This window comes from Bacillus rhizoplanae (assembly GCF_917563915.1).
Classification (GTDB): Bacteria; Bacillota; Bacilli; order Bacillales; family Bacillaceae_G; genus Bacillus_A; species Bacillus_A rhizoplanae.
This window is the reverse complement of sequence record NZ_CAKJTI010000012.1, coordinates 1-92,015: the sequence shown is the minus strand read 5'-3', so window position 1 is coordinate 92,015 and position 92,015 is coordinate 1. Positions and strand designations below refer to the sequence as shown.

Sequence of the window (92,015 nt, the reverse complement as noted above, 5' to 3'; positions counted from 1 at the left end):
CAGCAATATTATTATGCCAAATTATAGCGTGGTGTTTTATATATATAAAGAAATGCAATTGAAGTAGAAAAGTAGTGTGAGAGGAGGAAGATATTGAATGGAACAGCTTACAAAGTATGATGTGTCCTGATGAAAAAAGAAGAACAAAATGAAGCAGGATATACTGAGATAGTGACAAAACGAGAAGGATTTGGTTTTGTTTTAAGCGTTTATACAGGATTATGAGACAAGCTATCAAATACAATAATCCAAAAGGAGAAAATAAATTATGGGATATATCATAGATATTTCAAAATGGAATGAAAATATAAATTGGGATATAGCTGCCCAGCACATTGATTTAGCAATCTGCCGTGTGCAGTATGGTTCCCGAAAAATAGATGAGAGATATACAGACCATGTGGAACATTTAGAAGCACGAGGTATTCCCCATGCAGCTTATGCTTACGGTTGCTATGTATCTGTGGCAGATGCTATTGTAGAAGCGAAAGATTTTATGAACCGAGTAAGCTCTAATGCTAAATTCCTAGTTCTAGATGTTGAGAATGATACTTTAACAAGCTGCGGAGCTGTTAATCTAGCAGAAGCGTCGCAGACCTTTATTGATACATGTAAGGAGGCTGGATGGAAAGTAGGGTTATATGTATCGCACTATATGTACGGATCTTACGGATTGCAAAATGTGAATGCAGATTTCATATGGTTACCTCGTTATGGAACAAATGACGGAACACCACAGGTAAAACCTGATTATGCGTGTGACTTGTGGCAATACAGTGATAATGGTTATGTTGAAGGGATTGGGAAAGTTGATGTGAACCTATTAACAGGGGACAAGCCGTTAGAATGGTTTAAAGGCACAGAGTCCTATCGTATTTATGTAGGGGATTTCAATTCTGTTGAGTGGATTGCAGATGTATTGAAAAAAATTAAAGAAATATTACCTGGTTATGGTGTTTGGGTACAGTGTCTAGATGATGGAAATCACCGCATTGCAGTTGGTGATTTTAATTCAAAAACATGGTGCGATGAGACTTATGCGAAATTGAAAGCAGTGTATCCGGGGTATGGAATGTGGGTTTCACAAATGTAAGAAAAAAAGCTGGCTCATAAGAGTCAGCTTTTTTTCTTACATTATTATTGTTCTTATAAAAGGTATAAAGAAATTGGACAACTAACAGTTAAGTATGGTGTTTTTGCAAAAGTATACATCGAAAATGGAATTTAAAGGTAGTTTGTCATATCAATATCCCTAATATTGATATGGAACTTGGGGTTGGTAATAATAAGATGGATGTTGGCGTGTGTTTGATTTTGGTTGGGTATATGATGTATTGTATTTCGATGTTGACTTTGATTACAGTCTTTTGGAGGGCCAATTACAGTAGTAGATTGAATAGGAGATACCGCTTGTTTCCATTGTTGTTCATCGAGACAATAAGTATGGGCCATTACGTTGGATGGAGTTAATCTTAAAATATCTGATCCAAAAATAACTTCTGGCGTAGGAGCATTAAAAATGGCTAATAAATGTGTATTGTCTACAGTGGCAATTTCATAATGCCACCAACCTTGCGGTACATTAGTAACCTGACCTGTTTTTATGGGGAAATTAAGTATTTGATTCGTAAATGGATTAAGTAAGGAAACAACAGCTGCACCAAAAATACAATAAACGAGTTCAGCGGCATTTTGGTGTACATGCGGCTCTACAATATTATCCGCACTTAAAAAAATGTCTAGTCAAGATGTATTATCTAATGTATTTAATTGTTTAATACCTAACACGTTTATATAATTCTGCGCATCCTTTGTGAAAAAATTACTTTTACTTACGTCTTGAGCGAATTGGATAGAAGGAGAGGTGTAATCTATATAAGAAGTAATTTTTTTCCTGCCTTTCTGTTTCGAAAATATGGAATAGGATATGAGTCTATTTGTTTTATTGTGCAGTAGGGAGTGTAAATTTAAAATAAGGAACAAAATTGGAGTGTTTTTTAGAATGGTAAATGTAAAGGGAAAACAAAATAGCATAAAAATTGATTAAAGTGAAATGAATATTAATGGGTATTGAAGGAGTAAATATGGTAAATTATTATTGTCAGAACTTTCCGTTTAAAGGGTAAGTGTAAATAATATGAGGTTAGGAGAGTTAATTTGAGAGAATTTAGCTTGTGTTCTGAAATTGAGAGATTAGTATTGAGATCTAATCGGAAAGAAGGCTTTAACAATTGGCTTATACAATTTGCAAAGTCAGTTCCTAGGAAAGGTGGACTGAGTGATGCTGCATAAAGTTGATGACGAAAAAGCTTTAGAAAATCAACCGGCTTGGTTACAAAGTTACATTGATTCTCCAGAAAAACAACGACAGTTATATCGACGGACATTGATCATCGTTGTTATTTCACAAATTTTCGGTGGTGCAGGACTTGCAGCGGGCGTAACCGTCGGAGCACTTCTTGCACAAGACATGCTAGGTACAGATAGTTTTGCAGGGGTTCCGGCTGCGTTGTTCACTTTGGGTTCTGCTGGGGCAGCGCTACTTGTAGGGCGACTCTCTCAGCGTTTTGGACGACGTTTCGGACTCGCGACAGGATTTTTGACTGGCGGTATCGGCGCAATCGGAGTAGTGATTTCAGCATTAACTAATAATCTTGTACTTCTTTTTTCTTCACTACTAATCTATGGTGCTGGAACTGCTACAAATTTGCAAGCACGCTATGCAGGTACAGACCTAGCAAATTCTACACAGCGAGCAACAGCAATCAGTATTGCAATGGTATCAACCACCTTAGGTGCTGTCGCAGGGCCAAATTTGGTTGATACAATGGGTCGATTCGCAATAACAATTAAAGTTCCTGCTCTAGCCGGTCCGTTCATTCTAGCAGCTGCAGCCTATATCCTTGCCGGTTTGGTACTTCTAGCTCTACTTCGCCCAGACCCTCTCGTTGTTGCGAAAGCAATTGCAGATGTGCAGAGAACGGACGGGAGTAATCTTTCAGATGAGAGATCTAGTAAATTAGCAATAAAAAAACGAGGAATCGTTGTTGGTGCCGCAATCATGGTCTTAACTCAGATTGTCATGGTTTCAATTATGACAATGACACCTGTGCATATGGGACATCATGGACATGATTTGAAAGAGGTAGGACTGGTAATTGGTTTTCATATAGGCGCAATGTACCTACCATCTCTTATGACTGGTATCCTCGTGGATAAGATTGGACGTACTGCAATGGCAATCGCTTCTGGTACTACTCTACTTGCTGCTGGTGTTCTGGCTGCTGTTGCACCTGCTGACTCCATGCTAGTACTCATCATCGCTCTCATTTTACTTGGGCTTGGTTGGAATTTTGGCTTGATTAGCGGCACTGCGCTCATCGTGGATGCAACTACTCCGTCCAATCGCGCAAAGACGCAAGGATCGGTTGATGTTTTGATCGCTTTGGCGGGGGCATCAGGAGGAGCACTATCTGGGATGGTCGTAGCTCATTCCAGTTACGCAACACTTTCATTTGCAGGAGGTATCCTTTCATTACTGCTTATCCCAGTCATTGTCTGGTCTCGTGGTAATCAAAAGAGTGCTAATAGAAGCTAATATTGGTTTAAAGTCAGAGTAAATTATCCAACTTTTGAATGAATATAAATCAGTCTCAAGATTCATTCACATATTATAGAATAAAATGTAAAATATTACATAATAAAGAAAATGCGAATGAAAAGGAGTAATTTTTAAATGGAGAATAAAGGACTGAAAATATTCATTCATGCTAGTACTTGGTTTGCACCTGTATTAGTTCCGTTTATTATATTTCTTGTTAGTTCTGATCAAGCAATTAAAAGTTTATCATTACAAGCAGTTATATTTCATTTTGTAATAGGTGTATTAATTGCTATTTCAGTATTTTTTTCTTGGGTATTAATTGGAATTCCGTTCTTAATTATTTTCGGGTTAATTGCTTTAATTACTCCAATCGTCGGTATCGTTCGTGCGATAAAAGATCGACCTTTTCAATATCCGATTGTTGGGTCATGGTTGAAATAGAATTAATAAGTATAAATGTGTGAAAAGGATAGCTTGTTGCTATCTTTTTTTATTGAAAATCATCTTGTGGGAGGTGAGTGACGCCGCTACTGAAAATTTAAATTCATTATCATAAAAAACAGAATAAAAATGATAATAAGTATATTAATAAAATTAATAGTTAGAATATTTAAAAATACCGAAAGTAAAATAAATTGTAATTATTAGAAGAGTCTGATATATTTAAGTAGAAAAAGTAATAGATGTAAAACTGGTGAGGATATAGTGTTCGTTCTAGCTTCTTAAAAGGGAAGTTGCGCTATTTGGATGCTATGAGGCCCTTGCCTGGTTTAGTACACATCAAAGTCTATGTGAATAGGAGGTGTTAAGTGCGAAGGTAGAAAATATGTTTTATAGTATCTCTTCGTATAGTAACAGCTTCTTGAAAAGTTATTTGTTATTGTCGAAGTTCATTAATAAGTATGAAGCTATGAGAAATTCTCTGTTTGGAATGGCCACTTAAATTCTTAATTCTTTCAAGACTACTATTATGAACAATCTAAACATAGAAAAATCTTATATGCTGCTTACCACGTATTCTTTATTAGTGGATGAAGTAACTAGAAGAGAATACTAAGGAAAATATATTTGTGCAATCTTGGAAAGGCTTACAGAATTGTAAACGAAGATCTATTTGGATAGGAGGAAGACAAAATGGAAGCTGAAAAAAATTATTTTCCAGGACTTGATGGGGTAGTTGCAACAGAGACGAAGATTTCTTTTCTTGATACAAAAAAAGGAGAAATCGTTATTCAAGGGTATGACCTGATTGAGTTATCTAAAGCGAAAAGTTATTTAGATATTGTTCATCTTTTATTAGAGGAGAAACTTCCTAATTCAGATGAAAAGGCGGCATTAGAAGAAACGCTAAAGCATGAATATGAAGTTCCTACTGGTGTTTTTGATGTTTTAAAAGCATTGCCAAAACAAACGCATCCGATGGACGGGTTACGCACGGGAATTTCAGCACTCTCTGGTTATGACAATGAAATTGATGATCGATCATTGGATGTGAATAAAAAACGTGCTTATAAATTGTTAAGTAAAGTGCCGAATATAGTAGCTAACAGTTATCGGATTTTGAATAATGAAGAACCAATTGAACCAATTCAAGAGTTATCTTATAGTGCGAACTTCTTCCATATGCTTACGGGTAAGAAGCCTTCTGAATTAGAAGAAAAAATATTTGATAAATCACTTGTTCTGTATAGTGAACACGAGATGCCTAATTCTACTTTTACGGCTAGAGTAATTGCGTCGACACAATCAGATTTATACGGTGCTTTAACCGGAGCAGTTGCTTCTTTAAAAGGTAATTTACATGGGGGGGCAAATGAGGCAGTAATGTACATGCTGCTTGAAGCGGGTACTGTTGAGAAATTTGAAGAATTACTGCAAAAGAAACTGTATAACAAAGAAAAAATTATGGGATTTGGACATCGCGTCTACATGAAGAAGATAGATCCAAGAGCACTCATGATGAAGGAAGCATTAAAACAGTTATGTGATGTGAAAGGCGATTATACATTATATGAAATGTGTGAAGCTGGAGAAAAGATTATGGAGAAGGAAAAAGGAATCTATCCAAACTTAGATTATTATGCTGCTCCAGTCTATTGGATGTTAGGTATTCCAATTCAACTGTACACACCAATCTTTTTCAGTTCAAGAACGGTAGGCTTATGTGCGCATGTGATTGAGCAACATACAAATAATCGATTGTTCCGCCCACGTGTAAATTATATCGGCGGGCGACATGTGCTTAGCAAATAAAAACAACTGGGGAGTTGTTAAGGCCGCCCGCCATGTGGGTGTTTGACCGACACCCATTCTTAATAATAGCGAATTTTTGACAGAAAGGGAAGGATAGCGTGATTAAAACAAACGAAATTAAACAAAAAGATGCAATTTTAGAAGAAATTACGGATTATGTATTAAATAAAGAGGTGACAAGCTCAGAAGCATTCAGTACAGCACGCTATGTGTTACTTGATACGCTTGGATGTGGAATTCTAGCACTGCAATATCCTGAGTGTACGAAATTACTAGGACCAGTTGTACCAGGAACAATTGTGCCAAATGGTACACGTGTACCGGGAACATCATTTGTACTTGATCCAGTACGTGGTGCGTTTAATATTGGATGTATGATTCGTTGGTTAGATTATAACGATACGTGGCTTGCGGCAGAATGGGGACATCCGTCTGATAATTTAGGTGGCATTTTAGCTGTTGCAGATTATGTGAGCCGCGTTCGTATTTCAGAAGGAAAAGAACCATTAAAAGTACGAGATGTACTTGAAATGATGATTAAAGCGCATGAAATCCAAGGTGTACTTGCATTAGAAAATAGTTTAAACCGCGTTGGTCTTGACCATGTGTTATACGTAAAAGTAGCGACAACAGCAGTTGTTACTAAAATGCTTGGTGGCACACGTGAAGAAATCTTTAATGCATTGTCTCACGCATGGATTGATAACTCTAGTCTTCGTACATATCGTCATGCTCCAAATACAGGCTCACGTAAGTCATGGGCAGCTGGGGATGCAACAAGCCGTGGTGTTCATCTTGCACTTACTGCATTAAAAGGTGAAATGGGTTACCCAACAGCATTATCTGCACCAGGATGGGGATTCCAAGATGTATTGTTTAACAAGCAAGAACTAAAATTAGCAAGACCTTTAGATTCTTATGTAATGGAAAATGTATTGTTTAAAGTATCATATCCAGCAGAATTCCATGCTCAAACAGCTGCAGAATGCGCAGTGAAATTACATCCAGAAGTGAAAGAACGATTAGATGAAATTGACCGTATTACAATTACGACACATGAATCAGCAGTTCGTATTATTGATAAAGAGGGTCCATTAAATAACCCAGCTGACCGCGATCATTGCTTGCAATACATTACTGCAATCGGTTTATTAAAAGGTGACATTGTTGCAGATGATTATGAGGATGAAGTAGCTTCTGACCCTCGCGTAGATGAATTACGAAATAAGATGGTTGTTGTTGAAAATAAACAATACAGTTTAGATTACCTTGATCCGAACAAGCGCTCAATCGCCAACGCTGTTCAAATTCATTTTAAAGATGGTACAGTAACAGAAAACGTAGAATGTGAATATCCATTAGGTCACCGTTTCCGTAGAGACGAAGCGATTCCAAAGGTTGTTCAAAAGTTCTCTGCAAATATGGCTGTTCATTATTCTAATAAACAACAAGAAGAAATTCATGAAGCTTGTTTGAATGAAGAAAAATTAGAAAATATGAATGTAAATGAATTTGTAGATCTTTTCTTAATCTAAGTATAGGGGGAATAAGAATGGCTTGGGTTGTAAATAAACAGTCAACACAAGAAGAACTTGCCAATCGATTCCGAGCTTTAGTAGAATCACCTGAAATCTTGCAAATTCCTGGTGCACATGATGCGATGGCTGCTCTTGTTGCAAAAAATACTGGATTTTCAGCTCTTTATTTATCAGGAGCTGCTTATACAGCGAGTAAGGGTTTACCAGATTTAGGTATTATAACATCTACTGAAGTGGCTGAAAGAGCAAGAGATCTTGTGAGAGCAACGGATTTACCTCTTCTTGTCGATATTGATACAGGATTTGGTGGAGTGTTAAATGTAGCGAGAACTGCTGTAGAAATGGTGGAAGCAAATGTAGCCGCTGTCCAAATTGAAGATCAGCAACTCCCTAAAAAGTGTGGACATCTCAATGGGAAAAAACTTGTTTCCATTGAAGAAATGCAACAAAAAATTAAAGTTATAAAAGAAGTAGCACCATCGATGGTTGTTGTAGCTCGTACGGATGCTCGTGCAGTTGAAGGATTAGATGCATCGATTGAGAGAGCAATTGCTTACATTGAAGCAGGTGCAGATGCTATTTTCCCAGAAGCTTTGCAGTCAGAAGAAGAGTTTCGTTTATTTACAAAGAAAGTAACAGTACCTTTACTTGCTAATATGACTGAATTTGGAAAAACACCGTATTATACTGCTGAAGAGTTTGCTAATATCGGTTATCAAATGGTCATATATCCAGTGACGTCTCTTCGCGTAGCAGCAAAAGCTTATGAGCGTATTTTTCAGCTCATAAAAGAGGAAGGATCGCAAAAAGAAGGGCTTTCTGATATGCAAACAAGAAGTGAATTATATGAAACGATTTCGTATCATGATTTTGAAGAGTTAGATAAGGGAATTGCTAAAACAGTCTTATCTGATGGGCAATAGATAAAATAAGAAAGCGATGATACACATCTTTAGCAAAAACACCTGCTTGATGTGAAATAAATCATCGCTTTTTTGTTATATTAACGAATGGTAAGAATTTGATTGATAAAAGCCATTGAGTGAAGAATGAAGAAAATTCCCATCAGTGTAGTTACTATAATATTTTTTCTCTCTAGAAAGGAACTAGCGTGTTTACAGATAGTAAAAGAGAGGAATAGACATTCTAAAGGAGGGAAAATCCAGTTATGATGGCCGCAAAATATGACCCTGTTCGAAAATGGATGAAGCAGGACCCATACATTTTGAGGAAAGATGATACGATTCGAGAAGCATTACGACTACTAGCTGAATCAGAGAGTACAGAACTCCCTGTTTTAGAAAATAATGATGTGATTGGGGTTGTGAAACTAATTGATTGTGTAAAGTGGTTAGAGGATCATTCAGAGTGGGATGAACCGATTGTCACTATACTGAGACATTCTTTCTATAAGGTGAGGGAAGACTTTTCATTAAGCGAATTAGAGAATATTCCACTTTACGTGACTTGTGAGGAGAATGGGGAGCTTAAAGGAGTAGTTAGTAACAAGGAATTATTAGCGTTTCATAAAGATTTGGTTCAAGAAATCGAAAATGCACATCAAACGATAGAGTGGTTTAAACTTTGTTTTGATACTGCATATGAAGGTATTGCAATTGTGGATGAAAATGGAGTTATCCAAATGTTTAATGACACGTATAGTCGCTTTGTTGGTGTAACGAAAGAAGAAGCAATTGGGCAGCGCGCTGAAAATGTAATTGAGAATACGCGGCTTCCAGTTGTATTAAAAACAGGAGTACCAGAAAGAAATCAAGTGCACCGTCTGCAAGGACAGAATCTAGTTGTGCACCGGATGCCAATTTGGAAGCAGGGAAGAGTGATAGGTGCTGTAGGGATGCTTATTCATGAAGGGATTTCAGATATTTATAAAATACTAGAACGATTTGATCAAAAGGATAGGACAATCAAACCAACGTTTTCCAAACCGAAAAAGAAGCAGATTCGATTTGAAGATATTCTTGGAGAAAGCCAAACAATTTCTGAAACGAAAAGAATGGCTCGAAAAGCAGCTGGATCAAAAGCATCCGTATTAATTACTGGGGAAAGCGGTGTTGGTAAAGAGCAATTTGCACGTGCTATACATGATACCGGTATAACAAAAAACGGTCCATTTATTAGTGTGAACTGTGCTGCTATTCCTGATAATTTACTAGAATCTGAATTGTTTGGTTATGCAGAAGGTGCTTTTACAGGTGCGAAAAAGAATGGGAAGGCAGGGAAGTTTGAACTTGCAAATCATGGAACATTATTTTTAGACGAGATTGGCGATATGTCTCTATTAACGCAAGTGAAAATTTTACGTGTTTTACAAGAAAGGGAAATAGAAAGAATAGGTGGTACACATCCAATTTCTGTTGATTTCAGGCTAATCGCAGCGACAAATAAAGATTTAAAACAAATGGTTAGAGAAGGAACCTTTAGGGAGGATTTATATCATCGTCTTCATGTTATTCCGATTCATATTCCACCGCTTCGCTTTCGAAAACAAGATATACCACTCATTGTCGAAGAACATTTACAAAAGTTATGTCAAATGTATGGTGCCGAAGAAAAGACACTTGATAAAGAGGTATTACGCCTTATGTTCCATTATAATTGGCCGGGTAATGTCAGGGAATTAATCAATGTGTTAGAAAGGCTATTTGCACTATCAGATGATGCACATATACGGGCTAAGGATTTACCAGAAGAATTTTATTATCGGGATATGGAGCAAAAGAAATTAGTACCTATGATTCAGTCTTTACCTGCAAAACAAGAAGCGATGAAAGTGGTGCGTGAAGAGGAAGAAAGAGGATTAATTGAACGCGTTTTAAAAGAAGCAAAAGGAAATAAGTCAAAAGCAGCGGCATTGTTAGGGATTTCTAGGGCGACCCTTTATAATAAATTGTCAAGATTCAAAATCTAAACAATTGTTATATCAAGTGTAAAACTGTCTAAACAATTTTACGTTTTCTTTTCATTTTGCCCTTGTTCTATCAAGTTTTTAGATTGGCATAGATTTTGCATATAAATAAAATGAAGACCGAAATGATAGGGGGATACAGATGGAGAAAACAAAGTTGCAATGGGACGAATTTTTTTCGCTGAATCAGGAGCTTAATACAACCTTTTTTACACCTGAGGATTTTTCAGGTGATGAAGATTTAATCGCAAAAACAACAGAACAATTTGTGAAACAGGAAATTGTTCCTCAAATTGAAAATATTGAGCAGCACAATTATCAAGTTTCCCGCAGGTTGTTTGAAAAGGCTGGAGAACTTGGATTGTTGAGTATAGAGGTTCCAGAAGAGTATGGTGGATTTGAATTAGGGAAAGCAGTTTCTGGACTTGTGGCGGAAAAGATGGGATATGCAGGAGCCTTTAGTGTTTCCTTTAATATTCATGCTGGAGTAGGAACGCTGCCATATATATATTACGGAACAAAAGAGCAGAAGGAAAAATACTTACCTAAAATTGCATCAGGCGAATGGATTGGAGCTTATGCTTTAACAGAACCTAATGCTGGATCTGATGCATTAAGTGCAAAAACAAGTGCTGTCTTAAATGAAGAAGGAACAGCTTGGACATTAAATGGTGAAAAACAGTGGATTACAAATGCTCATATGGCTGACGTATATGTTGTTTTTGCAAAGACAAATAAAGGAATGACAGCATTTATTGTCGAAAGAACATGTGAAGGCGTTTCGATTGGCCTAGAAGAAAAGAAAATGGGTATTAAAGGTTCTTCAACTGCGACACTGATTTTAGAGGATGTCGTCATTCCTGCTGAAAATGTACTAGGGGAAGTAGGAAAGGGACATCATGTAGCTCTTAATATTCTCAATTTTGCTAGATTGAAACTTGCTTTCGGAAATATTGGAACAGCAAAGCAAGCAATTGGCCTATCTGTTCAATACGGAAAAGAACGAAAACAGTTTCAAACAGAATTAGTTGATTTCACGATGATTCAAGAGAAAATTGCAAATATGATTATCGCTACATACGGTGCAGAGAGCGCAGCTTATCGAACAGCAGGCGTAATTGATGAAGCAATTCATGAGAGTGATGAAGGTATTATGCAGAAAATGTCTCAATTTGCAATGGAGTGTGCGATCAACAAAGTGAATGCCTCAGAAACACTTGGAAATATTGTGGATGAAGCGGTACAAATTCATGGTGGTTATGGTTATATGCAAGAATATGAAGTAGAACGATTATATCGTGATGCTAGAATTAGCCGTATATTTGAAGGAACGAATGAAATTAACCGCTTAACAGTTGCGAAAATGTTAATGAAACAAACGAAACAACTAGGAGACCAAGTAGATGAAGACACATTTGAAAATGTAGAACGAAATCATCGTTATATTTTATTATCGAAACAATTATTGAAGCAATCTTTGAAAACGCTATCTCGAACTCCTGAATTAAAAATCGAACAAGAACAAGAATATTCACGCGTGTTAGCAGACATGTTGAAAGATGTATATGTAATGGAATCGGCATTTTTACGTACAAAGAAAGCGATAAGTAAAAATGGTGAAGAAAAAGAACGTACAAAACAGTTTATAACGGATGTGCTTTGTGAAGAAGGATATCGAAAAGTAGAATCAGCAGCAATTGTTCTTCTTTCTGCAGCGGTGCAAGAAGAGCAAACTAGAAACACCATTCTAGATGAAATTCGTCAACTGTCAGTACCTCTATACACGAACTTGTTTACGAAAAAGAGAGAAATCGCAAAAACGATTATAAATCGCGGGAAATATATTGTTTAAATAGGAGGAGAGCAGTATGAAAAAGATTGGTTTTATCGGTTTAGGTAATATGGGTCTTCCAATGTCTAAAAATTTAGTTAAATCAAATTATACGGTATATGGAGTCGATTTAAATAAAGATGCTGAAGCTTCCTTCGAGAAAGAAGGGGGAATCATCGGTTTATCAATTGGAAAATTAGCAGAAACATGTGATTTGATTTTTACAAGTTTACCGTCACCGCGAGCTGTTGAAGCTGTTTATTTTGGAGAAGAGGGTTTAATTGAGAATAGTCATTCGAATGTTGTTTTAATTGATACAAGCACAGTAGCTCCGCAGCTAAATAAAAAGCTTGCAGATGCTGCGAAGGATAAAAAAGTCGAATTCTTGGCTGCACCGGTTAGCGGTGGAGTGATTGGAGCGGAAAACCGCACATTAACTTTTATGGTTGGTGGACCAAAAGAAGTATATGAAAAAGGTTTACCAGTGATGGAAGTATTGGGAGCAAATATATTTCATGTGAGTGAGCGAATTGATAGTGGTACGACTGTAAAATTGATTAATAACTTATTAATTGGTTTTTATACAGCGGGTGTTAGTGAAGCTCTGACATTAGCAAAGAAAAACAATATGGATTTAGATAAAATGTTTGATATTTTAAATGTGAGTTATGGACAAAGTAGAATTTATGAGCGCAATTATAAAAGCTTTATTGCGCCAGAAAACTATGAACCAGGATTTACTGTAAATCTACTAAAGAAAGACTTAGGATTTGCAGTTGATTTAGCAAAAGACAGTGAGCTTCACTTACCAGTGAGTGAAATGCTTTTGAATTTGTATGATGAAGCTGGTAAAGCGGGATATGGTGAAAAAGACATGGCTGCTTTATATCAAAAGGTAAGTGAACAATTAATCTCTAGTCATAAATAACAATGAATACTAGCAAATATAAAAAATAAAAAGGAGCGAATACAATGATTACAACAGAAATTAAACGCGTGAAAAATCATATTAATGGTGAATGGGTAGAATCTACTGGCAGAGAAGTGGAAGCTGTTCCGAATCCTGCGACTGGGAAAATAATTGCTTATGTTCCACTTTCTCCAAAAGAAGATGTGGATCGTGCTGTTGAAGCTGCAAAAGCAGCATATGAAACATGGTCTAAAGTACCAGTTCCAAATCGCTCAAGACAGCTATATAAATATTTACAACTTTTACAAGAAAACAAAGATGAGCTTGCAAAAATCATTACATTAGAAAATGGTAAAACATTAAAAGATGCAACTGGCGAAGTGCAGCGAGGGATTGAAGCTGTAGAACTGGCAACATCAACACCAAATTTAATGATGGGGCAAGCACTTCCAAATATTGCAGGTGGAATTGATGGTTCAATTTGGAGATACCCAATTGGAGTTGTTGCTGGTATTACACCGTTCAACTTCCCAATGATGATTCCACTATGGATGTTCCCGTTAGCAATCGCTTGCGGTAATACATTTGTATTAAAAACATCTGAAAGAACGCCGCTTTTAGCAGAAAGACTAGTAGAATTATTCTATGAAGCGGGCTTCCCGAAAGGGGTTTTAAACTTAGTACAAGGTGGAAAAGATGTTGTAAATAGCATTTTAGAAAATAAAGATATTCAAGCTGTTTCATTTGTTGGATCTGAGCCAGTTGCACGCTATGTATACGAAACAGGAACAAAATATGGAAAACGAGTACAAGCACTTGCAGGAGCGAAAAACCATGCAATTGTTATGCCGGACTGCAATATTGAAAAGACAGTACAAGGTGTCATTGGTTCTGCATTTGCAAGCAGTGGAGAGCGCTGCATGGCATGCTCTGTTGTAGCGGTAGTCGATGAAATTGCTGATGAATTCATTGATGTTCTTATATCAGAAACGCGTAAATTAAAAGTCGGTGATGGTTTCCATGAAGAGAATTATGTAGGTCCATTAATTCGTGAATCTCATAAAGAGCGTGTACTAGGCTATATTAATAGCGGTGTAGCAGATGGAGCTACTTTATTAGTAGATGGCCGTAAAATTAATGAAGAAGTTGGGGAAGGGTATTTCGTTGGAGCAACAATCTTTGATGGTGTGAATCAAGATATGAAAATTTGGCAAGATGAAATTTTTGCTCCAGTATTAAGCATTGTGAGAGTAAAGGATTTAGAAGAAGGAATTAAGCTTACAAACCAATCAAAATTTGCAAATGGTGCAGTCATTTATACGTCAAGTGGTAAACACGCACAAACATTCCGTGATAATATCGATGCAGGGATGATTGGCGTAAACGTAAACGTTCCAGCACCAATGGCATTTTTCGCATTTGCAGGAAATAAAGCTTCTTTCTACGGTGACTTAGGTACAAATGGAAAAGATGGTGTACAATTTTATACACGTAAAAAAGTAGTGACAGAACGCTGGTTTTAAGAAGAATATAAAAAAGTGTCCATGGTATTGGACACTTTTTTTATTTCAAATAAAATGTATAAGTTTCACTTGATATAATTAGCTTCTTAAAAGGTTGAAAAAGCTGTTCACAACCTCGTCTGAAACATCTTCTAATTGCTTATATTTATATTGCGGATTTTGGTCCTTGTCAATGACAACTGAACGTACTCCTTCGAAAAAATCTTCATGTTTCATAAAATTTTTAGCAAGTACAAGATCAGTATTAAAGCAATCCTCTAACGTTTTTTCTTCTCCATCAATTAGTTGTTTTAAAGTGATCTTTAAGGAGAATGGGGATTTTGATAAAATTGTTTCTTTTGTTTTAGCTGCAAAATGGCTAGCATCTTTTTCTAAAGAATGTACAATCTCTTCAACTGTGTGAAAAGAAAAGTGATTGTTAATGTCTGTTTGGAATGATGATAGCTCACTTTCGTTAACAGGAAGCTCAGAATAGTCATTTACCAGTTGTGTCAATGTTGTATGTATGTCTTTTACAGGCCAATCTATATGTTCGACACGGTTAAGAAAAGCATTTAAGTTTTCGTTTGTCATGTAAAAATCTGCACCGTTTATATATAGTACATCAGGAGCTTTAATAACAGAAGCTGTTAATGCTAAGTAACGTCCTATATACCCTGGAGATTTATTTAAGAAATAGGCAGCCCCGACATCTGGGAAAAAGCCAATATTCATTTCTGGCATGGCCCACTTCGTCTTCTCAGTTACAATTCTATGGCTCGCTCCGTAAGTTAGTCCGACGCCTCCGCCCATAACAAAACCATCTAAACATGCGATAATCGGTTTAGAAAACTTATAAACGAGCATATCTAATTTATATTCATCTTCAAAAAATTGCTCTGCTTTTTGCATGGCAGATTCATGTAAACGAGCCTCGTAAAGTGTCTTGATGTCACCACCAGCACAAAGTCCCTTCGTACCTGCGCCTTTTATAAGGACAAGATGAATTTGATCATCAACTTCCCAATCTTTTAACTTTTGTGTAATCGGTCCTATCATTTCATAAGAAAGTGAGTTTAATGCTTTCGGACGATTTAACGTAATAGTGGCTACACCATTTTCGTTAGTTGAAAATAGAACTTGATCAGTCATAACATATCCTCCTTTTATGAATGTATAAAGTTAGGTTTCCGCTTCTCGATGAAAGCTTGAATGCCCTCTTTAGCGTCATCAGTTAAAAATAATTCAGAGAATTTCTCGCGCTCTCTTTTCAAGCCTTCAGACATATTTTCGTTATATCCTTGTGTAATACATTCTACGGCACGTGTGACACTAGTCATGCTTTTTCCTTCGAGAAAGGATTGAGCAATTAAGAGAGCAGTTGGTAATAATTCTTCTTGGGAAACAACCAATTGAACAAGACCGAGATTGGCTGCTTCTTTTCCGCTTATTTGTTTACTAGTTAAAATTAAGTCTAAAGCCGTTGCCATATTTGTTATTCTGCTAAGGCGTTGTGTACCGCCGAATGTTGGGAGTAATCCAAGTTTTAATTCCGGTAAACCGAGAATAGCAGTATCTGATGTAATTCTAAAATGACATCCCATGGCTAACTCTAATCCGCCGCCAAGAGCAGGACCGTTTATGGCAGCAATGACTGGCTTCTTCATGGCTTCTATTTCGTCACAAAGTGCTTGTCCTGCTTTTGCCATTGCTAATCCTTTCTCTTGATCTCCTAGTGCAGAAACAAACTCTTTAATATCGGCACCAGCTACAAAAAAACGTCCAGCACCTGTTAGAATAATAGCCCTTGTTTCGTCATCCTCAGTAAGCATTGAAAAGATTGAGCGTAATTCAGCTATACATGCAGATGATAAAGCATTTGCTGGGGCATTGTTCACCTCTACTATTGTAATAAAGTTTTGTTTTCTTATATTTGCAAATTTGGTTTCCATTATCTATATCCTCCTTTATGATCATATATTTATTTTTGCAAGAAGTGTGCCAATTCAAATGCTGTATGTTAGCGGGGATGGATTGGACACAAAATGTTTAAGTGTCTAAACAAATAGACATTTTATAAGAAGACAGAGCGGGAGCATCTATGGTGATAATTGTAGCAACGAATTAAAATATGTAGCGATCTCCTGAATCGTTATGAAAGATGAACTCTTGTGTATATCTTTCTTGTTTCATTTCTTGAATCCTGCCATATTGCATGTCTTTTTTTGTTTTAAAATGAAGAGCCAATGAGTATACTGTAGAAAATAGAAGAGAAGTAGTAAGTTGCTTCGTGTTTTTTGTATCATCATGCTAAAGTTTTTAGACTGAAAGAATATGTCTTTTAAAATAAAAAAGTGACAAACAATTAAAAATATATATAGAAGGAAAACATGAGAATTTATCCCGCTATTCGTGGACAGTAAGCCCCCACCTCAAGATTGAGAGAGAAGCGAAGAAGATAGGTGGGGACTTACTGCCCGTAAAAGCCCGATTGGTTCAACTAACCATCAGTGGGGATAAAGCCCCCCACTGATGGAAGTTTCGCTTAATGAAACGAAAACCTGGCATATTTTGACGAGTTATTTTTGAAGGATTTTCATTAAAGAAAAAGGAATATACAACTTCTAACGGGTATTGTTTTGAACAGATTTTTACTAAATATATAATTTGTAATTTTTTAGAATAAAGGTTTTAATAAATATGGATAATACATTTTCTATATTTAAATTTTTTGTTTTGTTGCTATTATGTCATATGTAGTAAGTTCGCTTATAAGTTTTATTTATTACAAGTATAGAATGTCTAATGTGCCATAAGAAAGGAAAGAAAAGAAAGGGGAGATCGGAATGTCAGGGCCTTTGTTATTATCGGTCATTATTTTATCTTCTCTTATGATTGGTTTAACTTTCTATTTTCATCAAGAAGATGCACAGCATGATACTATACAAGATAAAGTACGATTTGTATTCCCGGTCCTTATCTTAACAATTGCGATTAGTTTTGCATTAAATCAAAATGATTACGTTGCGATTCTTTCGTGGCTTTTGACAACAGTATTATTATTTGTTGTTTTGTACGTTGTAATGAAGGATTATTTACAAAAATAAAAGTGCCATGAACGGCATTTTTATTTTAAATAAATATTTAATTTCACATACCGTATTGAAAATTAAAATGTTAACAAAAGTATCAGCAACATTTTTTGCGTCTATCTCGCTATTCGCAGATGTGGATGGGTTCTTATAACATACTGAAAAAAAGTAGTACCAATGGTGTTTGTTGAAGATGGTGCATGGAAAAATCTTACTTCAAGGTCTAAAGGAGATAAGTGGCGGGAGTTTTCATATTCTTTTAATACTTTTCTCATACTACAAATGAAAAGTTGAAGATATATTGCAGTTATAATGTTGTAAGTAGAGGGAATGTTCATTAGGGAAGTCATACCTTTCTTACTGATTCTCTTGTCAATCAGTAATGCCCGCTATACTATTAAAATAGAGACATAAAAAAAGGGGTGTTTTTGCATGAAATTTGAAATGCATACAAAGATTATTGTAAACGAAACAGAGAAACGATTACATATAGAAGATAATATATTTCAGTTAATTTTAGAAGGATATCATTTATTTGTAGTTGATGAAATATTGCCAGTGTATAAAACAAATCAAGAACTTGTTGGAAGTGCAGTTGTAAAAAAAGTGGAATGGACAGAAGAGAAGACGACGCTTTTATATCAGCTTATTTCACTTCAATCTGTGAATTAATAAAGTGAAACTTCCATCAGTGGGGGGGCTTCATCCCCCACTGATGGTTAGTTGAACTAATCGGGCTCTTACGGACAGTTATCCTCCACCTAACTTCTTCGCTTTCTCTGAATCTTGAGGTGGAGGTCTTACTGCCCGTTAGTGCGGGATAAAAAGAAAGGAAGGGAAAGATGAAATTTTTTCATACAGCCGATTGGCATTTAGGAAAGCTTGTTCACGGTGTTTATATGACAGAAGATCAGCGTTATGTCTTAGAGCAATTCGTACAAGCTGTTGAAGAGGAAAAACCAGATGCCGTGATTATTGCAGGAGATTTATACGACCGCGCAATTCCGCCAACAGAAGCGGTAGATTTATTAAATGAAGTATTACAAAAAATTGTGATTGAATTACAAACGCCAGTACTTGCGATAGCTGGGAATCATGATAGTCCTGACCGTATTCATTTTGGGAGCGGCTTAATGAAGAAGCAAGGGCTGCATATTATTGGACAATTTCAATATCCATATGAGCCCGTTGTAATGAATGATGAATACGGAAAAGTACACTTTCATTTAGTTCCGTATGTTGATCCGAGCATTGTTCGTCATGTGATGAAAAATGATGATATTCGTAGCCATGATGATGCGATGCGTATTTTTATGAATGAGTTATCGGAAAGTATGGATAAAGAGGCGCGTCATGTTTTTATCGGACATGCTTTCGTAACAGCGTCTGGGGAAGCGGAAGAAAATACAAGTGATGCTGAGAGGCCATTATCAATTGGCGGAGCAGAATATGTAAACAGTCATTATTTTGATGCCTTCCATTATACAGCGCTTGGTCATTTACACCAAGCGCATTACGTACGTAATGAAACAATTCGTTATGCGGGTTCGCCGCTCGCGTATTCGATTTCGGAAGAGCATCACAAAAAAGGATATTACATTGTTGAATTAAATGAAACAGGAGAAATAACAATTGAGAAACGGTTATTAACACCGCAACGTAAAATGAGAACGGTTGAAGCAAAAATTGATGAATTGTTGCAACATCCTGTTTGTGAAGACTACGTATTTGTGAAATTATTAGATGAAAATCCTGTATTGCAGCCAATGGAAAAGATTCGTTCTGTTTATCCAAATGCGATGCATGTAGAGCGTGTTATGCAAAGAAAAGAGTTGGTGAATGAAAATACTACAGTCACTTCACGTCATAAAATGGATGATCTTTCCCTTGTGAAAGCTTTTTATAAAGAAATGAAAGGGACTGAGCTATCGGAAGAAAAAGAGCGTCTCTTCTTAGAAGTATTAAAGACAGTTCATGAGCGAGAGGGGGAGAGAGCATGAGACCTATCAAACTTATTATGACAGCGTTTGGTCCATATAAGCAGCAGGAAACAATTGATTTTGAAGAATTAGGTGAACATCGAATCTTTGCGATTTCTGGAAATACAGGTGCAGGAAAAACAACGATTTTTGATGCGATTTGTTATGCGCTGTATGGAGAAGCGAGTGGAGAAGAACGCAATGATACGAGTATGCTTCGTAGTCAATTTGCTGATGATAACGTGTATACAAGCGTTGAATTATTATTTCAATTAAAAGCAAAAACCTATTGTATAAAGCGGCAACTTGGTCATAAAAAACAAGGCAACAAAACGATTACAGGTCATGCGATTGAATTTTATGAAGTCGTTAATGACGAACAAATTCCTTGTGTAGATCGCTTCCACGTGACGGATGTAAACAAAAAAGTGGAAGATTTAATTGGTCTTAGTAAGCATCAATTTAGTCAAATTGTAATGCTTCCACAAGGTGAATTCCGTAAACTATTAACATCTGAAACAGAAAATAAAGAAGAAATTTTACGCCGCATTTTTAAAACGGATCGATATAAATTAATGCGAGAGTTATTAGATCAAAAGCGTAAAGAATGGAAAGATGTTCTGCAAGAAAAGCAAAAAGAACGAGAATTGTACTTTCGTAACGTTTTCAAGCTTCCGGTGCGGGACGGTGCACTGCTTGAAATATTAGCAAATCAAGAACATGTAAATACACATCAAGTAGTAGAAGCGCTTCAACAAGAAATCGCTTTTTATGAAAAACAAGAAAAGCAATTAGAAAAACAAGAATCAATACAGCTAAAGCAATTAAAAGAAGCGGAAACAGGGTATCATGAAGCGAAAGCTTTAAATGATAGATTGCAAGATTTGCAAACAAAACAAAATCGTTATGACTCATTGCAACAGGAACGTTCTTCTATTGAAGTGAAAGAACAACAATTTAAACGAGCAGAGCAAGCAAGCCGGTTATTACCTTTTGAACAGTGGTATGATGAAGCGGTTCAAAGTGCTCAGCAAGCCGAGAAGTATATGAAACAAATCGCTGTCAAACAAGAACAATTTGTATTAGCTTATGAGCGTGCGGAGCAGCAGTACGAACAAGAAAAAAACAATGAAACAGTTCGTGAAGAAACGAAGCGAAACGTACAAATGTTAGAAGAGTTAAAAGAGGTTATCGCCACATTTGCTGATAAAAAAATAATATTAGCGGCATCAGAAAAACAAATGGAGCAGTTTAAGCTTGAGGTAAGTAAATTAGAGAAACAGCAAGAATTCAGCAGTACACAAAAGCAACAGCTTTCCGCTAAGCTAAAACAGATTGAACAAGCACTTGAGCAATACCGAGCAAAAGTAGAACAGTTAAGTCGTATGCGTGAAGATGCAAAAGTATTAAAAGATGCATATCAAGTGTGGCAAGAAGTGCAAAAGTATGAGAGGGAAAGAAAAGGTGCGTTAGAACGTATGAGTGCGGCTCAACAAGCGTATGAAACGTTAGAGAAATCATGGTTAAGCGAACAAGCTGGTCAGTTAGCGATGCATTTACATGATGGTAACCCTTGCCCGGTTTGTGGTAGTACCTCTCACCCAAACAAAGCAACTGAACAAGAAGTGTCTATTAATGAAGAACAGTTAAATATTCTTCGTGAACAAAAAGTACAAGCTGAAAAGCAACACGTTCAAATAGAAGAAAAATGTAATTTTTATAAAGGTCAATATGAAGAATTATGTAAAGAAGTACAGGCTCGTGGGTACGCTGTATCAGAGTTAGCAGATGCATATCAAACGTTAATCCAACAAGGAAAACAGCTAGCTGCAGAAGTAAATGAATTAAAAGAAAGTGAAGAAAAACGTAAACAATTATCATCGCAGCTTCAAAAGCTAGAAGAAGAATTAGATATGTTGCAAGCAACTAAACGTGATATAGAAGAAAAATTGCATCGCTCTGAAATGGAATCGATCCAACTGCGAACATCGTATGAAAATGACAAAGAAAAAATACCAGCAGAGATGCAAACATTAGAAGCGTGGCAACAAGCGTATGAAGCAAAAGCTTCTTTACTTCGTCGTCTGCAAGAATCATGGCAAAGAGCACAAGAGGAATTTCAGCGTTGCACCAGTGAAAAAATTCGTGTTGAAGAAGCATATAAAGCAGCGCAGCAACAATATACACAAGGAAATGAGAACAAAGAAGAAAAGTATGCACGTTTTATGGCAGAACTTGAAGCAAGTGGTTTTGCGAGTCAACAAGCATACACAGAGGCTAAATTATCAGACGCAGAGCGAAAAGACTTACAACAACACATTCAAGCGTATTATTCTATGCTTGAAGTATTAACAAAACAAATTGAAGAATTAACAGAGCAGCTACAAGGAAAAGAATGGACAGAGTTAACGCAACTAGAAGAACAGTTGAAAGAACTAGAAATTCAACTTGATATCATAAAAGAACAGCGTCAGCGTACAAAAAGTGCCAATGAATATATTTCCGATTTGCATGAAAATATTCGCCGCATTGATGAACAAATTCATGAAGAAGAAGCGGCATTCCAAGAACTTGTTGATTTATATGAAGTTATGAAAGGTGATAATGAAAGTCGCATTTCGTTTGAGCGTTACATTTTAATAGAATATTTGGAGCAAATTGTTCAAGTAGCCAATGAACGACTTCGTAAACTATCAAACGGACAGTTTTATTTAAAACGAAGTGAACGCGTGGAAAAACGAAATCGTCAAAGTGGTTTAGGATTAGATGTGTATGATGCCTATACGGGGCAAACACGTGATGTGAAAACATTGTCCGGCGGTGAAAAATTTAACGCATCTCTATGCTTAGCGCTTGGTATGGCTGATATCATTCAATCATATGAAGGCGGTATTTCGATTGAAACGATGTTCATTGACGAAGGCTTCGGTTCATTAGACGAAGAATCGTTAACAAAAGCAGTAGATGCTTTAATTGATCTCCAAAAATCAGGTCGCTTTATTGGTGTAATCTCACACGTACAAGAATTGAAAAACGCTATGCCAGCAGTGCTTGAAGTAATGAAGCAGAAAGATGGATGTAGTAAGACTCGATTTGTTGTGAAATAGATAAATATGGTTCGATTGGAGTTAATCTGTAACAATTATATAATAAAACCTCTGTTTTTAATTTGACAGAGGTTTTATGTTTATTTACATTTCTAACAATGTTTCAAATAGCACTAATTTACTTTCAGTCGTATTACCTTTATGCAATTCTTCTACAATCTAGTTATCTCTATTCTTTTTAAATTTATTAGTTATACATTCTAGTAAGTTTGTAGTACCAAAAGATAAGGAGGCTAGTATAAGTACAAAAGCAATAAGAGTAAACTTTTTCCAAAATCCAAAAGGAGCAAAAAGGCTAAAGATAAGTAAAGCTGAAAACCCAAAAATTTTAATAAATCTTGCTTGTTTAAACATGTTTATTATTCCCCCTGGTTTAGTAAATTTAGTAAATATTCCACCATCAACTTTTCCAGCGCCAACATACGCACCAGTTTCTTGACCTGCACGTAATTTGTAACCGAATGTCCCCAATCCAAATTCGCCTCGTATTTCAATGTCATATTCACCAATAAAAGGAATAAAATCAGGAATGTCAATCTTCTTTAAAGCCAGTTCTTATTTATGTAGTGTTAACTCTGACTCAGCTTTAAATGAAAATTATACCATTTTATATTTTATTAGAGATGAAAATCATGGCAGAATCTACTAAAATAGTAAAGGGGATAGAATATTGTGTGAATTTATAATGGCTGTAAATGATGAGGGGAAGGGAATTACAATTATAAGGAGATAATAATAAATTTTTCTAACTTGTTTCATTAAGGAAAGTTCCACTTTATTTTCTAAAAATAATAAAAAGGATGATCAAGATGCAAAAGAGACCGGAAGCAACTGAATATAATCCGTATTATTCAACATACATAAACTTATTGCCAGAGGGAGATATCATACATATTTTAAAAGAGCAAATGAAGGAAACGAACCTTTTATTGAAGGATATTTCTGATAGTGAAGGACATTTTCGATACGCTCCTAATAAATGGAGTATAAAAGAAGTAATCGGTCATATTGCGGATACTGAACGTATTATGGGATATCGATTGCTTTCTATAGCGAGAGGCGAGACAGCGGAACTTCCTGGATATAACGATGATATGTATGTTCTTAGAGCTGCATTTGATAAGCAATCCATGCAAGATCTTCTCGAGAATTTAACAGTTGTTCGTCAATCTACTGTGCATTTGCTTAAAAGTTTAGATGAAGAAGCTTGGTTACAAAGAGGAGTGGCAAATAATTCTGAAGTAACGGTTCGTGCATTGGCAAGTATTATTGCTGGTCATGAGCTTCATCATCGCCAAATTATAAAAGAACGTTATTTGAGTTCGGATGCTTATCCATCCAGCTGAAATATGAAATTGTAAATGAAAATAAAAAAAGAGATTGATTCGTAAAAAATTATGAATCAGTCTCTTTTTTATTTTGCTGCGTATTAGTGGAATTATAAAAGTTTTTATGTCAAAATAAAATTCTTATTAGATATAACTGTTAATTCATTAATGTATAGTACGTAAATATTCGTAAATGGATGGTTATAATGAAACATATAGAAGAGGGGGATACTTTGAAAACGAGAAATGTATTTAATATTTTTATTTTATTTATGCTATATACGCTGTTAATGATTTATATTGGATGGAATGGCTGGGTTTGGATTCGTACGACTTTTGGCGTTCAATCTTGGGGATATTATGCGATTGTAGTTGGATTATTTTCATACGCGTATATTCTAGATCGATTGATTAAATTTGATTCACCTCTTAGAACAATTGGTTCTTATTGGTTTGCGGTCATACAATATGCAGTCATTCTATTACCAATAGCGGATGTAACAGTATTCATTTTAAATTTGTTATCGTTTCCGAAAGAACAATCTATTTTTTGGACTGGAATAACCGTTCTTATTATTTTTGTTCTTATTTTTGTCTATGGAACATTTAATGCGTATAGTCCAGTCGTTCGAAAATACGAGATTGACGTACCTAAAAAAGTGAGTAATCGTAAGACACTTCGAATTGCGATGGCTTCTGATATGCATTTTGGTAAACTGTCTGGCTTGTCGCACCTTCAAAGATTGGTTGATCATGTAAATGATATGAAACCGGATATCATACTTTTGCCAGGAGATATTATTGACGATCATCCAGAATATTTTATAAAAAAGAATATGGGACAAGTGATGAAACAAATGCATGCTCCGCTTGGCATCTATGGGGTGCTAGGAAATCATGAATATTACGGGGGGGCTATTCCGGAATTTCTGCAAGAAATGAATAAAATTGATGTAAATATATTATTAGATGAAGTTGTAAAAATTGAAGATTGTTTTTATATTGTAGGAAGAAGAGATAAGACGGACCGAAATCGTAAAAGTTTCGAGGAGTTAATGAGTACTGTAGATAAGAGTTTTCCTATCATTGCAATGGATCATCAGCCATTTGAATTAAAGCAAGCTGAAGAATCAGGTGTTGATTTATTATTGTCTGGACATACGCATAGAGGACAAATGGCACCGAATCATATCATTACAAGAAGAATGTATGAATTAGATTGGGGATATGTACAGAAAGATTTATTTCATGCGATTGTTTCCTCAGGATTTGGATTTTGGGGACCAGCTTTAAGACTTGGGAGTCGATCAGAGATTATTCAAATAGAACTTACATTTGATTAAGTAGAAAAAACAAGGGAATTTTGACCCTTGTTTTTTCTATTAGGAAGTATTTGTTGCTTTAGAATAAAGTTTGTTCAAATTGATACTAATTGCCTTGATAAACGAACAAAAAGAAAAAGCATGTTTTGAAAAAAGATTAATCAAAACACATTTTTAATATATTCAATTGAATAATTATTTTATAAAAAAATTTAATTATATCTCAAAAATTTCTTCAATCCTCTTCATTATTTCAAAGGATCCTGAACTTTTATTTGAAAGTATTGCTATCTTGATTCCTGACTTAGGATAAAAAGCAGAATGGAAGCTTACACCAGGGTCATATCCCATTACATGATACTTAATTATAGATTCTTCACTTTTAGTGATCCAAAGTCCATATCCATAATCTACCCCATCTTTAACATGGATTTGTGAATTCAAAAGTATTTCTGTACATTCTTTACTCAAAAGCTGATGATTAAACAATGCTTCCCAAAATTTGATCATATCTGATGGTGTGATAAAAGCACCCCCATCAGCGCCACCTTTTATCGGAATAGAGTAGATATTCGTTCTCCATGTTCCATCTTTATTATCTATGTACCCATAGGCAGTGTTTTTAGGGAGTTGATCTAAAGGAAAATATCCTGAATCATTCATTCCACATTGTTGGAAGAGATTTGATTCAATATAGTTGGTAAAAGAAAGTCCTGATTGTTGTTCTACGATTAAACCTAAAACAATGAAACCGGCATTATTGTAGTGGAATTTATCTCCAGGTTGGAACATCATATTCTCCTTTTGAAATAAAGGAAGAAAATCTTTTACGTCACTCAAAAGATACATAGGTGTTTGTTTCCAAAGGTCTTCAAAGTTATCCATTACTTGTTCATCAAAATAGTCCGGTATTCCAGAAGTGTGAGTCAAAAGGTGATGAATTGTTATGTCTTTGTTAAAATGCGGAAATTTTATATTCAAACAATCTTCAAGACGAGTGTCAAATGATAGTAAACCTTTTTTAATGAGTTGGCAAATAGCAACAGCTGTAAACAACTTACAGCCAGATGCAATTCCAAAACGTGTATCAACAGTATTCAATTTTTTATCAGCCCTGTTCGCATAACCAAATGCTGATTCAAATAAGATTTCATCGTTATCCTTGATGTAAATAGCTCCAGAAAATTGTTCATCTATTATGTTATGAATTGCTTTAGTAAGGTCCAAAACTCGATTGCTCAAAATAATCCCCCTTCATTCTATTAAATTAATGTTATTCGTTTTGTCTTTTCTCCCTCATTAATAGATAGTAATGTATTATTCCCCATTTCAATACGAATTTCCTTTTACTCATTAATACGAGGAGAGAATAAAGTCCAGCTTTTCAGGACAGGATTTTGATTAAACTTTTTTACAAACGGTTTAACTTCATTCAAAACATCGCAACTTTTTTATAAATGTCGCGACTTTATTTCAAATCAATAGTAATTACTTTTTGTAATGTTATTTTTCTTATAATTTTGATATTTCTATTTAATTTCTTTAAAATAAAATTATAAGATTTTAGTGATGTGGTTAGAAAAAGCTAAACCACATTAAGGTTTTTATAGAAAATAAGGGGGATACATGTATGCTCATTAAGTCGATTATTTGTCAAATTGATGAAGAGAGAAAGGAAGCATTTTCAGCTGCTCAAGAACAATGGGGCGAGTTGAAGGAATTAGAAGGGTTTCACGGACAAATCGGGGGATGGAATGAATCAGAAGCTTATATAGTTGGTTGCTGGGAAAATATGAAAATGTATCAAAGTTTTATGAATGAAACACATGATACGATTTTTCATAGCAGCAATCAAAAAAGCACGTATACATCATGTGAAACAGAGCTATATCAATCTTTATTTGACATAACGGATACTTCATTTGTAGAAGCACTGGAGCATAGTTCCTTCTTACGAGTAGCAATATGTGATGTGGAGCAAGGTAACGAAAAACAATTTTTACATATGCAAGAAACCGTTTGGAATCCAGGTATGGCAAGAACAGAAGGAATGATGGGAGGAGTTGTTGGAAGATCTCTTTCTTCGAATCGGTATATTGTTTTGTCTTTATGGAAAGATTCAGCAGCCCACCAACAGTATGTGAAAGAAGTATTCCCTCAATTACACCATATAGCAAACCCATCTGAACAAGTGTTACGTATAGAGGGGGAACAAATTACACTTGTCAGTTCTTGGTCTGTCTTACCTATTCATTGTGTATAGAAATCCATTACTTTATCCCGCATTAACGGGCAGTAAGCTCCCCACCTCAAGCTTCAGAAAGAAGCGAGGAAGATAGGTGGGGGATAACTGCCCGTAAAAGCCCGATTGGTTCAACTAACCATCAGTGGGGGATGAAAAAAACCCCCACTGATGGAAGTCTCACTTTATACAAAGGAGGGGTATGTGTGCCTTATCCAAAGCATATTGTAACGGCTGCAACGGTCGTATTAAATGATCAAAATGAAATTTTACTTTTAAAAAGTCCAATGCGAGGCTGGGAGATCCCTGGTGGTCAAGTAGAAGAAGGAGAAGCAATTCCAGTAGGTGCTATTAGAGAAGCGAAAGAATAGACTGGAATCGATATTGAGATTATAAAATATTGCGGAGTGTATCAAAATGTTTCACAATGTATCTGTAACCATTTGTTCTTAGGAAAGCCAGTCGGTGGACAATTTGCAACAAGTAGTGAAAGCTTAGATGTAGGGTATTTTCCTATTGAAGAAGTATTACAAATGGTAACATGGACAAATTTCAAAGAGCGTATTTTATATTGTTTAGATGAAAAGAAACAACCATTTTTGGTGGCTTTTTAATGAAATAACAGGATAGATACCGATAAAACAGCGGTTATTGAAAAAAAACCGCTGTTTTATATTTGTATTTTTATAAAGGAGGTAAATCAATTTTTCCTTCTTCAAATAACTCTTTCAGCATGTGCTTTGTATAGCCAGCTGCCTGTGCGAATGTAATTTTTGCCGGCATAGGGGCTTCATTGACATCAACGATAACATCAATAATACATGGTTTATTTTGCTTTACAGCTTTTTCAAAAGCAGGCATTAATTCCTCAAGTTTTTCCACGCGGTAACCGATTCCACCGCATGCTTCAGCATATTTTGCGAAGTTTGGATTTGTAAGTTCTGTACCAAACTCAATATTTCCCATTACTTCTTGTTCAAATTTAATCATAGCGATTTTATGGTTGTTTAATACAACTACAATGATTGGGAGGTTATATTTCACAGCTGTTACAAAATCGTTCATCGTCATACCAAATCCACCATCTCCGCAAATTGCGAAAACTTGTTTATTTGGATATGCAATCTGCCCAGCGATTGCGCCGGGAAGACCACAGCCAAGTGTTGCTAACCAGCTTGATAAAATAAAGCGCTGATTTGTCATACGGAAATGGCGCGCTGTCCAAACTGTTACATTGCCTACATCTACTGATAAAATAGCATCATCGTGTGCAACTTGCTGTACAGCATGCATTACTCTTTGTGGTTTAATTGGAATAGAAGTGTCGTTTTCTTGATTGTGCAGTCTTTCTTCCCATTTCTTCATCAGTTCTTGATGATGTTCTAAGAAAGAGTGATCAGTATGCTTTTCAATATTTTGTGTGAGCCATTTTAAGGTTTTATCAGCATTACCAGCAAGACCAATATCGGTTGGATAACGCTTTCCGATTTGTGCTGGATCTGTGTCGATATGAATTGTTTTTGCTTTGTCTGGTAAAAATCCTGTGAATGGGTAAGAAGTACCGACCATAATGAGTGTATCGGCATTCTTCATCGCTTCATATGAAGGTTTTGTTCCGATTAAACCTAAACCACCAATACAAAGTGGATGCTCATCTGGAATAATCCCCTTAGCTGGAAGTGTTAACACAATAGGAGCTCCAATATGTTCTGCAAAAGCAAGCAAAGATTCCCTTGCATCTTTTGCCCCTTTTCCTGCTAGAATAACAGGCTTTTCTGCTTCATTTAATGCAGCCGTTGCTTTTTCTAAATCATGTTTTTGCGGAAATAACTCCGGCATCGTAAAAGAAGAGGTTGTAATCCGTGCTTTTGCATCTACCTCAAATTTTTGAATGTCATCTGGAATTGTAAGAACTGACACCCCTTTTTTTGTATAAGCCATGCGAATTGCTTGATTTACAACAGCTGGCAGCTGCTCAGCTGACATGATTCGCTGGTTATAAACTGCGACATCATCAAACATTCTTTCTAAATTTACTTCTTGGAAAAAACCAGTTCCAATTAAATCAGACTCAATCTGACCGGTAATAGCGAGGACGGGTGCTTGATCTAATTTGGCATCATACAATCCATTTAGTAAATGAATTGCACCTGGCCCTGCGATTGCCATACATACGCCGAGTTTTCCAGTTAATTTTGCATAAGAAGCAGCAGCTAAAGCACCTGCTTCTTCGTGACGAACTTGAATGAATTTAATTTTATCTTGTGCTTTACGAAGAGGTTCGATAATAGAATTAATGGAATCACCAGGCATGCCATATACGTGATCAACGCCCCATTCGATTAGTAAATCGACTAGTACTTCACCGGCTGTTTTTCGAAACAACGTACTCACTCCTTTATTATTAAGCTAAACTTATTTTTTGATAAAATAGGTAAAATATACAAATAAATAAAAGCTATGGAAAAGGGAGCTTTTTCAAGTACGATAATCCACAATGATACGATATAGAAGGGGAATGGAAGTACTGTGTAGGAAAAGAGTTACATAAAGGAGTAAGCATAACAAAAAAGCAAAGTAGTTTATTTACTACTTTACTTTTTGTTGTAATGAAGTATAAGGGAAAATAGAAAATACTTAATGATTCATATAGTTAGTAATATGATGTATTTTATGCTGGTGATAATAAGGGAGGAAGAGAGTTCAATAGCTGTTGGCAATTATGTATCGCTTGGAAATCATTTGAATTATCATTTAGGAGAGATGAAAGAAAAAGCCTTGCAGAGAACATCTTGCAAGGGGCAACCTATGGTTTATCCTAATCGAGGCAATAAACGTTCTCCGCTTTTCATTTCACTTCCACATAAAGGACATTTCGGATGTTCTTCAAATGCGAAGTTCTTTCGCATCCATCCTAAGCACTCTTCTGACTCACATTCCCAAACTGGGATTTCTTCTGGTGGTACTTCTGCAACGTCATTCTTTTTGTTACGATACATGAGATCACTCCTTTTATGTGAAATATTTGTTTGTATAAGTAAAAAGGTTGTTAACCGTTCGTGTTAACAACCTTTTTATTGTCTAAATTATAGCTTTACAACGTTTTTAGCTTGAGGTCCGCGGTTACCTTCTTCAACTTCGAAGCTAACTTCTTGACCTTCGTCAAGAGTTTTGAAGCCGTCGCCAGTGATAGCTGAGAAGTGAACGAATACGTCGTTTCCGTCTGCAACTTCGATGAATCCGAAACCTTTTTCGCTGTTAAACCATTTTACTTTACCTGTTAATGTCATGGTAAATGCCTCCTAAAAATAAAAAAATAAATATAATATGATCCGTCTTATTTCTAAGAAAATAAAAATTCACATATTATCAAAAACCCATAAGGAACGCATATCATCCCTATTGATGCTTGATAATATGTGAAGTGGATTTGTCTGCATATTGTACTCTACGGTTTCATTTTACAACGAAATGAGAAATATTGCAAGTGATGGTAACATTTTTGGCTATTTTAACAAATGGCCTCTCCATGCAGGATTAACTTGCTTGGAGAGGTGAGGCATTATAAGGAAGCTACGATATAGAATCGATGTGCTTTTACTTCAATATACCCATTTTGTTGAATGGAGTTATAAGTGCAAAGTAAGCGATCTTCATATTTGGATACTGAAAAATCAGGGATTTGCCATGGAACTGCTTTTAAATAATACACAATGCTTCCGATGTCGTAAAAGCGTTGATACGGGAATGCTTCTTGTTGCTTAAGAATTTGAAAGCCAGCTTGTTTTAGTTGTGAAGAGGCGTACTGCATGTTCCAATAACTATATTCATTTTCATTATATGCATGAAGCAGGTGATTTAATTCTAAATTATCTAATCCGCCAACTTGCTGTGTAATAAAAATTCCGTTTGGTTTTAAAATTCGTTTTATTTCTAATTCGCAATATGATTCATGTTTATTAATAATTAAATCAAATTGATTGTTTGCGAAAGGCAAACATGTATCATCCTCGACGGGATAAACAGAGACACCTAAAGGTTCTAATTTTGCTTTTGCTAAAGCTACATTTGGCGGATAGCCTTCTGTTGCTGCAGTTCTATCAGGAAGCGGGGTTAACAAAGATAAAAACTCACCGCCACCAGTCCCCATATCTAGCATGCTATCTACTTTTTGTATATAGTGTAATACATTTGCTGCATAACTCCATGGTAGAGGTTCTGTGCTTAGCCTTCCGGTATCTGCTAAAAACGAGAAGTTCCACCCATGAAAAGGCTTATCCGCCTGTTTAATGAAATGGTAAAAAGTGTCCTTCATAGTAATTCCTCCTGAGTTATATATTTATAGCTGTAATATATAAGAGGAGGTCCACGACATGAAATGAAGTTACTATATGTCTATTACATAGTGATACATATATGTACATTTCCTTTCTAAATGGAATATCTTAAGGGTTATTGTAAGATTTTAACGTCAATTAGTAAATGAAAAAATCAGAAAAATGAAATTGTTTCAAGTGTTTTTCCTTCATTGATCATATGTAGAGGTACGTCAATATGTGTACCGCTATGAACATCTAACTCTATACGGAGCGTTTGTTACTTTCGAAAATTTTGGTTGTTTTTCAAGCTTATTTTTGTAAACAGTTATTCCTTCAAAAACAGGTGCTGTTATATCATATATTTTCATTGTCGTTCTCTTCTTTAAAACGAGTTGTTATAGTTGGCCACCAATGAAAATCATCTTTTTCTAATAAAGCATCAGATTCTTTAGGACCCATTGATCCAGACTCATAGTTAGGGAAGTTTTCAGCTTTTTTGTTTGTCCAAACATTTGAGATAACATCAACAAATTTCCAGGAAAGGGCCACTTCCTCCCAATGCGCAAAATTGGTTGAGTCACCACGCATGCAATCATATAGGAGAACCTCATATGCCTCGGGTGTGTTCATTTTATCTGCACAGTTATTACAATAACTTAATCTAATTGGTGTTGATGTAACACTGCTATTTGTTTTTTGGGCATTTAAATGCAGTGTAATTCCTTCATCGGGTTGAATATGAATAATTAGTAAGTTAGGATGAGTCTTTTTTTCTTTATTAAAATACAAGTTCATTGGCAAGTCTTTAAATTGTATGACAATTTCAGTCGATTTCTCTTGCATACGTTTACCTGTTCGAATATAAAAAGGAATCCCTGCCCATCTAAAGTTGTCAATCATAAGCTTACCAGAGACAAATGTCTCTGTATTCGATGTGGGATCTACCGCGTTTTCTTCTTTGTAGCTAATCACCTTTTCTTCGTTTACGATGCCGGACCCGTACTGTCCACGAACAAAATATTGTTCGACTTGTTCTTCAGTAAGTGATCTTAAAGCACGAAAAATTTTTATTTTCTCGCTTCGAATCTCATCTGCTGTTAATTTAATGGGCGGTTCCATTGCAAGGAGAGCAACCATTTGTAACATATGATTTTGAACCATATCACGGAGAGCACCTGAGGACTCGTAATAACGTCCGCGATCCTCAACTCCTAATGTTTCACTTGAAGTAATTTGAACGTTAGCAATATATTGATTGTTCCAAAGTGGTTCGAAAATAGCGTTAGCAAAACGAATTACTTTAATATTTTGAACCATTTCTTTTCCTAAGTAATGGTCAATTCGATAAATTTGTTCTTCTGTAAACGCTTGGCGAAGCTGGTTGTTTAGCTCTTCGGCTGATTCGTAGTCATGGCCAAACGGCTTTTCAATAACTAAACGAATCCATCCTTCCGTAGAAGTTAATCCTTCTGACTTTAAATTTGTGGCAATTGTACCAAAAAAATCAGGTGCCATCGCTAAATAAAAAATGCGGTTTCCATTCGTATTATAATTGTTATCAAGAGTGCTTAATAAACTTTTAAGCTCTTGATAAGAAGATACGTTTGTTACATCAAAAGGATGGTAATAGAAATGGGAAGCAAATGTCTCCTGATTTCCATCATCATCTGGAAAGTGGTTAACAGATTGTTTGACATTTTCACGAAATGTTTCATTAGACCAAGGTCTTCTTGCAACACCAACAACGGCGAAATCTTCAGAAATTTTTCCGTTACGATACAATCTATAAATAGAAGGAAACAATTTACGCTTGGCTAAATCACCTGTTGCGCCAAAAATAACAATAATAGCTTTAGGAGTTTTCATCATGTAATGGGCCTCACTTTATTCTAAATAAATTTACACTTAGTATGTGGTTTATTTGGTAATACATGTAAAGATAATGTTGAATAATTTGCTTACTGAGTGATGAAATAGAGTATACATAGCACATTTTTAAAAAAAAGAAGGAGAACTTTAAGAAGTAGAGAAATGTAGAACTAAATTAAAGATGGAGGAATAAGATGAAAGTGCAATTGGAAGCAGTGACAAGAGAGAATTGGCAAGAGGCCCTAAGATTAAAAGTTAAAGATGTTCAAAATCAGTTCGTTCCCACTGTAGCGGTATCACTTGCTAAAGTATATATTAAACCAGATGGTGATAATGTGAATTATCTTCCCTTTGCAATTTATGAAGAAGCGCATGGTATGATTGGTTTTGTGATGCATGCTTATGTAGAAAATACTGATGATATGTATTGGATTAACGGATTCATCATTGATGAAAAGCATCAAGGTAAAGGGTACGGTAGAGCGGCTCTATATAAAATGGTGAATTGGATTATAAATCAATATCCGCAGTGCAAAGAAATTCGCTTAACAGCTCATAAAGAAAACCATGCTGCTCGTCAATTATATAAAAGTTTTGGTTTTGTTGAAGCAGGGAAATTTGATCAAGAAGAAGATGTATTCCGCCTCATAATTAGCAGGGAAGAATAGATGATATATGGATTTAGTATAAAAGGTATATTAGTTGGAGCTAATATACCTTTTATATTTTTACATTTGGTTGTTATCTAATTTTTTTTACGAATCTATCGTATTGTAAACGAAAAAGATGAATGAGCAAAGGAAGGTCATCTTCACTTTTTATGTGATAACTAATCCAACCAGAATTAGGTAAAATATGATGTGGTTGAGCTAATTCTTGTTTTAATATCTCATCTCTTATTGATTTTGGAAATGGCAAATCAGCTAATGTGTCTCCGTGAACATGACCTAATTCTTTATTTTTATAATTAAATTCAACCCCACCGTATCGATGCGCCTTTTCAGTCACACCTTCCCAGCTAAGAATCTCTTTTTTTAACATATTGCTAAGTGACATAATGGATCACTCCTTATAAATCATAGATTTTAATAGTATAATATGTTTTTTCTTTGCTGTTTATATCGTTCAAAAGTACGAATGTATATACGAAAATGGTTTATAGGTATATGGATTCTGACAGTATCTTTGAACAATCTTGAAATAGACATGGTATAATTTAGGTGGTAAATACGGTATAAAAAATTAGGAGGGAGAACATGGGGAGAGAAGTGCTCTTTGATGACGAAGGTGTAGTTTTGAAGTTGAATGGAGTAACTGGTTTTTTTGCATTGAAACTAAAATTAAAAATTCCATTTCACACGATTAAAAGTGTATATGTTGATTATTTTGATGCCCCGCAATGGATGCTTCGGATGCCTGGAACATCTATTTCTGCCCTTAATATCTTTGAAGGAAGCTTTAAATACGCCGATGAGTGGTACTTTCTTTCTTATGAAAACAGAGTTTCTCTCGTAATGATTGAATTAGAAGGGCACGAAAAATACAAGTATGTTATGTTTGAGATTGATAATCCGACTAAGGTGGCAGCAGATATTAGGAAACGTATGAGAGATTGATGTCGGATACTTGTTTCTAATGGGTGGTACAACGTTGGAGGCGATCAATGGGTATCAGGTGAATATGTGAGATTTGAGAAGTAATAATAGGAGCCGGCTCTTGCGAGTCGGCTCTACAATTAATTATTTATCACAAGCTAATCCATCGCCATCACGATCCAGTTTAGATGAGTACGCCGGTTCCCCTTTTTTAATGTTAGAGAAGCCAGCCGCTTTTGCTTCTTTACAACTTTTAAAATTATACTTCTCTTGAGGTAAATCGTTGTTTGATTGTTGCTGTGCAGTTTGTTGCTGCTCAGATTGAGTTTGTTGTTCTTGTTGTTTTTTCAATTCCTCTTGTTTTCTCGCTTCTTCTTGCTTGTGTTGTTCTTCCTCTTGTTTACGTTTCTCTTCTTCTAGTTTCTTTTGCTCTTCTAGTTTTTTCTTTTCTTCATCAACCTTTTGGCATTCTTTAGATTTTTCATCTAGTTCCATTTCTTTTTCTTTCAATTTTTTCTCAAGTTTGTCTAAGTCTTTCTCTTTCTTATTTAATTGTTGTTCTTTCTTTTCTAATTTAGCTTTCTGGGCACTACTTGTGTTATTACTACACGATGTGAATAGAATAAAAATTAGGAAAAATAATGTAATGATAACACGTACTGTTTTTGTGAAATGTTTATGCTTCCACATTAAAAATAAACCAATTGGAAAGAAGATGATTAAAAAGAAAATAGTCCAAAACTTACTCTGCATTACTTGTTTCCCCCTCGGAAAATATGTATATATTACAATGTTAAGTATATCAGAAGGGGGAGGGTAATTTTACATGATTTTTGATTTTTATGGTTATAAAGTAAAATATTTCATATAAATATTACCTTGAAATGCTAGAAACCCAGCTCTTTTGTGAGCTGGGTTATTTTTTTGATAATACATATTTCGAATTTTTCTCCATCATTTCTAAAAGTTTTATTCCATCGATTAGTTGTATCCCTTTACCTTTTGCATATTCCTGTGCAGTGCTTGCAAATTCATTAGACGTGACGAAATAACCTTTATTGGCATTTGCGTCTACTAGAGCGCTATGAAATTTTTGCATGTCTGGTCTACCAACTTTTTTCTTCGCATTATATCTCTTGCATTCAACGAAAGCCACCTGGCCATTTCTACGTAAAATAATGTCCTTACCACCATCATTACTTCGACTTGTAACTTGAGCTTTATATCCACGTTTTCGGAAAATGTCTGCCACAAGTTCCTCAAAATCAAATGGATCCATGTCACGAAGACCTTCCAACGTACGTAATTTACGTTCTCTTTCTATTCTTCGTATTTCTTCTAGTTTCAATCTCTCTTCAGCTTCTTCAATCAATGCAGATTGCCGTTCGAAATACTGTATTACAGATCTGAAAAAGAGCCATAAACCTATAATCGAACTTGTCATCAGTGAAGAGATAATAAAGATGTTTTTATTTCGTATTTCATCGATTAAATAATCGAGAAAGCCCGCAAATAAATACAGTCCATATAAAAAGATTCCAGCGATGATGAACCAAAATACTGCTATAACATTTGCTGCAGCTTTATTTTTATAGGTTTTCCGTCTAGCCACGTACACTTCACCTCATTATGAAGTGTAACCAAGAGTGTAATTAGTAATTCTTCCAATAGATGTTTTTGTTATCAAGGACATACATATATTTTGTTGAATATTTCATTGTTATAAATTATAGAAATGAGGGGGATAGTTTGCTAAAAAACATTGTATACATATTTTTCTTTTATTTTTTCTTGATTCCGCAAATTACATTAGCGCACCTAGGACGAACTGATAGTAGTCGTGGCCACTATTGTTGGACAAATTGTGAGAATTGGGATTTAAAAAACGGACAGTACCATATCCACAACGGAGGAAATGACAATGCAAGTGATAATAATGAGCCAGAATATGATCCGCAAGCTGAATATGATAGTGGTTATCAAAAAGGGTATGAAACGGCATATAAATATGCTTCTAATTGCCAGGAATATGAATGGGAATGGAATGGTACGCAAGATTACGGTAATGGTTTTGAAGATGGTATTGACCAAGGTCATTCGGGTGGTTCAAAATAAGTATGATGTATTTGCGAAGATCTATTTAATTCAAGAAATATAAAAAAGTGCTAACAAGTTTACAAACGAACTTGCTAACACCTATACAAAAAGTTATAAAATGTCGCTGATATGTCATTTGTAAAAAGATGAAATCCTTTAATACTTACAACAAGCACAATAATATACTGAAATTGGATCACCCTTTGTCTATTTTGTATTTAATAAAATAATAGTTCGCCTCCATACAGGAAAAAGCCTTTCTAATGGCATATAATTGTAAGTAGACCTACATATCATTTTCAGTATCATCCATATGCAGCGTAAATAAGGGGGATTATGCATGAGAATAGAAGTAGAAAAGTTACTGCAAAACCTTGAAACATTCGGATTAGAACATGACCACACAAAAGAAACGAGGGAAGAAAAGCTGCGTAACGTTTCTAAAGAAATGGGGCAGTTTTTATCTATTTTGGTGAAAATGTGTGAAGCAAAACATATTCTAGAAATTGGAACTTCGAATGGATTTTCTACGTTATGGCTTGCCAATTCTGCAGAGGAAACAAGAGGAACTGTTACAACAGTTGAACTCTCATCGAAACGAGTTGCACAAGCAATTGAAAACTTCCAAAAAGCAAACCTCACAAACTATATTCATACCCATAATCAAGAAGCTGGTGCATTTTTATCAGAACAGCTAGACAAGTCATACGATTTTATTTTTTTAGATGCAGAACGAACGCAGTATATGTGGTGGTGGGAAGATTTAAAACGTATTTTAACACCTAAAGGAGTTATCGTCATTGACAATGCGACTTCGCATGTGGAAGAATTACAGAAGTTTTTTGAGTTAGTCGAAGAAGAGGAAAGCTTTGAAACAGTGTTATTGCCTTTTAAGATGGGTGCCTATGTAATGCGGAAAAATAGCTGAATAGAACATTTAAGAGGAAGTGTTAGCCCCTAAACTAAAGAATCCGACTAAAGAATGGATGTTTCTCAGCCTTAAGTCTGAGGACAATCAAAAATACAATAGGTATACTTATAATATAAAACAGGGAATGAATGCAATATAAACTGTTTAGAGATATGGTAACCTAACCATAATTATAAGTGTATGCATATAAAGGAGCGATTTTGTTGACGGAATTGCAAAAGAAGGAAACTTTATCAGTAGAGGACAATATGGAAGTAGTTGTGGATACAGTAATTAAAGAGGATGAATTAGTTGAACTAAATAAAGAGGCAGATTTGTATGTACAAAAGTTAAATAGTGAGCATAATGCAGATCTTTCAAAAGTATTGTCACAACTGGCTGATTTAGGAGATAAAGAACAACGCGATGCAGGACAAACATTAACGGCATTAAAACGTCCAGTAACGGCAATGATGAATGGAAAAAATGAGGATATTCCTAAAACATTGCTTGATTTACGTAAAGTTGTTTCAGAATTAGATCCGAACTCATTACAAGCAACTGGTATGAAACGAATTATGTTTAAAGTATTTAAGAAAAATCCGATGGAAACGTATGTTCATAAATACCAATCCATTGATAAGCAAATCGAAGAGATTATTAAGTCATTATTAGTTGGTCGTGATAATTTACAAGAAGACAGCGTTGGTTTAGAAATGTTAAAAGAACAGTCTCAGCAAAAGATTCATGCGCTTGATAAACAAGTATATTTAGGTAAGAAACTTGCGGATATGTTGGAAGTAGAGAAACAAAATCCAGAGCGGCAAAAAGATATTCCATTAATTAATGATGCGCTAGAAAAAATTCTTGTACGTACGCGTAACATGCAGCAAGCGAAGAGTGTCTTACTGCAATCCATTGCCTCTGTTGATATTATTAAGAAAAACAATGAAAAATTAACAGAAGCGATTCGAAATGCAATTACAATGACACAAAACGTTGTAACTGTATCTGCAGCTATTCAATTGGCATTAACGAATCAAAGGAAAACAATTGACGCAGTGAATGCAACAAACGAAGCAATTGAATCTATGATATTAAGTAACTCACAAGCGTTGAAACAAAATACAGAAGAAACGACAAAATTATTAGAAAATCCAGCAATCGGCATGGAGAAACTTCGTGAATCGTTCCAAAACGTCTTTGCAGCGATTGAAGCGTCTGAAAAATCAACAGAGCGAATTATCGAATCAAGTAAAATGTTTGTAAAAGAACTAGATTCGTTCAACGATGAAATGAAAAAGAAGCTCATTCAGCGTCCAACTAAATAAGCTGCAATAGAGGAGGTGAAAACATGAATTTCTTTCAATTTATCTTGATGCTGATAGGTATTGTTCTTTTGTTAGGACTTACTGCAGTAATTTTACTTGCTTATTTTGGACGAAAGTTTTATATATCATGGACAAAACCGTATAAACGAGCGGCAGATTCAATGGAGCGCTTATCACACAGCACAATACCATTCTTACAAGAATTTACACAACATCCATTGTTTTACCGCTGGATTCGCACAGAAGGAAGCAGTAGTCAAAAAGCATTTACAGTTCTTTTTTGCACAGCTAATCAGCGCACAAAGGAACAGGTTTTTTCAATGTTGCCGAGGGAAAAACAGAAAAAACTACATTATGTTGTAAAAACAACAAAGCAAATTACAAGTGAAGATATGGAAATGGCAACGATGAAAGTAAAAGAATTCTTGAAACAAGAATCACAGCAATCATCGAAGCCGAAAGATTTCTCATTTTACAAGCTATACTTCTATGATCGTTATCCGGACGCATTAAAAGACATTGAAATGTATAAACGTTCAGTGAATCCATCATTGCAAAGAAGCATTGATGATGTGACAATCTCCGTTTTACATGCCATTCCGTATTATCAAGAAAATCGTATGTTTGAACAGCAGCATAAACTTGAGACTTTCTTAATGAAAGACTTAGTAGATATGTTGTCACTCATTGCACAAATTCCACCAGCACAGCGTTCGGAGAAAGAAGAAGAGCTTACTGTTTATCTAAAAGGATTCCAAAAAGAAATGGAAGCAGTAGAACGTAATATTCGTAACGCTGTTGATTATGATTTACAAGTGAAGATGCGTGCAGCGAAAGAGAAATTTAAGAATTAAACAAGCGAGCATTGATATATCAATGCTCGCTTGTTTAATTTTGGATGGAGATAATAGTTGGTAATTTCACGTATCGTAATAATAATTACAATTTAAAAAAAAGAAAGTAAACAAACCAAAATACGGGAAGAGGGTTTACAGTTTGCTTGCTACCGATAATGGTATGTTAACTTCATATGAATAAAGTATACAAAGATGAGAAAACAAGATTAAGGAAAAACATAGAAAGGATATTTTGTTACTACAAACGAATTATTTATACACATGCTACACAATAAAGGAAATGTAGGGAGTGTCTTTATGCCATTAGTAAAAATTTATTTAAAAAAAAGAAATGGAATAGATAAAAAATTGATTGCTTTTACTGTAAGAGAGATACTTAAGGATGTTTTTAAAGTGCCTGCTAATGATGGACCTGTAAAGTTTTTTGAAATAGATGAAAGTGACTGGTTTATGCCCGATGGATGGGAAGAAGAAAAGGTCTTTATTGAGCTTCTAATCTTGCCTGGACGCAAGAAAGAAACAAAAGCTAAATTGCTAAAAGAAATAACAGAACAAGTATCAAATATATTGAAAATCAACAAGAATGCCATAATTATAACGCTACACGAACCATCTCTTGATAATTGGGGATTTAAAGGAGGGCAGCAAGCTTCTCAAATAGGTGTTACCTTTAAGCTGGATGTTTAATTTCGATACTAAGGCAACTTATTTATTAATCAAGCAGTGATAACTTAAAGAAATCTTGATTTGATGTAGATTTAAAACAGAGTTAAGCTGTTTAGAAATAAAGTGAAACTTTCATCAGTAGGATTTTTTTTATAATCTTGAGGTGGGAGTTTTACTGCCCACGAATAGTGAGACAAATTTGCAATGCTTTACCCCTTTAGATTTGATTTTCTAAAGGGGTGTTTTTATGCCCCAAAATCTCGACTATTAAAAGTTAATAAAATATAAATTTGTTTAATTAATAGTAGTTCCAAATTACTCAGGATAATTCTGAATAGACGTTAAATTTGAATGGGATTTGGTATAATTATCTTATAAGCATAATTTATAAGAGGTGAAATTCGATTATGAGAAATGAAACTTTACATACTATGGATGATATTATTACTATGTTAGACTCTCTATTAAGATCACCTGAGTCGTTTTGGAATCATTTTTATTCTGATCGTGGTAAAGAAGTACCTTTCTTTGCTAATGTACCGGATGAAAATTTAGTTTCTTATTTTGATAGAAACGTGATTCAGAAAGGAAAAGTGCTAGAATTAGGCTGCGGTCCTGGTCGAAATGCTTTGTATTTAGCAAAAACGGGCTGTGAAGTAGATGCAGTTGATTTATCAGAAGAAGGGATTAAATGGGGAGAAGAAAGAGCGGCTGAGCAAAACGTATCAGTGCGTTTTATCTGTAAGTCTATCTTTGATTTACAAGTCGAGAACCAATATGACTTTGTATATGATTCTGGCTGTTTACATCATATCCCACCTCACCGAAGAATACATTATGTGGAGTTAGTCAAGCAAGCATTAAAGCCAAACGGGTATTTCGGTTTAACATGCTTTGCTGCAGGAGAATCAGACGAAAAAAATGGTTCGGAAATATCAGATTGGGATGTATATCGAGGGTGGAGCTTACAGGGAGGAATTGCGTATTCAGAAGAAAAACTGCGTGATGTTTTTCAAGATTTTGAGGTTATTGAACTGCGTAAAATGAATGAAATTAAGCAACCAAATGAGGTGTTTGGTGAAGCATTTCTTTGGACGGCTCTTTTTAGAAAGAAAGGGTAATTTCGATGGAGAGAACAATTTTACTTTTCTTAGGTAATAATGATTTAGAAGAAATTGAAGCGATAAGAAGAAAACATGATCCTTTATTTGGTTTGATTTCACCTCATATTACGCTAGTATTTCCTTTTGTGAGTGAAGTGCCAAATGAGTGTTTAAAAAAACATATAGAAACAATTATAGGCAGCATGAATTCTTTTTATATTACGTTAAATCCAGTTGTAACCAATGAGGATGAGTACTTATTTTTACTCATAGAAGAAGGAAAAGAAAATATAATTGAGTTACATCATAAGTTGTATACAGATTTTCTTCAACCGTTTCTTCGCAAAGAAATTCCTTATATTCCTCATGTTACATTAGGAAGGAAAGGTGATAAAGAACAGGCTTTCCGTATTATAAAAAATCTTCATCCACTTCGAGAGACTATGCGATTCACTATTGATAAAATTACAGTGGAAAGAATAGGTGAAAACGAGGAATCTATTATAGAGTTTGAAGTACAACTTACAGCAAAATAAGAAAATTGTTTTTCGAAATGAGAATCTTCATCGAAGTAAATTTGCTTTATAGGTAATTTAACGTACCTTTACTTGATTTTGTACATATAGTATAATAATTCCATAATTTAGATTTCAATGAGAATAAAAAAATAAATTAGACGAGGTGCTTTTTGTGAGTGGAGTAGTATCTAAATAGGCAAAAATTTAATTAAATAAATCTGATGATGAAGGGTATTTTTTATATCAATATATACCCTGTATTCGGTCATGGATTTATTTAAGTTACCTATGAAGATACCTACAACACTTTATAAAGCATGTAGCGGTATTTATTATTAAAGACCTAGACCTTTATTTGAAAAAGGTTTGTTTAATGATAGATACTTGTTTTTACACTTGTCTTGTAAATGTATGTAAAGCTACGGTATCCCCGTAGCTTTTTTTATTTTCACTTTATAGAAACTCATTGAAATCTTATTATTAGGTATCTTCATACATGATTCAATTATTAAATCACAGTGAGGAGAACAGAAATGAATATCATGACATTTGAAAAATTGCAGTATAACGAATTAAAGGAAATTGTAAAGTCATATTGTGTAAGTGGATTAGGAAAACAATTATTAGATAAATTGCAGCCAAGCTCAAATATGAAAGTAGTGAAGAATCGATTAAATGAAACGACTGAAGCAAAATCAATTTTAAATACAGAGAGTCACGTTCCATTGATAGGAATTTCTAATATAGAAGGTATCATTGGAAAGCTTGAAAAAGGAATAATTTTGGAACCAACAGAATTAGTTAGCATATCAGATTTTTTAAGAGGATGTAGAAAAATTAAGGGATTCATGTTAAGTAAAGCATTTTTTGCGCCTGTTTTAAGTTCTTACGCATACTCTATGTCAGAGTTCAAAAATATTGAGGAAGAGATTCATTTTTCTATTAAAGGGAATCGAGTTGATTCTGCTGCAAGTAAAGAATTAAAGCGAATTCGAAATCATATTGAAACAACAGAAGAAAAGATTGGAGATCGCTTAAATAAATTTTTAAAAAGTAGTGCAAATAAGGAGTATATTCAAGAATTCTTTATTAGTAAAAAAGATGATCGATATACTGTTCCTATTAAGGCTTCTTATAAAAATCAAGTTGCAGGAACAATTGTAGAGATTTCTTCTAAAGGTTCAACAGTATTTATGGAACCTGCTGTTATTTCCAAATTAAGCGGGGAGTTGGCGAGTTTAAAAGCGGAAGAGGTGATAGAGGAGTATCAAATATTAGCGACTTTATCAGGAATGATTCGTGAGAATGTTAGTGATATAAAAATCAATATTGAGCTTATAAGTCAATATGATATGATTTTCGCGAAAGCTAAATTTAGTAAGAGTATTGATGGTATAGCACCGAAATTAAATAGTCATGGATATATAAAACTAGTTGAATGTAAACATCCTCTTTTACAAGGTGAGATTGTTCCATTAAATTTTGAGATTGGAAAAGAATATCGCAGTTTAGTCATTACGGGACCGAATGCTGGAGGAAAAACAATTGTCTTGAAAACAATTGGATTATTAACTTTAGCAGCAATGTCAGGGTTTCATATTCATGGTGATGAAGAGACGGAAATTGCACTTTTTGATCACATTTTTGTAGATATAGGTGATAATCAAAGTATTGAAAATGCTTTAAGTACATTTTCATCACATATGAAAAATATTTCAGAAATTATGAGGATATCTAACAATAATACGTTGTTGTTATTTGATGAAATTGGTAGTGGTACAGAACCGAATGAAGGTGCTGCACTTGCGATTGCCATTTTAGAAGAGTTTTATCATATGGGGTGTATAACAGTTGCTACGACTCATTATGGTGAAATTAAACGATTCTCAGAAATTCACAGTGACTTCATGAATGCGGCTATGCAATTCAATAATGAAACATTAGAGCCTATGTATAAGTTAATTATTGGAGAGTCCGGAGATAGCAACGCACTTTGGATTTCGAGGAAGATGAATTTACGAGAAAATGTTTTGCAACGGGCACAGTGTTACATGGAAAATAAAGATTATAGCTTAGAGCTAGTAAGAGAAAATAAATTAAAGAAGCCTGAAGTGAATGCGGTGAAAACGAAAGAAATTTATGAGTATGAGATTGGAGACAAAGTAAAATTATTAGATCACAATGATTACGGCATTGTATACAAGAAAAAAGATAGTTTCAATAATATTGTAGGACTATACAAAGAAGAGTTTATTGAAGTGAATTGTAAGCGCGTTATTCTGGAATTGAAAGCAGCAGAGTTGTATCCAGAAGGCTATGATTTAAATACGTTATTTGTAAGTTATAAAGAGAGAAAGTTACAACATGATATAGAACGAGGTTCTAAAAAAGCATTAAGAAAAATACAACAAGAAATTAGAAAAAAGTAAACTAAGAATTTCTGTACGAGTATTCAAGATATAATTCGATTGTCAACAAGCCCCCACTTAAACGTTAAAAATAGAATAAATGTGTAAAAACGCGCTCTTATTTTGAATAAATACAATAATAGCGCGTTTTTGTTTTTCATATTTAGCTAAATAAATGGTACAATCAATATTTGATATGAAAAATAGTGAAAAGAAGTGATGGATTTGAAAGGTTTTTTAGAATTAGGAATTAGCACAACGTTAAATGATACATTAAGAGAAAACGGAATCGCGGAATCGACTCCAATTCAAGAAAAAGCAATCCCAGTAGTTCTAGCAGGAAAAGATATTATTGGACAAGCAAAAACAGGAACGGGAAAAACATTAGCATTTATTTTGCCGATAATAGAAAAAATAAATCCACAGTCCAGTCATGTTCAGGCGTTAATTGTAGCACCAACACGAGAATTAGCATTGCAAATCACAAATGAAATTCAAAAAATGATTGTGCATGTAAAGGATATTCATGTGCTTGCTGTTTATGGTGGACAAGATGTTTCACAGCAAATGAAGAAATTGCAAGGAAATACACATATTGTTGTGGCGACACCTGGACGATTATTAGACCATTTACGCCGCGGAACAATTGAATTATCACATGTATCTATGCTTGTTTTAGATGAAGCGGACCAAATGCTGCATTTTGGTTTTTTACCAGAGGTAGAAGAAATTATTGAACAAACACCTGTAGAGAGACAAACAATGTTGTTTTCTGCAACGATGGCTAAGCAAATTCAATCTCTTGCAAAGCGTTATATGAGAAAACCTGAAATTATAAAAATTCAAAGTGCAGAGGTAACAGTAAATAATATTCAACAACGCGTTGTTGAAACGACAGACCGAGCAAAGCAGGATACGCTGCGTCAATTAATGGAACGAGATCAACCGTTTTTAGCAGTTATTTTCTGCCGTACGAAACGCAGAGTTACAAACTTGTATGAAGCGCTAAAGGGATACGGTTACAACTGTGATGAACTTCATGGCGATTTATCACAAGCAAAACGTGAACGTGTCATGAAACGTTTTCGAGATGCCGAAAGTCAATATTTAATCGCAACGGACGTAGCGGCAAGAGGTCTTGATGTAGAAGGGGTTACACATGTGTTTAACTATGACATTCCAGAAGATGTTGAGAGTTACATTCACCGCATCGGTCGAACAGGTCGTGCTGGCGGAAGTGGACTTGCCATTACATTAGTTGCGCCAAAAGATAAAATGTATCTACAACAAATTGAAAAAGGAATTAACGCATCATTACAACGACAAGTATTAGAGCAGCCTAACAAGCAAGAATCTGTGAAAAAGGAAACAAAATCGCAAAAGCCAAAAGAAAAGAAACAATTTAAAGAGAAGAAGCAATCTGATCAATCTAGAAGTCGTGATAGAAAAGAAGGAACGAAAACAGAAAAATCACGTTACGGTCAACCAAGCAAGAAGAAACGCAGTGCAAAGCCGGGACAGAAAAATCGCGGAAGATAAGTTGAAGCTATATAAATCATGAAACATGAGTATCCTTTGAATAGGGGACTCATGTTTTTTTTGTATGTAAAAAATGACGGATATACTAACAAGTGTGAGGATTGGATGAAGAATCATCTAAATTGAAACTACGATAACATTTACATGATTTATATAGCATAAATAGAACAAATCGTGTAATAGCACATCATAGGAGTAAAGAAAAGAAACAGCATAATTGTAAGGTTAAAAATTTTTATTGTTAGGAGGAAACGTCGTCATGATTAAACTTGTACTTCTTCGTCACGGTCAAAGTGTATGGAATTTGGAAAATAGGTTTACTGGATGGACGGATGTTGATATGTCTGAAAAAGGATTACAGGAAGCAAGAGAAGCAGGACAAATTTTAAAGGCGAATGGTTATACGTTTGATGTGGCACACACTTCCGTGTTAAAACGAGCAATTCGAACGTTATGGATTATTCTTCATGAGATGGATCTCGCTTGGGTACCTGTTTATAAAACATGGCATTTAAATGAAAGGCATTACGGTGCACTGCAAGGTTTAAATAAGGATGAAACGATTAAAAAATATGGGGAAGAACAAGTAAATATATGGCGCAGAAGTACAAATGTAAGACCGCCAGCACTTACGGAAAATGATCCGCGTTATGAAGTTTCAGATCCCAGATATAAATATCTCGAAGAAGGCGAATTTCCTCTTACAGAGTGTCTAGAAGATACAGAAAAACGAGTTCTTAAGTATTGGTATGAAGAAATTGCGCCAGTATTAAAAAGTGGTGAGAAAGTAATTATTTCCTCGCACGGTAATACAATTCGCTCACTTGTAAAATATTTAGATCACTTATCTGATGATGGAGTTGTAACGTTAAATATCCCTACAAGCATTCCGCTTGTGTATGAATTAGATGATAATTTACAACCGATTCGACATTATTATTTGAGCATGGATGGAGAAGTGCCAGAAGGAGAAATTCCGAAGCATATATCACTCTAATATAGACAGGGTATAGAAGTTGGTAATCTATATATACGTAAGGGAAAAATGAAAGAGGGTGTGTAGACACATCCTCTTTCATTATGGGCGAAATCGTGAAATATGCTGAAACGCTTCTTTATAATTGGTTACTTCTATGAGCGCTTTCTCTTCTTCACGAATTCGGATTGATAGAACAGCTAAGTTGAAGAAACTAAAAACAACAGCAGTGATATATGCTTGAAATAAAAGTGGAATGAGTAAAATTTCCAAGATTACAATCATATAGTTGGGGTGCCGTATAAATTTATAGGGACCTTTTGTTGTTGCGGAGGTGTTAGGTAAAACAATAATCTTGGTGTTCCAATACGAGCCGAGAGAAGTGATCGTCCAAACACGAAGGAGTTGAGTCAAAAGTAAAAAAGTAAGAAGTATGTACCAAATAGGTGAAAGTTGACGATGAAAGATTGTAACTTCTAAAAAAATTGAAATGAGAAAGGAAGTGTGAAGTAATACAATGTATTTATAATGTGCTTTTCCGAATTCTAGTGCGCCTTTTTGTTTCATATATCTTTCATTTCGTTTTGCAATTGCTAACTCTATGAGGCGTTGCATTACAATAAGAATGAAAGCAATAAAAAAAATCATTGAATATCCTCCCAGCGTAGAAGGACTAACTCTGAACTAAAACCTGGTCCAAGTGCTCCAATTAACCCGAGTTCACCGCTTTTGTTGACAGTCTGTACATACTTTTGTAACACATACAATACAGTAACAGACGACATATTTCCATATTCACGTAGTATATCAAAAGAAATCTGCATTTTCCGTGCATCTATTCCTAGCGCATATTCATAAGCTTCTAGTACTTTTTTTCCGCCAGGATGTACAATGAAATGAGAAAGATCACTAAGCTGAGTATGATTCTTCGTTAAAAATTCTTTTACGTTCGGATGAAACCAAGTACTAATAATACTTGGGATATCTTTGGAAAAGATAACGTACAATCCTTCATTTCTTACGTCCCATCCCATTACATCTTCACTATCTTTCATAAGAGTAGATTGTGAATCAATATAAGAAGGAAGAATAGAAAGAGAAGACATAGCTGAAATATCCACTTCATCACCTGCTATTAAAGCACATGCTGCACCGTCAGCAAAAAGAGATGTTCCAATTAGGTTGCTTTTGGACAAATCATTGCGCTGAAATGTGAGACTGCATAATTCAACAGCAAGAACAAGGACTTTTGCCTTTGGAAAAGCTTTGCAATATTCAAAAGCTCTTGCTAATCCTGCTGCTCCGCCTGCACACCCAAGACCCCAAAGAGGAATCCGTTTCGTATGTGAAGAAAATGGTAAAACGTTCATAATTCTCGCATCAATCGTTGGGGTTGCGAGTCCTGTAGAAGAAATATAAAACAATGCTTCAATCTCTTCTAGTTTCATATTTTGCTTCAAAAATGTTTTATTGGTTACGCAGTTTTCGATTGCTTGAGCACCGAGTGTAATGGAGCACTCTATATACGCATTATTTTTATCCTCAAATGTATGATCATTTTCAAACCAAGATAGCTCTTTTGCGATATGGCGTTTTTCTATTTGTCCGTTTTCAAATACTTGTAATAAACGTTTTATATCTTTAAAAGCATCTCCAAATAAATCTTTTGCAAAGTGGACGACTGTTTTTTGATTGATTATGTGAGGAGGTGGACAAATTCCAACTGATATAATTTTAGGCATAGTATCTACTCCATTTTTCATCATATAGATTATACGGTGCACAATTTTATGTGGAAGTATTCAAGAAATGAAAATAGATGATATATCAATTGAAAGTGGTACAATACTTATATAGGATTGTTTATCCTGTTATTCGCGGGCAAGACCCTGAAATCCGAAGAAGATATGTGGGGATAACTGCCCGTAAAATCCCGATTGGTTCAAAGTAAGAAGAAGCAGACAAAATGAGAATTTCATTTTACCATGGGTAGAAAGAGGCGAAGCATATGTATACGAATTTAGAAGAATTAATAAAGCATCCTGTATTTCATCATTTTGCAGAAATTTCAAAGATTCCAAGAGGATCTGGTAATGAGAAAGAGATTAGTGATTATTTAGTAAAGTTTGCACAAGATAGAAATTTAGAAGTTGTGCAAGACCATGCGTTAAATGTCATTATGAAAAAGCCGGCAACACCTGGATATGAGCAAGTGCCAACAATTATTATTCAAGGTCACATGGATATGGTATGTGAGAAGAATCAATCGACTGTTCATGATTTTGAGAAAGATCCAATTCAATTACGAATTGTAGAGGATATGCTGTATGCAAATCATACAACGTTAGGTGCAGATAATGGGATTGCTGTTGCATATGCTTTAGCTTTATTAAATGCAACAGATATTCCACATCCTGCTCTTGAAGTAGTCATTACGACAGAAGAAGAAACAACGATGGGCGGCGCTTTTGCGGTTGATCCAAATCATTTTAGCGGTAAAATTTTTATTAATCTTGACTCAGAAGAAGATCATAAATTGTTAGTAAGCAGTGCGGGCGGTGCAAAAGCAGTTGAAACAATTTCTATCGTTTGGGAAGAAACGCCAGCTAACGTATTACCGTATCGTCTTTTTGTTGGCGGATTAAAAGGTGGACATTCCGGTATGGAAATTGATAAAGAAAGAGGAAATGCAAATAAAATTTTAGGTAGAGTCCTTCGTGATGTATCGAATGAAATTTCATTTTTTATAAATGAAGTTCATGGTGGATTAAAAATGAATGCGATTCCACGTGAAAGTACAGCGACGATTTTACTTTCTGCAAGTGATGCGCAAAAAGTAGAGGAGAAAGTGGAAGAGTGGACAGGCATTTTGCAAGAAGAACTACGTGCTGTAGACCCAGATGTGTATGTTTCACTTACGAAATTAGAAGAAACAGTTGAGAAGGTATTCGCACAAAAAACGCAAAAACAGCTTATTTCTTCATTATTTTTAATCCCTAACGGTATTCAAAGTATGAGTATGGATATAAAAGGACTAGTAGAAAGTTCTACAAACTTAGGTGTTGTTGAAACGTTACATAATGAAATGAAATTAAGAAACGAAGTAAGAAGTTCTGTAAAAAGCTTAAAACAACATATTGTAAATGAAATTAAGCATATTGCAGAACTAGTTGGAGCTCAGTTTGAAAAAGAATCTGAGTACCCAGAGTGGCCATATAATCCAAATTCCTCAATTCGCAGCTTATTTGAAAAGGTGCATAAAGAAAAGTATGGTACAGATGCAGAGATCTTTGCAGTTCATGCAGGAATTGAGTGCGGGGTATTTATGGAGAAAATTCCAGGACTAGATGCGATTTCACTTGGACCAGATATGTTTCATGTTCATACGCCAGATGAGCATGTAAGTATTCCTTCTGTTTTGAATAACTGGGAGTATTTTATTGAAGTATTGCGGGAGACGAAGTCTTTAGTTTAAATATGTTTGAGATGAAAAGAGATGCTTATATCTTTAGAGCATCTCTTTTTGTTTAGTTTATTAAGTCAGTTGACGACAATATTTAAATTACTACTAAAGTTGGAGAAAATTTAGTCAATATGTAGCAAGTATCTATAATTGAAAAAATGTAAAATGAATTTAAGAATCAAAATGTTAGAAGGGAGAGAGAAACTAATTGAGTAGAGAAAATAATAAAAAACTTGTGGTAATCACTGGAGTAACGCAAGGTTTAGGTCGGTCATTAATTGACCGTTTTTCTGAACTCGGTTGGTTGATTGTTGGATGTGGCCGTTCTCAAAGCAAGATAGAACAAATTAGGAGTCAATTTGACGACAAACATGATTTTCAATCCGTTGATGTTTCGGACGATAAGGCTGTTAGAGCTTGGGGAGAATATATTCTCCAGCGATACGATGCACCAGATTTACTTATTAATAATGCTTCTATCGTTAATAAAAATGCAACGCTTTGGACTATTTCTTCGGAAGAATTTGCAAATGTTATGAATATCAATGTGAATGGTGTAGTCAATGTGATACGGTCATTTGTTCCAGCTATGATTCATAATAAACGAGGTGTCATTATCAACATTAGCTCTAGTTGGGGAAGGTCTGGAGAAGCTAAACTTGCACCGTACTGTGCTTCCAAGTTTGCTATTGAGGGTCTGACTCAATCAATGGCATTAGAATTACCAAAAGAAATGGCAGTGGTTTCAATGGATCCAGGTGGTAGCATCGATACTCCGATGCTGCATTCGTGTGCACCAGAATATATATCAAATTCCCCAACACCTGAAGCTTGGTCACATGTCGCTGTACCATACATGCTTAGTATCACATCCAAAGACAATGGAAAATCACTTACTTGTCCAAAGGTTTCCTAAAGTATCATACCTGATAGATACGAATATACACTTTGGTTTGGTGGTGAAATTTTTGTAAAAGGAGGTTCTATATAAAATGGGAGACTGCTGCGGTGCTTCGAAAAGTGTAACGAGCGATGTTGTTTGTCCTTTATGCAAAATGAAAGGAAAACAGGTCAAATTGATTACATTAAAAAGCTTGCTGAATGCTAATGCTTTAGCTCAATTGGAGTCAGATAAAACATACTATTTTTGTTCAGAGCAAGAATGTAACGTAGTGTACTTTAATGAAGAACAGCAAGTATTTATTAAAAATGATCTTAAGGTTCCTGTTTTTCAAAAAGATATAGAGGAAGAAGTGCCTGCTTGTTACTGTTTTAATTGGACACGATCACGTATTCATGAAGAAATAAAACAAACCGGAAAGAGCCAAGCAGTACAAGAGATATCAATGCATATTAAAGCAAATCGTTGTGGATGCGAGATAAATAATCCTCAAGGTTCTTGTTGTTTAGGAAACGTATCTGCGTTTATAAAGCAAATTGAAAAATAATAATATTATTTTCTGCTGACATCAATTATGTGAATGAAACAACAATAGCTAGAGCTCGTAGTAGTTATCTACCTCAACTCTAGCTATTGTTGTTTATTTAGAATCAATAAGGTTAACAGCCCTAACTTTCATGTCGGGTTGTTGAGCTAATATTTGTTGTTTTGCTTCTTCAATATTACTCGCTTGTACTTTTCTGTAATACACAACTCCTTTAGGACATTGATATTCAATATTATAGTCTTTCTGTTTAGAGTCCATGTTTATTCCTCCTTACATTATGTAAAGCTTTAAGGGAGTATCTTTTTTTATATTTTAGACATATTCGTTAAAATAGCCTCTCTTATATTTCTACGTATGAAAAGTTCAAAATGAACATTATTTTTTTGATTTACTCATTGCGTACAAATAAAAAATATAATCAGTCGAAGTTCCTGTATAACCTAACTGCCTTAACATAGCTGTTATATTTCCGCGATGATATGTTCCATGATTAACAACATGCTGTATCAATTCAAAAACAGTCGTTTCTAGCCGTCCAAAGTGAGGGTGTTCAGGGGAAATGGCTTCATTTAAGTTCTCCTTACTAGTGAAGAATGCTTGGTAGTCTTCAAATAAATTTAAAAATAATTGTTCCATTTCTTTAATAGCTGTCTCTTTTATTTTTTCTGAAAGATGTATTGCTGATGCCTTTACTTCATCAAAAGGTTTACCGGATAAAGTGTGTAGCCAGATTGTATCAGTAATATACATATGCGCAAATGTTTGTGAAATAGAGGGAAATACACTTTGTACTTCTGTAGACCAAACGTCCGCTGGTAATGTTTTTAAGTGTTCAAATAGCCTTTTGTTTGCCCATACGTGATAATCATACGTTTGTAATGCTGGATGTTTCATTAAAAATTCCTCCAGTTTCAGTTAATTTCAAATTATAAAGGGATTAATTACTTTATATATACAACCAGCGTTTATGACTTTCCTGTTTGAAACTATGAAAAAGAAGTTAATTAAAAGGGAAGGGAGTTTTTTACTTTGTCCTGCATAGTTTCTAACATCTAAGCAAAAAGTAACGTTGGAGGTGAGCAAAGTGGGTCGAAAAACTAAACAGGATCCTTCCAGAGCAGGCCTTGGTTCTTCACAAGTCGAAGGTCAAGGAACTACTACGCAAGAAACAGGTTCCATGAAAGTACCTTCATCAAATAAGAGACAAAAACGTAGTTAATCATAATTTTTCATGAGTTTACTCTGTAACGTAGTAAAGTGAAAAAGCTATTGGAATTATGTTTACTAATTCCAATAGCTTTTTTAGATGTTAAAATTAGCGCTCCGTTAGTTGAACTGTAAAATCTCGAAAGTTGACTTGTTTGTAGAAGTTAAAAAGACTGGGCAAGACGGAATCCAAGGTCGTCTATGCAAAATGACGGATGGCTACGACGACGACACGAAGCTCCACACCCTCTAGCATCCTCAGCCCAGCTACCTCCCCGAAAAATTCGGTAGGAGCCGTACACTTGTTCATCATATAAATCCCAACACCACTCCCAAACACTACCTAACATATCATACAAACCCCAAGCATTCGGTTCCTTTCTTCCTACTTCATGGATTTTGCCTCCTGAATTTTCATTATACCAGGCAATCTTATCAAGCTCTCCGTATCTATAACCAGTAGTCCCTGCTTTACATGCGTATTGCCACTCTGCTTCTGAAGGAAGTCGATAGCCGTCTGATTCCCAATCACAAATAATGTTTTCACCATCATTACTTATAGAATAACACTCTTTCAGTCCAGCTTTTTGTGAAAGTAGATTACAAAAAGAAATTGCATCATTCCAGGAAATATTCACAACCGGTTTTAAATCTCCGTCAAAAGAATTAGGTGAGTTATTTGTAATAGCATAGTAAAGATCCATAGTTACAGGATACTGGGCAAGAAGAAAAGGTCTTATTTCAGCTTTCCATTTGCTTTTTATTCTATCGTCTCTTAATTCAATTTCTCCCCCAGGAATTTTTACCATTGGATAGTCAAGGTAACTCTTTATTTTATTTGGCACTCTACCTTCCTCCTAATGATCTTTGTTTTACAAATTTTACCGCGTGTAGAACCATTAAATCAATACGAAAATTACGTTGTTTTTTGCAAATAACTGCCTGTTAACGATTCATACAGCGCAAGCGCTGCACCACAGAGGATGAAAATTTTATGGCTGGGAGAAGAAGGTCGATCAACTATGGTGCCTTAGAGCCTATCGGTTAGTTGAAGAAGAATAGCGTATATACCAACAATGTTAATAAAAAAATATGTATGCAATCAACAATAAAAAGAAACATTTGACATACATTAATATTAGCTTAAAATAAAAGTGAGTACTCACTCACTTTTATTATGAAGAGGAGGAAAGTATATGTCTCCAATAAATGAGGCAGTAACGCTTAAATGTGTTTCCAAGTACTTTGGAAAGAAACAAGTGATTCAAGATATTTCATTTTCTGTCGGAGAAGCTGAAATATTTGGTTTAGTCGGTCCTTCTGGTTCAGGGAAGACGACACTTATTAAAATGATTGCTGGTATTAGTGAAGCAACCTCAGGAGAAGTAACTGCACTACAAACGGTTATGCCAAACTTGGATGGAATGAAACAAATTGGCTATATGGCTCAAGCTGATGCATTGTATGATGAACTATCTGCTTATGAAAATGCTGATTTTATTGCGACAATGTACGGATTAAAAGGAAAGCAAAAGAAGGAGCGCATCTCAGAAGTTTTTGAACTAGTCCAGTTATCTCAGGATGCAAAAAAGCAAGTGCAGCACTTTTCAGGTGGAATGAAAAAGCGTTTATCACTTGCCATGTCACTGTTGCATGAACCTAAGCTTCTTATTTTAGATGAACCGACTGTTGGGATTGATCCTGTTCTTCGAAAATCAATTTGGGATAAGTTTTATGAGCTGAAAAAACAAGGTACAACAATTATTGTTACAACGCACATTATGGATGAAGCAGAGTTTTGTGAACGTCTTGGTTTAATTCGTGAAGGGAAGTTAATCGCAACGGGTTCTCCAGATGAATTAAAAGAGCGGACAACGTCGGGACGTATTGAGGATGTCTTTTTACTGGAAGGAGCGGTGGAATGATGAGAGTATTTGGAGTTGTTATCCGCATTATTCGTCAGTTTTTCCGAGATAAAAGGTCGCTTGCGCTTATGTTCGGAGCACCGATGTTACTTCTTTGGCTTCTTTCACTTGTATTCACACAAAAAGATTATAAGCCTCATATTGCTTTAGTTGATGTACCAGCACCAATTGTAGACTCAATGAAAAAACAAGATGCTTTTTTTTATGAGTATGATAAAGAGAAAGCACATAGTAAATTAGAAGATCAAGCAATTGATGCGATAATTACTGTAGATCATGGAAAGATGAAAATAACGTTAGAAGGTAGTGATTCATCGAAAAATCGTGCTGTCATGCAAGTTTTGCAAAAGAGTATGGAGAAAACAGAAACGACGACTATGAAGCCTGATGTTTCTTATTTACATGGATCAGCTGATTTTACGATGTTTGATGGATTAGGTCCGGTATTAATTGGTTTCTTTACATTCTTCTTTGTCTTTATTTTATCAGGAGTTTCATTCGTTCGAGAGCGTTTAAGCGGTACTTTGGAACGATTATTATCGACCCCAATTCGACGCTGGGAGATTGTTGCAGGTTATATCATTGGCTTCGGCATCTTTGCGTTTTTACAATCCGTACTGATTGTTAGTTTTTCTGTGTATCTTCTTGATTTATATGTTGCAGGTTCACCTTGGCTCACATTACTTATTACATGTATGCTTTCATTAACGGCGCTAACGCTTGGAACATTTTTATCAGCGTATGCAAACAATGAATTTCAAATGATTCAATTTATCCCATTAGTGATCGTACCACAAATTTTCTTTTCGGGCTTATTTCCGATTGAGTCTATGAATAAGTCGTTACAACTTCTTGGAAAGTTATTTCCATTAACATACGGTGCAGATGCGATGCGGCAAGTTATGATTCGAAATCAAGGATTTAGCGAAATTGCGGGTGATCTTGGAGTTTTATTATTATTTGCGCTTGTGTTTGCAGTAGGTAACGTATTTGCTTTGAAGAAGCATAGAAGAATATAATGGAAATAAAAAGGAGCTTATCATGAAAGAGGATTGGTTAGAAGAATTAATTGCCGCCACAGGAACGGATAAGCGCAATGAACGGCAAATGCGCATTTTAGAAGCGGCAGTGGATATGTTTAGTGAAAAAGGATATTCGGCAACTTCAACGAGTGAAATTGCGAAACGTGCCGGTGTAGCGGAAGGAACAATCTTCCGCTACTATAAAACGAAAAAAGATTTGTTGTTTGCCGTTGTGATGCCGACTTTGACGAAATTTGCCGCACCGTTTTTTGTGCAAACTTTTGCAAAAGAAATATTTGAAAATACGTATGATTCATATGAAAATTTTTTACGTGCTGTCATTCGCAATCGCTTTGAATTTGCAAGAAAACACTTTCCGATGCTGAAAATTTTAATTCAAGAAGTACCGTTTCATCCTGAATTGAAAGATGAAATTCAACAATTACTAGCAAAAGAAATTTACTCTCGTTTTGAAAAAATCGTTGATCATTTTCAGAAGCAGGGACAAATTATTGAACTTCCCAAGCCGGCAGTATTACGGTTTACATTATCACCTGTTATTGGTTTAATTTTAACTCGTTTTTTATTACTACCAGAAGAAAAATGGGATGATGATGCTGAGGTCGAGTCTACAGTTCAATTCATTTTATACGGGCTAACACCTCGGAGGTAATAATATGAGGCAATTTGTAAAACCAACAGTTGTCGTAAGTAAATGTTTAGAATTTGAAGCATGCCGTTATAACGGTGACAAGATTTCTGATGCAACAGTGCGTAATTTACAGCCGTATGTAGAATTCATTCCAGTTTGTCCAGAAGTGGAGATTGGCCTCAGTATTCCAAGAGAAACTATTCGTATTGTTGAACAAGATGGGACGCAAAAATTAGTGCAGCCATCAACAGGAGATGATTTAACGGAGAAAATGCAGCAGTTTTCAGATGTATTTTTATCGTCTTTACCAGATGTAGATGGCTTTATTTTAAAAAATCGTTCCCCAAGTTGCGGAACTCGTGATGTGAAAATATATGCTGGGGTAGGAAAAGCGCCAACAAAAGGAAAGGGCGCCGGGGTATTTGGCAGTGCAGTATTAGCTACTTTTTCACATTTAGCAATTGAGGAAGAAGGAAGATTGTCGAATTTCATCATTCGTGAACATTTCTTTACGCAGTTATTTACGATTGCTCATTTTAAAACGTTAAAGAAAAAGAAAAACATGAAGGCCTTGGTTGAATTTCAATCTGAGTATAAATACTTATTTATGGCGTACAATCAAACGAAGCAAAAAGAATTAGGGCGTATCATTGCTAATCAGGAAAAATGTCCGATTGATGAAGTATTTGCAAAGTATGAAAAAACATTGTATGAGTTGTTAAAACGTACACCGCGGTATACATCAAATATAAACGTATGTCAGCATATTTTTGGCTATTTTAAAAATAAATTGAAGAAAGAAGAGAAAGATCATTTTCTTTCTTTACTTAGTAAGTATGCAGAAAAGAAAATACCATTAAGCAGTATTCTCACTATTTTAAAATCGTGGGCACTTCGGTTTGAGGAAACATATTTACTGAGACAAACATATTTTGAACCGTATCCAGAAGTTTTAGTGGAAATCACAGATTCTGGAAAAGGAAGAGATTATTAAACAAAAAACTACATAATTCGACCTTTTTATTCCTATGTTGTTGTAGAACAATGTAGGAATTTTTTCGTGCATTAGTACAGATTCTGTTTTACAATTGAATTATGACAGAATTATAGCAATTATCTCACTACTGTTCATTCTTTTTTCGGGGCAAGATTTGTACTATATACGCGCACGCTGTCGAAATAACGAATTCGATAAGGGGTGTGACAAATGGAATTTACTCTTACTAGAGAAAAACAAATGATCAAAGAAATGGTGCGCGACTTTGCTGAAAAGGAAATCGCTCCAAAAGCGGTGTATTACGACAAAACGGCAGAATTCCCATATGAAACGTTTCAAAAGATGGGCGAACTTGGTTTGTTAGGAATCCCATTCCCTGAAGAATACGGTGGTTCTGGCGGCGATACGTTATCGTATGCATTAGCAGTTGAAGAAATTGGCCGTGCTTGCGGTGGTACAGGATTAAGTTATGCTGCAACAATCTCACTGGGCGCTTCTCCTATTTATTATTTTGGTACAGAAGAACAAAAACAAAAATATTTAGTTCCAATGGCATCTGGTAAGACGCTTGGTGCATTTGGATTAACAGAGCCAAATGCTGGATCTGATGCTGGTGGTACACAAACGAAAGCGGTATTAGATGGCGATGAGTATGTAATTAGCGGCGAGAAGTGCTGGATTACAAATGCTGAGTATGCAAATACGATTATTGTAACCGCTATCAATGGCGTTGAGGAAAGTGGTAAGAAGCGAATTTCTGCTTTTATCGTACCGACAAATAGCGAAGGATTAACAATTTCTAGTCCGTACGACAAGATGGGTGTTCGTGCTTCGAATACATGTGAAATTGTATTAGATGGCGTTCGTGTACCAAAGGAAAATATCCTTGGCGATGTAAATAAAGGATTTAAACAATTTTTATATACGTTAGATGGTGGCCGTATTTCTATTGCTTCATTAGCAGTAGGGATTGCTCAATCTGCATTTGAGCGTGCATTGCAATACGCAAAGGAGCGTAAACAATTTGGTCGTTCTCTATCAAACTTCCAAGCAATTCAATTTAAATTGGCTGATATGGCAACAGAAATTGAATTAGCACGCAATATGGTACATAAAGCTGCTTGGTTAAAAGACAATGATAAGCCATTTGGGAAAGAAGCTGCGATGGCAAAGCTTTTTGCATCTGAAACAGCAAGCCGTGTATCAAATCAAGCGGTTCAAATTCATGGTGGTTACGGATATATGCGTGAGTATGAAGTAGAGCGTCATATTCGTGATGCAAAGTTATTAGAAATTGGTGAAGGTACTTCTGAAATTCAACGTCTCGTTATTTCAAGACATTTAGGATGTCGTTAATAGGAGGGGTCACTATGTTTCGAAAAATATTAATTGCGAACCGCGGTGAAATTGCTGTTCGTATTATAAAGACGTGTCAAAAACTTGGGATTCGTACAGTTGCGATTTATTCAGAAGCTGATGAGTTTGCACTTCATGTGAAAATGGCAAATGAAGCATATCTTGTTGGTGGTCCGCGCGTCCAAGAAAGTTATTTAAATCTTGAAAAGATCATTGAAATTGCAAAAGAAACAAATGTAGAGGCAATTCACCCAGGTTATGGATTGTTATCAGAAAATCCAACATTTGCAGCGCGCTGTGAAGAAGAAGGAATTGTCTTCATTGGTCCTTCTAAAGATGTTATTGCGAAGATGGGAAGCAAAATAGAGTCCCGTAAAGCAATGCTAGAAGCTGAAGTTCCAATTGTACCTGGTATTTCAACTAGCATTCCCACAGTTGAAGAAGCGAAAGAAATTGCAAGTCAAATTGGTTATCCACTTATGTTAAAAGCATCCGCTGGCGGCGGAGGCATTGGTATGCAAGTGATTGAAACTGAACAAGCGCTCACTCAAGCATTTGAAAGTAATCAAACGCGTGCAAAAAATTTCTTCGGAAACGGGGAAATGTATATGGAACGATTGATTACAAACGCGCATCATATTGAGATTCAAGTGCTTGCCGATAAACAAGGGAATACGGTGTATTTGTGGGAACGTGAATGCTCTGTGCAGCGCCGTAACCAAAAAGTAATCGAAGAAGCGCCATCTCCATTTTTAGATGAAGAAACGCGCAAGGCGATGGGGGAAGTTGCGGTAAAAGCTGCAAAAGCACTTGGTTATGCGAATGCAGGAACGATTGAATTTCTCGTTGATGATGAGAAAAATTTCTATTTCTTAGAAATGAATACGAGATTACAAGTAGAGCATCCGGTAACAGAAGAAATTACAGGTCTTGATTTAGTAGAGCAACAACTGCGCATCGCATCAGGCGAAACACTTTCGTTTACGCAAGACGAAGTAAAACGCAGTGGTCATGCCATTGAAGCTCGTATTTATGCGGAAGATCCAAAAACATTTTTCCCATCACCAGGGAAAATCACGTCTCTTTCTCTTCCACCATCAATTCGCATCGATCATTTCTTAGAAGATGGTGTAACAATTACGCCGTTTTATGATCCAATGATTGCAAAAATAATTGCACATGGTGAAACGCGTGAAGATGCAATTCAAAAATTGCAAGTGGCATTAGAAGAATTGAAAGTGGAAGGTATTAAAACAAATACGCCGATGCTTCTGCAAGTATTAGAAGATGAAGTATTCCAAAGTGGTATTTACACAACAAGCTTTGTAACGAAACAGCTTGTGAAAAAATAAAGGTTACGAAATTTAAAGGAGGAAATAAATGATGACAAAAGTATATGCAACGATGGCAGGAAATGTTTGGAAAATTGTGGTAGGTGTAGGGGATACAGTAGAGGAAGATCAAGACGTCGTCATTTTAGAATCTATGAAAATGGAAATTCCAATCGCTGTAGAAGAATCTGGCACAGTTATGAAGATTCTTGTGCAAGAAGGCGATTTTGTTAATGAGGGAGATGTATTAGTAGAAATTGAATAATTAGAAACGGGGTGTAATCGATTGAAACTACCTTCTTTTGCTTCTATTAAAGAAGTTGGACCGCGTGATGGTTTGCAAAATGAAAAGAAAATTGTTGGCTCAAAGGATAAAGTGAAATGGATTCATATGTTAGCAGACGCAGGTCTTTCTTATATTGAAGTTTCATCTTTCGTTCACCCTAAATGGATTCCTGCTTTAGCAGATGCACAAGATGTGTTTACAATGCTTGAGCGGAAACCACATGTTACATATGCAGCTCTCGTTCCAAATCAAAATGGTTTGGAGCGGGCGCTTTTGCAAGATGTAGATGAGGTGAACGTCTTTTTATCTGCTAGTGAAACGCATAATAAGAAAAATATTAATAAATCAATTGATGAAGCACTTTCTGTTATTGAAGATATAACGAAACAATCGCTATTTGCTGGGAAAACGGTACGTGGTTACGTATCTACTGTGTTTGGTTGTCCGTATGAGGACGAAATAAGCATTCATGCCGTTGATGAACTTTGTGACAAATTGTTTTCGTACGGTATTTATGAAGTATCGCTTGGAGATACGATTGGGGTAGCAAATCCAGCACAAGTAGAACGTGTACTAGAGCATTTACTCAAAAAATATGATTCTTCTAAATTTGCGATGCACTTTCATAACACGTACGGCATGGCACTTGCCAATGTTGTAAAGTCATTAGAATGCGGTGTTACAACATTTGATAGTTCGTGCGGTGGTCTTGGCGGATGCCCGTATGCACCAGGTGCGTCTGGAAACGTCGCAACAAATGATTTAGTTCACATGCTTCATAAAATGGGCGTGCAGACAAATGTAAATGAAGAAAAGTTATTACAGGCAACGAAATTTATTCAAAGCAAGCTCGATATGCAGATTCCAAGCCATGTATACCGTGCCTTGCAACATAAAACAGTGAGTAGGTGATCCCATGTTACAGCTGCAAAATATTTCAGTTGAATACGTAACTCCTCATATTGTGAAAGTGACGTTAAATCGTGAACGACAAGCAAATGCTTTATCACTTGCTCTTTTAGAAGAATTACAAGAGACACTTAGTCGTATTAACGAAGAAAATAATGTCCGTGTCGTAATGATTACGGGTGCAGGTGCAAAAGCATTTTGTGCAGGTGCAGATTTAAAAGAACGCGCGAATATGAACGAAGAACAAGTGCGCCATGCAGTTGGGATGATTCGCTCTACAATGGATATGGTAGAACAATTATCACAACCTGTTATTGCAGTTCTAAATGGAATTGCGCTTGGTGGCGGTACAGAATTAAGTCTTGCTTGTGATATTCGCATTGCTTCTGAAACAGCAAGTCTTGGTTTAACAGAAACTTCGCTTGCGATTATTCCAGGAGCTGGTGGCACGCAGCGTCTTCCGCGTTTAATTGGAATTGGACGTGCAAAAGAATTAATTTATACAGCAAGACGTATTGCAGCTGAAGAAGCAAAGGAATATGGACTTGTAGAATATGTTGTTCCTGCTGATGAACTAGAAGAAAAAGCAATTGAAATTGCAAAGCAAATTGCAGAGAATGGCCCAATTGCTGTTCGCCTTGCGAAAGAAGCGATTACAAATGGCATGCAAGTAGATTTAAAGACTGGTTTACAAATGGAAAAGCAAGCGTATGAAGGAGTGATTCATACGGAAGATCGCTTAGAAGGATTACAAGCATTTCGCGAAAAACGGAAGCCGATTTATAAGGGGGAATGAACATGCTAGATCAAAAACAACAATTTCGTACATTAGAAGAACGCGTAGAAACGATAAAGCAAGGCGGTGCACCGAAATATCATGAGCAAAATACAGCAAAAGGGAAACTGTTTGTTCGTGATCGTTTGGCGCTTTTGTTTGATAACGGTGAGTATGTAGAAGATGCGTTATTTGCAAACTGCGAACAAGAAGGCTTACCTGCTGATGGAGTTGTTACCGCAACTGGTAAAGTAAATGGGCGTACTGTTTGTGTAATGGCAAACGATTCTACCGTAAAAGCAGGATCATGGGGATCTCGTACAGTAGAAAAGATTTTACGTATTCAAGAAACAGCTGAAAAATTACGTGTACCGCTCTTTTATCTTGTTGACTCCGCTGGCGCACGTATTACTGACCAAGTTGAAATGTTCCCAGGGAGACGCGGCGCAGGGCGCATTTTCTATAACCAAGTAAAATTATCCGGAAAAGTACCGCAAGTTTGTTTACTATTTGGTCCATCGGCTGCTGGCGGTGCATATATTCCTGCTTTCTGTGACGTTGTTATGATGGTTGAAGGAAATGCATCCATGTATCTTGGTTCACCTCGTATGGCTGAGATGGTAATCGGTGAAAAAGTAACATTAGAAGAAATGGGCGGAGCACGTATGCATTGTTCTGTATCTGGTTGCGGAGATGTCCTGTGCAAAACAGAAGAAGATGCAATTTCAAAAGCACGTCAATATATTTCTTACTTTCCAAGTAACTACTTAGAAAAAGCTCCAATGACAGAACCTCAAGAACCGAAAGAATTTGAAAAAACATTAGAACAAATTATCCCGGAAAATCAAAATGCACCTTTTAATATGCTTGATTTAATTAAACGTATTATTGATGAAGACTCTTTCTTTGAAGTAAAAAAATTATTTGCACAAGAACTTATTACTGGATTTGCACGTATTAACGGTATGCCAGTTGGAATTATTGCGAACCAGCCTCGTATGAAAGGCGGCGTATTATTCCACGATTCCGCTGATAAAGCAGCAAAATTTATTACATTATGCGATGCGTACCACATTCCACTTTTATTCTTAGCTGATGTACCAGGCTTTATGATTGGTACAAAAGTAGAGCGTGCTGGTATTATCCGTCACGGTGCAAAAATGATTTCTGCTATGAGTGAAGCAACTGTACCGAAAATTTCTATCGTTGTACGAAAAGCATACGGTGCTGGTTTATATGCGATGGCAGGTCCTGCATTTGAACCTGATTGCTGCCTTGCACTTCCGACAGCTTCAATTGCAGTAATGGGTCCAGAAGCAGCGGTAAACGCAGTGTATGCAAATAAAATTGCAGCACTTCCAGAAGAAGAGCGTCCAAGCTTTATCGCTCAAAAACGTGAAGAGTACAAGCAAGATATTGATATTTATCGTCTTGCATCAGAAATGGTGATTGATGGTATTGTTCATCCGAATCAATTACGTGAAGAATTAAAGAAACGTTTTGAAATGTATATGAGTAAATATCAAGTATTTACGGATCGAAAACATCCAGTTTACCCAGTATAAAGTGAAACTTCCCTCAGTGGAAGCCTCTGCTGGTAAGTAGAATGAATCAAGTTCGTAATAGGCAATGCTTTGTTTGTCTATGCGAGCAAGAGAAATGGCCCTTTTGAAGGGCTTTCTTTTCCAAAAAATAAGGGGGGAAAAATAGTGAAGCAAGCAGTTTGGTTTCCAACAGAAGAATATAAAGCAAAAACACGCTTATATCAATGGATGCAATCACTGGGCTATGATGATTATGAAACATTTTATAATAAGTCTATTGAAGATACAGCATGGTTTTGGGGAGAAGCAGAGCGAGCTGTAGGCTACCAATGGATGCGTCCGTATACAGAAGTGTTAGATTTGGCAAACGGTATTCCGTTTGCACAGTGGTATGTGGATGGAACTTGTAATGTCGTAGAATCTGCATTGTCTCGCTGGATTGCAGAAGATGATACGAAAGCGCAAAAGGCTCTCATTTGGGAAGGGGAAAATGGAACATCAAAGTCGTTTACATATGAAGAGTTAGATCATTGGGTGAGCCGCGTTGCAAATGGTCTTAAGCATTTAGGAATTGAAAAAGGAGATCGTGTAACAATTTACATGCCGATGATACCAGAGACAGTGGTTGCAATGTTAGCTGTGATGAAAATCGGCGCAATCATTTCTCCTATTTTCTCAGGATTTGCTTCAGATGCAGTTATGACGCGTGTGCAAGCAGCAGGATCCAAAATGATTATTACGGCAGATGGATTTGCGCGCCGCGGTAAAACAGTTTCTTTAAAAGATGAAGTGGATAAAGCATGTGAGCATTGCCCAAGTGTTGAAAAAGTAGTAATTGTTCGTCATGCTGGGAACGAATTTACACAGCATGATTATGATATTTCATGGAGCGTTCTTGAAAAAGATAAGCCATTTACGCATGCAGAAGAGATGAAAAGCGACGACCCGCTTATGCTTATTTATACATCTGGTACAACAGGTAAACCGAAAGGAACTGTGCATACACATGCAGGATTCCCGCTAAAAGCAGCATTTGATGCTAGTTTTGGTATGAACGTAAAACAAGGTGACCGTATGCTATGGATTACTGATATGGGCTGGATGATGGGACCGTTTCTACTATTTGGTTCTCTTATTAACGGAGCAACAATGGTTATGTATGAAGGTGTGCCAGATTATCCAGAACCAGATCGTCTATGGGAAATGGTTGATCGTTATAAAGTAACACACCTTGGTATTTCACCAACATTAATTCGTTCATTAATGTCAAAAGGTGACGCATGGGTGAACAAATACTCACTGCAAAGTTTAGAAGCAATCGGTTCAACAGGTGAACCATGGAATCCAGACCCTTGGATGTGGCTCTTTGAAACAGTTTGCAAGGGGAAAGTACCAATTTGCAACTATTCTGGTGGTACTGAAATTTCTGGTGGCATTTTTGGAAACGTCCTTATTAAACCGATTGCACCAATTAGCTTTAATGCCTCATTACCAGGAATGGCTGCGGTTGTATTGGATGAAACGGGTGCACCAGTTCAAAATGAGGTCGGAGAATTATGTTTAGAAAAGCCTTGGGTTGGTATGACGAAAAGTTTCTGGGAAGAAGATGATCGTTATATAAGCACATACTGGTCTCGTTTTGAAAACAAATGGGTGCATGGTGACTGGGTATTATATGATGGAGAACAATATATCATCACAGGTCGTTCTGACGATACGTTAAATATAGCCGGAAAACGTATCGGACCTGCGGAGTATGAATCTATTCTCGTAAAACACCATGATGTCGTAGAAGCCGGTGCAATTGGAGTTCCTGATGAAGTGAAAGGTGAAGTGTGTCATTGTTTTGTTGTGTTACGCGAGGGTACTTCGTTTACACCAGAATTGAAAAAAGAATTATTGAGTCTAGTAAACTCTCATATCGGGAAAGCATTGTGTCCGAAAGATATTCATGTGGTCGAAGATTTACCGAAAACACGTAACTCTAAAGTGATGCGCCGCGTTATTAAAGCAGCGTATTTAGGAAAAGAACTTGGAGATTTATCTTCACTTGTGAATCCTGAGGTTGTGACGTATATTCAAGGACTACAGTCTCAGAAACAAATGTAATTTTAAAAAGCAAACTCTTCGATACAGAGAGTTTGCTTTTTTATTTTTGTTTGTGAGTACTAAATATAAATCAAAATAGGAACGAGAAATAATGTATTAAATAAAAAAATAGAAAAATTGATTGTATATAGGATATTAGAGATAAAGTTCTTTCATATGTTCCATGTACTTCTATTCTTTAACAGTCTTTGAACAACTATATTTTAAAAATTAGCTTCTTGTTTACTTAATTATGAAATAACAAGAATATTTGAGGGAATTGAAGTCAATATTATAGTTGTTAAAAGAAAAAGGAGGTTATGATCATGAACAAACAACGTGCACAAGAAATTGCTGCTTCACCAGTTATGGCTAATGTAACCTATAATGGAGAGCAAATCTACATTCAAAATGTAGATGAAAATAATGAAACAGCTAGAATTTATCCTCTCAACCAACCAAATAATGAACAAGAGGTTCCTGTTTCTAGCTTAACTGAGCATTAATTGCTTACATGTTTTCTTGATAAAAACAGCCGTCAGAAAAATCTCGATAGCTGTAGCTTTAGAATAAAGTCTGATCGTTTATAAAAAGAGCGAAATTCTGTATTGATAATGCAGGATTTCGCTCTTTTTATTGTTACAAGGTATTAATTAGGATTGCAGAACCTATTTTGTGTATGTTTTGAAGAGGGGAAGACTTGGTAAATCAACCAAATTGAATGATCCAGCAGATTTAATTTTGGTTTTTATAAAAAAGTTTGATCAAACATTTCAATTGGGAGATATTCAAACTCAGACTATATTATGTCACAAAATAGTAATGGAAAGTGTGCTTTATATATTTTTTTCGATTGTTGTAAAAGAAAATATAGTCCCATTTTTATTTGATTGTAAAGTATAGTTTATATCGAGCATTCTAGATATATCCTCAATTATTTTTAATCCAAGCCCTGCACTTTTACTATTAATATCGAAACCAATTCCATTATCCCTAAAAGAAACAACACTATTTTCAATGGTCACCTCAAGTTTTTTAGCTTTTGAATGTTTTAACGTATTTTGGAAAATGTTGTCAAATAACCTTTGAATCCACAAATCATTACTTGTCCATATCAAATCTTTATTTAGTGGATTATATATTAATTCAATATCATGAATACTATACAAATAATCCCACTTTTTAACCATGGTTTCTAATAAATCATGTATATTCACTTCATCATTTAAAATATAAGAATTCTCTAACGTATCAGTAGATTGTAAATTAAATTCATTGGTTAATTCGGCAATATATTGTATTTGTTGATATAAAGATTCTAGTATTGGTGCTTGATCATTATATTGACCTTCTAAGTAAAATAATTGTAATCTAACAGCTGTTAAAGGTGTATTAATATCATGCCTTAATTTATTTAATAGTTCCTTTTTCATTTCCTCTTGTTGTTTAAGTTCTAATTCTCGATATGTAGTTCTTTCAATTAATAAATTTACTGACCTGATTAGTTCTCCTATTTCATCATCGCTTTTAACGTCTAATTTATTTGGAATCTTTTTATCACTAGCTAAATTTCGAATCGTTTTATTCAATATATTTATTTTATTTAATAGTGAGTTAATCGATTTCGAAAATAAAAAGGCTAATAATAATAGTTATAAAAAAAATACGACTAGCATTGTAGTGTATGCAAATGATTCATGAAAAGGAATGCCATTATTTTTCATTTTAAAGACCCTATCATAAATTACTGACATAAGGATGCTAATCAATAGTAATAAAAACGGTACGCTTATAACAGCGGAAAATAACAATAACTGGTATTTCTTCTTTAATTTCATTTCTTCATATAGGTATTTAATCTATACCCTTCTCCATATATATTTTGAATAATCTCACCCATTTTATCATTGATTTTTGTTCTAATTTTTTTTATGTGTACATTCATGATATTTGGATTTCTATCTTCAAGTTGCCATAAATAGTCAAAGAAATGTTCTTTCGTTAAAATTCTATCTCTATTTTCATATAAATAGAAGAATATTTTACGCTCAATCGCCGTAAAAACAACTTCATTATGCAAGTTATTATTGAAAACCTTTTTATGTTCTGCGTCAATATATAAATGTTTAATTTGCGTAAAAGTACCATATTGATTATCTAGCATTTTCTGCATCCTTAGTAACAACTCTCTAGGATCAAAAGGCTTTATCATATAATCCTCACCGATTGTCAAGCCTTGGAGTTTGCTATCCATATCATTTCGAGCGGAAAGAAAAATAACTGGAATATTTAATCCTAGTTTTTTTACTTTCCTTGTAATTTGATAGCCATCTTCACCTGGCAACATAATATCCATTATGACTAAATCTATCTCATGGATAATATCAATAATATTTTTTCCTTCTTTCTTCCAACATACATTGTACCCTTCGCGTTGCAAAATTTTTTGCAATAAATCACCAATCATCAAATCATCTTCAACAATTAAAATGTTATATCCTTTCATCACGTAGACCTTCCATTTTTAAATAACAACTTATTAATTTTTTTCTATTTCGTTATGGATAAAATCCATGGCGAGATTATAAATCTCATCAGGAGCGTATAAATAAATGCTGTGCGTGCCTTCAATTATTTTTACATCTGCTATTAATAGTCGATCCGCAAACTCCTCATAATCTTTGTTTTGTTGTTTTGTATATTTCGAGTTTTTATATTGATCAGCAATCGCATCTATAAATAAAATAGGTGTTTCTTTTGGTATCGGTAGGTTAATTGATTTTTTACCGTTATTGTAACTCTGTAACAGCTCTTGCTCCATATCATCATTAAAAGCTTGTTTATATGATAGTGCTTTATAAATTTCTTTTTCATGTTCAGTTAAAAAAGATTGCTGAATCACTTTGGGGTTATAAGTAGCGGAGGGAACGAGTCGCTGAAAACCAATTTTCGTTAAAATATTCATTCCTTTTATTTTTAATGAATCAACTAGGCTCATTTTATAAGTTACGTACTGCTGAGGTAAACCAATATCTAAAGCAATAATTGCCTTTATTTCACTTGGGTATTTTTGCGCCCAGTAAATCGCTTCTAAACCTGATAAAGAGTGTGGTACTAATATATACGGAGGTTTATTTCCACTTTTAATTAGCGCTTCTCTAGTTTGTTCTAATATTGTATCAATATCTCTATCATCGTGAAAAACATCACTGTATCCATAACCTGCTCTTTCTATTACAGCAATCTTGTTTTCTTTTGAAAATTTGCTATATAGTCCTTTCAATTCATAAACAGGAGCAGCAATCCCAGAGCCAGACATAAATACATATGTATCCTCACCGTTTCCTTCATTATATACATTAATTTTTTTATTATTAAAATTAATTAATGTTCCTTCATTTTTAATTAATGCAGCTTCTTTGCTTAATTGATAGTTATGGTAAATAAAAACAGATACTGATACGAGTAAGATAACGGCAATAAATATAACAAATATATGCTTTAATACTTTAAATAATTTTCTCATAGGAGTATCCTTTCAAGTTATATTGAAAGGATACGATATAAAAATAAATTTCTAATTAATTTTATAGAAATTAAATTTTTCTTTGTGTTTTTAAATACAAGCTACTTTTCAACTTCAGATAATCTCCTTCTTTTGGGCATAAACGCCTTCCATTGGTAATCATAACCAAAGGGGAGGGAACAACGCAACTTTTTTACCAATGTCGTGTCTTTATTCAAAACACCCCGACTTAAGTTCAAAGCCACAGCTATGATTAGATGTATGGAGTTAGTATAGTCATATGAGTATAGTAGTTAAGTCCTTACAACGGATTTTAAGGATGAAGTGTCCGTGTGATAGCGCTTGTATCGAGTAATTTTATAATATTTTTAATATATCGTACACAATAGAAAGTCTAGCACTATTTCAATATACCGAGGGATGATATAATTGTAAGAGAATACATAGTAGAGTTAGTTATAAAACTCCTCAAGCAATAGAGGATTTGGCAGCTTAGGTTTACCTTTTTGTGTCCATTAAATTCAGTAATTAAAACAGATAGATAATATTCTAAAGGGGAGAAATTAATGAGTAATATGGAAAAACATAGTAATGAATTAGATAGAAATAAAGATAATATAGTTACGTTATATATTACTAGACACGGTAAAACAATGTTAAATGCTAGTGAGCGTGTGCAAGGTTGGGCAGATTCTCCATTAGTAGAGAAGGGTGTTGAAGTAGCTAAAGATTTAGGAAATGGATTAAAAGGTATTCATTTTGATGATGCTTACAGTAGTGATAGTGGCCGCGCAATTGAAACTGCTAACTTAGTATTAAAATATAGCGGGCAATCAAAGTTAAAACTTGAACAAAGGAAAGATTTACGGGAATTGAATTTTGGGATTTTTGAAGGCGAGAAGAATGAAATTATGTGGAAAGTTATTGGAGATGCTGCTGGAGTTACATCAGTAGATGAACTAATGGAGTTATCTATTGAGAAAATTGTTAATTTTATTGCAGCAGCAGACCATACGAAGCAAGCTGAAGATTGGAAAACCTTTTCAACTCGTATAAAAAAAGAAATTGATAAAATTAGTGAAGAGACTGCCAAAAATGGTGGAGGTAACGTTTTAGTTATATCTCATGGAATTGCGATCATGGCATTAGTAGACATGCTTGATAGTAGTAAAACAAAACTTGGATTAGAAAATGCAAGTGTAACTAAAATTCTCTATAAGGATGGAGAATATAAAGTCGAATCTGTTGGTGATATGAGTTATGCTGAAAAAGGAAAAGAAAGTGTAAGAGTATAATAGAATGTCGAAAGTAATAGAATGAGAAAAAAGGCGGATTTCTTACGAGAGTAAGAGACCGCCTTTTTTTCTTGGAATCTTAAACACTTTAAAAATGTGAAAAAGTGCTAAAAATTCCCCTGATAACTTTCTTAAGTGATTTTAAATAAAAATTGAAGGGATTTTCACCATGTATATCGAATTTATGTGGTGAAAAATGGAAGTGGAGGGATTTTTATGAAAAGTTTTGTAAAACAGACTGCAAAATGGGTAACAGCTTCGACATTTGTAGGTGGGATATTATTTTTTCCTGGACTTACTATAAGTGCTGCGGAAACGGATTACCCTGTAAAAGGAGCATACCATCCGGCAGTTACATCTCCTGTTCAGCTGAAGACACCATTTCAGTCGCAATTCATGAACAAGCACGGACAAGATATATTTGGTCCAGCCAATCCAGACTATAAAATGAACGTTAACTATGATTCTACCAATCATACTATTCAAGGGGAAATGACTGTCACTTTTAAGAACAATACTCGTACGCAGCTAAACGAACTTTATTTTAATTTGTGGGGAAACGCAGAAACATTTAAAGAAAATGGCGGAAGTATGTCTGTTTCTAACGTAAAAGTAAATGGGAAAACAGCAAAATATACTGTTGATAGTACTGCAATGCATATTTCATCTGTTCAAATTCCCGATAATCAAAAATCTACTGTATCGATGGATTTTGTAGTTCATGTACCGGAACAACAAGATCGTTTTGGTTGGAATAAAAACACTGTTTCGCTTGGAAACTGGTTTCCCATTCTGGCAGTTTATGATAAAGAGGGCTGGAATGTAGATGCTTATTTTCCATATGGAGAATCTTTTTATTCTTTAACTGGAGATTTTGATGTAACACTTACGACTGATAAAGCCCAGGTCATTGCAACGACAGGAACGGAAGTGGGACAGCCAGGTATTTCAGGAAATTTAGCAACGCATCATTATAAAGCTAAACAAGTTCGCGATTTTGCAATAGAAATGGATACGACTTACAAAGTAAAAAAAACGAAAGTAAATAATGTAAATATTAATGTGTATTATACAGATGAACAGGCACAATATGCTGATTCTATGGTTGAGGCAGGGGTTGAAAGCATCAAGCTGTTCAGTGACCGCTTTGGAGAGTATCCATGGCCAGAACTAGATATCGTTGGCATGGAAGGCTGGTTTGGCGGAATGGAATATCCGCAATTAACGATGATTAGTATCGCTGGTAATCCTCCTCAAGAATGGGTCAAACATGTTACTGCACATGAAATTGGGCATCAATGGTTTTATGGCATTATTGGAAATAATGAGAACGATGAACCGTGGCTTGACGAATCATTTGCTAGTTTTGCAGCTGCGCTCTACAGCAAAGAACTTGATCAACTAAATGCGGAACCTGTCGGAGACTATCATCTTTCGTATCCTGTTTCAACATTTACTGAACATGCTGCAGAAGGCGGGATTGGAGCATATTATGGTATGATTTATGGTTACGGTTCAAGAACAGTTAATGATCTTCGTCTTGAACTTGGCGATGAAGTCTTTTACAAAGCGATGAAAGATTACTTTAACGAAAAGAAATTTGGTGTGAGTACGACAAAAGATTTTATTCAAATTATGGAGAAATCAACTGGAAGAGATTTGACAAATTTCTTTGCGTCTCATAGGGTATTTGTTTCTGACCAAGAATAAACAGAAAAACCTGCCACGAATCGAATTCGGCAGGTTTTTCTGTTTAATGATAAATATTCCGCTGATGAGCTGCTACTTTCATCATATACACTACTTTGTAGAAAATATTATTATAATATGAGAGAATGAAAATAAAGAATTTTCATTCTAATATTGGTGCAATTGCAGATGAGACTATATGGAAAAATGAATTGTTCAAGGTAAAAAAGTAATGGGGGACGAAGAGATGACTCACCATTTAGAAGAAAGAAAATATACCTTTGATAATATTGTCTACGAATATGAAAAAATACGGCCGACCTATCCAGGAGAACTATTTGCTGATATTATTAATTATTCGAAAATTGAAATAGATTCTCCCGTTCTTGAAGTTGGCTGCGGTACAGGAAAAGGGACGGAAGGGTTTGTTCAACTAGGATATAAATGTATTGATTGTGTTGAGCTTGGAGAGGAACTAGCTCAATTTACAGCTGATAAATTCAAATATGAAAAAGACGTCCAAGTGTATCGAAGCGCTTTTGAAGAATGGACGCCGCTGCATAATGAATATTCGCTTGTATTCTCAGCAACAGCATTTCATTTTATTAATCCTGAAATTGGCTATCCGAAAGTGGCGAGTTTGTTACGTAATCATGGGACAATGGCATTCTTTTGGACATATCACATACAACCTAATACAGATGTTTTTCGAGAGATTGGAGCTTGCTATGAAAAATATGCACCGCATTTACACCCTAATAAGTTACCAATGCCAGACGAACTAATTGAAGAACGAAAAGGTCTTACAATGCAGCATAATTTGTTTCAAGATTTAGTTGTGAAAACATATACGTGGACTGATACATATAATAGTGACGATTATATTGCACTATTACATACACAATCTGCGCATCGCTTGCTTCAAAAAGATATAAAAGAAAAATTGTTTCATAGTATTCGTAACGTAATCGAAAAACATGGTGGCAAAATTGAAAAACCACAGTTTGTTGCGTTGTATTTAGCACGAAAAAAATAATAAGGGATATCCTTAATAAAAATCTAGGTAAGAAACAAAATGTATTCTCTAACAACGAATCTACATAAGAGAGGGAGTTTTTTGATGAATAATTTCGAATGTAAAATGTTAACGATGTGTATGGTGCAAGATGGAGACAAAGTCTTGTTAATTAATCGTCCAGATCGTTTAGGCTTTCCTGGGTTCATTGCTCCAGGTGGAAAAGTCGATTTTCCAGAAAGTATTGTAGACGGAGCAATCAGAGAAGTACGTGAGGAAACTGGCTTAACTGTAAAAAACATCATTTTTAAAGGAATATCCGAGTTTTGCGAGCCGAATATGAAATTAAGGTATATGGTTTTTAATTATTTAGCAACATCTTTTGAAGGAAAGCTACTTGAAGATCCACCTGAAGGAGAATTAGTATGGGTAGATATAAAAGATGTGGTAAATTTACCAATGCAAGATTGGTTCAGAAAAAGGTTTCCGCTATTCTTTGAATCTGGGACATTTGAATGGCATTCTGTTTGGGATAAAGAGCGTGATATTACTTTAGATAGAGTAGAAAAACATTATAAAGAATCAGAGTTACATAAAGTGTAAATAATGTATTTCTATCTTATTTTTTTAGATAGAAGATAAATTTTTGGAATAAGGGATATTTCGTTATTTTGTTCATAAGATTCATTTTCATAATTCGATAGTGGAAAAGTAGTGCAATACATACTCCAAAGATTATACCTGCTAATACATCTAGAGGATAATGTGCACCAACCCAAATTCTCAAAAAGACAATTCACATTCCAAGAATGGCCCACATAAACTTATTTTCTCTACTAGATAGCCGAATCGTTACAGTAATTACTAAAGCAGTTGTAGCATGATCACTTGGGAAAGAAGAATTCGTAAGTGTGATTAACGAATTGTTTAATATGTCGCACATTAAAATTTCACGTAACGTAATGAAAAAGGATTATTTTTTATTATATAGAATAAAAACTTGATGACTATAAGCATTTTTATAAAGATCGTATAGAATAAACCAAATTATAAATGAAATTTTAGAAAACCGAGGAGTGATTTCCGGTGTGTAATGTTGAGATAAGGAGACCACGAATTGAGGACATTGAAGAGCTAAATCAATTTTTTAGTACAACGATTAAAGATACGTTTGCTAAAGAAGGTTTATCGGAGTTGGTTGATGATATAGAAAAGGAAATTGAAAGTAAGGAACAATACTTGAAATGTGACTTTGATAGCAATGGGAGAAATCGATATTTTTTGATAGCTGTTGATAAAAGTTGTAATAAAGTTATCGGTACAATTGAATATGGTCCAGCTAGTCAACTGATTAACATTTGCACAGATAGAGCACTGAAAGAGTTATATGAGATAGGAACTGTATTTGTACTTCCAGAATATCAAAGGCGTGGTATCGGAACATTACTTTTAAATGTAATGTTTCTTACCCTGTTGAATAGGGATATTAAAGAATTTTGTTTGGATAGTGGATATACAAATGCACAGAAGATATGGAAGAAGAAATTTGGAGAGCCTGATTATTTACTGAAGGATTATTGGGGTGAGGGGTGTGATCATATGATTTGGAAGAGACGCACTGATGATATGTCTATAATATTTAGTAGATGAGTAAAGTTTGCTTTGGGATAGCACTACATCGTCATTAATCTAAGTTTATATGAGATTATTAATTTCTTCTAAAGACCTAGTTTCTGAGTTTACAAAAAAATAGATAGGAGTTCAATAACCATTGAAACAAAAACTATATTCTTATTGTTTACAAGGAAATGTTAATAAAGCTTATGAATATCTCCAAAGTATTGATAATAATATTGGTTTGGAAAAGCTTAAAAAGAAATACTACAACCGTTTTTTTGTTGAAAAACCAGTATTTCAATATAAAACAAAAGATGCTTGGATTAGAAGTGTTATTAGAGTGTATTACGAATACTTTATATCCGTCTTAACAAATAGAAAAAATAAAAAAGAAGCAGAAAGTATCTTAGCGGAACACCTAATAAAGTTGTTACCAGGATTCGAAACTACAAATGACATAGATTCTATTGAAGAAATATTAGCTAAAGAGTTTAAATCAAGAGGGTTTTACTTTCTTGGAGGAATTACCCCACCCTATAGGGGGCCATATATTTGGAGGAAAGAAGAGAAGGCTGAGTATGAAATTATCCTGCCAGATAAATCTAAAAAGGTTGTTGTATATTTCATGTCAGATTTTATTATGCAGAGCTGGTTGCATTTCGCTACCTTTGGTGGGAGAGCAACAGGAGGATGGGCATCAAAAAATGCCTTATATTGTGTAAAAGAAAGGTATGAAAAAGTTCTAAATAAGCCTGATTTTTTATACTCATATCTTGCTCATGAAGCGCAACACTTAGCGGATTATGAAGACTTCCCATGTCTTCTTCCCGTAGATCTAGAATATCGAGCAAAATTAGTAGAATTAATTTACCATCCTTTAAATAATAAAGTATTAATGAAAAAGTTTTTATCAGATGCGGATAATAATAGGGAGAATCCACATCCATATTCAAGTTATGTAATTTGTTCTAATTTGTCAAAAGAAATACATAGTGTGGATTATGTGACTGATCCTGAAAAATGGAGGGAAATCGACTCTAAAATACTTAGTAATGTAGCTAAAGAGTTGTTTCAAAAACATACCAACTTATTAACCAATCAGGGGAAAGAAAACGTAGAGAGTGTTATTTAAAAGAGGAATACTAAAGATAAAATAAATGATACTGTATTTTTATATTTGAGTTTTTGATAAAAAATTACGGGGGTTCCGAAAAATGAAAATTTATTTAACGAGACATGGTCAAACAGAATGGAATGTTGAAAATAGAATGCAAGGTTGGAAAGATTCTAAGTTGACTAATGAAGGAATAAATAATGCAATTTCTTTGAGTAAAGCATTACAAGATATACAGTTTGATACTGTTTATGTGAGTACAAGTAATAGAACGATAGAAACAGCTAAATTAATTATTGGCCAAAATGATACGAATCTCGTATTACACGAAGATTTAAGAGAAATTAATATGGGCGCCTGGGAAGGGAGAACACATGAAGAAATTAAACAATCTTTCCCTACACAATACAAGAACTTTTGGGAAAATCCAACACAATATGAATCAGCTGCTGGAGAAATGTTTGAGCAATTCGTACATAGGGTCGTGTCTATATTTCATACTATTATTTCAAATCATCAAGATGAAAACATTCTAATTGTTACGCATGCTGTGTTTCTCAAAGTATTACTTATGCATGTCAAAGGTAAATCTATTACAAATTTATGGGACCCTCCTTTTCTACATGGTACAAGTTTAACTGTTTTAGAAATGAAAGATGAAAATTATAATATACAGCTAGAAGGGGATACTACCCATTTTAATAAGGTTGTAACAATTTAACGAACTGTTGATAGTAGAGACTCTATTTTCGTTTTTTTGTCACCAATTTGAGAATAGGGTCTTTCTAATCTGGAAATTTAGAGCATCAATACAGTTAGGAATTGACATAAATACTAGAAAGGAATGATACCCATGAATCGAATTGCTATCGTTGCAGCATGGGAACCAGAGCTTACGTATTTACATAAATATTATCCAAGTTATCGTAAAGAAGAACGAGCGGCTTGGCAATTTCATTTTCATAATATGAACGGGATTGAAGTCGTTTCTGTCATAACCGGAGTCGGTAAAGTCCAATGTGCAAGTTGTGTTCAGCTTCTTATTAGTGAATTTCAACCAGAACGACTATTTATGACAGGAATTTGTGGAAGCTTATCAAACAAGGTGAAAAACGGTGATATTGTTGTCGCCACTAAAGTTATGCAACATGATGTAACAGGAGCGGGAACTGGAGCGGATCCGTTTGATTTATATACGGGCAGAACAGCGTGTATTCAACCTTCGAAACATTTGATTAAAGAAATGAAAAAGTTGCAATTAGTTTATACCTCTCATTATGGTACCTTCATTTCAGGTGATCAACGTATTCGTAGTTCGGAAACGAGAGAATTGCTTCGGACAGTTTACGGAGCGCTTGCGGTGGATCAAGAAGTTGCTGCATTTTCTTACGTTTGTCATGTGAATGGCAAGCCATTTCTTTGCTTAAAAGCTGCTTCAGATCAAGCGAATGATAAAACAGTAGAAGAGCAAAGAGTATTTAAAATGTTAGCTTGTGAGAAAGCGTGCGAATATATAGTTGCATTTTTATTGCATTCTTTTAAAGAAATCAAAGCGTAGGTTTTCTCAACTATTTGTTAATGAATTTTTTAGAAAAGGCATTTTAGGTGATGGAGATGCAAATGAAAAAAAGTCTACAAGCAGTTGGTACGATTTTATTTTTGGTAATCATCTTCATGATTGTTTTAGTTTGGAAAACAGGTACAGGTAACGAAATAAAAAAGTCTACAACGAAAATAGATAATAATACAGTTTCTAATGGGATAGATGGTTATATCTTGCTTCAGGGAGATACTGTGTTTTTTATTTACGAGAAAAATATAAAAACAGATAACGACAGAAAAAATTTAGAAGAAAGGCTAAAATGGAGCATTCCCACTGACGCTATTTTGCAATTTAATAATCCAAGTATAAAAAAGGAATTACAAACGGGTGATAAAGTTAGAATAGAGTGTAGTGAAATACTTGAATCTTATCCTGCAAAGATATGGGTTACAAAGTTAGAGAAAATTCAAGGTTAAGAGAGAGGTTTCATGCAATATTTGAAAATGTTGATGTAATTATGGATTAATTAATCATTAGAGTTACCAAAAGTGAATAATTAAAAAATAAACAAAATTAGTTATTAGCTTTTTTTTGAAACTAAATATATTATAATGGATAGGAAAAAGTTTTAGTAAAGAGGTTATGAAAATGGATAAAGTATACAACGATTTATTGAACATATTAGATGATAATAAAGTTAAAAAAGATGAACCGTTAAAACGATACACTTTCACTAAAACGGGTGGAAATGCGGATTATTTTGTTTTACCTACTACGTATCAAGAGGTACAAAACGTAATAAAATATGCAAATCAAAATAATATAGATTTCACTATTTTAGGTAATGGTTCAAACATAATTATTAAGGATGGCGGCATTAGAGGGATTGTTCTGAATTTAACTAAATTGACTGATATCTCATTGAAAGATAATAAGATAATTGTTCAAAGCGGGGCAACCATTATTGATACTTCTAGATTTGCATTGAAAAATCATCTAACTGGATTAGAATTTGCTTGTGGTATTCCAGGAACAGTTGGCGGAGCAGTATATATGAATGCGGGAGCATATGGTGGCGAAGTATCACATGTTATTGAAAGTGTATTAGTTATAACTAGAGATGGCGAAATTCTTAATTTAAATAAAAATGATTTAGAATTAGAATACAGAAACAGTTGCATTTCTAGAAAAGGATATCTTGTGTTAGAAGCGACATTTGATTTACAAGAAGGTGAATACAGTATAATCAAAGAAAAAATGGATGAATTGACATTTTTGCGTGAATCAAAACAACCATTAGAATATCCTTCTTGTGGCAGTGTTTTTAAACGCCCTCCAGGTATGTTTGCTGGTAAGTTAATTCAAGATAGCGGGCTGCAAGGAAAACAAATAGGAGATGCCCAAGTATCTACTAAGCATGCTGGATTTATCGTAAATGTAGGTGAAGCTACAGCGAGTGATTATGTAAAACTTATCCGATATGTGCAGGAAAAGGTAAAATCCCAATTTAACGTAGAATTAGAAACAGAAGTAAAAATTATTGGAGAAGATTTAGTATCTTAATAGTAAGCGCCTCTCGAAATGAGAGGTGTTTTTTATTTGGGATAAATAAGTATAAAGAATTAGACCTGTTGTTAAAAAATAATCTTGATTGGACATTTGTACGTTTACCATTTGTAGTAGAAGGAGTTGCTACTAGCAGAATAAAAGAGAGTTTGACAGATATGCCGGGTATAAAGATTCATAATGGTGATATTTCTGATTTTTTAATTAGGCAAATTTTCAGTCCTTTATATGTAAGAAAATGTCCTTTCATTGCTAATTAATAGTTTGTAGTCGATTAATTGTTTCCCTATTTCCCTTTATGGTATAAGTACTGTATCAGCAAGAAAGCGAGATTCTCTGAAGAAATTAGGAACCTTTTTTGTATATTTTAATATCCTTTTATTGTAAAATATTTATTGATAGGAGGAGTGTACATGAAATTTGAAGATAACAGAATACTAGGGATTCAGTTAGGTGCTTTACTAGTGACAGAGAATCATAGATATTTAGTGATAAAGAAAAATGATCATTATTCTCTACTTAATATTGAAACAATGGAATGCAGTATATTAGAAGTAGCATTGGAACATATTGAAGAAGTGATGGCAGAGGATTTGCAGGAAACAGTCAAACAAATTATTCCTGCTGAGCATTTGAAACTTGTTGCGAAGAATATTGTATGAAAGGGCGTCTTTCAAATGGATAATACTGAATATTTCGTTATTATTGATTTGGAATCGTTACAAGTGAAATTTGAATCTCTGCTACAAGCAGAGATTCAATGTAGTAAGGAGCTTGAGAGTTGGTTAAAGCGTCAGATTATTAGATGAAATAGATGGACAATTAAAATAACATTATATTCAGTTTTAATGAACACTTAAATCAGTAAAAGTAGTGTATGAAGCAGCAGGTATTCGTTTTGATTTTTCGGCGCAAACAATTATAGAGTTAATGGAGTTATTTGAAAAAGAATAGAAGAGCTAAGTAAAATGTAAGCACGTAGAAAACAAGAAATATTTATCGCATAACAATATTATGTAAACTATGCAAACTATGTACAAGTTGTAAATTTAACAATAAGAAGTATGAGATTAATTGTTTGGAAAGATAGAACCTTTATATTATTGATAGTAATTATAATACTGAAAATTCGGGGTGGATTATAATGGAATGCTTAATAGGGGATGTAAAAGTTCATTATGAGATTTATGGTTCTGGAAAACCAATTATTATGCTTCATGGTTTTTCTCCTGATCATAGACTAATGTTAGGGTGCATGGAACCTGTTTTTGTAAAAAGAGAAGGTTGGAAACGAATTTATATTGATTTACCAGGAATGGGACAAACGAAGGGGAACGAATCTATTCAAAACTCAGATGGAATGTTAGAGCTTGTTTTAAAATTCATAGATACGATTATTCCAGACGAATCTTTCTTAATTGCAGGCGAATCCTATGGTGGATACATAACTAGAGGAGTTATATCCAAAAGAAAAGAAAAAATAGATGGAGCAGCATTTATTTGTCCTATGATTATTCCGGATATAAACAAGAGACAGCTTCCTTCACATACCGTTATTTACCAAGATGAAAAGTTTTTATCTCAGTTAAGTACGGAGGAACGTGAGAATTTCAGTTTGAAATTTGTAGCACTTAACGAAAATAATTGGCAACGTTATCTTGAAGAGATTATATCAGGTATTAAAATAGCAGATGAGGCGTTTTTAACAAAAATAATGGAGCAATATGCTTTTTCATTTGATGTGGATAGCCAGTTATCCCTGTATGAAAAACCAAGTCTCTTTTTATTGGGAAAACAGGATTCAGTAACAGGCTACAAGGATGCTTGGAAGATTCTTGATAAATTTCCTCGTGCTACTTTTGCTGTTTTAGATAAAGCGGGACATAACTTACAGATTGAGCAGGATGTTTTATTCCATTCGTTAATAAATGAATGGTTAAATAGAGTAGAAGAAAATATTGTGGTTTTTGAATAACATTTAATAATTTGTAAAAGAAATGATTAAAAATCCTGTTTCATGCAGGATTTTTTCTTATTAAATTAATGTATGTAATTTAGTGAAACTATTAAAAATGAGTGGTCATTCATTCATTTTTGTGCTAAACTAAAAATAAAGAATATTCAAAATAAAGGAGAGGAATATGGTTATTAAAACAGGTGATGTTTTTACATGGGAAAGAACTTTTACTGAAGAAGATGTTTTGCAGTTCGGAAGTTTTTCAGGCGACCAAGGTAGGCATCATATTGAACATGATGAAAAAGGTCGTTTAGTGGTGCAAGGTTTATTAACTGCAAGTATAGGAACGAAAATTGGTGGTGATGTAAATTACATCGCAAGAGAAATGGTAAGTGAATTTATTCGACCTGTTTTTACTGGAGATACCATTACATGCGAAATAACTCTTACAAATGTTGAACAAATGGAAGGTTTTAAAAAGGTAGAAATAAGGTCAGTATATCGCAATCAAAATGGGAAAGAAGTAATGCTAGGTTCAAGTCGTGGAATCATTCGAGATTGAACATTCTAAAATTGAAAATATGTGTTAATGGAATTTTTTGTATAAAAAGAAATTAAGTGCCATACTATATATGAGTATAATGCGGGCTAGTAAAGCTAGCCTTTTTTCATTTCATTTAAATGTTTCATACGGATTTATATGATTGTGGAACAAAGGCGTTAATCCTCTGAAGTATTCAGGGGTTATTTTTTTAGCCAATACTGATTGTTATGATAGAGAATTCTCTGAACCATTAACGTATTCATGTAAACTAGAAAATTTTGTAGCAATTGGAGTGACCATCCAGACACTTCTTGATCTTCTAGAGAATTTTACTATTCTTTCCGTAAAAGATGTAGTTGTTAACAAAGTTTCAATCTTCAACGGTGTTAAGTCCTTCATTAACCTCTCTACGGACTTCCTCAAAGTGTAGATAATCACATAAAAAATGGTCTTAATTGCTTTCTCCAACTCACATAGAGCTTGATAGATAGGGTGCTTGGCATCTCTCGTAAATCGCTTTAAAATTGCTTTCGTTGATGTGGTCCCTAATCGCAAAGCATTCGCAAACTTAATAATTTGCTCATACTGTTGACGAATAATATCCCAGTTAATGTGCTTCCGTAAGACGAGCTGCAAGTGAGGGGATTCCTCATTCATCCAGCTTCAGGTCGATACAATTTCTGAGATCCAATATTTTTGAAACGTAGTATCAGCTTAAAATCAAGCAAATAACAAAAGGCAAAGGCGACAACACTTTGTCCATGCGTGTCGACATAATTTCGATCTATTTCCATGTTTGTACCATGCTGAAGCCCCCTCCAACATGGCGGCCCCTCTTTTCGAATATTAGTAATACTTACTTACAAATTAAAATCTTTAATTTTATTTAATTATAATTTATGAGTATACTTTATGTAATAATATTTTGAATATTCACAATAGTGGGTATTCTGATACTTACATATGAATAAAGGGGTGAATCATGCAATGAGCTATAATTTAGATGAAAATTTGAAAAGAAGTGCAAGTAGTTTCCCAGACAGTATCGCTTATATCTATAGAGATAAAAGTGTTACTTATACAGAACTAAATCAGCAAGTGGATCGATTAGCTGCTGGTTTGTCTGCCCGAGGAATCGGGAAGGGAGATGGAGTGGCCCTTTTATTAGGAAATAGCCCTGAATTTCTCATTACGTACTATGGCATTTTACGACTAGGTGCATTTGTTGTTCCGATGAATCCTATGTATACCAAAGAGGAAATCAATTACATTTTAGAGGATAGTCAAGTTAAAGCGGTTATTGCTCACGTATCTGTAGAACCGAAGTTATCAGAAGTAAAAGGACAATTGAAAAATCTAAAGCTAGTCATTTATACAGATGCCAAGGATCAGGAATGGGCATGGGAGCAACTGATGGAAACAAGCAATGATGTTTGCCTAAGTCCTTTTATTGATCAGGAAGATCTTGCAGTCATTCTATACACATCAGGAACAACAGGGAAACCAAAGGGTGCGATGTTATCGCATCGGAATTTGGCTTCGAATGCAGACGCCATTTCAGAATTAATTGAACTCCATGATAAAGATTGTGTAGTATCTGTTCTACCAATGTTTCATGTTTTCTGTATGACTATTTGTCTGAATGCGCCAATTGCTTGCGGGGCAACTGTCCTGATAATACCTAAATTCAGCCCTCTTGATGTGGTCCGTACCATTCGAGAAAAAAAGGCAACAGTGTTTGCTGGAGTTCCTACGATGTACAATTTTATCTTTCAATTGCCTGAATCCACTGCGGAAGATTTCTCATCTATTCGCTTGTGTATCTCTGGCGGTGCCTCGATTCCGGTCGAGCTGCTACAAAAATTTGAAAACAAGTACAACGTTTTTATCTTGGAAGGGTATGGGCTTTCGGAAACTTCTCCTCTCGTTGCTATTAATCCTTTAAATGGAACCCGCAAGCCAGGATCTATCGGTCTAGATATACCAGGCGTCAAGAGCAAAATTGTCAATGAGGACGGAAAAGAATTGTCGAGAGGAGAAGTCGGAGAATTAGTAGTTCAAGGGCCAAATATAATGAATGGATACTTGAGGATGCCGGAAGCTACATCAGCTGCCTTTATAGATGGATGGTTTTACACTGGTGATCTAGCAACAATGGATGAAGAAGGATACATCTACATCGTTGATCGCAAGAAGGACATGATTATTGTTGGTGGATATAATGTATATCCTCGTGAAGTGGAGGAAGTTCTGTATCAACATCCTGCTGTTGTAGAGGCGGCCGTAATCGGAGTTTCCGATGGAGAATACGGAGAAAACGTAAAAGCTTATGTCGTAGTTAATGATGAGCAGATCACCATGAATGACATTGTCAGATTCTGTCAGGGTAAGCTGGTGAAGTACAAGCTTCCTAAACAAGTGGAATTTTCTAAAGAGTTACCTAAAAACTCAACAGGGAAAATTTTGCGCAGAGAGTTGAGACAATTGATTGAAGTTAAGTAAGAAACTAACTAATCATATTATTGAAGGAGGATTATGTATGTCGTCTATTTTAAAGGAAAAAGTTCAAGGACCAGTAGCATGGAAAGGTATGGATTTAGCTAAAGATGATTCATGGATTTATTATTTGTCCGAGAAAATGATTGTATCTCTTGAAAGCGCTTTAATTCATGTTAAACAAAAGGGGTTAAAAGCACCTAATTTTAACAAGGAGGACTTCCCGATTCCGAATCTCTCTGACGAAATTGCTTACTTTGTTGAAGAACTAGAGAATGGGAGGGGGTTCCTATTAATTCGTGGATTACCGATGGAAAGGTATACGGATGAAGAAGCGAGCATCATTTATTGGGGTCTCGGACTTCACATGGGCATTCCGGTATCGCAAAACGCAAATGGTGACCTCTTAGGGCACGTCATTGATCAAGGTCTTAGCTTAGAAAATTCAAATGTACGCGGTTACCAAACGAAACTGCATCTTCCTTTTCACGCAGATGGATCTGATGTCGTCGGATTATTAAGCCTTCGAAAAGGGAAATCTGGAGGGTTCAGTAGTATCATAAGTTCAATGGCTGTTTATAATGAAATTCTGGAGAAATACCCAGAGTATCTTGGAATTCTCTGTCGTCCATTCATGTTTGATCGTCGTGGTGAGGAAGCGCCAGGTGAATCGCCGGTATTTACATCACCAATTTTTAGTTATTATGATGGTAAATTGAGCTGCAGATATGTCCGTACATTTATAGAATCAGCACAAGCGAAAACAGGTATCCATTTGTCAAAAGTTGAAATTGAAGCGTTAGACATACTGGATTCCCTCCTTCATGATGAAAATATGCATTATAATATGATGTTGGAAGAAGGTGATATGCAATTCGTCAATAATTATACAGTTCTTCACTCACGTACTCAATACGAAGACTATGAAGAACCGGAACGCAAACGTCATTTATTAAGATTGTGGCTCACGATGCCAAATGGCCGAGAAATTGCACATGATTTCGCGATGTTTATTGATGAGAAAACAGGTAAAGCGGGTCGCGGCGGTATTCCTGTCCGTGGAAAAACATCTGGCGGTATTGTAGAAAACTTGAAGTAATTGGGTTTAAATCCGAAAGACTTACCTTTATAAACCGTTTCATAAGAACACCAATTGATTCATGTGATGGGGAGCACCTTTTCAGATGTCAGGAAAAGGTTTTCCCTTGATGGTAAAAATAAGGGGGATTTATACGTTGAGCACTCCAAAATATTCTTGGATTATATTATTATTTCTAGTTGCTTCCGGTATGATCAACCAAGTTGATAAAATTGTTATTGGTTTGGTTTCCGTTCCCCTAATGAAAGAGTTACATTTAAGTCCTTCACAATGGGGATTGGTGGGAAGTTCCTTCTTTTGGTTCTTTACCTTTTCCTCTATCATTCTTGGTGGTATGGCCGATTCCAAAAACACGAAAAAAATGTTAACTTGGATGTCACTTACATGGTTGATTGTTCAATTTCTCACACCTTTTGTTTCCAGTCTGTCTCTGCTAGTCTTTACAAGAATGATCTTGGGAGCAGGCGAAGGTCCAGCCCCTGCCCTATCAACGGCAATAATGGGAAAATGGTTCCCAAAACACAGACATGGTATAGGCTTTGGCGCTGTTCTGTTAGGAACAACAGGCGGATCAGCGATTGCTTCGCCATTATTAATCTCCTTAATCGATCAATATGGATGGAGATCTGCTTTTATAGCTATGGGGATTGTTGGACTTATTGTGCTAGTTTTATGGGTCATTTTCGGTAAAGAAAGTCCACAAGAAATTGGGTTGCCTTCATTTCATCAAGAGGAGCAGCATTCATCAACCCTTTCTAAAGTTTCTTGGCGTCAGTTTCTTCCGTATCTTTTGTCTAAAAATTTTATTTTTACCGTTTTGTGTGGAGGTTGTGCTTATTGGTTATTGTCCGTTCAAGCGATATGGTTTCCGGCATACTTTACTAAAGTTCAACATTTTGATGGTCAAACATTAAAATTAGCTGTGTCTTTACCTTTTCTTTTCGCTGCCGTTTGCCAAATTGGATTTTCCATGCTATCAGACCGGATTTATCGCAAAACTGGGGATATTCGTAAAGCACGAATCAATCTTGCCGGTTCCATGATGGTACTATCTGCTCTTTGTGTATATTTGGCAAATGCTGTGAATTCAACTGCTATATCCATCCTGTTTTTTACCCTGGCTCCAGGTTTTGCATATGTCATTCTTTCACTTGCACCCGCAATATTAATGGATTTTTTTTCTCCCAAAAACATCGGAAAAGCACAAGGGACGTTCATTGCTCTTTCAAGTTCAACAAGTATTATTGCCCCACTCGTATTCGGGTATTTTATTCAATATGCAGCGACTGAGGCAATGGGATATCGTTATGGGTTTCAAGTAACTGCTTTGGGTATGTTTGTTATCGGATTATTGTTTTGGATTGTTGTACGTCCCGCAAAGCAAAGTCACACAACGATAAAAGCAGAGGGGCAAGTGAGCATTTAAAAGATTTACAGTCAATAAGGGTACAGCTATAACTTCAACGAAGGATTTTCTTAATTAGTGAATATACTAAATTGAGGAAAGATGACCATAACTATGTTGATTAATCATTTGATCAATGAATCTATTACTTAGTTTTTTTGAAAGGGTTAGTTTGTGAGATTGGAAGACGGTATATATTAATAAAACTTAATTATAAGTTAAAAATAATAATTTTACTTAATTAATAATTATGAATATACTGAAGAAAAGAAAATTCAAAATATTCAGTCACAACACTTATGTAAACGCTATTAATGTTTTGGGAGATAGCGAGAAGTCCGGGGCCAAGAACGATTAAGATGTTTCGCTTTTCTTCATTGTTAACGCTAAAAAAATTCAGTCATCTTAAGTAAGAAAATAACCAAATTAATAAAGGAGGATTATTTATGTCGATCATTGTAAAGGAAAAAATTCAAGGGCGTTCAGCGTGGAAAGGTATTGAACTAGCTAAAAATGATTCATGGATTTATTATTTGTCCGAGAAAACGATTGCTGCACTTGAGAAGGCTGTATTACATGTTCAACAAAAGGGATTAAAAGCACCTGATTTTAGAAAAGAGGATTTCCCGATTCCTGATCTCGCTGACGAAATCAAATACTTTGTCGACGAACTGGAGAATGGAAGAGGGTTTCTATTGATTCGCGGATTGCCAATGGAACGGTATACTGATGAAGAAGCAAGCATCATTTACTGGGGTCTCGGATTTCACTTGGGACTGCCGATCATCCAAAGCAAAACTGGGGACCTCTTAGGGCATATCAAAAACATAGGTAAAGACTTTAATGATAATACAAAAGTAAGAGGTTACCAAACAAATGTGCATCTTGACTATCACACAGATCTTGCTGATGTGGTCGGATTACTATGTCTTCGCAAAGCGAAATCTGGTGGTTTAAGCAGTATCGCTAGTGCAATGTCTATCTATAATGAAATTCTGGAGAAGCACCCAGAGTACCTTGAAATTCTTTATCGTCCATTCGCCCATGATCTTCGTGGGGAAGAAGCACTAGGTCAATCTTCGGTAGTTCAATCACCAATCTTTAGCTATTACGATGGTAAATTGAGCTGCAGATATATGCGCCAATATGTCGAATCAGCACAAATGAAAACAGGTATCTCTTTGTCGAAAGAGGAAATCGAAGCATTTGATTTTATAGATTCCCTTACTCATGATAAAAACTTTCATATTGATATGATGATGGAACCAGGTGATATGCAATTCGTTAATAATTATGCGGTTTTTCATTCACGTACATTATTTGAAGATTATGAAGAAGATGACCGCAAACGTCATTTATTAAGATTGTGGCTCATGATGCCAAATGGCCGAAAAATTGCCCCAGATTTCGAGTTTTATATCGGAGGAGCACCTGTAATTAGATAAAAAGCTGGTGGTAACGTTAATCACCAATATCTCTTATATCAAGTTGTATGGTGATTTTATTCATCGAAATAAGGTGAATAAAATCACCATTGTATGTTTTTTTATGATGAAGTGAATGTGAGCGTTTCAGGATCGGAATCAAGGTTTAAGAAATAGCCGAGTTAATTTTAAAATAAATTGAAGTGAGGATGATGTTTCATGGCAAATTTAGATCCGCAAGCAGAAAAATATTTACAAGCATATAATCAGATGCCGCCTATTCACGAGATGGATCCTAAGGCAGTAAGAGATATGTTGTCCAATGCACCGCGCCCTGCTGTAAAATTAGATCCAGTTTCAAAGGTAGAGAACTTGATGATACCGGTAAGCAAAGACGAAGAAATCAAATGTAGGGTATACATACCGGAGGGGAAAGGTCCCTTCCCGATATTTATTTACTACCATGGCGGAGGATGGGTTCTAGGAGACATTGAAGTGATGGATGCAAGTTGCCGAATGATAGCAAATAGAACGGCTAGTATTGTTGTATCTGTAAACTATCGTCTTGCTCCAGAGTATAAGTTCCCGACTCCAGTCGAAGACGCATATGCGGCATTGGAATGGGTTTATGAAAAAGGGCCCTCCTTTAACGGAGATGTTACTAGATTGGCGGTCGGAGGGGATAGCTCAGGTGGAAATCTAGCGACAGTAGTAACTATGATGGCGAGAGACAGAAAAGGTCCCGACATCGCTGCACAGGTCTTAATCTACCCTGTGACAAATCTTGAGTTTAATACGGAATCCCATCAAACATTTGCAAAAGGATTTGGTCTGGATCGCGAACAGTTGATTTGGTTCCGTAATCATTATTTAAGGAATGATGAGGACAGGTATAATGAATACGCTGCTCCTTTGGTTGCTGAAGATTTAAGTGGTCTCCCGCCAGCAATCGTGATTACAGCAGAAAATGATGTGCTTCGGGATGAAGGAATGGCTTATGCTGAACGTCTGAAAAAATTTGGTGTGCAAGTTGAGTATGCATGTGAACTCGGTATAGTCCACGGCTTTTTTGCACACATGGCTATATTCTCTAAGAGCATTGAATCAACTGTTTCTAAGATCGACAAGTTCTTGAGTACCACTAAATATACAATAGGGATAGATTGGAATTCAAAAGTTTAAAAAAAACGAGCCTCAGCTTTTAGCGAGGCTCGTTTTTTAAATACACTATTATTGGTAATCTACGAAACAGTTACAATATCAATCCTAGCTTTTTAGTAAAAAACGGTATCTCCAATTCCGCCGGTTACCGAAATGACATCACCAGTAATCGATGCCGCCAAAGGTGAAGCTAGGAAGGTAATGACATTAGCAATTTCTTCTACTGTAATCAAGCGGCCGAGTGCATTGAGTGCTGCCATCTGACGCACAGCCTCTTCGTTAGTGACTCGGTTTCTAAACATTTCCGTATCGACAATCCCTGGATAAACAGCATTGACGTTAATTCCGTGCTTTCCTAATTCCATTGATGCGGATTTTGTTAAATGGACAACAGATGCATTACGCGGACCGGAACTAAAATAATTGCCGCCAATTCTGGCAGCCAGGCCACTTATACTTATAATACGTCCCCAATTATTTTCTATCATATAAGGAGCAACAGCTCGGATACAACGAAAATAGCCCATATACTTTTCTTCAAAATCTTTCAAAATAAGTTCATCTTTAATACTATTAAAATCCTCTGGCTCAAAGCCGCCAACACGGGCTCCACTGTTGATTAAAATATCAATGCTTCCCATTGCTGCTGCTGATTTTTCAACTAAATTTAGGATAGAGTCAGGATCAGTGGTATCTGCCACAATTGGATAGATATTTCTTTTTGTTTCTTGAGCTAATTCCTCTGCAGTGATTTTTAGTGAGGATTCGTTTCTTGAACAAATCGTACAATCTACACCTTCCAGAGCCAACTGGCGGGCAACAGCTTTACCAATCCCTCGGCTTCCTCCAACAATAAGTGCTTTTTTTCCGGATAACTTTAAGTCCATAGTTCAACCTCCTGTTTCGATTTAACCGTAAAAGACCAAACTCGAAAGTGATTTTTTTTGAATATTAACTCATTTATACTTTTAATTCTACTGATAAATTATAATTAAATAAAATTAAAGATTTTAATTTGTAATTAAGTACTACTAATATAAAATAGAAAAAACTATTTTGTAAATAAAATAGAACCGATACCTTAGTAAAATGTATCGGTCTTTTATTTTTCTTGTACAATCGAATAGGTTCCTCAAGAGGGCGGCTCACTCCTATGCTCGTTTATCCCGCATTAACGGGCAGTAAGACCCCCACCTCAAAATTGAGAGAAGCGAAGGAGATAGGGGGATAACTGCCCGTAAAAGCCCGATTGGTTAACCATCAGTGGGGGATGAAGAAAACCCCACTGATGGAAGTTTCACTTTATTGAGGGAAGGGGAGAGATACATGACAATATTTGAAGCGCTGAATCTGCAGAGTTACATATGGATAATCATGTCTAAAAGCGACTATAGCTTTTACCAGTAATGTCATCAATCCGGGGGAAGAAGATATTTTTAGTTCCCCTACTTTCGTGGAATTGAATAAGTTGGCTGTCTCTTTTGTTTCCTCAAGCTTTCTTAGTACCCCAAAGACAAGTATTAGACTGATTCTACCTTTATCGGTTGGTACAGCACCGTGTCCCCAGGAGCGATTAAAAAATTTTAGTCTTAATTCCTTTTCTAAGCTGGCAATGGGTTGGCTGCTTGTGGATTTGGTCACATGAAGATTCCATGCTGCTATAGTCAGAGAACTGAGTTTTGTGACTTGAACAATATGTTGTAATTGAATATTAATAATACTTACTTACACATTAAAATC

Annotated in this window: 87 protein-coding genes and 4 pseudogenes; 65 read left to right on the top strand and 26 right to left on the bottom strand. The window is 35.3% G+C overall.

Annotation, left to right across the window (positions count from 1 at the left end):
• Positions 1 to 268: 268 nt before the first annotated feature.
• Positions 269 to 1,093: a GH25 family lysozyme gene (locus LRP84_RS13225; RefSeq protein WP_230575500.1), complete on the top strand. Its 825-nt coding sequence runs from the start codon at positions 269 to 271 to the stop codon at positions 1,091 to 1,093.
• A gap of 131 nt (positions 1,094 to 1,224) precedes the next feature.
• Here LRP84_RS13225 and LRP84_RS13220 read toward each other — a convergent pair whose 3' ends face one another.
• Positions 1,225 to 1,737 carry a cupin domain-containing protein gene (locus LRP84_RS13220; protein ID WP_437438785.1) on the bottom strand — a complete coding sequence of 171 codons (513 nt, stop codon included), beginning with the start codon at positions 1,735 to 1,737 and terminating at the stop codon, positions 1,225 to 1,227.
• 544 nt (positions 1,738 to 2,281) lie between these two features.
• Between LRP84_RS13220 and LRP84_RS13215 the strand changes: the two genes are divergently transcribed.
• The 9 genes from LRP84_RS13215 (at position 2,282) to LRP84_RS13175 (ending at position 14,585) form a co-directional block, all read left to right on the top strand.
• Positions 2,282 to 3,598: an MFS transporter gene (locus tag LRP84_RS13215; RefSeq protein WP_230575499.1), complete on the top strand. Its 1,317-nt coding sequence runs from the start codon at positions 2,282 to 2,284 to the stop codon at positions 3,596 to 3,598.
• Between the two features lie 138 nt (positions 3,599 to 3,736).
• A complete protein-coding gene (locus LRP84_RS13210) occupies positions 3,737 to 4,045 on the top strand; it encodes a DUF4870 domain-containing protein (RefSeq protein WP_230575498.1) in 309 nt (102 codons plus the stop codon).
• Between the two features lie 693 nt (positions 4,046 to 4,738).
• Positions 4,739 to 5,857, top strand: coding sequence for a citrate synthase (gene mmgD, locus LRP84_RS13205; RefSeq protein ID WP_230575497.1), 1,119 nt, complete (start codon positions 4,739 to 4,741; stop codon positions 5,855 to 5,857).
• A 98-nt stretch (positions 5,858 to 5,955) separates the two neighbouring features.
• A complete protein-coding gene (gene prpD / locus LRP84_RS13200; RefSeq protein ID WP_302850592.1) occupies positions 5,956 to 7,392 on the top strand; it encodes a 2-methylcitrate dehydratase in 1,437 nt (478 codons plus the stop codon).
• 17 nt (positions 7,393 to 7,409) lie between these two features.
• On the top strand, positions 7,410 to 8,318 hold the full coding sequence (gene prpB, locus LRP84_RS13195; protein ID WP_230575496.1) for a methylisocitrate lyase: 909 nt from the start codon (positions 7,410 to 7,412) through the stop codon (positions 8,316 to 8,318).
• Positions 8,319 to 8,563: 245 nt separating this feature from the next.
• Positions 8,564 to 10,324, top strand: a complete 1,761-nt coding sequence (locus LRP84_RS13190; RefSeq protein WP_230575495.1) for a sigma 54-interacting transcriptional regulator — start codon at positions 8,564 to 8,566, stop codon at positions 10,322 to 10,324.
• A 139-nt stretch (positions 10,325 to 10,463) separates the two neighbouring features.
• The gene (locus tag LRP84_RS13185; RefSeq protein WP_230575494.1) at positions 10,464 to 12,173 is read left to right on the top strand and encodes an acyl-CoA dehydrogenase FadE; all 1,710 of its coding nucleotides are present in this window, start codon (positions 10,464 to 10,466) and stop codon (positions 12,171 to 12,173) included.
• A 16-nt stretch (positions 12,174 to 12,189) separates the two neighbouring features.
• Positions 12,190 to 13,080 (top strand): NAD(P)-dependent oxidoreductase, encoded by an 891-nt coding sequence (locus LRP84_RS13180; RefSeq protein WP_230575493.1) that lies wholly within the window; start codon positions 12,190 to 12,192, stop codon positions 13,078 to 13,080.
• 44 nt (positions 13,081 to 13,124) lie between these two features.
• Positions 13,125 to 14,585, top strand: a complete 1,461-nt coding sequence (locus LRP84_RS13175) for a CoA-acylating methylmalonate-semialdehyde dehydrogenase (protein WP_230575492.1) — start codon at positions 13,125 to 13,127, stop codon at positions 14,583 to 14,585.
• A gap of 78 nt (positions 14,586 to 14,663) precedes the next feature.
• Here LRP84_RS13175 and LRP84_RS13170 read toward each other — a convergent pair whose 3' ends face one another.
• Both LRP84_RS13170 and LRP84_RS13165 read right to left on the bottom strand, forming a co-directional pair.
• Positions 14,664 to 15,716 (bottom strand): enoyl-CoA hydratase/isomerase family protein, encoded by a 1,053-nt coding sequence (locus LRP84_RS13170; RefSeq protein WP_230575491.1) that lies wholly within the window; start codon positions 15,714 to 15,716, stop codon positions 14,664 to 14,666.
• Between the two features lie 14 nt (positions 15,717 to 15,730).
• Positions 15,731 to 16,516, bottom strand: a complete 786-nt coding sequence (locus LRP84_RS13165) for an enoyl-CoA hydratase-related protein (RefSeq protein WP_230575490.1) — start codon at positions 16,514 to 16,516, stop codon at positions 15,731 to 15,733.
• 894 nt (positions 16,517 to 17,410) lie between these two features.
• On the opposite strand from LRP84_RS13165, the gene LRP84_RS13160 reads away from it, so the two are divergent.
• From LRP84_RS13160 to LRP84_RS13145, 4 genes are all read left to right on the top strand, one after another.
• Entirely contained in the window at positions 17,411 to 17,671 is a 261-nt protein-coding gene (locus tag LRP84_RS13160) for a hypothetical protein (RefSeq protein WP_230575489.1), read from the top strand.
• 417 nt (positions 17,672 to 18,088) lie between these two features.
• Positions 18,089 to 18,328 carry a DUF2584 family protein gene (locus tag LRP84_RS13155; protein ID WP_098307342.1) on the top strand — a complete coding sequence of 80 codons (240 nt, stop codon included), beginning with the start codon at positions 18,089 to 18,091 and terminating at the stop codon, positions 18,326 to 18,328.
• Between the two features lie 170 nt (positions 18,329 to 18,498).
• On the top strand, positions 18,499 to 19,656 hold the full coding sequence (locus tag LRP84_RS13150) for an exonuclease SbcCD subunit D (protein WP_230575488.1): 1,158 nt from the start codon (positions 18,499 to 18,501) through the stop codon (positions 19,654 to 19,656).
• Positions 19,653 to 22,742: an AAA family ATPase gene (locus LRP84_RS13145; RefSeq protein WP_230575487.1), complete on the top strand. Its 3,090-nt coding sequence runs from the start codon at positions 19,653 to 19,655 to the stop codon at positions 22,740 to 22,742. Before LRP84_RS13150 ends, LRP84_RS13145 begins: the two co-directional genes overlap by 4 nt.
• Positions 22,743 to 22,901: 159 nt before the next feature.
• On the opposite strand, the gene LRP84_RS13140 is transcribed toward LRP84_RS13145, so the two are convergent.
• Complete coding sequence (locus LRP84_RS13140) at positions 22,902 to 23,213, bottom strand: hypothetical protein (protein WP_230575486.1); 312 nt, start codon at positions 23,211 to 23,213, stop codon at positions 22,902 to 22,904.
• A 338-nt stretch (positions 23,214 to 23,551) separates the two neighbouring features.
• Between LRP84_RS13140 and LRP84_RS13135 the strand changes: the two genes are divergently transcribed.
• Complete coding sequence (locus tag LRP84_RS13135; RefSeq protein ID WP_230575485.1) at positions 23,552 to 24,088, top strand: DinB family protein; 537 nt, start codon at positions 23,552 to 23,554, stop codon at positions 24,086 to 24,088.
• A 272-nt stretch (positions 24,089 to 24,360) separates the two neighbouring features.
• Positions 24,361 to 25,413 carry a metallophosphoesterase gene (locus LRP84_RS13130; RefSeq protein ID WP_230575505.1) on the top strand — a complete coding sequence of 351 codons (1,053 nt, stop codon included), beginning with the start codon at positions 24,361 to 24,363 and terminating at the stop codon, positions 25,411 to 25,413.
• 195 nt (positions 25,414 to 25,608) lie between these two features.
• Here the strand turns inward: LRP84_RS13130 and LRP84_RS13125 are convergent, their stop codons facing one another.
• The gene (locus tag LRP84_RS13125; RefSeq protein ID WP_230575484.1) at positions 25,609 to 26,634 is read right to left on the bottom strand and encodes a serine hydrolase domain-containing protein; all 1,026 of its coding nucleotides are present in this window, start codon (positions 26,632 to 26,634) and stop codon (positions 25,609 to 25,611) included.
• A 388-nt stretch (positions 26,635 to 27,022) separates the two neighbouring features.
• Between LRP84_RS13125 and LRP84_RS13120 the strand changes: the two genes are divergently transcribed.
• Together LRP84_RS13120 and LRP84_RS13115 are read left to right on the top strand one after the other, a co-directional pair.
• Entirely contained in the window at positions 27,023 to 27,655 is a 633-nt protein-coding gene (locus tag LRP84_RS13120) for a YdbC family protein (protein ID WP_230575483.1), read from the top strand.
• A 185-nt stretch (positions 27,656 to 27,840) separates the two neighbouring features.
• Positions 27,841 to 28,248, top strand: a pseudogene (locus tag LRP84_RS13115) (NUDIX hydrolase).
• Positions 28,249 to 28,318: 70 nt separating this feature from the next.
• On the opposite strand, the gene LRP84_RS13110 reads toward LRP84_RS13115, so the two are convergent.
• The 6 genes and pseudogenes from LRP84_RS13110 to zwf all read right to left on the bottom strand — a co-directional run bounded on the left by LRP84_RS13110 (position 28,319) and on the right by zwf (position 33,822).
• The gene (locus LRP84_RS13110) at positions 28,319 to 30,019 is read right to left on the bottom strand and encodes a pyruvate oxidase (protein ID WP_230575482.1); all 1,701 of its coding nucleotides are present in this window, start codon (positions 30,017 to 30,019) and stop codon (positions 28,319 to 28,321) included.
• A gap of 428 nt (positions 30,020 to 30,447) precedes the next feature.
• Complete coding sequence (locus tag LRP84_RS13105; RefSeq protein ID WP_098307362.1) at positions 30,448 to 30,633, bottom strand: cold-shock protein; 186 nt, start codon at positions 30,631 to 30,633, stop codon at positions 30,448 to 30,450.
• Positions 30,634 to 30,720: 87 nt separating this feature from the next.
• Positions 30,721 to 30,924: a cold-shock protein CspD gene (gene cspD / locus LRP84_RS13100; protein WP_090911503.1), complete on the bottom strand. Its 204-nt coding sequence runs from the start codon at positions 30,922 to 30,924 to the stop codon at positions 30,721 to 30,723.
• Between the two features lie 272 nt (positions 30,925 to 31,196).
• Positions 31,197 to 31,949, bottom strand: a complete 753-nt coding sequence (locus LRP84_RS13095; protein WP_230575481.1) for a class I SAM-dependent methyltransferase — start codon at positions 31,947 to 31,949, stop codon at positions 31,197 to 31,199.
• A gap of 188 nt (positions 31,950 to 32,137) precedes the next feature.
• Positions 32,138 to 32,321 (bottom strand): annotated as a pseudogene (locus LRP84_RS13090) (cyclase family protein); the annotation flags it as partial.
• Positions 32,308 to 33,822: a glucose-6-phosphate dehydrogenase gene (gene zwf, locus LRP84_RS13085; protein WP_437438784.1), complete on the bottom strand. Its 1,515-nt coding sequence runs from the start codon at positions 33,820 to 33,822 to the stop codon at positions 32,308 to 32,310. The pseudogene LRP84_RS13090 and the gene zwf, both read right to left, overlap by 14 nt.
• Positions 33,823 to 34,016: 194 nt before the next feature.
• Between zwf and LRP84_RS13080 the strand changes: the two genes are divergently transcribed.
• Positions 34,017 to 34,490, top strand: coding sequence for a GNAT family N-acetyltransferase (locus LRP84_RS13080; protein ID WP_230575480.1), 474 nt, complete (start codon positions 34,017 to 34,019; stop codon positions 34,488 to 34,490).
• Between the two features lie 73 nt (positions 34,491 to 34,563).
• Here the strand turns inward: LRP84_RS13080 and LRP84_RS13075 are convergent, their stop codons facing one another.
• Complete coding sequence (locus LRP84_RS13075; protein WP_230575479.1) at positions 34,564 to 34,878, bottom strand: luciferase domain-containing protein; 315 nt, start codon at positions 34,876 to 34,878, stop codon at positions 34,564 to 34,566.
• A gap of 200 nt (positions 34,879 to 35,078) precedes the next feature.
• Between LRP84_RS13075 and LRP84_RS13070 the strand changes: the two genes are divergently transcribed.
• Positions 35,079 to 35,438: a hypothetical protein gene (locus tag LRP84_RS13070; RefSeq protein WP_230575478.1), complete on the top strand. Its 360-nt coding sequence runs from the start codon at positions 35,079 to 35,081 to the stop codon at positions 35,436 to 35,438.
• 123 nt (positions 35,439 to 35,561) lie between these two features.
• Here LRP84_RS13070 and LRP84_RS13065 read toward each other — a convergent pair whose 3' ends face one another.
• Complete coding sequence (locus tag LRP84_RS13065) at positions 35,562 to 36,170, bottom strand: excalibur calcium-binding domain-containing protein (RefSeq protein WP_230575477.1); 609 nt, start codon at positions 36,168 to 36,170, stop codon at positions 35,562 to 35,564.
• Between the two features lie 163 nt (positions 36,171 to 36,333).
• On the bottom strand, positions 36,334 to 37,029 hold the full coding sequence (locus LRP84_RS13060) for a restriction endonuclease (protein ID WP_230575476.1): 696 nt from the start codon (positions 37,027 to 37,029) through the stop codon (positions 36,334 to 36,336).
• A 137-nt stretch (positions 37,030 to 37,166) separates the two neighbouring features.
• On the opposite strand from LRP84_RS13060, the gene LRP84_RS13055 reads away from it, so the two are divergent.
• The 10 genes from LRP84_RS13055 to gpmA all read left to right on the top strand — a co-directional run bounded on the left by LRP84_RS13055 (position 37,167) and on the right by gpmA (position 47,843).
• Entirely contained in the window at positions 37,167 to 37,532 is a 366-nt protein-coding gene (locus tag LRP84_RS13055; protein ID WP_230575475.1) for a hypothetical protein, read from the top strand.
• A gap of 322 nt (positions 37,533 to 37,854) precedes the next feature.
• Positions 37,855 to 38,442: an O-methyltransferase gene (locus LRP84_RS13050; RefSeq protein WP_230575474.1), complete on the top strand. Its 588-nt coding sequence runs from the start codon at positions 37,855 to 37,857 to the stop codon at positions 38,440 to 38,442.
• Positions 38,443 to 38,648: 206 nt separating this feature from the next.
• The gene (locus LRP84_RS13045) at positions 38,649 to 39,755 is read left to right on the top strand and encodes a toxic anion resistance protein (protein WP_230575473.1); all 1,107 of its coding nucleotides are present in this window, start codon (positions 38,649 to 38,651) and stop codon (positions 39,753 to 39,755) included.
• 23 nt (positions 39,756 to 39,778) lie between these two features.
• Positions 39,779 to 40,609, top strand: a complete 831-nt coding sequence (locus tag LRP84_RS13040; protein ID WP_230575472.1) for a DUF3974 domain-containing protein — start codon at positions 39,779 to 39,781, stop codon at positions 40,607 to 40,609.
• A 300-nt stretch (positions 40,610 to 40,909) separates the two neighbouring features.
• Positions 40,910 to 41,299: a tautomerase family protein gene (locus tag LRP84_RS13035; RefSeq protein WP_230575471.1), complete on the top strand. Its 390-nt coding sequence runs from the start codon at positions 40,910 to 40,912 to the stop codon at positions 41,297 to 41,299.
• 386 nt (positions 41,300 to 41,685) lie between these two features.
• The gene (locus tag LRP84_RS13030; protein ID WP_230575470.1) at positions 41,686 to 42,399 is read left to right on the top strand and encodes an SAM-dependent methyltransferase; all 714 of its coding nucleotides are present in this window, start codon (positions 41,686 to 41,688) and stop codon (positions 42,397 to 42,399) included.
• 5 nt (positions 42,400 to 42,404) lie between these two features.
• Positions 42,405 to 42,917, top strand: a complete 513-nt coding sequence (locus LRP84_RS13025) for a 2'-5' RNA ligase family protein (RefSeq protein WP_230575469.1) — start codon at positions 42,405 to 42,407, stop codon at positions 42,915 to 42,917.
• Between the two features lie 515 nt (positions 42,918 to 43,432).
• Positions 43,433 to 45,328 carry an endonuclease MutS2 gene (locus LRP84_RS13020; RefSeq protein WP_230575468.1) on the top strand — a complete coding sequence of 632 codons (1,896 nt, stop codon included), beginning with the start codon at positions 43,433 to 43,435 and terminating at the stop codon, positions 45,326 to 45,328.
• 198 nt (positions 45,329 to 45,526) lie between these two features.
• On the top strand, positions 45,527 to 46,846 hold the full coding sequence (locus LRP84_RS13015) for a DEAD/DEAH box helicase (RefSeq protein ID WP_437438783.1): 1,320 nt from the start codon (positions 45,527 to 45,529) through the stop codon (positions 46,844 to 46,846).
• A 259-nt stretch (positions 46,847 to 47,105) separates the two neighbouring features.
• Positions 47,106 to 47,843, top strand: a complete 738-nt coding sequence (gpmA, locus tag LRP84_RS13010) for a 2,3-diphosphoglycerate-dependent phosphoglycerate mutase (RefSeq protein WP_230575466.1) — start codon at positions 47,106 to 47,108, stop codon at positions 47,841 to 47,843.
• A gap of 81 nt (positions 47,844 to 47,924) precedes the next feature.
• On the opposite strand, the gene LRP84_RS13005 is transcribed toward gpmA, so the two are convergent.
• Complete coding sequence (locus LRP84_RS13005) at positions 47,925 to 48,470, bottom strand: isoprenylcysteine carboxyl methyltransferase family protein (RefSeq protein WP_230575465.1); 546 nt, start codon at positions 48,468 to 48,470, stop codon at positions 47,925 to 47,927.
• Positions 48,467 to 49,564: a type III polyketide synthase gene (locus tag LRP84_RS13000; protein ID WP_230575464.1), complete on the bottom strand. Its 1,098-nt coding sequence runs from the start codon at positions 49,562 to 49,564 to the stop codon at positions 48,467 to 48,469. Before LRP84_RS13000 ends, LRP84_RS13005 begins: the two co-directional genes overlap by 4 nt.
• A 266-nt stretch (positions 49,565 to 49,830) precedes the next feature.
• Between LRP84_RS13000 and LRP84_RS12995 the strand changes: the two genes are divergently transcribed.
• From LRP84_RS12995 to LRP84_RS12985, 3 genes are all read left to right on the top strand, one after another.
• The gene (locus LRP84_RS12995; RefSeq protein ID WP_230575463.1) at positions 49,831 to 51,297 is read left to right on the top strand and encodes an aminoacyl-histidine dipeptidase; all 1,467 of its coding nucleotides are present in this window, start codon (positions 49,831 to 49,833) and stop codon (positions 51,295 to 51,297) included.
• A gap of 196 nt (positions 51,298 to 51,493) precedes the next feature.
• Positions 51,494 to 52,201 (top strand): SDR family oxidoreductase, encoded by a 708-nt coding sequence (locus LRP84_RS12990; RefSeq protein WP_230575462.1) that lies wholly within the window; start codon positions 51,494 to 51,496, stop codon positions 52,199 to 52,201.
• Positions 52,202 to 52,277: 76 nt separating this feature from the next.
• Positions 52,278 to 52,733 carry a putative iron-sulfur cluster-binding metallochaperone gene (locus tag LRP84_RS12985; protein WP_230575461.1) on the top strand — a complete coding sequence of 152 codons (456 nt, stop codon included), beginning with the start codon at positions 52,278 to 52,280 and terminating at the stop codon, positions 52,731 to 52,733.
• A 93-nt stretch (positions 52,734 to 52,826) separates the two neighbouring features.
• Here the strand turns inward: LRP84_RS12985 and LRP84_RS12980 are convergent, their stop codons facing one another.
• Both LRP84_RS12980 and LRP84_RS12975 read right to left on the bottom strand, forming a co-directional pair.
• Positions 52,827 to 52,991: a hypothetical protein gene (locus tag LRP84_RS12980; protein ID WP_230575460.1), complete on the bottom strand. Its 165-nt coding sequence runs from the start codon at positions 52,989 to 52,991 to the stop codon at positions 52,827 to 52,829.
• 117 nt (positions 52,992 to 53,108) lie between these two features.
• A complete protein-coding gene (locus LRP84_RS12975; RefSeq protein ID WP_230575459.1) occupies positions 53,109 to 53,627 on the bottom strand; it encodes a DinB family protein in 519 nt (172 codons plus the stop codon).
• A 190-nt stretch (positions 53,628 to 53,817) separates the two neighbouring features.
• Here LRP84_RS12975 and LRP84_RS12970 point away from each other — a divergent pair, with 190 nt between their 5' ends.
• On the top strand, positions 53,818 to 53,952 hold the full coding sequence (locus tag LRP84_RS12970; RefSeq protein WP_098307419.1) for a YuzL family protein: 135 nt from the start codon (positions 53,818 to 53,820) through the stop codon (positions 53,950 to 53,952).
• 151 nt (positions 53,953 to 54,103) lie between these two features.
• Here LRP84_RS12970 and LRP84_RS12965 read toward each other — a convergent pair whose 3' ends face one another.
• A complete protein-coding gene (locus tag LRP84_RS12965; protein WP_230575503.1) occupies positions 54,104 to 54,748 on the bottom strand; it encodes a formylglycine-generating enzyme family protein in 645 nt (214 codons plus the stop codon).
• Between the two features lie 387 nt (positions 54,749 to 55,135).
• Between LRP84_RS12965 and LRP84_RS12960 the strand changes: the two genes are divergently transcribed.
• From LRP84_RS12960 to LRP84_RS12905, 12 genes are all read left to right on the top strand, one after another.
• Positions 55,136 to 55,864: an ABC transporter ATP-binding protein gene (locus LRP84_RS12960; RefSeq protein ID WP_230575458.1), complete on the top strand. Its 729-nt coding sequence runs from the start codon at positions 55,136 to 55,138 to the stop codon at positions 55,862 to 55,864.
• Entirely contained in the window at positions 55,864 to 56,883 is a 1,020-nt protein-coding gene (locus tag LRP84_RS12955) for an ABC transporter permease (RefSeq protein ID WP_230575457.1), read from the top strand. The genes LRP84_RS12960 and LRP84_RS12955 overlap by 1 nt, the downstream gene beginning before the upstream one ends.
• 22 nt (positions 56,884 to 56,905) lie before the next feature.
• Entirely contained in the window at positions 56,906 to 57,559 is a 654-nt protein-coding gene (locus tag LRP84_RS12950; RefSeq protein WP_230575456.1) for a TetR/AcrR family transcriptional regulator, read from the top strand.
• Between the two features lie 4 nt (positions 57,560 to 57,563).
• Positions 57,564 to 58,532 (top strand): YbgA family protein, encoded by a 969-nt coding sequence (locus LRP84_RS12945; protein WP_230575455.1) that lies wholly within the window; start codon positions 57,564 to 57,566, stop codon positions 58,530 to 58,532.
• 213 nt (positions 58,533 to 58,745) lie between these two features.
• A complete protein-coding gene (locus LRP84_RS12940; protein WP_098307434.1) occupies positions 58,746 to 59,891 on the top strand; it encodes an acyl-CoA dehydrogenase in 1,146 nt (381 codons plus the stop codon).
• A 14-nt stretch (positions 59,892 to 59,905) separates the two neighbouring features.
• On the top strand, positions 59,906 to 61,243 hold the full coding sequence (locus LRP84_RS12935) for an acetyl-CoA carboxylase biotin carboxylase subunit (RefSeq protein WP_230575454.1): 1,338 nt from the start codon (positions 59,906 to 59,908) through the stop codon (positions 61,241 to 61,243).
• A gap of 28 nt (positions 61,244 to 61,271) precedes the next feature.
• Positions 61,272 to 61,487 (top strand): acetyl-CoA carboxylase biotin carboxyl carrier protein subunit, encoded by a 216-nt coding sequence (locus tag LRP84_RS12930; RefSeq protein WP_154712653.1) that lies wholly within the window; start codon positions 61,272 to 61,274, stop codon positions 61,485 to 61,487.
• Positions 61,488 to 61,508: 21 nt separating this feature from the next.
• Complete coding sequence (locus tag LRP84_RS12925) at positions 61,509 to 62,420, top strand: hydroxymethylglutaryl-CoA lyase (protein ID WP_230575453.1); 912 nt, start codon at positions 61,509 to 61,511, stop codon at positions 62,418 to 62,420.
• Positions 62,421 to 62,424: 4 nt separating this feature from the next.
• Positions 62,425 to 63,213: an enoyl-CoA hydratase gene (locus LRP84_RS12920; protein ID WP_230575452.1), complete on the top strand. Its 789-nt coding sequence runs from the start codon at positions 62,425 to 62,427 to the stop codon at positions 63,211 to 63,213.
• Positions 63,214 to 63,215: 2 nt separating this feature from the next.
• Complete coding sequence (locus LRP84_RS12915; protein WP_230575451.1) at positions 63,216 to 64,757, top strand: acyl-CoA carboxylase subunit beta; 1,542 nt, start codon at positions 63,216 to 63,218, stop codon at positions 64,755 to 64,757.
• A gap of 144 nt (positions 64,758 to 64,901) precedes the next feature.
• Positions 64,902 to 66,845, top strand: coding sequence for an AMP-binding protein (locus LRP84_RS12910; protein ID WP_230575450.1), 1,944 nt, complete (start codon positions 64,902 to 64,904; stop codon positions 66,843 to 66,845).
• Between the two features lie 305 nt (positions 66,846 to 67,150).
• Positions 67,151 to 67,330, top strand: coding sequence for a small acid-soluble spore protein H (locus LRP84_RS12905; RefSeq protein ID WP_098307448.1), 180 nt, complete (start codon positions 67,151 to 67,153; stop codon positions 67,328 to 67,330).
• Between the two features lie 330 nt (positions 67,331 to 67,660).
• Here the strand turns inward: LRP84_RS12905 and LRP84_RS12900 are convergent, their stop codons facing one another.
• The 3 genes from LRP84_RS12900 to LRP84_RS12890 form a co-directional block, all read right to left on the bottom strand.
• A complete protein-coding gene (locus tag LRP84_RS12900; protein WP_230575502.1) occupies positions 67,661 to 68,443 on the bottom strand; it encodes a sensor histidine kinase in 783 nt (260 codons plus the stop codon).
• Positions 68,444 to 68,658: 215 nt separating this feature from the next.
• The gene (ybdJ, locus tag LRP84_RS12895; protein ID WP_230575449.1) at positions 68,659 to 69,330 is read right to left on the bottom strand and encodes a two-component system response regulator YbdJ; all 672 of its coding nucleotides are present in this window, start codon (positions 69,328 to 69,330) and stop codon (positions 68,659 to 68,661) included.
• Positions 69,331 to 69,363: 33 nt separating this feature from the next.
• On the bottom strand, positions 69,364 to 70,350 hold the full coding sequence (locus tag LRP84_RS12890) for an alpha/beta fold hydrolase (RefSeq protein ID WP_230575448.1): 987 nt from the start codon (positions 70,348 to 70,350) through the stop codon (positions 69,364 to 69,366).
• A gap of 566 nt (positions 70,351 to 70,916) precedes the next feature.
• On the opposite strand from LRP84_RS12890, the gene LRP84_RS12880 reads away from it, so the two are divergent.
• The 4 genes from LRP84_RS12880 (at position 70,917) to LRP84_RS12865 (ending at position 74,952) form a co-directional block, all read left to right on the top strand.
• Positions 70,917 to 71,645 (top strand): histidine phosphatase family protein, encoded by a 729-nt coding sequence (locus tag LRP84_RS12880; RefSeq protein ID WP_230575447.1) that lies wholly within the window; start codon positions 70,917 to 70,919, stop codon positions 71,643 to 71,645.
• A gap of 216 nt (positions 71,646 to 71,861) precedes the next feature.
• Positions 71,862 to 73,355: a M1 family metallopeptidase gene (locus LRP84_RS12875; RefSeq protein WP_230575446.1), complete on the top strand. Its 1,494-nt coding sequence runs from the start codon at positions 71,862 to 71,864 to the stop codon at positions 73,353 to 73,355.
• A gap of 226 nt (positions 73,356 to 73,581) precedes the next feature.
• Complete coding sequence (locus LRP84_RS12870) at positions 73,582 to 74,370, top strand: methyltransferase domain-containing protein (RefSeq protein WP_230575445.1); 789 nt, start codon at positions 73,582 to 73,584, stop codon at positions 74,368 to 74,370.
• Between the two features lie 84 nt (positions 74,371 to 74,454).
• Positions 74,455 to 74,952, top strand: coding sequence for an 8-oxo-dGTP diphosphatase (locus LRP84_RS12865; RefSeq protein ID WP_230575444.1), 498 nt, complete (start codon positions 74,455 to 74,457; stop codon positions 74,950 to 74,952).
• Positions 74,953 to 74,968: 16 nt separating this feature from the next.
• Here LRP84_RS12865 and LRP84_RS22580 read toward each other — a convergent pair whose 3' ends face one another.
• The gene (locus LRP84_RS22580) at positions 74,969 to 75,136 is read right to left on the bottom strand and encodes a phosphatase PAP2 family protein (protein ID WP_367890492.1); all 168 of its coding nucleotides are present in this window, start codon (positions 75,134 to 75,136) and stop codon (positions 74,969 to 74,971) included.
• 299 nt (positions 75,137 to 75,435) lie between these two features.
• Between LRP84_RS22580 and LRP84_RS12860 the strand changes: the two genes are divergently transcribed.
• From LRP84_RS12860 to LRP84_RS12815, 10 genes and pseudogenes are all read left to right on the top strand, one after another.
• The gene (locus LRP84_RS12860; protein ID WP_230575443.1) at positions 75,436 to 75,999 is read left to right on the top strand and encodes a GNAT family N-acetyltransferase; all 564 of its coding nucleotides are present in this window, start codon (positions 75,436 to 75,438) and stop codon (positions 75,997 to 75,999) included.
• Between the two features lie 121 nt (positions 76,000 to 76,120).
• Complete coding sequence (locus tag LRP84_RS12855; RefSeq protein WP_230575442.1) at positions 76,121 to 77,098, top strand: hypothetical protein; 978 nt, start codon at positions 76,121 to 76,123, stop codon at positions 77,096 to 77,098.
• An 82-nt stretch (positions 77,099 to 77,180) separates the two neighbouring features.
• The gene (locus LRP84_RS12850) at positions 77,181 to 77,801 is read left to right on the top strand and encodes a histidine phosphatase family protein (RefSeq protein WP_230575441.1); all 621 of its coding nucleotides are present in this window, start codon (positions 77,181 to 77,183) and stop codon (positions 77,799 to 77,801) included.
• Positions 77,802 to 77,933: 132 nt separating this feature from the next.
• On the top strand, positions 77,934 to 78,638 hold the full coding sequence (mtnN, locus tag LRP84_RS12845; protein WP_230575440.1) for a 5'-methylthioadenosine/S-adenosylhomocysteine nucleosidase: 705 nt from the start codon (positions 77,934 to 77,936) through the stop codon (positions 78,636 to 78,638).
• Between the two features lie 56 nt (positions 78,639 to 78,694).
• Positions 78,695 to 79,099, top strand: a complete 405-nt coding sequence (locus tag LRP84_RS12840) for a DUF3221 domain-containing protein (RefSeq protein ID WP_230575439.1) — start codon at positions 78,695 to 78,697, stop codon at positions 79,097 to 79,099.
• A 166-nt stretch (positions 79,100 to 79,265) separates the two neighbouring features.
• Positions 79,266 to 80,186 (top strand): UDP-N-acetylmuramate dehydrogenase, encoded by a 921-nt coding sequence (gene murB, locus LRP84_RS12835; protein WP_230575438.1) that lies wholly within the window; start codon positions 79,266 to 79,268, stop codon positions 80,184 to 80,186.
• Between the two features lie 44 nt (positions 80,187 to 80,230).
• Positions 80,231 to 80,449, top strand: a pseudogene (locus LRP84_RS12830) (NADH-flavin reductase); the annotation flags it as partial.
• A gap of 153 nt (positions 80,450 to 80,602) precedes the next feature.
• Positions 80,603 to 80,851 (top strand): hypothetical protein, encoded by a 249-nt coding sequence (locus tag LRP84_RS12825; RefSeq protein ID WP_230575437.1) that lies wholly within the window; start codon positions 80,603 to 80,605, stop codon positions 80,849 to 80,851.
• A gap of 482 nt (positions 80,852 to 81,333) precedes the next feature.
• Entirely contained in the window at positions 81,334 to 82,164 is an 831-nt protein-coding gene (locus LRP84_RS12820) for an alpha/beta fold hydrolase (protein ID WP_230575436.1), read from the top strand.
• Positions 82,165 to 82,330: 166 nt separating this feature from the next.
• Positions 82,331 to 82,708 (top strand): FAS1-like dehydratase domain-containing protein, encoded by a 378-nt coding sequence (locus tag LRP84_RS12815; RefSeq protein ID WP_230575435.1) that lies wholly within the window; start codon positions 82,331 to 82,333, stop codon positions 82,706 to 82,708.
• A 111-nt stretch (positions 82,709 to 82,819) separates the two neighbouring features.
• On the opposite strand, the pseudogene LRP84_RS22575 reads toward LRP84_RS12815, so the two are convergent.
• Positions 82,820 to 83,533 (bottom strand): annotated as a pseudogene (locus tag LRP84_RS22575) (Tn3 family transposase); the annotation flags it as partial.
• 144 nt (positions 83,534 to 83,677) lie between these two features.
• Here LRP84_RS22575 and LRP84_RS12805 point away from each other — a divergent pair.
• From LRP84_RS12805 to lipP1, 5 genes are all read left to right on the top strand, one after another.
• Positions 83,678 to 85,192 (top strand): long-chain-fatty-acid--CoA ligase, encoded by a 1,515-nt coding sequence (locus tag LRP84_RS12805; protein ID WP_230575434.1) that lies wholly within the window; start codon positions 83,678 to 83,680, stop codon positions 85,190 to 85,192.
• Positions 85,193 to 85,229: 37 nt separating this feature from the next.
• On the top strand, positions 85,230 to 86,285 hold the full coding sequence (locus tag LRP84_RS12800; RefSeq protein ID WP_230575433.1) for a TauD/TfdA family dioxygenase: 1,056 nt from the start codon (positions 85,230 to 85,232) through the stop codon (positions 86,283 to 86,285).
• Between the two features lie 85 nt (positions 86,286 to 86,370).
• Positions 86,371 to 87,711: an MFS transporter gene (locus tag LRP84_RS12795; protein WP_230575432.1), complete on the top strand. Its 1,341-nt coding sequence runs from the start codon at positions 86,371 to 86,373 to the stop codon at positions 87,709 to 87,711.
• A gap of 425 nt (positions 87,712 to 88,136) precedes the next feature.
• Complete coding sequence (locus tag LRP84_RS12790) at positions 88,137 to 89,135, top strand: TauD/TfdA family dioxygenase (protein WP_230575431.1); 999 nt, start codon at positions 88,137 to 88,139, stop codon at positions 89,133 to 89,135.
• Between the two features lie 198 nt (positions 89,136 to 89,333).
• Positions 89,334 to 90,296: a LipP1 family hormone-sensitive lipase gene (gene lipP1, locus LRP84_RS12785; RefSeq protein WP_230575430.1), complete on the top strand. Its 963-nt coding sequence runs from the start codon at positions 89,334 to 89,336 to the stop codon at positions 90,294 to 90,296.
• A gap of 92 nt (positions 90,297 to 90,388) precedes the next feature.
• Here lipP1 and LRP84_RS12780 read toward each other — a convergent pair whose 3' ends face one another.
• Both LRP84_RS12780 and LRP84_RS12775 read right to left on the bottom strand, forming a co-directional pair.
• Positions 90,389 to 91,162, bottom strand: coding sequence for an SDR family NAD(P)-dependent oxidoreductase (locus LRP84_RS12780; RefSeq protein WP_230575429.1), 774 nt, complete (start codon positions 91,160 to 91,162; stop codon positions 90,389 to 90,391).
• A 415-nt stretch (positions 91,163 to 91,577) separates the two neighbouring features.
• Positions 91,578 to 91,970: a LysR family transcriptional regulator gene (locus tag LRP84_RS12775; RefSeq protein WP_302850593.1), complete on the bottom strand. Its 393-nt coding sequence runs from the start codon at positions 91,968 to 91,970 to the stop codon at positions 91,578 to 91,580.
• Positions 91,971 to 92,015 lie beyond the last annotated feature (45 nt).

Bases quoted from the DNA above. Each gene is read 5' to 3' on its own strand.
- LRP84_RS13225 (WP_230575500.1), top strand. From the start codon at position 269: ATGGGATATATCATAGATATTTCAAAATGGAATGAAAATATAAATTGG.
- LRP84_RS13215 (WP_230575499.1), top strand. From the start codon at position 2,282: ATGCTGCATAAAGTTGATGACGAAAAAGCTTTAGAAAATCAACCGGCT.
- LRP84_RS13210 (WP_230575498.1), top strand. From the start codon at position 3,737: ATGGAGAATAAAGGACTGAAAATATTCATTCATGCTAGTACTTGGTTT.
- mmgD (WP_230575497.1), top strand. From the start codon at position 4,739: ATGGAAGCTGAAAAAAATTATTTTCCAGGACTTGATGGGGTAGTTGCA.
- prpB (WP_230575496.1), top strand. From the start codon at position 7,410: ATGGCTTGGGTTGTAAATAAACAGTCAACACAAGAAGAACTTGCCAAT.
- LRP84_RS13190 (WP_230575495.1), top strand. From the start codon at position 8,564: ATGATGGCCGCAAAATATGACCCTGTTCGAAAATGGATGAAGCAGGAC.
- LRP84_RS13185 (WP_230575494.1), top strand. From the start codon at position 10,464: ATGGAGAAAACAAAGTTGCAATGGGACGAATTTTTTTCGCTGAATCAG.
- LRP84_RS13180 (WP_230575493.1), top strand. From the start codon at position 12,190: ATGAAAAAGATTGGTTTTATCGGTTTAGGTAATATGGGTCTTCCAATG.
- LRP84_RS13175 (WP_230575492.1), top strand. From the start codon at position 13,125: ATGATTACAACAGAAATTAAACGCGTGAAAAATCATATTAATGGTGAA.
- LRP84_RS13170 (WP_230575491.1), bottom strand. From the start codon at position 15,716: ATGACTGATCAAGTTCTATTTTCAACTAACGAAAATGGTGTAGCCACT.
- LRP84_RS13165 (WP_230575490.1), bottom strand. From the start codon at position 16,516: ATGGAAACCAAATTTGCAAATATAAGAAAACAAAACTTTATTACAATA.
- LRP84_RS13160 (WP_230575489.1), top strand. From the start codon at position 17,411: ATGTCAGGGCCTTTGTTATTATCGGTCATTATTTTATCTTCTCTTATG.
- LRP84_RS13155 (WP_098307342.1), top strand. From the start codon at position 18,089: ATGAAATTTGAAATGCATACAAAGATTATTGTAAACGAAACAGAGAAA.
- LRP84_RS13150 (WP_230575488.1), top strand. From the start codon at position 18,499: ATGAAATTTTTTCATACAGCCGATTGGCATTTAGGAAAGCTTGTTCAC.
- LRP84_RS13145 (WP_230575487.1), top strand. From the start codon at position 19,653: ATGAGACCTATCAAACTTATTATGACAGCGTTTGGTCCATATAAGCAG.
- LRP84_RS13135 (WP_230575485.1), top strand. From the start codon at position 23,552: ATGCAAAAGAGACCGGAAGCAACTGAATATAATCCGTATTATTCAACA.
- LRP84_RS13130 (WP_230575505.1), top strand. From the start codon at position 24,361: ATGATTTATATTGGATGGAATGGCTGGGTTTGGATTCGTACGACTTTT.
- LRP84_RS13120 (WP_230575483.1), top strand. From the start codon at position 27,023: ATGCTCATTAAGTCGATTATTTGTCAAATTGATGAAGAGAGAAAGGAA.
- LRP84_RS13105 (WP_098307362.1), bottom strand. From the start codon at position 30,633: ATGTATCGTAACAAAAAGAATGACGTTGCAGAAGTACCACCAGAAGAA.
- cspD (WP_090911503.1), bottom strand. From the start codon at position 30,924: ATGACATTAACAGGTAAAGTAAAATGGTTTAACAGCGAAAAAGGTTTC.
- LRP84_RS13095 (WP_230575481.1), bottom strand. From the start codon at position 31,949: ATGAAGGACACTTTTTACCATTTCATTAAACAGGCGGATAAGCCTTTT.
- zwf (WP_437438784.1), bottom strand. From the start codon at position 33,822: ATGATGAAAACTCCTAAAGCTATTATTGTTATTTTTGGCGCAACAGGT.
- LRP84_RS13080 (WP_230575480.1), top strand. From the start codon at position 34,017: ATGAAAGTGCAATTGGAAGCAGTGACAAGAGAGAATTGGCAAGAGGCC.
- LRP84_RS13075 (WP_230575479.1), bottom strand. From the start codon at position 34,878: ATGTCACTTAGCAATATGTTAAAAAAAGAGATTCTTAGCTGGGAAGGT.
- LRP84_RS13070 (WP_230575478.1), top strand. From the start codon at position 35,079: ATGGGGAGAGAAGTGCTCTTTGATGACGAAGGTGTAGTTTTGAAGTTG.
- LRP84_RS13065 (WP_230575477.1), bottom strand. From the start codon at position 36,170: ATGCAGAGTAAGTTTTGGACTATTTTCTTTTTAATCATCTTCTTTCCA.
- LRP84_RS13050 (WP_230575474.1), top strand. From the start codon at position 37,855: ATGAGAATAGAAGTAGAAAAGTTACTGCAAAACCTTGAAACATTCGGA.
- LRP84_RS13040 (WP_230575472.1), top strand. From the start codon at position 39,779: ATGAATTTCTTTCAATTTATCTTGATGCTGATAGGTATTGTTCTTTTG.
- LRP84_RS13035 (WP_230575471.1), top strand. From the start codon at position 40,910: ATGCCATTAGTAAAAATTTATTTAAAAAAAAGAAATGGAATAGATAAA.
- LRP84_RS13030 (WP_230575470.1), top strand. From the start codon at position 41,686: ATGAGAAATGAAACTTTACATACTATGGATGATATTATTACTATGTTA.
- LRP84_RS13025 (WP_230575469.1), top strand. From the start codon at position 42,405: ATGGAGAGAACAATTTTACTTTTCTTAGGTAATAATGATTTAGAAGAA.
- LRP84_RS13020 (WP_230575468.1), top strand. From the start codon at position 43,433: ATGAATATCATGACATTTGAAAAATTGCAGTATAACGAATTAAAGGAA.
- LRP84_RS13015 (WP_437438783.1), top strand. From the start codon at position 45,527: ATGGATTTGAAAGGTTTTTTAGAATTAGGAATTAGCACAACGTTAAAT.
- gpmA (WP_230575466.1), top strand. From the start codon at position 47,106: ATGATTAAACTTGTACTTCTTCGTCACGGTCAAAGTGTATGGAATTTG.
- LRP84_RS13005 (WP_230575465.1), bottom strand. From the start codon at position 48,470: ATGATTTTTTTTATTGCTTTCATTCTTATTGTAATGCAACGCCTCATA.
- LRP84_RS13000 (WP_230575464.1), bottom strand. From the start codon at position 49,564: ATGCCTAAAATTATATCAGTTGGAATTTGTCCACCTCCTCACATAATC.
- LRP84_RS12995 (WP_230575463.1), top strand. From the start codon at position 49,831: ATGTATACGAATTTAGAAGAATTAATAAAGCATCCTGTATTTCATCAT.
- LRP84_RS12985 (WP_230575461.1), top strand. From the start codon at position 52,278: ATGGGAGACTGCTGCGGTGCTTCGAAAAGTGTAACGAGCGATGTTGTT.
- LRP84_RS12980 (WP_230575460.1), bottom strand. From the start codon at position 52,991: ATGGACTCTAAACAGAAAGACTATAATATTGAATATCAATGTCCTAAA.
- LRP84_RS12975 (WP_230575459.1), bottom strand. From the start codon at position 53,627: ATGAAACATCCAGCATTACAAACGTATGATTATCACGTATGGGCAAAC.
- LRP84_RS12965 (WP_230575503.1), bottom strand. From the start codon at position 54,748: ATGGTAAAAATTCCTGGGGGAGAAATTGAATTAAGAGACGATAGAATA.
- LRP84_RS12960 (WP_230575458.1), top strand. From the start codon at position 55,136: ATGTCTCCAATAAATGAGGCAGTAACGCTTAAATGTGTTTCCAAGTAC.
- LRP84_RS12955 (WP_230575457.1), top strand. From the start codon at position 55,864: ATGAGAGTATTTGGAGTTGTTATCCGCATTATTCGTCAGTTTTTCCGA.
- LRP84_RS12950 (WP_230575456.1), top strand. From the start codon at position 56,906: ATGAAAGAGGATTGGTTAGAAGAATTAATTGCCGCCACAGGAACGGAT.
- LRP84_RS12945 (WP_230575455.1), top strand. From the start codon at position 57,564: ATGAGGCAATTTGTAAAACCAACAGTTGTCGTAAGTAAATGTTTAGAA.
- LRP84_RS12940 (WP_098307434.1), top strand. From the start codon at position 58,746: ATGGAATTTACTCTTACTAGAGAAAAACAAATGATCAAAGAAATGGTG.
- LRP84_RS12935 (WP_230575454.1), top strand. From the start codon at position 59,906: ATGTTTCGAAAAATATTAATTGCGAACCGCGGTGAAATTGCTGTTCGT.
- LRP84_RS12930 (WP_154712653.1), top strand. From the start codon at position 61,272: ATGATGACAAAAGTATATGCAACGATGGCAGGAAATGTTTGGAAAATT.
- LRP84_RS12920 (WP_230575452.1), top strand. From the start codon at position 62,425: ATGTTACAGCTGCAAAATATTTCAGTTGAATACGTAACTCCTCATATT.
- LRP84_RS12915 (WP_230575451.1), top strand. From the start codon at position 63,216: ATGCTAGATCAAAAACAACAATTTCGTACATTAGAAGAACGCGTAGAA.
- LRP84_RS12905 (WP_098307448.1), top strand. From the start codon at position 67,151: ATGAACAAACAACGTGCACAAGAAATTGCTGCTTCACCAGTTATGGCT.
- ybdJ (WP_230575449.1), bottom strand. From the start codon at position 69,330: ATGAAAGGATATAACATTTTAATTGTTGAAGATGATTTGATGATTGGT.
- LRP84_RS12890 (WP_230575448.1), bottom strand. From the start codon at position 70,350: ATGAGAAAATTATTTAAAGTATTAAAGCATATATTTGTTATATTTATT.
- LRP84_RS12880 (WP_230575447.1), top strand. From the start codon at position 70,917: ATGAGTAATATGGAAAAACATAGTAATGAATTAGATAGAAATAAAGAT.
- LRP84_RS12875 (WP_230575446.1), top strand. From the start codon at position 71,862: ATGAAAAGTTTTGTAAAACAGACTGCAAAATGGGTAACAGCTTCGACA.
- LRP84_RS12870 (WP_230575445.1), top strand. From the start codon at position 73,582: ATGACTCACCATTTAGAAGAAAGAAAATATACCTTTGATAATATTGTC.
- LRP84_RS12865 (WP_230575444.1), top strand. From the start codon at position 74,455: ATGAATAATTTCGAATGTAAAATGTTAACGATGTGTATGGTGCAAGAT.
- LRP84_RS12850 (WP_230575441.1), top strand. From the start codon at position 77,181: ATGAAAATTTATTTAACGAGACATGGTCAAACAGAATGGAATGTTGAA.
- mtnN (WP_230575440.1), top strand. From the start codon at position 77,934: ATGAATCGAATTGCTATCGTTGCAGCATGGGAACCAGAGCTTACGTAT.
- LRP84_RS12840 (WP_230575439.1), top strand. From the start codon at position 78,695: ATGCAAATGAAAAAAAGTCTACAAGCAGTTGGTACGATTTTATTTTTG.
- murB (WP_230575438.1), top strand. From the start codon at position 79,266: ATGAAAATGGATAAAGTATACAACGATTTATTGAACATATTAGATGAT.
- LRP84_RS12825 (WP_230575437.1), top strand. From the start codon at position 80,603: ATGAAATTTGAAGATAACAGAATACTAGGGATTCAGTTAGGTGCTTTA.
- LRP84_RS12820 (WP_230575436.1), top strand. From the start codon at position 81,334: ATGGAATGCTTAATAGGGGATGTAAAAGTTCATTATGAGATTTATGGT.
- LRP84_RS12815 (WP_230575435.1), top strand. From the start codon at position 82,331: ATGGTTATTAAAACAGGTGATGTTTTTACATGGGAAAGAACTTTTACT.
- LRP84_RS12805 (WP_230575434.1), top strand. From the start codon at position 83,678: ATGAGCTATAATTTAGATGAAAATTTGAAAAGAAGTGCAAGTAGTTTC.
- LRP84_RS12800 (WP_230575433.1), top strand. From the start codon at position 85,230: ATGTCGTCTATTTTAAAGGAAAAAGTTCAAGGACCAGTAGCATGGAAA.
- LRP84_RS12795 (WP_230575432.1), top strand. From the start codon at position 86,371: ATGTCAGGAAAAGGTTTTCCCTTGATGGTAAAAATAAGGGGGATTTAT.
- LRP84_RS12790 (WP_230575431.1), top strand. From the start codon at position 88,137: ATGTCGATCATTGTAAAGGAAAAAATTCAAGGGCGTTCAGCGTGGAAA.
- lipP1 (WP_230575430.1), top strand. From the start codon at position 89,334: ATGGCAAATTTAGATCCGCAAGCAGAAAAATATTTACAAGCATATAAT.
- LRP84_RS12780 (WP_230575429.1), bottom strand. From the start codon at position 91,162: ATGGACTTAAAGTTATCCGGAAAAAAAGCACTTATTGTTGGAGGAAGC.